Raw genomic sequence first — 115,343 nt, 5'->3', positions numbered from 1 at the left:
GTGACATAATTAAGACCGTTGGGTTTCCATGCGTACTGATTACAATCTTTCCTCTCCTATCTTTAAATGAAAAATATACTGTAATACTTTTGGGCCGATTACTCGCTTGCCTGTGTCTATAAAACCTCCTCTTTTATACACCTTTTGTGCACCTGTATTGCGCTTGTTTACTGCTAATACAATCTCGTTTTTCAATGGAAAGTGGCCTTGCACAAACAATGCTAGTTTTTTAATTGACTGCACAGCAAATCCTTTTCCTTGTTCAGGTAAATTAATAAGATAGGCGCGCAAGAGAACTGCCTGCTCATTATCACTATACACCTTAACTGCTTCTCCTATAGACATAACAAAAAATCCTACTGCATGCCCTAAATATGTCACAACAACAGGGAAACGGTCTTTATCTTCTAAACACTTCTTTAAAGACTCTCCAGGCAGTTCTGTAAACTCAAGCTGTTGCTCCGGCAAATAAAATGCTTCAAGTTCATTTCTGAATTTCCCCTCATACAAACATAGTGTTATCTCGTTTTCATTTAATAGATTCATATGAGTTCCTCCTTGTTTTTCAGCTCAAAAAAGCACATCCAGTGGGATGTGCTTTTTAAACTAACTATCAACCCGGCACCGATCTACGCTCGCAGGGGGAAGCCCCCAACTACTATCGACGCAAAAGAGCTTAACGACCGTGTTCGGCATGGGAACGGGTGTGACCTCTTTGCCATAAGCACCGGATAATGAGAGAACGATTCTCTCAAAACTAAATCATGGGACTCAAATGTAAGGATGAATATTAGGATAAGACCTCGACCGATTAGTATCTGTCCGCTCCATGTGTCGCCACACTTCCACTCCAGACCTATCAACCTCATCATCTCTAAGGGGTCTTACTGACTTGCGTCATGGGAAATCTCATCTTGAGGGGGGCTTCGTGCTTAGATGCTTTCAGCACTTATCCCGACCATACGTAGCTACCCAGCGATGCTCCTGGCGGAACAACTGGTACACCAGCGGTATGTCCATCCCGGTCCTCTCGTACTAAGGACAGCTCCTCTCAAATTTCCTACGCCCGCGACGGATAGGGACCGAACTGTCTCACGACGTTCTGAACCCAGCTCGCGTGCCGCTTTAATGGGCGAACAGCCCAACCCTTGGGACCTACTACAGCCCCAGGATGCGACGAGCCGACATCGAGGTGCCAAACCTCCCCGTCGATGTGGACTCTTGGGGGAGATTAGCCTGTTATCCCCAGGGTAGCTTTTATCCGTTGAGCGACGGCCCTTCCATACGGCACCGCCGGATCACTAAGCCCGACTTTCGTCCCTGCTCGACTTGTAGGTCTCGCAGTCAAGCTCCCTTATGCCTTTGCACTCTACGAATGATTTCCAACCATTCTGAGGGAACCTTTGGGCGCCTCCGTTACTGTTTAGGAGGCGACCGCCCCAGTCAAACTGCCCACCTGACAATGTCCCTGACCCGGATCACGGGTCGAGGTTAGAATGTCAGTACCGTCAGGGTAGTATCCCACCGATGCCTCCACCGAAGCTGGCGCTCCGGCTTCCTTGGCTCCTACCTATCCTGTACAAACGATACCAACACTCACTATCAAGCTACAGTAAAGCTCCATGGGGTCTTTCCGTCCTGTCGCGGGTAACCTGCATCTTCACAGGTACTATAATTTCACCGGGTCTCTCGTTGAGACAGTATCCAAGTCGTTACACCATTCGTGCGGGTCGGAACTTACCCGACAAGGAATTTCGCTACCTTAGGACCGTTATAGTTACGGCCGCCGTTTACTGGGGCTTCAATTCAGAGCTTCTCCCGTAAGGGATAACCCCTCCTCTTAACCTTCCAGCACCGGGCAGGTGTCAGCCCCTATACTTCGCCTTGCGGCTTCGCAGAGACCTGTGTTTTTGCTAAACAGTCGCTTGGATCTTTTCACTGCGGCTCTCTCGGGCTATTCACCCTATTAGAGCACCCCTTCTCCCGAAGTTACGGGGTCATTTTGCCGAGTTCCTTAACGAGAGTTATCCCGCGCGTCTTAGAATTCTCTTCTCGCCTACCTGTGTCGGTTTGCGGTACGGGCACCTGTCTTCTCACTAGAGGCTTTTCTTGGCAGCGGAGGATCAGGGATTTCGGACCCTAGGGTCCTTCACGGTCACAGCTCAGCCTTTATGAAACGCGGATTTGCCTACGTTTCAGCCTCACTGCTTCGACGCGCTCAGCCAGCGGCGCGCTCTCCCTACCTTTCTGCGTCCCCCCATCGTTCAAACGAATACGAGGTGGTACAGGAATTTCTACCTGTTGTCCATCGCCTACGCCTTTCGGCCTCGGCTTAGGTCCCGACTTACCCTGAGCGGACGAGCCTTCCTCAGGAAACCTTGGGCTTTCGACGGAGGGGATTCTCACCCCTCTTTTCGCTACTCATACCGGCATTCTCACTTCCAAGCACTCCAATAGTCCTCTCGGTCTACCTTCACTGTCCTTGGAACGCTCCCCTACCCAATCCCTTACGGGATTGCCATAGCTTCGGTGATACGTTTAGCCCCGGTACATTTTCGGCGCAGCGTCACTCGACCAGTGAGCTATTACGCACTCTTTCAATGATGGCTGCTTCTAAGCCAACATCCTGGTTGTCTAAGCAACGCCACATCCTTTTCCACTTAACGTATACTTTGGGACCTTAGCTGATGGTCTGGGCTGTTTCCCTCTTGACTACGGATCTTAGCACTCGCAGTCTGACTCCCGAGCATAAGTATTTGGCATTCGGAGTTTGACTGAATTCGGTAATCCTGTGGGGACCCCTCGTCCAATCAGTGCTCTACCTCCAATACTCTTCACTCGAGGCTAGCCCTAAAGCTATTTCGGGGAGAACCAGCTATTTCCGAGTTCGATTGGCATTTCACCCCTACCCACACCTCATCCCCGCAATTTTCAACTTGCGTGGGTTCGGGCCTCCAGTCGGTGTTACCCGACCTTCACCCTGGACATGGGTAGATCACACGGTTTCGGGTCTACGGCGGCGTACTATAGCGCCCTATTCAGACTCGCTTTCGCTGCGGCTCCGCTTTTTCATGCTTAACCTTGCACGACACCGTAACTCGCCGGTTCATTCTACAAAAGGCACGCCATCACCCATTAACGGGCTCTGACTAGTTGTAGGCACACGGTTTCAGGATCTCTTTCACTCCCCTTCCGGGGTGCTTTTCACCTTTCCCTCACGGTACTGGTTCACTATCGGTCACTAGGGAGTATTTAGCCTTGGGAGATGGTCCTCCCGGATTCCGACGGGGTTTCTCGTGTCCCGCCGTACTCAGGATCCACGCAGGAGGAAACGAAGTTTCAGCTACAGGGCTGTTACCTTGTACCGCGCATCTTTCCAGATGCTTCACTTACGCCGTTTCTTTGTAACTCCATGTTGCGTGTCCTACAACCCCAAGAGGCTAGCCTCTTGGTTTGGGCTCTTTCCGTTTCGCTCGCCGCTACTTAGGAAATCGATTTTTCTTTCTCTTCCTCTGGGTACTTAGATGTTTCAGTTCCCCAGGTCTGCCTCCTCACATCCTATGTGTTCAGATGTGGGTACCATCCCATTACGGATGGTGGGTTTCCCCATTCGGAGATCTCCGGATCATTGCTTACTTACAGCTCCCCGAAGCATTTCGCTGTTCGTCGCGTCCTTCTTCGGCTCCTAGTGCCTAGGCATTCACCGTGCGCCCTTTCTACCTTATCCTTTTTGTAAAAATAACCTTCGAATTTCTTCGTCCACTGCGCGTTTCTCAGTCAGTCACGTATTAAGATACGCTCCTTCCTTCGAACGCTTGTGTCCTCGAACTTCTCGGTTTTTTTCACAAAAACTATTCAAAGATCAACGGCGGATTTTCATCCACTGTCTACTTTGTCAGTCTTGCTAAAGCAAAAAGTTTGCTTTCTTTCATCCTAGACGTCATTTCTTCGTGCGAAGCACGTGTCCATGACTCATTTGAGTTGTTTCATGATTTAGTTTTCAAAGAACCATTTATTGAGTGATGTTGCTCACTCAAAACTAAACAATAGCGCAAGCGTTACGATGTCTTACGACAATCGTATCGACTAGAGTATGACTCCATAGAAAGGAGGTGATCCAGCCGCACCTTCCGATACGGCTACCTTGTTACGACTTCACCCCAATCATCTGTCCCACCTTAGGCGGCTGGGTCCAAAAGGTTCCCTCACCGACTTCGGGTGTTACAAACTCTCGTGGTGTGACGGGCGGTGTGTACAAGACCCGGGAACGTATTCACCGCGGCATGCTGATCCGCGATTACTAGCAATTCCGGCTTCATGTAGGCGAGTTGCAGCCTACAATCCGAACTGAGAATGGCTTTATGGGATTGGCTCCACCTCGCGGTTTCGCTTCCCTTTGTACCATCCATTGTAGCACGTGTGTAGCCCAGGTCATAAGGGGCATGATGATTTGACGTCGTCCCCACCTTCCTCCGGTTTGTCACCGGCAGTCACCTTAGAGTGCCCAACTGAATGCTGGCAACTAAGATCAAGGGTTGCGCTCGTTGCGGGACTTAACCCAACATCTCACGACACGAGCTGACGACAACCATGCACCACCTGTCACTTTGTCCCCGAAGGGAAAGCCCTATCTCTAGGGTGGTCAAAGGATGTCAAGACCTGGTAAGGTTCTTCGCGTTGCTTCGAATTAAACCACATGCTCCACTGCTTGTGCGGGTCCCCGTCAATTCCTTTGAGTTTCAACCTTGCGGTCGTACTCCCCAGGCGGAGTGCTTAATGTGTTTACTTCGGCACTAAGGGCATCGAAACCCCTAACACCTAGCACTCATCGTTTACGGCGTGGACTACCAGGGTATCTAATCCTGTTTGCTCCCCACGCTTTCGCGCCTCAGCGTCAGTTACAGACCAGAGAGTCGCCTTCGCCACTGGTGTTCCTCCACATATCTACGCATTTCACCGCTACACGTGGAATTCCACTCTCCTCTTCTGTACTCAAGCTTCCCAGTTTCCAATGGCCGCTTGCGGTTGAGCCGCAAGATTTCACATCAGACTTAAGAAGCCGCCTGCGCGCGCTTTACGCCCAATAATTCCGGACAACGCTTGCCACCTACGTATTACCGCGGCTGCTGGCACGTAGTTAGCCGTGGCTTTCTGGTGAGGTACCGTCACGGTACCGCCTTATTCAAACGGTACTTGTTCTTCCCTCACAACAGAGCTTTACGACCCGAAGGCCTTCCTCACTCACGCGGCGTTGCTCCGTCAGACTTTCGTCCATTGCGGAAGATTCCCTACTGCTGCCTCCCGTAGGAGTCTGGGCCGTGTCTCAGTCCCAGTGTGGCCGATCACCCTCTCAGGTCGGCTACGCATCGTCGCCTTGGTGAGCTGTTACCTCACCAACTAGCTAATGCGCCGCGGGCCCATCCCTTAGTGATAGCAGAAGCCATCTTTTAATATCGACCTAGGTAGGTCAAAATGTTATCCGGTATTAGCTTCGGTTTCCCGAAGTTATCCCAGGCTAGGGGGCAGGTTGCCCACGTGTTACTCACCCGTCCGCCGCTCACTTCCGGGAGCAAGCTCCCTTCTGTGCGCTCGACTTGCATGTATTAGGCACGCCGCCAGCGTTCGTCCTGAGCCAGGATCAAACTCTCCATTAAAGTGTTTGATTTGCTCATTCACAAATTTCTTTGTGGTTCTTACATGTGTTGAGATCTATTGATCTCTCTTTACGCTTGGCTATTGTTTAGTTTTCAATGAGCTTGTGTCGCTGTTTGTTGGCGACTTAATTAATATACCATTTCCCTGTAGTACCGTCAAGTGTTTTTTAAGAAAAAATTTATCTTCTCAGTCCTACCTTTGGCAGAAGCCAATGAAATACTCCTTAAAAACGTTACTCTGTATGTAACTACGGAAGAATGAACTGCTGCACTGCCACCAACAACAATAAACCTGGTAATCCTAAGAAAGCAACCGTCAAACTTGTCATGATATTAATTGGTAAGAAAAAGCCTGTTAGTCCTGTAAGTGAATTCACAAGAAATAAGCATAGCATTGCAACAATGACACGAATCAACACACGTCCGATGAAACGCATTGGCTGCATTGGGGCACCAACGAGTAGAAAAAGTACAATCACGCAACCCATTATAAGAACAATCATCCATGACTCCATATGTCATCCTCCATACAGCCTGTCTTACTCCTACTGTATGCAAGCTCACTTTCTTTAGAACATCTACGGCCCCATTTAATATAGAAGGAAGCCCTTATTTGCTATCATCAACAATCAGGGCTTCCTTCTACACGTTGGTGTCTCGTACGCGCTTCCCGCAATAACATCGAGTAAAGTGCCTCGTCACGCTTCTTCTGCATACAAACCTCTTCTGGTATCACAACGCTATGCGCAAGGATGCCTCTTTTATAATCTAAAATTTGTTTTAACATATCCATATGCTCAAGAAGACGTTCATCCTCCTCCTTACGTAAACGTCCTCTTTTTTTGAACTGTAGCATTATATTTCGCGCCTTCCTTCAATCGCTTTTGATAATGTCATTTCGTCTGCATACTCTAAGTCACCCCCGACAGGCAACCCGTGTGCCAAACGAGTCACTTTGATTCCGGTTGGCTTGAGGAGTCGCGATATATACATCGCTGTTGCTTCCCCTTCAATGGTCGGATTCGTCGCAATAATGACCTCTTGTTTATTGTCATCTTCTTGGAGTCTCTTAATCAACTCAACTACTTTAATATCTTCTGGACCAATACCATCCATCGGTGATATCGCCCCGTGCAATACATGATATAACCCTGTGTATTCACGCATTTTTTCCATGGCAATCAAATCGCGCACTTCCTGCACGACACAAATCGTCGTTTGGTCACGCTTCATATCCTCACATACATAACATGGATCTGTGTCTGTAATATGGTGGCAACGTGTGCAATATGTTAAGTCTCTTTTTGCATGCACAAGTGCTTTCGCAAATGACAGCACGTCATCTTCTTTCATGTCTAATATATGAAAAGCTAAACGAGTTGCTGTCTTTGGACCTATCCCGGGTAAATACGTAAATCCCTCAATCAATTTTGCGATCGGTTGTGGATACTGCACACCGCATCCCCCCTAAAACATGCCTGGTAAATTTAATCCCTTCGTAAACTTACCCATGTCACGTTCGATAAGTTCATCCACTTGTTTTAACGCTTCATTCGTTGCAGCAACAATTAAATCTTGTAGCATATCTACATCATCGGGATCAACAACATCCTCAGCAATTTTTACATCAACAATCCGTTTGTCACCTGCAGCAGTAACCGTCACCATACCACCACCCGCTGTTGCTTCAACTGTCTTACTTTTGAGCTCCTCTTGCGCTTCCATCATTTGTTTTTGCATTTTTTGCATTTGCTTCATCATGCCACCCATATTTTTCATGTCAATGCACCCCTTCTTTTTATGAATCGATTATTTCTATCAGATCTTCTCCGACAAGTTTGACAGCCTCATCAACCAAGGCACCTTCGCTCTTCGGTTGCTCATTCCGTTTCTCGCGTACATAATCACGTTTGATAAGCAACCATTGTTGGTTCAATAGTGTCACGAAGTCTCCTTGGTGAGCGAACACTCCCTGCATTACTTGCTTTAGCTCGCCACGAAACTTTGTATCCATCATATCACGATGCATCTCATTTTGGAATGCTAAAAGCACCTTCGTTTTTGATGCCGCAACTGGTTTCGCATCACTGAGCCATGCATGTGCAGGAACGCTAAGAGACTTCAACTGTTCCATCAACGCCCCCCAATGGCTTGTCACTTCCTGCAAGAACCCTTTTTCCGCTTGCGTTAACAATTCGCGCGCAACGGGTGGGACATGAGATGATGACCCTATTGTCTTTTGTGCAGGCGAAGCTATGCGAGCATGTGTTGTGGCAACCTTTTCTGGCCTTGTCACTTCTCTATCGTGCTGCATATTTGACTGCAACATTTTTAAGTCAGCCTCTAATTTCTCGATCTTTTGCATCAATGTATCAATCACAGTAGGGTCCGTCGCCTTTTCCACATTGGGTGCAGACTGCAGCACCTTTAGCATCGACATCTCTAGTACGGTACGTGGGTGCACTGACCATTTCATTTCTTGCTGCCCCTCATGTAATGATTGCAACATGTGATGAACTTGGGGTGCCTTAAACAACGACGCGACCTCATTAAATGACCCATCTAAACTTGCTCGTTCAAACAAATGCGTAGCCTCTGGAGCTGCGCTATACAACAACATATCACGTAAATAGAAGATCATATCTTCTAATAAACGCCTCGGATCTTTTCCTTTTTTTAACTCTTCATCAATTGTATTTAACGCAAGCACTGCATCTTCTTTAGCAACTGCATGCATCAATGTGTTAAGTGCCTGCCGCGATACCGCTCCCGTCATCGTCAGGACATCAGATGCGTGCACCTTTTCATCCGAAAAAGCTAGCGCCTGATCAAGCAGACTAAGCGCATCACGCATGCCTCCATCTGCCGCTCTCGCAATTAATTGCAACGCTTCTAGCTCGTACTCATAATTGTCAGCCTGTAAAATCTGTTCCATTTGTTGCACAAGCACCTGCATCGAAATGGGTTTGAAGTCAAAACGTTGGCAACGGGACAAAATCGTTAAAGGGATTTTATGCGGTTCTGTCGTGGCCAAGATGAAAATCACATGAGCCGGTGGTTCTTCCAACGTTTTCAATAACGCGTTGAAAGCTCCCGTAGAAAGCATATGTACCTCATCAATAATGTACACTTTGTAAGGAACTGCAGTCGGTGAGAACTTCACCTTATCACGAATATCCCGTATCTCATCTACACCGTTATTGGAGGCTGCATCAATTTCAATGACATCTACAACAGACATCTCTGTAATCCCCACACATGCGGCACATACATTACACGGTTCTGTCACAGGCGCACGCTCACAATTGATTGCTTTTGCAATAATTTTTGCTGCACTCGTCTTTCCCGTCCCCCTCGGACCAGAAAATAAATACGCATGCGCAATTTTTTGTTGCATAAGCGCATTTTGCAACGTTTTTGTAATATGTGTTTGTCCGACTACATCTGCTAGTTGTTGCGGACGCCACACACGATATAACGCCTGATAACTCATAGAAACGCCTCCTCCCCTTCAGCTTCACCTCTTTCATATTATAACGTTTTCTCCGCACGCTGAAAACAAAAAAACAACCACTTCTCGTAGTTGCCCTTGTTTACATATTTGCGACGTCATACATATGACTTCCATCTCGTCTCATATATTATAAATGCCGTGCACCTTCCTTTGATTAAAGAACCACAAGTGCTACCTAAGCAGTTTGCTCAATCCAGGCACCTCTGCGGCACACGAAAGGATCCACTTACTGCTGCTTCCTTCCGGACCTGACAGGGTTCATGGGTTTCCGTTGCGCAGAACCCAAATGTCATCACCACTTACTTAGGGCAAACCTTGCAGTACTGAAACCTCAAGAAGGGATTCAGCCTCGCTATAGCGGATTGCGAGTTACAGGACACCGCTACCTTCCCACCTAGCACGACAAAGTGTATAACCACTTTTATATGCACCTCACTAGTGCATTTTCTAGTATACGCCACACAAAGAAAAAGCGCAAGAAAAAATCTGTATTTCCCTGCAAGTCATGTGCAAATTAACGCTTTTTCAATCGCAACGCTTTAAAAAAATTTGTGAGTCGTGCACGACATAATTCCTCTAACACACCGGATATGACTGTACTCCGATGATTAAAACGGGGTTCGTCCAATAAGTTTATGATGGTGCCTGCACAACCAGCCTTTGGATCACTGGCGCCATATACAACGGTTGGTATCCGTGCTTGCACAATCGCTCCCGCGCACATTGGGCATGGTTCGAGTGTCACATAAAGCGTACATTGCTCTAAACGCCAAGAATTCAATGTCTGGCAAGCGCGATCAATTGCGATCACTTCAGCATGTGCCAACGCAGCTTGTGCTGTTTCTCGCAAGTTATGCCCCGCAGCAATCATTTTTCCGTCTTTCACAATGACTGCGCCAATTGGCACCTCCCCTAGATGCTCCGCATATGTCGCCTGTTTAAGCGCGAGCTCCATCCAATGTTCATGATTGGTCTCCATCTATCTCGCTCCCTCTCCCCAAGCACTCAAATACGAAAGAAGCTCTATGTGAGTGACACAGAGCTTTATCGTAAGTTACAAGAAAGGAAAAATTACGGTTCAATTTTCAGCCACCGACAACGTTTCCCTCCTTAGAAATATCTATTGTTCCATTTGACGCGCTAAAAAGCTCGCTGCCGTTTCAGCCATCTTTTGCTCTAGTTGTCCATTTAAAGGCTTATCTTGAGTAAAGATGACAACAGTACCAATCGGATCCCCACCGGCAATAATTGGTGCAACAACAAAACCTCTATAGTCACCTTGATACTCTCCAACAATATTGTGTTCGCCCGCCTCCGATTCCAAGTGGACTTTTCGACTCGTCATCGCCTTCTCAACAATATCACCAATTGCTTTACCTGCATATTCTTTTTTGGAAGCACCCGATACAGCAATATATGTATCGCGGTCGGAGATCAAGATATTTTGATTCAAACTGTCATACAACGCTTCTGCATATTCCTTCGCAAAATCGCTCAACTCAGAGATGGGAGAGTACTTTTTCAAGATCACTTCCCCATCTCGATCCACAAAAATTTCCAGCGGGTCTCCCTCTCTTATACGTAATGTGCGACGGATCTCTTTAGGAATTACAACACGACCGAGATCATCAATACGTCGTACAATGCCTGTTGCTTTCAATATCGCGCGCCTCACTTTCTTGAAATGGATTTTCAGAAAATCATGTCCCCTGTAGTATTCTTCCTTTTCTTTGAACTATTCACCAGAACACGAATTTCATTCTTTCCAATACAAGATTGTAGTGCTACGCGCAAATGATCTCAATACCCTTTACGTAGATGTAGGAGACGGTGCTTTTTCCTTACGTGCTGTTGGCAATGATTGCAACAGCTGCAATAAATATTGTAGCAACTGTTCGTCTGATAATGTTTTTATTTTAATCACAAATTTCACTTGCGCGCCCGTTGTGCCGATTGTCACTTCGCGCCCAATATGACGTGCGGCTTCAAAAAGTTTTGCCCCGTCCATGTTGTTTGTCGCGCCTTCTGACAGCAGCACAGTCACGACTTCACTCGTAGCAGTAATTTTTTCTACCCCTTCAACGTCAGCCAACAGCTTTATTTTCGTCATTGACAGCAAGTAATCCACTTGCTTTGGATATTCCCCAAAACGATCTAACATTTCGTCACGTAAATCGTCTAGTTCCTCAATCGTTTCTGCACCTTTAAAACGTTTATACATCTCAATTTTCTGCTTTGCATCAGGAATATACTGTTCAGGAATATACGCATCGATGCTAAGAACAATCTCTGTTTGTGCAGGTGGTACTTTCGGTTTCTCTCCCTTTCGATCTTCAATGGCCTCTTTTAACATTTGTGAATACAAATCAAAGCCTACAGAATGAATAAAACCGTGTTGCTGTGCACCAAGTAAATTGCCTGCTCCACGAATTGTTAAATCACGCATCGCAATTTTAAATCCAGACCCAAGCTCTGTAAACTCTTTAATCGCTTGCAAACGCTTCTCAGCCACCTCAGACAATACTTTATTCGCCTCATACGTAAAATAAGAATACGCTACCCGATTGGAGCGCCCCACACGCCCACGAATTTGATACAATTGCGACAAACCCATTCGGTCAGCATGACAAACAATCAGTGTGTTAACGTTAGGGATGTCGACACCCGTTTCAATGATCGTTGTCGTAACGAGCACATCCCCTTCGCCTTCAATAAAATTCAAAATAATTGATTCTAACTCACGTTCATTCATTTGTCCATGCGCATAAGAGACACGAGCATCTGGCACAAGCGTTGCAATTTTTTCCGTCATCCGTTCGATATCTTCCACACGGTTATAAAGCACATATACTTGACCACCACGTGTTAACTCCCGCTCAATCGCTTCACGCACAAGCGCAGGGTTAAACTCAACGACATACGTTTGGACTGGAAAACGATTTTCCGGTGCGGTTTCAATGACCGATAAGTCACGTACTCCAAGCATAGACATATGCAATGTTCGCGGAATAGGCGTTGCTGTCAATGTAAGCACATCAATCCCGACACGTAATTGTTTAATCTTTTCTTTATGCGTTACCCCGAAGCGTTGCTCTTCATCTACAATAAGCAACCCTAAGTCGTGAAACAACACATCTTTTGACAATAAACGGTGTGTGCCAATGACAATATCAACAGAGCCCGCTTTTAACCCCTTCAATGTGTGCGTCTGCTCTTTTTTTGAGCGAAAACGGCTTAACACACCGACTTGAATGGGATAATCAGAAAAACGCTCTGTGATGGTCTCGAAATGTTGCTGTGCCAAAATGGTTGTTGGAACGAGCAGCGCCACTTGTTTTCCGTCCATAATGGCCTTAAAAGCAGCACGAATTGCGACTTCTGTTTTCCCATAACCAACATCTCCACATAACAAGCGATCCATCGGTTGTGGCTTTTCCATATCACCTTTAATTTCGGTAATTGCACGTAGCTGGTCTTCCGTCTCTTGGTAGGCAAAAGATGCCTCAAATTCTCGTTGCTCTGGACCGTCTTCTGAGAATTTATATCCAACACTCACTTGTCGCTCGGCATATAACTTGATTAAATCGTCCGCAATGTCTTCAACAGATGCTTTAACTTTCCTTTTTACTTTTTTCCAATCACTCCCACCAAGTGCATGCATCTTCGGATCTTTGTCTTCCGAGCCAACGAACTTCTGTACTTGATCAATTTGTTCAACTGGTACGTATAACTTATCATTACCAGCATAACGCAAATGTAAATAGTCTTTATGAACACCGTTAATCTCGAGCGTCTCGACACCTAAGTACTTCCCCACCCCGTGATTCACATGGACAACCAAGTCACCCACGGCCAACTCAGAATAACTTTTAATTCTCTCCGCATTAGACAGTTTTTGTCGACGCTTCGGCTGTCTCGCTTGCTTAGCAAAAACCTCTTCCTCTGTCACAACAACGAGACGTTGATCCGTTAACTCAAAACCAGCATTTAAATGACCCACATAAATTTGCGCTGAGCCAGGTGAGAGCGGGGTTTTTGATTCAACAACATGGGCCGTGATCTGTTCGTCAGCTAATTGCAATGACAATCTTTTCGCTCGCTCAACTGTACCAGCCACAAAGACAACCGTGTATTGATGACTTAACCATCGCTTTACTTCGGACACAAGCAAATCCATTTGCCCATGGAAATTTTGCATCGTTTTACACGAGACATTTGTTACTTTATCTAAGTGGCTCGATGAATGATGCTTCTGAAATAATGATAAATAAATCATCGGACCGTGCCACGCTTGCAATTTTGCTAAGGCGTCAAGCGACATCTGAGCATCATGCACAATATCACCTTGTGCAAGCATTGCCATATGCCATTCAAGCTCTTCTTTTTGCAATTGATCTGCCATTTCCTTTACACGGCTTGGCTCATTTAACCACACAACAGTCCGTTCAGGTATGTACGATAACAACGATTGTGGCTGTTCGTAATAAAATGACATGTATTTATACATACCTTCAAAAGTTGTTCGTTGTTTTAATTGACTAATCTCAAACGGAATCCGCTCCTGTAAATTTTTGCGCGTTTGCTCGTTCGCTATCTTCTTTAATGTAAAAGCAAGTTGCTCATCCAATTTATTTGCCGCATAGCTGTAATGCTGATCTGTCAACAACACCTCTTCAGATGGTCCGATCGTAATCTCTTGAATCATCTCTTCAGAGCGTTGTGTTTCTAAAGAAAAATAACGTAATGAGTCAATTTCTGTATCAAATAATTCAATCCGAATCGGGTACTCTTCCGTAAGCGGATACACATCTAAAATGCCGCCCCTTACACTCATGTCACCCGGAGCTGAAATCATGTCCACACGGCGATAGCCAAGTGTCACCAGACGACCAATAAACGCTTCCCACTCGCCAATATCATCACCCACTTTTAATTGCAATTGACTTTGTTGCCAAAGTGATTTTGGTGGTAATAATCGACGAATACCTGCTAGAGGCACAACAATGACACCCGAGAATTGTTGCCCGAGTGCGTTCATTAACTCAATCCGCTGCGCCTTCATTTCTGGACTCGCTACCGCAATCTCCATTGAAATGAGTTCATTTACTGGATAGAGGTAAACACGGGACTCTCCAAGTAAAGCGGCTAAGTCATTGTACAGTTTCTGTGCATGATATAAATTATGTGTGACCACCAGCTGACTTTTTTTCGTTTCTCGATATGCCGTTGCAATTGCGATCGTACGTGCTGAGCCACTCAATCCCGATAGTAAGTGGTCATTCAGATCACGTTCAATGCCGTCCGTAACCGCTTTTAGCGCAGGCGTCATCCCCACATATTGTTGCAATCCTAACATCGTTCTTTTCCCCCTGATTCCTTCTCATCTAGTGGAGCCCTTTATCCTCACTCCATCTAAAACCCTGTCTTTTTATTGCTACTCAATATCTAACCAGCATATGCCTACAAACGACAGACGCACTTCACTGAATAAAGTTGGGGAGCATATAAAGTTCAGGTTGTTGTTCAAGTGCTGCATGGCAATGTTCACATATCGTTTTTACTTGTATATCACCATTTTGTATGTACGTCAATAGTGCCTGTTGCTCGGCAATTGTTAAATTGCTAAACCCAAGCGCAGATAAGGACGTATCATTTGCCACACTTCCTAACAAGTGGTTACAGTGACGACAATGGTAGTGGATCATATCGCATGCCACCTTCTACGCGTTTTCTATCAGTATTGCCAGCAGCGATATCAATTATCCTAGTTAAACTTGTTCATCACATCTAAAAAAGGTTTCTCTAACCACATATTCACCGCAGCTACGGTTTTCTGCAAAACATCTGTCACTTGTGCCGTTTCGCCTTTCCGAAAACAGCTCAATACATAATTAGCTACCGACTCCCCTTGCTCAGGACGTCCTACACCTAATCTTATTCTTTTAAATTTCTCTGTCCCTAGATGGGCAATCAATGATTTGATGCCATTATGCCCACCGGCGCTGCCTTGCTGGCGTAAGCGCATTGTACCTACAGGTAAATCTAAATCATCATAAATAACTACGATATCTTCAAGCTGTATGTTATAAAAATCAAGGAAAGGGCGCACCGATTCACCTGAAAGATTCATATAAGTCAATGGTTTTAAGAAGTATATACGTTCTCCATTGAAACGGTACTCCCCATAAACACCTTGATGTTTACGCTGATCAATTGTCATTGAAAATTCTTTTGCACATGCATCAAGCGCCGCAAAACCAATATTATGCCGTGTCTGGTCATACTTTTTTCCGGGATTACCTAAACCTATAACAACTTTCATCTTAAATACTTCCTTTCTCAACATATAAGGAGCAGCCTCCTGCAAAAGCAGAAGGCTACGAACGAACACGCCAAGAGCGTAGATTGACCGTGTTTAACTCCTCATGACAGTTTTATGATGCGTCTGCACTTGTCTCCGCCTCTTGATCGCCTTCCTCTGTCTCTTTAGGCTCAGCTGTCTCAACCGCCGGAGGTTGCACTGCCACAACTGTATCTTCGTCTTCATTGATAATGTGAACAGCAACATTTGGGCGAACATGCGCAACATGCAGCACATCACCAATTTGCAACTGAGAGATATCAACCGTAATACTTGCTGGAATATCGGCCGGTAAACAGCGCACTGTCAGTTCATGTAACTGATGGTTAAGCAAACCTCCCTGTGACACACCAGGTGAGTCTCCTTCTATATGGACAGGAACTTGAGCTTGAATCTCATTTAACATGTCTACTTCAAAAAAATCAATGTGAAGATAGTCGTTTTTAAGTGGGTCTTTTTGCACAGCCTGAATCATCACTTGATAACTTTGATCATTTTCAACATCCAACTTCAACAATCCATTCTGCCCAATTTCACGCAATAACTTCTTCAAGTCGGTATGATCAACAGCGACATTCTGACTCTCGATTTTTTTTCCGTACACAACACCCGGAACAAGCCCCTCTTTCCGTACATGTTTTGCCTTTTGTCCACGCAAGTCTTGACGCATTCGAGCATGAAGTGTTGTCATCACTTTTCACCTTGCCTTTCTTAAATAAAGTTTAATACACATTGACACCATTTCCTGTCAAATAACGATTACTTGACGCCAACGCTATCTATGATGTACTTCTTTTCTCTTTGTAATAAGAGTTTTGGCTCGGCTCTTTCTTTGGCTATCCAAAGCTTGATGTGTCTCTTGACGTCAAACACCTTTGTCAGAACAAAATAAAGTCTATATAGAAGTCCTCTCTAAGGCTTATCTCCTCCTTTAATTAAATAACGTTGAAACTGAAGCGTCCTCATGCACACGAATGATCGCTTCCGCCATTAATGGTGCAACCGACAATTGAGTGATGTTTGCTCCTTGTTGCCCGTCTTTTAAGGCAATCGTATTCGTTACGACCAATTCCTTAATCTTCGAGTGACGGATGCGCTCAATTGCTGGTCCCGAAAGAACAGGATGTGTACAGCAAGCATAGACTTCTTTTGCACCTTGCTCTATTAATGCATTCGCCGCAAGTGTAATTGTTCCTGCCGTATCGATAATATCATCTATAATAATTGCCGTTTTCCCTTCAATGTGACCCACAATGTTCATCACTTCTGCAACATTTGGTTCTGGTCGTCGCTTGTCAATAATGGCAATAGGTGCTTTTAAGCGATCTGCCATCTTGCGCGCCCGCACGACCCCTCCGTGATCAGGCGAAACAACAACAATGTCCTCTAACCCTTTGCTTTCAAAGTACGTGGATAAAATTGGCACACCCATTAATTGATCTACTGGAATATCAAAAAAACCTTGGATTTGCGTCGCATGCAAGTCCAGTGTAAGCAAACGCGTCGCGCCCGCTTTCTCTAATAAATTCGCAACCAATTTCGCTGTGATCGGTTCCCGTGCCCGGGCTTTACGGTCTTGACGCGCATAACCATAATAAGGCATCACCACATTAATTGTCCGCGCCGATGCACGCTTTAATGCGTCAATCATAATAAGCAATTCCATCAAATGTTCGTTTGCTGGTGCAGATGTCGATTGAATTAAATATACATCACAGCCTCGAATACTCTCTTCAATATTAATCTGCACTTCTCCATCACTAAAACGCATCACTGAGTTTTTCCCAAGTGAGATACCGATATTTTGAGCAATTTCCGCTGCCAATGCTTTATTAGAATTAAGCGTAAATACCTTTAAGCTAGGATCGCTATAATTTGCCATTTGTTCAAAGAACCTCCAGTAAAATTATCTGTCTTTTTTCACATAATTTTCTTTGTTGACTTGTCGTGCTCGACCAATCGCAAGCGCATGATCGGGAACTGTTTCCGTAATGGTTGAACCAGCGGCAACAAATGCTTCTTTCCCTATTTCCACAGGTGCAATTAAATTTGTTCCTGAACCAACAAAAGCACCTGCGCGTATGATTGTTTCCCATTTATTCTCTCCGTCATAATTAACTGTCACAACGCCACAGCCAATATTCACATCTTCCCCCACATTCGCATCACCAATGTAACTTAAATGGGATACTTTACTACGTTCCGCAAGTGTCGTTTTTTTCAATTCAACAAAATTACCAACCTTTGCATCACAACCTATAACAGAACCTGGACGAATATGGGCAAATGGTCCAATCGTCACCCCTGATGCAATTTGACTTTTTGTAACCACTGATTGGCGAATACACACATTGTCTCCTACATGAGCCTCTTCTATCTCAGTCCCCGACTCGATCCGACAACCTTCTCCAATGACCGTTGTTCCTTTTATGACGCATCCTGGTGCAATGGTTGTGTCTCTTCCAATATTTGCATCAACAGAAATGTACGTTGTTGTTGGATCGATGAGTGTTACGCCTTCTCTCATCCACCGGGCGTTAATGCGTGCACGCATGAGCGCCTCAGCTTCTGATAACGCCACGCGGTCATTGACACCTAATGTATCCGCAAAGTGATCCGTGCGATAAGCAGCAATTTTTTCTCCTTGCTGCTGTAAAATTCCGATCACATCTGGTAAATAATACTCACCTTGTACATTTTCGTTTGTCACACGCGTTAACGCTTCAAAAAGCACTTCATTATCAAAACAATATGTGCCGGTATTAATTTCTTTTGTTGCCCGTTCGGATTCATTTGCATCTTTATGCTCAACAATTCGTTCCACATCACCCGCCGTTCCACGTATAATGCGTCCGTAACCTGTTGCATCATCAGCAATGGCTGTTAACACCGTCGCTTTTGCTTCACGCGCCTCATGTGTTTGGATGAGCTTGCGAATTGTATCCGCTTGTAATAAAGGCGTATCACCACACAATACAACCGTCGTTCCTTTACGCCCGACAAATAGTGACTCTGCACAACGAACAGCATGACCGGTACCGAGCTGTTCATTTTGCAAAACAAAATGAACATTTTGTGACAGCGTCTCTTTTACTTGTGCCGCACCATGTCCAACAATGACTGCAGTCTCATCAAAACCCACTTCTTGCACTTGGTCGACCACGTGAGACACCATAGGTTTGCCACAAACGTGGTGTAGCACCTTATATAGCTTTGATTTCATTCGTGTTCCTTGTCCTGCTGCCAAAATTATTGCAAATCTACCGCTCATTTTGTCCCTCCTGGCATTTCATTGTCATTCAAACTATACTCTAAAAAACGCGTGATTTCAAGGGATTGACAAGCAAGCAAAAAGAAATTCATTACTGGGCGTTTGCTGTGTCTCATAAAGAAAGTTCTTTTGTAGAAATGAATGCGCTATCAAAAAAAGCTAACCTCATTTTCAGGTTAGCTCTATACCTCTTAGCTCTCCATTTCTAAAATATTTGATTTTAACTTTGAGTTATGACGCACCCGCTTCTTCATAACTTTCAGCCCTCATGTATGCGCCTACACGGTCGTACTCATTCATAACGGCTACTTGAATCTTTTCACGCGTGTGAGAAGAAATAGGGTGCGCAATGTCTCTAAATTCCCCATCCGGGGTGCGTTTACTTGGCATCGCTACGAACAAGCCGTTGTTGCCATCAATGACACGGATGTCATGGACGACAAACTCATGATCAATTGTAATTGAGGCAATGGCCCGCATCCTACCTTCTGTTTGAACCCGACGCAACCTGACATCTGTAATTTCCATGTTGTTCACTCTCCTTATCGTCTTCCTGTATACTCAATTCGCGATAAACGAGGGATTCCCTCTGTGAAAATGCACATTACACAGAAAAATTTTTCCGGACTAAAAAACCTCCTATATACATAGAAGGTGGAAAAATTTACACTAGCGCCATCACTTCAATTTCAATTAAAACATCTTTTGGTAAACGTGCCACTTCCACACAAGAGCGCGCAGGTTGATGGTCCCTGAAATATTCTCCATACACCTCATTAATGCGTGGAAAATCATCCATATTTTTAATAAACACCGTTGCTTTGACGACGTTGTCAAAGGAAGAACCTGCCGCTTGCAAAACGGCCTGTAAATTTGCAAAAACTTGACGTGTTTGCTCTTCCACTGAACCAGCTACCAATGCTCCTGTCGCTGTCAAAGGGATTTGACCTGAGCTATAAAACATATTGCCAACTACAATTCCTTGCGAGTATGGTCCAATTGCTTGTGGTGCTTCATTTGTATGAATCTTTTTCATCTGTATGCTCCCTCATTTTCATTAAAATATTGCCGGTCTCCACTTGTATATGCCGGTCTTTCACATCAACTCGGGCCAATTTCGTTAATGACACGTAACCGTCAATTAATTTTTCCTTTACATCGGCTGTTTCGACGAGTACACCCGTTCCAATGACCTCGGCGTGGAATTCAGCAAGTAAGTCCATCATACCACGAATCGTGCCACCCGCTTTCATAAAATCATCCACAATAAACACTTTCGACCCTGGCGTCAAACTACGACGCGCTAGTGTCATTGTCTGCACACGATTGGAAGAACCAGAAGCATAGTTGACACTCACCGTCGCCCCTTCTGTCAATCGATGATCACGACGAACAATGCAGACAGGGGCATTTAATTGATGACCAAGTGCATAGGCAAGAGGAATCCCTTTTGTCGCTACCGTCATCACCGCGTCTACCTGCGTATGCGCAAGCAACGCAGCAAACAAACGTCCCACCTCATGCATAAGTCGCGGATGACCAAGTAAGTCCATCATATACAAATACCCGCCTGGTAAAATACGATCGGGATCATGTAATGTAGCAACAAGTTTGTCAATTAAAGTGTTGGCCTCGGAAATGCTCATCTTCGGTAAAAATTTTACCCCACCACTGGCACCTGCCATCGTTTGTAACGTCCCACGACCGTCAGCTTCTAGCATGTCTTTCATCATGACTAAGTCTTCACTAATTGATGACTTCGCTGCACCATAACGATTTGCAAATTGTGTCAGTGAGCGCACTTCATGTGGGTGCTGTAATAAGTCATACGTCATATGAACAAGACGCTCACTTCTTTTTAATTTCTTCATATATCCTCCGTCACTAAACACGAATATTTACGTACAATATATCATCTTTATACGGATTAAGGCAAGAAGCCATTTGAACGAATCCGTAAAAAATGCGTAAAAGAACAAAAAAATAAGTTGTATTTGAAGGATTAAAGGATGCCTAGCGGAAAGGGTGGTATGTTTGCCACACAAATGATAAAATAACGACAGCATATTATACAGAAGGTGACAACGTGAAATGTTCGATCAAAGCACCCGCAAAAATTAATTTATCGCTCGATGTCCTAAGAAAACGTACTGACGGCTATCATGAAGTCGAAATGGTCATGACAATGGTCGATTTAGCAGATCGGATTGATCTCACATTGCGGTCAGATGCGCGTATTTCTATCGAAGTATCTGGAGGCGCCGTTCCCACAGACAAGCGGAATCTCGTTTATCAAGCAGCGGCATTGTTAAAAAGACGTTATCGTATCTCAGCTGGGGTGCATATCCATATTACAAAGCAAATACCGATCTCAGCTGGGTTAGCTGGAGGCAGTAGCGATGCAGCAGCCACATTAAAAGGACTGAACCAGATCTGGGCGCTTGGTTTAACCATCGATGAGCTTGCTGTACTTGGTGCAGAAATTGGTTCTGATGTCCCCTTTTGTGTATACGGAGGAACCGCCCTTGCAACAGGGCGCGGTGAGCATATTGAACAATTGCCATCGCCCCCTCCCATGTGGGTCGTTTTAGCAAAACCGGCGCTTTCGGTTTCAACCGCCGAAGTGTACAATCGCCTAGATGTGTCCACACTACGTCACGCTCAGACAACGGCCATAATTGATGCGCTAAAACGGAAAGATCGTGTGACCATCTGTCAATTACTTCATAATACCCTGGAGGAAGTCACTTTAGAGCGCTATCCAGAGGTAGCACACATTAAAGAGCAAATACAAAAGTTTGGTGCAGATGGTGTGCTAATGAGTGGAAGTGGCCCTACTGTCTTTGCATTGGTACACAAAAAGTCACGTGCCAAGCGTCTCTACAATAGCTTGCGGGGATTTTGCAAAGATGTTTATGCAGTACGTTTAATCGGTGATCGTTGATCCTCAAAAGAAAACCCTGACGGCACGTACGAAACGGTCCATCAGGGTTTTCTTACTAACGGTGACCAGTCAGCTTGTTTTCTGCAATCTCTATCGCGCGCTTCACCATATTCCCAGCGTCACGCGCACGGATGCCACCCCAACCTTCTTTCTTCACCGTATCGTAAAAGCCAAGCTCTTTTGCAAGTTCTTCCTTAAAGCTTTCTGACATCATACCACGTCTTCTGCTCATCGTTCACCCGCTCCTTTCAATGTCGGTCTGCATGCCAATGCATATGATGACCGCATGTCGAATTTGGCTTTGCGCTGCATCACGCAGCATGTTTAGTTTATCTCCAGAAACAAAAAAAAGACTTTCTTTTTACTGGAAAGAAAGTCCAAACGTCATGCAAAAGCGATAAAAGACTTGTCTTATACATACACATGACAGACGTTAAATTAATGTCGCTTGTTTCCCATTCTCGCCAGTTAATAAAAGCTCCACCGTCTCTGTCAATACATCAGCATAGCTATAAGAAACCCGCCCAAAAGCGTTTTGTTCTTGGTCGAGTTTAATGACAAAAACCGACGGATGCGTTTCTTCAATCATTCCTGATCGTTCAGTTGTTCGTCGCCGTCCGCCATTTGCTTTCACAGTAATTTTCTTGCCCACATTTTCATCTAACGCTCGTTTAATATCAAGTAAAGTCTTTGCCATCCCTACAACCACCTCACTCCTTCTTCATATTATACAGCACTTACATAAAAAAGTAAAACGAAAGATTATAACAAGCATGCTGTAGCTTTGTCAACAACTGTTTTTTTATCACATTGTTGTATAGTGTAGACCATTTTCATCTTTTTATGTATTCATTATAAAAAACGCCTCTTACTTTCGAGACGTTTCCTCTTTAAGGGGGATACCCAATCGCATGGCACCCCGTGTTTCAATGCCACCTAAACCTTTTTGACCCGTAATGGTGTTACGAACAACCTCCCACAAATTCGTGACTTCTGTAAAAGACATGCGACTAAGACGAGAGACGATATACACTGGGTCTAACGCATGAATATTAACTCGGTCAGGAGAACTGGCAAAATTTGCTCCCGCTTTAATTAAAGCTTCAAAATGTGACTGGCATGCGCCAGCAAAAATCATCAAGTCATCATAACCCCTTGTCAAACCGCGCGCAATACGTACACATTCCACAAAATAGCGCGTATGCCGATACGCTTTTAAATCCTCCCGTGATCCTCGATTTTTTAAGTAAGCATCATGTCCGGTGACAACTAAAATATCGGGCTGAACCATCTCTAGGAGTGAGGCAATCTGTGTGGGCATTTTCTTTTCATCCAAATGTACGCCATATACCGGTACACCAAGCCTTTCATATAAAACAGTGCAGCGATCTAAATAATTGGCATCGCCATCAATATGCAATACACGTCCTCTCAATTCAAAAAAGTCAGGGTCATCTTCATAACCAGCAGTTGCCTGATATTCTTGCCACCGCTGCATTAATTTCGCGTCTTGTCTGAATAAACGATAGGAAGTATCCTCCATCTTTTTCGTACGTTGCTTTTCTATTTGGCGCTCTTGTGTTGACAGGACTTTCAAATCCGTCAGGGGCGCATCAGCAAGTAATCGTATATCTTCACCAGCTAACGTTGCTTCCTTATCGTTCATTGCGATGATGCGGAATAATATATCACACTGGTAAGAGAGACGTCCTACTACATCACCGACCTGAATTGTCATCATCCTTCCTCCTCTGCTCATAGCCTATGACTATATTAAGGATGATGTGTGTCTTTTTTCACGATTTGAAAACATTACATTCCCGTTTCGTTTAAACACGTACAGAGCGATTCACTAAGACAAGCAAATTCTTGTAAAGACAACGTCTCACCACGTCGCTTTGGGTCGATGTCAGCCATCTCTAAACCACGTAGCGCAACATCTTTTTGTCCTTTTGTTACAAGGTTTTGCGTCAAGTTATTCAAAATGGTCTTCCTCCTGTTGGCGAAGCATGCACGACATACACGAAAAAACCAGTTTTCATCTTCCACTGTGACTGCTGGCGTTTCCCTAATATCCAGTTTCAATACAGCTGAACCTACCCGTGGTTGGGGGATGAACACTGTCGGGGGCACTGTAAGTACGGTGCGTGCCTCTGCATAATACTGCGCGGCAATCGATAATGAACCGTACGCTTTTGTGCCAGGAACCGCCGCGATCCGATCTGCGACCTCTGCTTGAATCATGACTGTGATGCTCTTCAATGGCAATGTATCTTGTAACAATTTCATTAAAATTGCTGTCGTCACATAGTAAGGTAAATTCGCGACAACATGAATGTGCTGCACATCACCAAAATGCGTGGCAATCAGTGCCTCGATGTCTGCCTTCAGCACATCTTCATGAATCACATCGACGTTTTGATATGGCGCTAGCGTATCTGATAAAACAGGAATGAGGCGGTCATCGATTTCATAAGCAACCACTTTCTTTGCTTGTTTCGCAAGTTGTTCTGTTAGTGCACCAATACCTGGTCCAATTTCAATCACACCATCCTCAGGTGTACAACCACTTGCAGCTACAATCGCATGTAAAATATTTGGATCGATTAAAAAATTTTGTCCTAAACTTTTCTTAAAATGAAAACCATGTTTCCTCAAAACATCCTTCGTTCGCGTAGGCGTTGCAATCTCTTTATTCAACGTGTTTTTCCTCCTGTAACTGCACCGCTTGCACTGCATGCAAAAACTCTTTTCTTGAAATCCGAAACAGGTGCAGTCGTTTCAATAGTTGCTTCCCGTTCGCATAACCGATAGAAAGAAACTGACCAAGCTTTTCACGCCGCCATTTCGCTCGCTCACCTGACACAAGTCCAGCAGACACCAAATCGGCCAACGTCACCTCAGCTTCCACCTCTATCATTTGCTCTTCTTTTCGTACTTGGTTGAGAGCGGATCGAATGACTTCTGGAGAAGCGTACTCCACGCCAACGTTACGTCCAGGTTTGATTGCATCTTCTTTCGCAATAAAAGCGTGTTTACATCCAGGTACACGCTCGCTCACAATTCGCCGTATTTGTGTCCCAGGGTAATCCGGATCGGTTAAAATAATGACACCGCGCCGTTTATGTGCAAGCTCAATTTGTTTTAGCACCATTTCTCCGAGCCCCGTTCCACCTGTCTCAATTGTATCGGCTTGCACTGCTCGCTTTATTGCTACAGTATCTGATCTTCCTTCTACAACAATGACTTCTTTAATATGCATTTTTATAAACCCCTATTTACTCATCTTGCTTTATTGTAGCCTGTTTCAAGTAAAAAAAAAAGCAAGTACTTAAAAGTACTTACTTCAACACGTTAATCCAGTATTGTGACTTTCACTGTCTTTCGGCCAAAACGCCGTGCTTCTTCTTTTGTTGCTACGTGCACATCAATTTTATTTCCTTGAATGGAACCGCCTGTGTCACCAGCAATTGCTTCACCGTATCCTTCAACATGCACCCTTGTGCCTAAAGGAATGACGCTTGGATCAACTGCAATTACTTTCATTGAAGGATTATCTGCTAAGTTAATGCCTGTTGCTGTCACACCGTTACAGCCATTACATGATGCCGTATAAGCTGTTGCTTCCATCATAAACGTCTTGCCCCCAGATGAAGCTGACGTGGCAGTTGTCTTTACAGGTACAGGCGTCTCACTCTTCGCTGTTTGTGTATTTGACAATTCTTGCTTTGTGCCGACCGCAACAACGCGATCTTTGCTTTTTTGCAACGTTTTTGTTTCTTTCAGTTCGCGTTTAACCTCTTTGCCATCCTCAAGGGTCACTGTGTACGTCAGTTCCTCGCGCCCTTCCTTACCGTCCTCAATGACTTTCTCTTGCCCTTTTTCTAAACCGTTGTCTTCTTTTTCAACTGTTTCAAACGCAACTGACTCTTCGACAACGTCGGTGATTTTCTCCACACGGATAAGCTGGACTTTAAGTCCTTCCTCAACGTTTGCATCAAGACTTGGCTCAACTCGATCATCGTCACCAACTGCAACTTCCTCCGTTTCCTTTAGGAAATCTTCAACTGTTGCCGCTGCCGTAAAGCGTTCATGATCTTCCCCATCATAAGTTAGCGTCACAGCAACTGCGGGACGATAAGACACATTCATTCCTGCCTCTATCACTGTATCCGCCGCCGGTTCAATCACATCTTCAGCACGTGTCTCATAAGACTGCTCTTTTAATAAATCGCCGACTGTCGCTGCTGTTGTGTAAACTTCTTTTTCGTCATCATTGATTGTCAAGATGACTTTCTCTGCTTTCGCATACTGTACATCCATATTTGCAGCCAGCTTTGTATCAAGCGCTGGTGTCACTTCGTCGTGCGCACCGACATCAATATTGAGCGTTGCTAATAACTCCCCGACTGTCGCGGCATGTGTCCGCACTGTCACTTGTTCACCATTATTATCAATTGCCACTGCAACTTTTGTTAACTCATAATATCCAAGAAAAGACGCGATCAAAATAACAAATATACTGGAAATCAGCACACTCTTGCGTCCAATCAATCGTTGATGATCCATGTGACCTTCTTGCTTGTCCTGTTCACTCATACGGATCCCTCCCTACGCCCAGAATTATAGAGGTGCACCAAGCGAACTGTCAATACAAGTTACACAACCGTAATATAGAAGTAACCTTTGCAACGCTGATGTGATCAAAACGTGAGGAGTGAGGTAGGACTGCAATAGGAAAAGAATGGGTACAGTTCATTATTTTAACGAACGGTTTTTTCTTTTTTTCATGACAACGTCGCGTTTACCTTAAGAGCGCTCCCCACATTCATTTCAGGAACGATCTTTTCTCTTCTTCACGAAAGACAACCCAAATAACGTCATTGAAAGGATGATCAATAAGTAAAATAGATCCAGGGAAAAGCTGTAGATAGACTCACTCTCGCTTTCAAGTACACCGGTCTCTTCATTTTCACTTTGAAATACATGTGTATCTATATCGATGCTCGATCCTTGAAACGAGACAGGGTTTTCAGGCTCTGCATAAATATCAGGTAAGTACAACGGACTCCGCGTCAACTGAAAAATTAAATATACGATGCTTCCAAGCAAGATCACATGTGAAGCAATCACCATCGGTTTCTTCATTTTCACCTCTCCAAACCCTGAATTTTTCATACTTGCTACTGTTTCTTTTCACACCATTGTAAAACTCCCCACCAGTAAACAGGTCACCTGTCTATCTTGGAGGGGAGGTATGTGCATTTATTTTACAGAACGATCCTTTCTCCGTTTCACGAGAAACATGATAAAGAGAACCAATGAAATGAATATCATTAAGTAAAACGGAGAAAGCGGATCAGTGATCCCCTAAAAAGGAGATCACCCAATCCCAAACAAAGCCCGCGCATTCTCCCGCGTCGCCTCACACAGCGCCTCGTACGCCATCCCACGCAACGTCGCAATTTCTTCAGCAACCCGCTGCACATATGCCGGCTCATTGCGCTTACCGCGGTACGGATGTGGCGCCAAATAAGGACAATCCGTTTCAATGAGTAAGCGCTCAAGCGGGACTGCACACGCAACTTCTTTTGGCCGCTTTGCATTTTTAAACGTGACAGGCCCACCAAGTGAGATGTGAAAATTCATCTCGATACAGCGCTGCGCTGTCTCGACGCTGCCACCGAAGCAATGCATAATCCCACCAACCTCTGCCGCACCTTCTGCCGCCAAAATTTCTACGACATCTTGATCGGCATCACGGTTATGAATCACGATTGGTAGCTTCACTTCTTTTGCAAGCGCAATTTGTTTACGGAATACTTCTTTTTGCACCTCTTTTGGTGACTTGTCCCAATGGTAGTCAAGCCCCATTTCTCCGAGTGCAACGACTTTCGGGTGTTTTGATAGTTCTCGTAACCAATCTAAATGTTTCTCTGTCATATCAATCGCATCGACTGGATGCCAACCGACAGCAGCATACAAATCCTCATATTGTTCACATAACACAAGCGCCTTTGTAATCGTCTTTTCATCAAAACCAACAACGACCATCTCTTTTACACCCACATCCCGTGCCCGCATGATGGTCGCATCTATATCCTCTGCAAATTGATCAGCATTTAAATGCACATGTGTATCAAATAACATCCTCTTTCACCTCGTCTCTACTTGTTTGCATTTTAGGTGAAAAAAGATGGCAATGCAAGTAAAAAAGAAGCCGCCTCACGCACGAGTTGCATGAAACGACGTCCAAAAAGAACCGTGCTCATTGATCATCCCTGCAAGCTCACTAAACGGAATTTTAAATGTTGGAAAACCAGCAACATAAGGTGCAATCTCATATACATCAAAAACGATGTATAGTGCCTCATCGTCAACATAAAAGGATTGATCCGGTGCAATTGTTTGGAAAGCATCGGGGAATACATCGGCATGTGCAGGATCATGCGCAATTTGAGCGGCAATATGCTGATTCAAGATCGACACGTAATCAGTTCCTGGTTGAAATAAATCAGCAAGCTGATACACATGCCCATCACGTAAATCAATATTCACATACATTTTTGTTGGCATGCCGTGCGCTGCACCAAATGGATAATTGTAACCACTTAGTTCGAGTACAAGCAAATGCTTCTTAAAAAACTGCACTTCAAAGTCACCTGTATAAGCTGCTTCTTTTAATTGCTCTGCTGGTATGGTTTTCACCTGTGACCACGTTTTTAATTGTTCATTTAAACGGCGTTGTTGTGCAGCATCCGTCATCCCTTCAATTTCTGGATAATAAACAATATAATTTTGGTCAGGTCGGTACAACTGCTCTTTTACTTGATACAATTGCCTTAGTTGAATGGTCGTCTCTGGCTCCCAAACAAGTTGACCGCCTTCGTCATAATAGCGAATGCGATTATTTATAAACACTTGCCATAAGCCATTCACCTTTGTCATCACACCCGCGCCCTGAAAAGCGGGTGATGCCTTCTGACCGGACAAATCAATTAAAAATGTCTCGTCCGCTTGTACCACACTTGCCACACCATCATGAAAAGGTTCTATGTCTGTATAGACAAAGTCACTTAGCAACTCACCATCCTTCGTTGCTAGTGCATAATGAGTTCCTAGGAACGTTTGTGTCGGATCAATTGGTTCACCTAATCCGTAGCGCGCTTCTTTGAGGTCACGTACCTCGTTATAATGTGGGGCAATCAACACCTTTCCCTCACGATCAATTAAACCATAATGGGTATCGTAATCTTTTGTCAACCCTACAATGGCGCGGTCTTCTGAAAAAGGCAATGCGACATCATATGATGGTGCAATGACAATATCACCTTTTTCATTTAAATAACCAGCTTTTCCATCTGCTTCTTTTTGAAACGACATTAAACCCTCGCTCAAAACCCCTACGTACGGATGATGGTATGTTTGTAGTGCATAACCATGTGTATTGATTAACGCCCATGTTTGTTCATCTTTCTGTACTGTTGCACGATCATTTTCGAAATCATTTGCATTTATATAGAGCGGGGGCAATGCTTCTTTCCCTTCACGATCTAAGTAGCCATAATGGGCACCTTCCAGTGGTTGAAAGACAGCGCGCCCATCTTTAAAAGGACCAATATAATAATAAGGTGTTGTTGTCCGTACTTTTCCACTCTCGTCTATGACAACGTTCGTACCATCTTCTTGTTGCGCCACTGCGCGCCCTTGTGAAAAAGGATTGATCCATGTATACATTGGTTGCACAACGTACTGACCGAGATGATTAATCACACCTTGCTTTTCTCCAACTGTTACGACCGCAAGCCCATTCGTTTGAAACAAGTCTGCTTGATCATAAATTGGTGAAATCCGCACCCGACCACTTCCGTCAATGTAACCCCACTTATTACCGTGAACCGTCTTTACAGCAATCGGATATAAATGTTCACGCCATCTTCTCATTACACACCGCTCCCTACTATGACATCATCGACTATACACTCAGTATATGAGGACACACCAGAGACAAAGAACTTTAATTTTAGATGCTTTAAACGATCAATCCCTATGTTTGGAGTAAGTGGTAATATGACTTACTTGATCTTATCTCAAAGCTGATGATAAAATGAAACCGCATTCGAAGTTTGGGATAAGTCTATGCATCTCCATTTAAAGGAAGTGAACAATTCATTGCATCCATTTACATTATTTGAACCTGCTTACTTAGTTACAAATGTATATTTGCTCATCCTTTTAGTCACTACCTTATTATTACCTTATAGCAAAACACATGCTTGCCATATATTGCTCAGTTCAGCCTTTTGCTTTATGTTATTAGGCATTTTGGCTTTCGCCACAGGTTGGATTGTCGACGAAGTCAATTCAAGCCCTTCAAACGCAGCGATCATTTTACTCATGTCTGGAGTCATTCTATCCTGCCTTAATCCCATCATACTCCTCTTCAAAGGGCCAAAAGAGTAAACCTAATAAAAACTGCCTAAAAAGACCACATACAGGGTCTTTTTAGGCAGCACTTGTCTCTTACCTTATTTCACTTGCGCACCGTTTGGTAAATCACCATCAATCGTCGCAAGTTGTAATTTCTTTCCTTTTGACGCGGCTAAAATCATTCCTTGTGACAACTCACCACGCAGTTTCACTGGTTTTAAGTTTGTTACACAAATGACTTTCTTCCCAACTAGCGTATCAGGTGTGTAGTGCTTGGCAATTCCTGAAACGACTTGGCGCTTTTCACTTCCGAGATCAAGCTGAATTTTTAATAACCGGTCCGCGCCTTTCACAGGTTCAGCAGCAATTACTTCCGCAACCCGAAGCTCAACTTTCGTAAAATCTTCAATTGCAATCTCATTTTCATCTTCAACTTCCTCTGGATCGGCGTCCACTTTTCCACCCATTAACGTCACGATATAGGCGACTTCTTCAGCAATATCAAGGCGCGGAAAGATTGGTTCACCTTTTTGTACATGTGTACCCGCTGAGATCCGCCCAAACGATGTTAGTGTATCCCACGTTTGTGCTGCTGCATCTAGCCCGAGCTGCGTACAAATTTTCACTGGTGCGACCGTCATAAACGGTTTTAGCAATATTGCAGCGATCCGCAGCGACTCTGCCAAATGGTACATAACTGAGCCAAGCTCAGCGCGACGTGCCTCGTCCTTTGCTAAAGTCCACGGAGTCGTTTCATCAATATACTTATTTGTGCGGCTCACAAATTGGAAAATGGCCGAAAGTGCCACCGAAAACGCCATTTCTTCCATCGCGTCCTCTACTTTTTTCACCGTTTCCACCGCTTCTTTCCGTAATGAGGCATCGAATGCTGTTGCATCAGGCACATACGCAGGAATTTCTCCGTCAAAATATTTACCAATCATCGCTACTGTTCGGTTGAGCAAGTTTCCAAGATCGTTGGCGAGATCATAATTGACGCGCTCAATAAACGCTTCTGGTGTGAATACGCCGTCCGAACCAAACGGTACTTCGCGTAGCAAATAATAGCGCACTGCATCAAGACCGTAGCGATCAATGAGTGGCACCGGGTCAATGACATTCCCTTTTGACTTAGACATCTTCCCGTCTTTTGTAACAAACCAACCATGGCCAAACACTTTTTTTGGCAATGGCAAGTCAAGTGCCATTAACATGATCGGCCAATAAATCGTGTGGAAGCGGATAATATCCTTACCAGCGAGATGGACATCGGCTGGCCAGTATTGTTTAAATAGCGTCTCATCTTCTGAACCATAACCAAGTGCGGTAATATAGTTACTTAACGCATCAATCCATACATACACAACATGTTTTGGATCACTTGGTACTTGTACACCCCACGTGAAGGATGTTCGTGACACGGCTAAATCTTGTAAGCCTGGTTTAATAAAGTTATTAATCATTTCGTTTTTACGCGATACTGGTTGGATGAAATCAGGGTTGTCCTCATAAAACTTTAGTAACCGGTCGGCATACTTACTCATCCGGAAGAAATACGATTGCTCACGCACCTTTTCAACGGGATGACCAGAGTCTGGACTTTTCCCGCCAATGACATGACCATCTTTATCTTTTACTGGATCAACAAGTTCATGATCTCGATAAAACGTTTCATCAGAGACACAATACCAACCTTCATATTCACCTAAATAAATATCCCCTTGTGCAAGTAAACGTTCAAAAATCTTAGCGACAACTTTTTTATGCCGCGCTTCTGTTGTCCGAATAAAGTCATCATAAGACACATCTAGCTTTTTCCACAACTCCTTAATCTCAGCCACCATCTTATCCGTATAAGCGAGCGGAGTCACCCCTTGTTCTGCTGCTTTTTGCTCAATCTTTTGCCCGTGCTCATCTGTCCCTGTCAAATAATGGACGTTGTACCCACGCAATCGTTTATAACGCGCCATCGCATCTCCTGCAACCGTCGTGTACGTATGACCGATATGTAATTTGCCGCTCGGGTAATAAATCGGCGTTGTAATATAAAAATTTCCTTTCTCCATCTTATCAATCTCCTTCCTTCTAGCTACTCATATAAAAAACCCCTTCATCCGCAATCGGGACGAGAGGTTTGCTCACGTGGTACCACCCAACATTCCCTTGTTTTTATCTTATCATAAAACCAAGGCTTCCAGCCGATAACGTCGGCATACGCAACCCCCTAACTAAAAATCGCTCGAAGGTTGGATTCTCCCGGACCATATTCCAGAGCGTACCTGGCTGGTTTTCACCGATCCCAGCTCTCTAAGCAGATACTCTCTCTGTACTCATCCATTCAATGAATCAATCATTATTCACTAGCATTATGAGCAAAAATATACCAAATCATACGTTCTCTGTCAAGGACGATCATACAGTGTTGCAAATGGGGTCACTTCTTTTTTTAACTGTCCTTCCGTACAGAGACGATCCAGTTCCTTTTTCCACTCCGACACATCCCAAGACTTATTTGCTTGTTCATTTAACTGCCCAAGCTTTTGCATGACGTGCATATCTGCAAGAGGCAAAAAGTCTGCCAACGCACGCACAACGTCTTCATTGCCTTTCTCATGCATTTGTGCCAACTCGTCAAACGGATTTAGCGTATGCGGGCTTGTGGAATGAGCCATCCGTATTCGCGCAGCCACTGTCCGTCCGATAATAGCGGAAGAAACAAACACATCACCAGAGCGCAAATATGGCAGACGTTTGCCTTCTTCCGCGGTTAAATCTGTTTCTTCTTTAATTGTTTGAATATCTGTTCCACGCACGGTTCGAAAAATGAATTTTGAATTGAGCTGTGCTGTAATCGTCTCATCTAACAGTGTCGGGCGCTGCGTCGCAAAAATTAAAAACGTCCCGTATTTCCTTCCTTCTTGCGCGATTTCTTTTAACATCCCTTTTGCCGGAGCATCATACCCTTTTGGTGCAAAATTATGCGCCTCATCGGTCACAACGACAAACGGAGGAAAGAAAGTCGCTTGCTGTTGCTGGAGTTTCGCGTCTTTATATGCCCGCCGCTGTGTATAAAGGTTACCGATGACATAACTAGAAAACACTTGCAGTAGCCATACCGCGCCTTGAATGACAACCAATTTACCTGAATGAATCGCTTGTTCAATCGCACGAATATGATGTTGGAACAAACCAGCTTGATTGAGTCGATTCGCCCGCCAATAAATGCCTTTTACTGAAGACGGTGGCAAAGCCCCATACTGATCAAGCAATTTTTTGTATAGCTGGTACCGAGAAACCTCATCGCGACTCATACCCCCATCATGTAACAACGATTCCACTTTTTGCTTGCCCATATCTAATGCGTCCATTAAATGAGCAACGCGATCACTGAATGACTGATAACTGTCTTTCGGTTTATGAATGGTTTGAATAACGTTTACCATCGGTTCAGATAACTGCGCTGCAGCACCGAGTAAACGCTCGACATCACGAGTAGATAAAGATGAAAAGTCGACCCCAACATCACGACCGATTTGAACAACTTCATAACGCGACACATACGCGTTTCCTTTTGCCGCATCTGTTTCTTTAGAGAAATTCATTTCAAAATGTGGGTCAAACACAAGCGTAGGGATATGTAATTTCATTAACTCCTCTAACATGACCCGCAAACCAAACGATTTTCCCGAGCCTGATCCTCCGAACACACCAATATGCGGGTATTGTTGCATCGCCCGAATATCAAAAATGAACGGAATCCCATTTTGTGTGCGCAATTCTCCCTGTTCTTGTACCATAACGAGATCATTTAATGCTGAAGGAATTGATTTATATACGAAGTCCGTCGATTTCACTTCACCAAGCACCATCCCTTGTTCAGGTGTGGTCGTAATAAGTAAGTGCTTGACCTCTGAAAACTGTGGGTGACGCACCGTTGCGCCTGTTTGAATAGGCGTCCCGGCTTCTTCAAACAAACGTACTTTTGCTAAATGAATATCATCTTGTCCAATATCATAACCAATTTGTTCCATCGTTTGCAAAACATCACGATCGACAAATCCTTTATCAAACCCCATTGGAATGTAACGATTATAAGAAAATGTCTCAACGACTTCCCCTTTAGGTTCGGCAAGCACGTTATCTTCAATGACCAACATCTCATTCATGCGGAATTTATGCGTTTTTGAGGCGACATGTACTTCCTGTTGCGTTGTAATTCCCACTACTTGCATGAAGCTCTCTCCTCTCTAATACGGCCGATTTTGCCGCATAGCTGTAAACAATTTCTGCTTTACTGTGACGTCTATGTATTGTTCAATTAATCCCTCCATCAATTGATCAGTTACACGTACTTCACGATCAATATAATCCAACCACAACGGAATTCCACGCCCTTCTTTTGGCGTAAGTGTACATAAAATATCACCAACCACCTGTTGATCTTTTGCTTGCTCGGAAAGCATATCAAATCCCGTAATCGTCGGCGTTGATCCTAAACGCATCCAAGCTGACTGTAGTCCAGCTTTATGTTGAATATCCTTTATAAAAATCATCTCGTTTTGTTGTAAAACGCCAAATAACAAATCACGATCATATACATAAGCATCACTAGCAACGTCAGCAAAAGCAGGCAATCGAATTAAATTTTCGGTCGTGATCTCTTCGGAAACACCAACGAGCCATGTCCCTCGTGCCAGCGCAAGTGTCACCAGTTGTGCCCATTCCTCCGGCGCATCAATACGATAATGATACAATGCGCCGTCCATCAACAATAACCCAATTTCTTCTTGCTCGAGCAATGTATACGCCGCTTCAAGCTCAAGCTTAGACAAAAGATAGGAACGCCGTTTTTGCTGCAATTGCTCTCGTTCTTCCAACAATGGCACATAAACATCAGAACGCGTGCAAGCAACCCCCGTTGTTGTTTTTGCGAGCGCTTGAAACACATATAATACATGTGGTGCGACACCTTGTGTTTGATTGACAGAACCATCTACAGCTGCAACTTGACGCCCGCGTAATGCTTTCTTTAGTGCCACGTGTGAAAGCACTTGCATTTGATGCATATGTGTATCAGCAGCACGTAATTTTTGCCGTATCTCATGCTGCGTGCGTGCTGTATACTTATACTTTTCCACTAATTGGTCATTCATTTGCTGCAGTTTAGAAACAAGCATTTGATTGATTTGCATAACGACACATCTCCTTGCCAAACTATATGAAACCACTACGCAAATTCTTTTTGCAAAATAGGCGTTTTACACAAAAAATATTTGACTTGTTTTGGAAATATTGTTATTCTTATTTTAAATGAAAAGGGTGTCAATCTAATAGCCGCCCACATGTGCTACATTTACACCTAACACTATGAGGAGGAACAACAGCATGAAGTCAACCGGAATCGTACGTAAAGTCGATGATTTAGGGCGTGTAGTCATTCCAATTGAGCTTAGGAGAACGCTAGATATTGCTGAGAAAGATGCGTTAGAGATTTATGTTGAGGATGACCGCATTATCCTAAAGAAATACAAAGCAACAATGACGTGTCAAGTGACTGGTGAAGTATCTGATGATAACTTATCTTTAGCAAATGGTAAAATTGTACTTAGCCCTCAAGGGGCACAAACCGTTATGGAACAATTACAAACATATGTTGCCGCTGCACGCTAATGTAAGCGCTAGAAAAAATCATACACAGGAAATTGTGTATGGTTTTTATTTGTCATTATGGTAACGTTGGTATACCTCTCTCTTCGGCAAAGCCCGGTCTTTGGCTACTTGCTTTAAAGCGTCTTTTTGAGGTTTTCCAAGCATAATATAATGATCGACGTGCTGACGTTCTGTCAATGACTGCCACCAACTTTCATCCTCTTTCACTTCACCTGTATATCCCTCAACGACGATACAAAATTCTCCTTTGACCGTCCCAACGTCACACCAAGTGAGCGCTTCAGCTAGCGTACCACGTTGATACTCCTCAAATTTCTTTGTTAATTCGCGTGCAATAACAACACGTCTATCTCCGAAGACGTCATACATTGCACGCAGCGTTTCAGCTAACCGATGTGGTGCTTCATAAAATAATAGCGTTTGTTGTAAATGAGAGAGTGTCTCTAGCTGTTGTTGACGTATCTTTTTGTGCCGCTTTAAAAAACCGTAAAAATAAAATGTGTCACACGGCAATCCAGATGCCACAAGTGCTGTTAATGCGGCATTTGCACCGGGTAAAGAAATGACCTTTAAATCTTCTTCTAAACATAGCCGCACAAGATCCTCTCCTGGATCAGAGATGCCCGGCATTCCAGCATCACTCACGAGCGCTACTTGCAGCCCGTCATGCATCCGCTGCAAGAGCGCTGCACCTGCTTGTTGCTTATTATGTTCATGATAGCTTACAAGAGGTGTCGCGATTTCAAAGTGACTGCATAACTTTCGTGTCTGCCGTGTATCTTCTGCAGCAATGAAATCGACTTCCTGCAGCAGACGAACCGCGCGAAATGTCATATCTTCTAAATTGCCTAGTGGTGTTGGAACAAGATAAAGCGTTCCACCTATTTGTTGAAAGCTTTTTTGCTCCTTCATCACTTGTCCTTCCTCTCCTCGATATATCGTTCTTTTTGTTTACGTGTCAACTGCTTAAAGGCATATTCTGCTTGTAACGCGGCTGTCTTTGTCGCAAACACCTCATACCATACTAATGTAAATGGCCCTCGTCCACGTGTGTACTTCGCTGCTTTTCCTGCTTCGTGCAATGTCATGCGTTTTGTCAAATCAGTCGTATAACCTGCGTACCAACTTCCATCACAACACGCAAGGACATACATCACATGTCCAGATTGCATAAATACTCCTTTTGAAATGCCTTTGTGTATGTTCCGTTTTCTTCATATACAACAAGCGGTGGCATACATTGAAGACCAGCTTTGCCGCCTTTCACCGCCTCCACTAACACAATGTTCGCATCACGATTGGCATGAGGGTGACAAAAGCGGATCCGCTTTGGCTCTAACTCGTTATCCCGCATGAGCGACATCGCCTCAAACAATCTCTCTGGTCGATGTACAAGCGCTAGCTTCCCTCCATGTTTCAAGGCAAAACAACTCGCTTGAATCACATCTTGCAACGTACAAGCAAGCTCATGACGCGCCAACGCTTTGTGACGGTTGTCTTTTATATATTCACCTTGATGAACCGGAAAATAAGGTGGATTACATGTCACAACATCATAACCATTTTTCTTTACAAATGCAGACACACTTCTGACATCGCCACATCGTGCTGTCATACGTGATTGTAATTGATTTACTAATATATTCCGTTCAGCCATATGGTGCAAGCGCTCTTGTAATTCCAGTAACGTAATATGACCTTTTGTTCGTGTGGACAACACAAGTCCAACGACACCGTTGCCACTACACAAATCAAGCATTTGACCTAGCTCGGACGGTACACGGACAAACCTCCCTAATAATATTGCATCCATTGCATAGGAGAACACATCGGGACTCTGAATAATCGACATCGTTGTCCCAGCAATTTTATCACTGCGCTCTCCCTCATAAAGCTTTCCCATGTGAACTCCTTTTGATCTTATGCTTCTATTTTTGATGGAGGAAAGATAGACAAAACAAACAATCATCACCATCTGGTCGAATACTACCGTAATGCGTATTACAAATATGGAACCCTTCTTGATACAAACGAGCCAAATTTTCGTGTCCTTCTCCTACCAATTGCTCACTTGGTGCCTTCCGCATCGGAGGACGCTTTTGCTCTTCTGGTTCAAGGCGCTTACGTAAATGCTCATTCTCTACGTGCAAACCATGATTTTCTTCGATTAAATAGGCCAGTTGCTCTTTTAATTCCTTTAACTCATCATGTAGCTCACTAATTCGCTCCTCCATACTAGAGACTCGCGTGAATATGGCTTTCTTGTCCATGTTATTCACCTCATTATTCCGTTACTTTTGAAGTGATTTTCTCTATATTAATTAACTCATCAAAAGCATACTCCAGTGTATGTTGTTCTTCCGTCACTTGCACTTGTACCATACGATCCAGCAAATTTAAACCAACCACTTTTCCTTTTCCATCAGGTGTTTTAATCCATTGTCCAATATCGGGTAATTCTCTTTTAGCTTGTTCATAGGTGTCATTTTCATACTTTAAACAACACATCAATCGTCCACACAAACCAGAGATCTTGGCTGGATTTAAAGATAAATTTTGATCTTTCGCCATTTTGATTGACACTGGCTCAAAGTCCCCTAAAAATGTTGAACAACAAAGCATACGCCCACATGGACCAATGCCCCCCAACATTTTCGCCTCATCACGTACACCAATTTGACGTAATTCAATTCTCGTACGAAAAATACCTGCCAAGTCCTTTACTAAACCTCGAAAATCTATACGACCATCTGCAGTAAAATAAAACAAGACCTTATTGCGATCAAATGTATATTCAACTTCAACAAGACGCATTTCTAATTGATGTGATTTAATCTTCTTTTGACAAACAGTAAAAGCTTGTTCTGCTAAAACCTCGTTTTCAGCTGTCATTTGCTTGTCTTCTTCTGTTGCCACCCGCATAATTTCTTTCAATGGTAACACCACATCAGCATCATGAACCAACTTTGGTGGAACCACAACATGCCCATACTCAAGGCCACGTGACGTTTCAACAATAACAGCGTCATTTACAGCAACTTGAAAAGTGCCGGGAGAGAAATAATATATTCTGCCCGCCTTTTTAAAACGAACTCCTACAACCTCGTGCAACACTTAGCCCTCCTGTATCTTAAATAATAGCCTTTCCATCACGAGTTGAATTGGCACATTAGCGTTAAGATGCCTTTTTGCCTCCATGACATGTTCTACTCCTCGACTAATTTGTTGCGTTGATGTAGATCGTGCGATTTGTGCAAACACTTGCAGCTGATCCACATAAACAAGCCCTTTTTCTTTCCCTATTTTCATATATAAAAAGTCTTTTAACCATAAAAAGATCATCTCAAGCCCTAACTGTTGTTGAAATCGTTCTTTCAACAATGGTAACCACTTGTCTGACAGTGTCAAAAAAGCATGATCGCGCTTTAAATACACTTCTTTCATTAATTGTAACACTACACCCCTTGCTTGAAAAGACCAGTCTCCATCTGTCACCTCTTTTATAAGCGCCGTGTTACCAGTTAAAGCCGCCAGAAAATGGGCATGTCGTTCTTCTACACCTGCCTTCATCCATTGTGCCACCATATTTTCATGAGAAGGAGCCAAAAAGTTGATTTGCTGTGTCCTAGAAAGCAAGGTTGATAAAACTGCTTCCCGATTTTCAGTTAATAATATTGCCAGTGTCCCTTGCGTGGGCTCTTCTAGAAATTTAAGTAAGCTATTGATGGCGCTCGCTGTCATCTTATCTACATCATGAATGATATACACTTTTTTTTGAGATTCCATTCCCCTATAAGAGAATTCCTTTTGCAAAGCAGTTACTTGCTCTTTCTTAATCGTCTGTTTATCCACTGTCATTTTATGCAGGTCAGGGTGATTGCCATGATCAATGCGCATACAATCTTTACATACTTGACAAGGATCCACACCTGTTGCTTGCCTGCAAAGAAAACGCTTTGCCATGTATATCGCCATTGCACTTTTCCCACTACCGGCAGGTCCGTTGAATAAGTATGCATGTGATAAACGATCCTTTTTGAGACTAGCTATGAGAAATGGCACAACCCTCGGCTGCGCCATTTCTAAGTCCTGCCATGTTTGCTGCATATACGTCACCTGCTCTTAAAATTGTTCAAACTGTTCTACTGGTAAAACAAATACTGTCGCACCACCGACTTGTACTTCTACTGGATAAGGTACATATGAATCAGCATTGCCACCCATCGGTGAAATGGGGGCAACAATTTGTTCGCGGCTATGACAATTGTCCTTAATGATCGCCATTGCTTCATCAACAGCACCCTCATCAACGCCAATGAGAAAAGTTGTATTCCCAGACTTCAAAAATCCGCCTGTACTCGATAGTTTTGTCGCACGAAAGTTCGCTTTCATCAATGCATCTGATAATCGTGTACTATCTTTATCTTGAATGACTGCCATAATAAGTTTCATTTTTTTCCCTCCTTTTTAAATTTACATGATCCATTATAAAACACTATCGATATGAATCATCACATTCTTAATGACTTTCGGGAGAGGCTCACTTGCATCAATCATTTTAATACGATCACAATGTTTGTTAGCTAATGTGTCATAACCAGCTTTCACCTGTTCATGAAAATATAATTTTTCGTGGTCAAGACGGTTCCGTTCACGCCCTTGATCTTTTTCAATCCGCGTCAATCCAACAGACGGATCTAGAGAAAAATACAATGTTAGTTCGGGCATATACGACTCAACTGCAAACATATTGATTGCCCGGACCTCTTCTACGCCAATTTCTCTTGCATAACCTTGATAAGCAAGACTAGAGTCAATGAAACGATCACATAAAACAATCTGTCCACGTTGAAGCGCTGGTACAATTTTTTTCATTAAGTGTTCCCGTCTTGCCGCTGCATAGAGTAACGCCTCTGTGCGCTCATCCATGTCTATATCATGTGTATGCAAAAGAAGCGCTCTAATTCTTTCTGCTAATAAGACCCCGCCTGGTTCGCGTGTGCATACAACTTCGTAACCCCGTTCTTTCAACTGTTGTTCAACACTCATTAACACCGTTGTCTTCCCAGCACCTTCCCCACCTTCAACTGTAATGAACGTTCCTTTTTTCATTTCTCACTCTCCACTTCTCGCACCCACAAACCATCTTGTGGGTGATGACCTTGAAATCGGACACCAGCTTTCATGAGCTGTTTCAACTGTTTAATCATTGCTGCTGTCACGTATTCACCCGGATAAAGCAATGGTACACCTGGTGGATAAGGGGTCACTGGCTGTTCGATAATACGCCCTTGCGCATAGTCTAGTGATACTTTTACTGTGCATCCCACATACTTCTTCATATCTATTAATTCGGACACAGCGGAGACTGTTCCTGCTATAAATGGACGAAATGACTGATTATTTTTTCCGGTCCAAATCACTTGTTGTAACCTCTTTCCCAACAGCTCTTCGTCAATCTTTTGACCGAGACCAAACACGAGCAACACATGATCTTGATCTGCCATCTCACTCCAAATTCCAGCCTTTGCCAACTCCTGTGCTAACACTACACCAGATTGTGATATGTTTGTTTTTATTGTAACCTTTAATGGGTCATTTAGATAGCCTTGTTTCATACTTGTCACGACTTGACATCCATCATGGCATAAAAATTGTTGCTTCACTTTTTCAACTGTACAAACAGCCTCATAATAAGCACGTTTTCCATCTGACTCCAAAAATGCGCGTGCACCATCTAAAGAAGCAAGCAATAAATAAGAAGGACTACTTGATTGCAACATCGTTAGCGCTGCTTTCAACTTTGTTCGCTGTACCACCGAGACTGACTTCTGAACATGCATCCATGCCGCCATCGTTAAAGCAGGCAACATTTTATGTGCGGATTGCACCACAACGTCAGCCCCTAGTGCAAACGTAGATTCCGGACAGCGTTCATCGCCTACGACGAAATGTGGACCATGTGCCTCATCACAAAGCACTAGTAGTCCTTTTTCTTTTGCATAACGAATGACATTGGTTTGATCACAAGTTTGCCCCCAATAATTTGGATATGTAAGCAAAAGAACTTTCGCCTCTGGATACTGACTTATGGCTTTTTTTAGTACTGATGTAGATAGACCTACTGGATGAGAAGTCACTTGATCAAAGGCTGGTTGTAAAAACACTACCTTTGCTCGAGCAAGACGAAGCCCGTTTAATACAGATTGATGGCAATTACGTTGTACCAATACAACATCACCCGCGTTACACAGTCCATAAATCATCGCGAGATTGCCACTTGTTGACCCACCAACAAGGAAATGGGTCTCCTGTGCACCATATAATTGAGCACATAGTTGCTGTGATTCTGCAATTGGTCCAGACGGATCGTGTAAATCGTCTAGCCCTTCGAGTTCTGTCACATCGTAAGAAAGAATCTCTTTAAATTCATTTAAAAAGATTGGAGAAACGTCACCGTTTTTATGACCAGGCACATGAAAGGACAGTGGATGTTGCCGTTGATGCTTTTTCAATGCATCAATAATTGGTGTTCTTATAACTGTCATCTTCCTCATCTTCCCTCACATATACTCTGTTGACATTGGGTTTGCAGTCATCCCAAGCTCTTCTTAATGGTATCACATAGTTCATATACATTTGTTCTTCTGGCTCAACTTTAAACAAATATTGCTCACAAGTGACGCAAAGAAATACGAAGCCTACATAATATCCTTTTTCTATTTTCTTGCAAAAATCGCAGTAATTATTGTGTTTCCCCAAACATTGATTCACTTCATACCACCTCCACTTAGCAGTATGAGCAAAATTTTATGCACTTAGACAATGTTATAGTTTAAAAAGCACACCCAGTGGGATGTGCTTTTTAAACTAACTATCAACCCGGCACCGATCTACGCTCGCAGGGGGAAGCCCCCAACTACTATCGACGCAAAAGAGCTTAACGACCGTGTTCGGCATGGGAACGGGTGTGACCTCTTTGCCATAAGCACCGGATAATGAGAGAACGATTCTCTCAAAACTAAATCATGGGACTCAAATGTAAGGATGAATATTAGGATAAGACCTCGACCGATTAGTATCTGTCCGCTCCATGTGTCGCCACACTTCCACTCCAGACCTATCAACCTCATCATCTCTAAGGGGTCTTACTGACTTGCGTCATGGGAAATCTCATCTTGAGGGGGGCTTCGTGCTTAGATGCTTTCAGCACTTATCCCGACCATACGTAGCTACCCAGCGATGCTCCTGGCGGAACAACTGGTACACCAGCGGTATGTCCATCCCGGTCCTCTCGTACTAAGGACAGCTCCTCTCAAATTTCCTACGCCCGCGACGGATAGGGACCGAACTGTCTCACGACGTTCTGAACCCAGCTCGCGTGCCGCTTTAATGGGCGAACAGCCCAACCCTTGGGACCTACTACAGCCCCAGGATGCGACGAGCCGACATCGAGGTGCCAAACCTCCCCGTCGATGTGGACTCTTGGGGGAGATTAGCCTGTTATCCCCAGGGTAGCTTTTATCCGTTGAGCGACGGCCCTTCCATACGGCACCGCCGGATCACTAAGCCCGACTTTCGTCCCTGCTCGACTTGTAGGTCTCGCAGTCAAGCTCCCTTATGCCTTTGCACTCTACGAATGATTTCCAACCATTCTGAGGGAACCTTTGGGCGCCTCCGTTACTGTTTAGGAGGCGACCGCCCCAGTCAAACTGCCCACCTGACAATGTCCCTGACCCGGATCACGGGTCGAGGTTAGAATGTCAGTACCGTCAGGGTAGTATCCCACCGATGCCTCCACCGAAGCTGGCGCTCCGGCTTCCTTGGCTCCTACCTATCCTGTACAAACGATACCAACACTCACTATCAAGCTACAGTAAAGCTCCATGGGGTCTTTCCGTCCTGTCGCGGGTAACCTGCATCTTCACAGGTACTATAATTTCACCGGGTCTCTCGTTGAGACAGTATCCAAGTCGTTACACCATTCGTGCGGGTCGGAACTTACCCGACAAGGAATTTCGCTACCTTAGGACCGTTATAGTTACGGCCGCCGTTTACTGGGGCTTCAATTCAGAGCTTCTCCCGTAAGGGATAACCCCTCCTCTTAACCTTCCAGCACCGGGCAGGTGTCAGCCCCTATACTTCGCCTTGCGGCTTCGCAGAGACCTGTGTTTTTGCTAAACAGTCGCTTGGATCTTTTCACTGCGGCTCTCTCGGGCTATTCACCCTATTAGAGCACCCCTTCTCCCGAAGTTACGGGGTCATTTTGCCGAGTTCCTTAACGAGAGTTATCCCGCGCGTCTTAGAATTCTCTTCTCGCCTACCTGTGTCGGTTTGCGGTACGGGCACCTGTCTTCTCACTAGAGGCTTTTCTTGGCAGCGGAGGATCAGGGATTTCGGACCCTAGGGTCCTTCACGGTCACAGCTCAGCCTTTATGAAACGCGGATTTGCCTACGTTTCAGCCTCACTGCTTCGACGCGCTCAGCCAGCGGCGCGCTCTCCCTACCTTTCTGCGTCCCCCCATCGTTCAAACGAATACGAGGTGGTACAGGAATTTCTACCTGTTGTCCATCGCCTACGCCTTTCGGCCTCGGCTTAGGTCCCGACTTACCCTGAGCGGACGAGCCTTCCTCAGGAAACCTTGGGCTTTCGACGGAGGGGATTCTCACCCCTCTTTTCGCTACTCATACCGGCATTCTCACTTCCAAGCACTCCAATAGTCCTCTCGGTCTACCTTCACTGTCCTTGGAACGCTCCCCTACCCAATCCCTTACGGGATTGCCATAGCTTCGGTGATACGTTTAGCCCCGGTACATTTTCGGCGCAGCGTCACTCGACCAGTGAGCTATTACGCACTCTTTCAATGATGGCTGCTTCTAAGCCAACATCCTGGTTGTCTAAGCAACGCCACATCCTTTTCCACTTAACGTATACTTTGGGACCTTAGCTGATGGTCTGGGCTGTTTCCCTCTTGACTACGGATCTTAGCACTCGCAGTCTGACTCCCGAGCATAAGTATTTGGCATTCGGAGTTTGACTGAATTCGGTAATCCTGTGGGGACCCCTCGTCCAATCAGTGCTCTACCTCCAATACTCTTCACTCGAGGCTAGCCCTAAAGCTATTTCGGGGAGAACCAGCTATTTCCGAGTTCGATTGGCATTTCACCCCTACCCACACCTCATCCCCGCAATTTTCAACTTGCGTGGGTTCGGGCCTCCAGTCGGTGTTACCCGACCTTCACCCTGGACATGGGTAGATCACACGGTTTCGGGTCTACGGCGGCGTACTATAGCGCCCTATTCAGACTCGCTTTCGCTGCGGCTCCGCTTTTTCATGCTTAACCTTGCACGACACCGTAACTCGCCGGTTCATTCTACAAAAGGCACGCCATCACCCATTAACGGGCTCTGACTAGTTGTAGGCACACGGTTTCAGGATCTCTTTCACTCCCCTTCCGGGGTGCTTTTCACCTTTCCCTCACGGTACTGGTTCACTATCGGTCACTAGGGAGTATTTAGCCTTGGGAGATGGTCCTCCCGGATTCCGACGGGGTTTCTCGTGTCCCGCCGTACTCAGGATCCACGCAGGAGGAAACGAAGTTTCAGCTACAGGGCTGTTACCTTGTACCGCGCATCTTTCCAGATGCTTCACTTACGCCGTTTCTTTGTAACTCCATGTTGCGTGTCCTACAACCCCAAGAGGCTAGCCTCTTGGTTTGGGCTCTTTCCGTTTCGCTCGCCGCTACTTAGGAAATCGATTTTTCTTTCTCTTCCTCTGGGTACTTAGATGTTTCAGTTCCCCAGGTCTGCCTCCTCACATCCTATGTGTTCAGATGTGGGTACCATCCCATTACGGATGGTGGGTTTCCCCATTCGGAGATCTCCGGATCATTGCTTACTTACAGCTCCCCGAAGCATTTCGCTGTTCGTCGCGTCCTTCTTCGGCTCCTAGTGCCTAGGCATTCACCGTGCGCCCTTTCTACCTTATCCTTTTTGTAAAAATAACCTTCGAATTTCTTCGTCCACTGCGCGTTTCTCAGTCAGTCACGTATTAAGATACGCTCCTTCCTTCGAACGCTTGTGTCCTCGAACTTCTCGGTTTTTTTCACAAAAACTATTCAAAGATCAACGGCGGATTTTCATCCACTGTCTACTTTGTCAGTCTTGCTAAAGCAAAAAGTTTGCTTTCTTTCATCCTAGACGTCATTTCTTCGTGCGAAGCACGTGTCCATGACTCATTTGAGTTGTTTCATGATTTAGTTTTCAAAGAACCATTTATTGAGTGATGTTGCTCACTCAAAACTAAACAATAGCGCAAGCGTTACGATGTCTTACGACAATCGTATCGACTAGAGTATGACTCCATAGAAAGGAGGTGATCCAGCCGCACCTTCCGATACGGCTACCTTGTTACGACTTCACCCCAATCATCTGTCCCACCTTAGGCGGCTGGGTCCAAAAGGTTCCCTCACCGACTTCGGGTGTTACAAACTCTCGTGGTGTGACGGGCGGTGTGTACAAGACCCGGGAACGTATTCACCGCGGCATGCTGATCCGCGATTACTAGCAATTCCGGCTTCATGTAGGCGAGTTGCAGCCTACAATCCGAACTGAGAATGGCTTTATGGGATTGGCTCCACCTCGCGGTTTCGCTTCCCTTTGTACCATCCATTGTAGCACGTGTGTAGCCCAGGTCATAAGGGGCATGATGATTTGACGTCGTCCCCACCTTCCTCCGGTTTGTCACCGGCAGTCACCTTAGAGTGCCCAACTGAATGCTGGCAACTAAGATCAAGGGTTGCGCTCGTTGCGGGACTTAACCCAACATCTCACGACACGAGCTGACGACAACCATGCACCACCTGTCACTTTGTCCCCGAAGGGAAAGCCCTATCTCTAGGGTGGTCAAAGGATGTCAAGACCTGGTAAGGTTCTTCGCGTTGCTTCGAATTAAACCACATGCTCCACTGCTTGTGCGGGTCCCCGTCAATTCCTTTGAGTTTCAACCTTGCGGTCGTACTCCCCAGGCGGAGTGCTTAATGTGTTTACTTCGGCACTAAGGGCATCGAAACCCCTAACACCTAGCACTCATCGTTTACGGCGTGGACTACCAGGGTATCTAATCCTGTTTGCTCCCCACGCTTTCGCGCCTCAGCGTCAGTTACAGACCAGAGAGTCGCCTTCGCCACTGGTGTTCCTCCACATATCTACGCATTTCACCGCTACACGTGGAATTCCACTCTCCTCTTCTGTACTCAAGCTTCCCAGTTTCCAATGGCCGCTTGCGGTTGAGCCGCAAGATTTCACATCAGACTTAAGAAGCCGCCTGCGCGCGCTTTACGCCCAATAATTCCGGACAACGCTTGCCACCTACGTATTACCGCGGCTGCTGGCACGTAGTTAGCCGTGGCTTTCTGGTGAGGTACCGTCACGGTACCGCCTTATTCAAACGGTACTTGTTCTTCCCTCACAACAGAGCTTTACGACCCGAAGGCCTTCCTCACTCACGCGGCGTTGCTCCGTCAGACTTTCGTCCATTGCGGAAGATTCCCTACTGCTGCCTCCCGTAGGAGTCTGGGCCGTGTCTCAGTCCCAGTGTGGCCGATCACCCTCTCAGGTCGGCTACGCATCGTCGCCTTGGTGAGCTGTTACCTCACCAACTAGCTAATGCGCCGCGGGCCCATCCCTTAGTGATAGCAGAAGCCATCTTTTAATATCGACCTAGGTAGGTCAATATGTCATCCGGTATTAGCTTCGGTTTCCCGAAGTTATCCCAGGCTAGGGGGCAGGTTGCCCACGTGTTACTCACCCGTCCGCCGCTCACTTCCGGGAGCAAGCTCCCTTCTGTGCGCTCGACTTGCATGTATTAGGCACGCCGCCAGCGTTCGTCCTGAGCCAGGATCAAACTCTCCATTAAAATGTTTGATTTGCTCATTTTGCACAAATTTCTTTGTGGCTTACATGTTGAGATCTATTGATCTCTTTTTACGCTTGGCTATTGTTTAGTTTTCAATGAGCTTGTGTCGCTGTTTGTTGGCGACTTATTTAATATACCATTTCCCTGTAGTACCGTCAAGTGTTTTTTCGTTCTTTTTTGTACATCTTTATAGCGACAAAAATAAACTTATCATATATTCATTTTTTATATAACTATTTTCAAGGAACTAAAAAAGTTGCACCGGTTACCCAGTACAACTTCATGGATGATTACTCAACAATATTTTCCTCGTCTTCCTCATCAAGCTCATCATTAATGTTCACACGTGCAACTGTTGCAACACCTTCGCCTTCATCTACCCGGATTAGCTTAACGCCTTGCGTCGTTCTCCCAGTCGTTGAAATTCCATCGACATGCGTACGAATAATAATCCCATCCACTGTGACAATCATGATGTCATCTGTTGTCCCTACCATCGATAGCGATACGAGCGGACCATTACGTTGTGTAATGTGACATGTTTTAATCCCTTTACCACCACGACTTTGCACCCGATACTCATCAATTTTTGTGCGTTTGCCATAGCCATTCTCTGTAACAACCAATACTTCTTGGTCCGCGGAAATAACATCTACACCAACGACACCATCATTTTCGGAAAGACGAATCCCTCTAACACCACGTGCGGGCCGCCCCATGAGACGTACATCAGACTCACGAAAACGAATTGCCATCCCTTGCTTCGTTCCGATAATCATTTCTTGGTTTCCATCCGTTAATCGAACTGCATGGAGCGCATCACCCTCTTGAAGACGAATTGCAAACAAGCCACCTTTGTGTAGATGAACAAAAGCCGAAAGTGGCGTTCGTTTTGCAATACCCATTTCAGTTAAGAAAAATAAATACCTTTCCTCATCAAAAGTTTCGATTGGAATCACCGTACTAATCGATTCACCCGGATCAATTTGTAACAAATTAATCGCTGGAATGCCTTTAGCAGTTCTTCCTAATTCAGGAATTTCATACCCCTTTAAGCGATAAACTTTGCCTTTGTTTGTAAAGAACAAAATTGTGTGGTGCGTGTTTGTCGTAAACAAATGTTGGACAAAGTCATCTTCATTTGTTCCCATTCCTTGAATGCCTTTTCCACCGCGTCTTTGCGCACGGTATGTGGAAACAGGTAGCCTCTTAATATAGCCATTATGAGTAATCGTGACAACGATATTTTGCTGGGGAATTAAATCCTCATCTTCAAGCTGATCTTCACTTGTTGATAAAATTGTGCGCCGCTCATCATTGTACTTTTCTTTAATGACCAGTAGCTCTTCCCTGATGACAGCAAGGACTTTTTCGTCGTCAGCTAAAATTGCACGTAACTCCGCGATCCGTGCAACAAGTGTCGTGTATTCTTCTTCAATCTTTCCGCGCTCCAAACCTGTCAAACGTTGCAGGCGCATATCTAAAATGGCTTGCGCTTGTTCATAGCTCAATGAAAAACGTTCAATTAAACTAGCGCGCGCAGTATCGGTTGTTTGTGAACCACGAATCAACGCGATAATTTCATCAATATGGTCAAGTGCAATCCGCAATCCTTCTAAAATATGCGCACGCGCCTCGGCCTTATTTAAATCAAATTGCGTACGACGACGAATCACAGACACTTGATGCGTTAAATAATGCCTCAACGCTTCTTTTAAATTGAGCACTTCCGGTCTTCCATTCACAAGCGCTAACATATTAATACCAAAACTTGTTTGTAAGGCTGTTTGTTTGTACAAATTATTTAAAATGACATTTGGATTGGCGTCACGCCGTAATTCAATGACAATCTTCATACCATTACGGTCAGATGAGTCTCTTAATTCGGTAATACCGTCGATTTTCTTATCACGAACGAGTTCTGCAATTTTCTCGATCAGACGCGCTTTGTTCACTTGATAAGGCAATTCCGTAACATAAATTGTAGACTTACCGTTTGTTTCAACAATTTCTGTTTTTGCCCGTAAAATAATAGAACCGCGTCCTGTTAAATACGCTTTTCGAATACCTGAACGTCCTAAAATCTCCCCTCCAGTCGGAAAATCCGGACCTGGAATATAATTCATCAGCTCTTCGACTGTCATATCCTCATTTTTAGATAAAGCTAGTACACCATCAATGACTTCGCCAAGCTGATGTGGTGGAATGTTTGTTGCCATCCCAACAGCAATCCCTGATGTACCATTTACAAGCAAGTGAGGGAATCGCGCCGGTAAAACGACTGGCTCTTTCTCATTTCCATCATAGTTTTCTTGGAAATCAACTGTATTCTTATTTAAATCCCGGACGAGCTCCATAGAAATTTTCGACATTTTCGATTCAGTATAACGCATCGCCGCCGCTGAATCCCCATCAATCGAACCGAAATTACCGTGACCGTCCACAAGCATGTAGCGATAGCTAAAGTCTTGAGCCATACGAACCATTGTATCGTATACCGCTGCATCACTGTGAGGATGATATTTGCCTAGTACTTCACCGACAATCCGAGCCGATTTTTTATACTGTTTATCCGGGGTCATTCCCAGTTCAAACATGGCGTACAGGATCCGACGATGAACAGGTTTCATGCCATCGCGAACATCTGGCAACGCCCGACTCACAATGACACTCATCGCGTAATCCATAAATGAATTTTTCATTTCGTGATCAATCTGTATTTCCTTTAGCTTTGATACTTCTTCTGCCATTCATGTTCACCTCCAGGTAGGCGTATGCATTCAAATATCCAAATTTGTCACATATTGCGCGTTCTCTTGAATAAAGTCTCGTCGCGGTTCCACACGGTCGCCCATTAAAATCTCAAATATTTCATCTGCTTTCATTGCATCGGATAATGTCACTTGCAACATCGTTCTAACAGAAGGATCCATTGTTGTTTCCCAGAGCTGTGTCGCATTCATCTCACCGAGCCCTTTATACCGCTGTAACTCGACTTTTTGACGATCTGGTACTGTTTCCAAATACTTTTCGAGCTCTTTGTCAGAGTATACATATTGGAGATGTTGTTTTCCTTGATGAATCTTATACAAAGGAGGTTGCGCGATATACACATAGCCCTTCTCAATCAACTCTCGCATATAGCGATAAAAAAACGTTAAAATTAACGTCCGGATGTGCGCACCATCAACATCAGCATCCGTCATGATAATAATTTTATGATATCTCGCTTTCTCAATATCAAATTCATCACTAATTCCTGCACCAATAGCCGTGATCATCATACGAATCTCGTTATTTGCCAAAATCTTATCAAGACGGGCTTTTTCAACGTTTAAAATTTTGCCTCGCAATGGTAAAATCGCTTGGAATTGTGGATCTCGTCCCCCTTTAGCTGAGCCACCGGCAGAGTCTCCCTCGACAATAAACAATTCACTTTGCGATGCATCTTTTGATGAACAGTCTGTTAATTTACCAGGCAAGGAGCTTACTTCTAACGCTGATTTTCGCCGCGTCAATTCACGCGCTTTCTTCGCCGCTTCTCGTGCACGGGACGCCATTAATCCTTTATCAACGATTTTTCGGGCAATCGCTGGATTTTCTGCTAAAAAACGAGCAAAATGCTCTGAGAAAAGTGAATCTGTAATCGTTCGTGCTTCACTATTGCCGAGTTTCGTTTTTGTCTGTCCTTCAAATTGAGGATCAGGAATTTTCACAGAGATAATTGCTGTTAAACCTTCACGCACATCTTCTCCAGTTAAATTTGGATCACTCTCTTTGAAAAACTGATGGCGTCTTGCATAATCATTAATTACACGAGTCAAACCAGTTTTAAAACCAGCTTCATGTGTACCCCCCTCGTGTGTATGAATGTTATTAGCAAACGAGTAAATGTTGCTTGCATAACCGTTATTATGTTGTACTGAAATTTCAACAGCGACGCCTTCTTTTTCTCCTTCAATATAGATCGGAGAATCATACAACACTTCTTTTGTTCGATTCAAATGAGCAACAAAAGAGGCAATGCCACCTTCATAAAAGTAAGTCGCGCTTTTATTTTCATCCGTACGTAAATCTTGTATCTTAATCGTTAATCCTTTATTTAAAAAGGCAAGCTCGCGCAAACGACTTGTTAAAATGTCATACTCAAATTCAGTCGTTTCTTGAAAAATCTCAGGGTCCGGCTGAAATGTAATCGCTGTGCCCGTCTTCTCTGTTGTACCGACCACTATCAAATCGTTTTTTGGTACCCCTCGTTCGAATTGCTGCTGATGAATTTTGCCATCGAGATGAACATTAACGACTAGTAATGTTGATAATGCGTTCACAACAGATGCGCCCACACCATGCAAGCCACCAGACACTTTATAACCACCACCGCCAAACTTCCCACCAGCATGGAGCACTGTCATAATGACTTCTACTGCAGGGCGACCCATCTTCTCATGAATGCCAACAGGAATCCCGCGTCCATTATCTTGTACAGTAATTGCATTGCCTTCTTCAATTGTCACGATAATTTCATCACAAAATCCAGCCATCGCTTCATCAATACTATTATCAACGATTTCCCAAACTAAATGATGAAGACCACGGCTACTAGTAGACCCAATATACATTCCTGGACGTTTCCGGACTGCTTCAAGGCCTTCTAATACTTGAATTTGACTTTCATCATATGTTTGTTTTTGATCATTTTTCAATCGATTTCACCTTCCCCGTTACTATCTACATGCATTTAGTGACACGCTCATCTATACGAAAACTACATCTCTCTATCTTCCAACACATTTTCTAAACTTCCCACGTAAGATCTACGTGCAAGCGTTTGTGTTGAGATAGGAGAGTAATAAATACATGTATCTGTTACCACAACTGTTTTAATGGATTCATCTTCGGTATAAGCAGTATATTTCACAGGCACTGTCTGTTGTGGAAGAGGTGAATCTTCATATGGAAAAAAACCAATAATACTGTTTGTGTTGAGAATGACCTCTCCGCCAATATGAAGGTACATCGTTTATTCACCCCGTTACTTCAAGTGTTCCTTGATTTATATAAAATGTTTGCGCCTGCTCTAACACCGTTTGATGTAATTCATTTGTGGTCGTTGTCGTTACAAACGTTTGTACCCGATTGTCAATCGTCTCTAACAACTGCGATTGTCTATGGCGATCTAGTTCTGATAAAACATCGTCTAACAATAACACAGGAAATTCTCCTGTTTCAGCGTAAATTAAATCAATTTCAGCTAACTTAATAGATAGTGCCGCTGTTCGCTGCTGTCCTTGTGAACCATACGTATGCACATCCATTTCATTGACAGAAATAGCCATATCATCTCGATGTGGCCCAAAAAGTGTGATGCCACGCTTTACTTCTAACATTTTTTTTTGTTTGTATGCACTGTGAAGTTCTTCTTTTATTTTCGACAAGTTTTCTTTATCTGATACCTCCACCGAAGGGAGATAGCGTAACTTCAATATTTCTTGCTTACGGCTCATCTTTTCATGAATCACCTGCGCCCATTGCTGAAGTTGTTGTAAAAATTGGGCTCTCTTGTGCATAATGACCGCTGCTTCTATGATCAACTGCTCTGTCAATACGTCTAGCATCATCATAAGAGATGAACTTGTTGTTTGAACTTGTAACTTTTTTAATAGCACATTACGCTGTTTTAATACTTGGCTGTATTGAGTCAAATGTTGTAAATATATCGGGCTCATTTGACCGAGTTCCATATCAATAAAACGCCGCCTCACTTGTGGACTCCCCTTTACTAAAGCTAAATCTTCGGGGGCAAACATGACCACATTTAAATTCCCAACATACTCACTCAATCGTCTTTGCTGCAGCCCATTTATTTTCCCGTGTTTTCCTTTATGAGAAAGAATAAAATCAAGTTCAACATCCTGGGTTCGTTTTGAAACTTTGACATTGACACGGGCAAACGTTTTGTCTATTTGAATAAGTTGCTTATCCTTTACAACACGGTGTGACTTCGCTAATGCAGCAACAAAGATGGCTTCTAATATATTCGTTTTCCCTTGCGCGTTTTCCCCTTGTAAAATGTTTATTCCTGGATCAAAAGAAACAGAGAGCTGGGAATAGTTTCGATAAGACGCTAATGCAAGTGAACGAATGTACATTTTTATCCCCTTTGTACAACTTGAAATTGCTGACCGTCTTCAAGTGTGACGACATCAGCATTGCACAATTTCTTACCGCGCCGTGTCTCTTTTTCACCATTCACAAGCAATACATACTCCGCCAAATACCATTTCGCCATCCCACCGGTTTGTATAACACCTATTTCTTTTAATAATTGTCCTAGGGTGATCGTATCATCTTTGATCATTATTTGTTTCAACGTATACCCCACAATCAGCTATGAAGTAGCAAGACAGCACATCGATCACGATTGCTGCCTTACTTCTCTAGCTTATCTATTTTTTTACATAGATCGCTCATTTGTTCACTCTCTATTGTACTAAATGAAATGCATCTAGCCAAGCTTTTTTCAAGAGATTCAACAACTTTTAGTACGTTCGTACAGGGGAAAATAAGTGTATCGTATGATCACTCTCACTTGGACGAACAAGAAATGCATTCATTGTGCCTGTAAACATCATATAAATATTTTCACTATCAACAACACGTAACGCATCAATGACATTTTTGCCATTGAAAGAAATGTGCATGTGCTCTCCCTGAAGTTTTTCAACGTGCAATTGTTCTGTCACTTTCCCAATTTCTTGTGAAGTAGACGTCAGTTCAATTTGCGTTTGATCAATCACTTTTAGGTGAACAACATTGTTTTTTCCTTCACGTGATAACAGTAATGCACGCTCCAATGTTTGCAATAATGACTTTGTCTTTAATTCGAAAGTTGTTTTCGCTTGTGCTTTTGCGGGAATCATCTCTGTCGTGACAGGATATTTCCCTTCTAGTAGACGTGAAAAGAATAAAAGATTCCCTACCTTAAACAAAATTTGATTGTCTGTGACAACAATTTCTACATCATCAGACACATCTTCTAAAATTTTGTTTAGTTCTTGAAGACTTCTACCTGGTATAACGACATTGTTTACGTTCCCATCATTTTCATTCAGGTCGACTTCAACTGTTCGTAAAGCAAGTCGGTGACTATCCGTTGCAGTACATGTCAGTTTTTTTCCTACGATACATAGGTGCACACCTGTTAAAACAGGACGGGTTTCTTGTGTAGACACAGCAAAAGCCGTTTGGCGAATCACATTTTTAAATACTTGTTGCGGGAGTGAAAATTGTGCATCATTTTGTACAACAGGTAAGCGCGGGTACTCTTCTGGATCAAATCCATTTAAAGTAAAGATAGACGCGCCAGACTGAATTGTAACAGAAAATGGTTGTTGCACATGTATGTCCATTTCTTCTCCAGGTAACTTCTTGACAATTTCAGCTAAATATTTAGCGGGCAACACGATTGCACCTGTTTGATGAATGGTCACAATCTCTTGCTCGTTTTCAACTGTCGGGATAAACGATTCAATGGAAATATTTGCATCACTCCCAATTAATGTTAAACCTGCAGCAGAGACATCCAATTTAATTCCTGACAGGATGGGGATCGTCGTTCGTGAAGAAACAGCTTTGACAACGTGCTGAACTTCTTGAATCATTCGATGACTATTCACTAAAATATGCATGAATGCAAACTCCTTTTCATATGTATAGAAATAAGATATTTACACGTCTCATAAAGAGACTGAGGTATATATCTTAATCTTTTAAAACCGTAGTAATAGTAATAGGGGCTGTGTATTTGTGGATAACCGAGTACGCCCTTTATAAGTCGTAGCTATGCACATGTGGACAAGTTGTGCATAGCTACGACTTCTTTATACACATACACACTTGCTATTGTCGTAATTGTTCACTGATCAGTTGTATTTTTTGCTGTAGTTCAGGATCTGTCGAGAGCAATTTTGTGATTTTTTCATGTGCATGTATGACCGTTGTATGATCACGGCCCCCAAATTCACTCCCAATCTTCGGTAAAGAAGCATCGGTTAACTCTCGTGACAAGTACATCGCGATTTGTCTTGGGAATGCAACTGACTTTGTGCGTTTTTTTGCTTTAAAATCTTCTAATTTCACTTGATAGTGGTCACCAACAAGTTTTTGGATGTCAACGATTGAAAGTGTTTTTGGCAGTGCATTTGGAATAATGTCTTTTAGTGCTTCAGCGGCTAAATCAGCATTCATGTCTTGATTCACAAGCGATGAATATGCAACAACACGAATAAGTGCACCTTCTAGTTCACGAATGTTTGTATCAATTTGGTTGGCAATATAAAGCATTACTTCGTTTGGAATATCAAGCTTCTCTGCTTTTGCCTTTTTGCGTAAAATGGCAATCCTTGTTTCTAAATCAGGGGGTGTAATGTCAGTAATTAATCCCCATTCAAATCGAGAGCGAAGTCGATCTTCTAAAGTAGGAATTTCTTTGGGTGGTCGATCACTTGAAATGACAATTTGTTTGCATTCTTCATGTAATGCGTTAAAGGTATGAAAAAACTCTTCTTGTGTCTGGATTTTCCCAGCAATAAACTGGATATCGTCAATTAGTAACACATCAACATTGCGGTATTTGTTGCGAAAATGAACAGCTTTGTTATCACGAATGGCATTAATAAATTCATTCGTGAATTTTTCAGACGACAAATAAACGACTTTTGCTTGCGGGTTATGTTCCATGACGTAGTGACCAATGGCATGCATTAAATGTGTTTTGCCTAACCCAACCCCACCATATATAAATAAAGGGTTATATGCTTTAGCTGGCGCTTCAGCTACAGCTAAAGAGGCAGCGTGTGCAAAACGATTTCCTGAACCAATGACAAAAGTGTTGAACGTATATTTGTCATTCAACATGGTGTGTGAGCCTGTTGTTTCAACAGGGGAATCTTTTGGAGGAGCGGTTGGTGCAGCTTGTTCTGCAGCAGTTTCTGTCATGGTATTTTGTTCATGTTGCGGAATAACAAATTTCGGTATGAGTTTTGTCCCTGTAAGTTGTTCAACCATCGTAGAAGCGAGCACTGTATAATGTTTTTCCAGCCAATCACGTGCAAATGCGTTCGGAGCCACAACAATGATGGTATCTTCTTGAATTGATTGTGCAATGGTCGTTTTCAACCACGTTTCATAACTAGGTTTGCTTACTTTTTTTTTCATTTCATTTAACACTTGATCCCATAAATCATGGATGTTTTCCAAAAATGCTCCTCCTTTTTATATGTATTCGTTAAAAAATATTGCGTTGCTTGTCGTGGAATGTATGTCAAAGTTGCGCTGTCTTGGAATGAAAATTGTAAAAGGGATAATCACACAATTAATATGGTTGTGGATAGCGTTTTGAACATGCTTGGAAAAATGTCCACAGAATTACCCACAAGGTGTGAATAACTTTTTCAACGCTCATCGGTATCCTCAAGTGAAAACAATATAATCATAGCAAAAAATAGAAGAAACCGCAACGTTTGAAAAGATTTATCCACAAACTTCTGTATATAGTAGGATGAACATATACACGACACTAGATATGTGTATAACTTGTCGAAAGGACTGTCGATAAATGTTGTGGACAAGAAAAGATTATCCACAATAGGCGGAAGGGTTGACAAAATAGCAGTCTTTTTATATAATTTTTTGGAGTGTCTATTATGATACAATCCTCGAGGGAGGTGGCATACATTGGGTAAACCAACGTTCCAACCAAACAACCGAAAGCGGAAAAAGAATCATGGCTTCCGTGCACGTATGGCGACAAAAAATGGTCGTAAAGTCATTGCAAATCGTCGGAAAAAAGGAAGAAAAGTATTGACTGCGTAGACCACTGACACCAGTGGTCTTTTTACGCGTTAGGAGTGTCATCACTTCATTTGTTATTGCGGATAAAAAAGACACGACGATGTGAAAGGTTGTGTGATGGATGAAAAAAGAACAACGAATAAAGAAAAATAGTGAGTTTTCGGCTGTATTCACACATGGAAAGTCTTTTGCCAATCGTCAATTTGTTTTATATGTATTGCCGAAAGAAGGACAAACACAGTTTCGGGTCGGATTATCTGTCTCAAAGCGTGTTGGTCATGCAGTATGCAGAAATCGGATTAAACGTTTGATTCGCGCGGCTTTTCAGGAGTTAGGGTTACGATTACGATTCAATTATGACTATGTTGTGATTGCACGCAAGCCTTCAAGTAATTTAAATTTTTTAGAAACGAAATCAAGTTTATGTCACGTCATGAAGAAAGCCAATGTGATTCAGTAGTGACATAAAATGAGGATGAGAGAGGATGTACGTCATTGAAAAGGAAGACTGGCTGGCTCATCTTTGTCATGTCGATGTTGCTATTTTTATCAGGATGTTTCAGTATAAATGAGCCCATTACTGCTGAAAGTGAGGGGATTTGGAACAACTTTTTTGTTTATCCGCTTTCACAGCTAATGATATGGATCGCGAACTGGATAAAGAGTTATGGGTTTGCTATTATTATAGTAACAGTACTTTTTCGTATATTGTTGTTACCACTAACGATAAAGCAAACAAAAAGTATGCGGGCCATGCAGCAGTTGCAACCGAAAATGCAGGCATTAAAAGAGACATATAGTGCGAAAGACCGTAATACAACGATGAAATTGAATCAGGAAATGCAAGCTTTATTTTCGAAACATAAAGTGAATCCTTTTTCTGGTTGTTTACCTTTGTTAATTCAAATGCCGATTTTTTTGGCGATTTATCATGCAATTATGCGAACAGATCATTTTGAAGGCGAAACGTTTGCTTGGTTTGCATTAACGAATGCAGATCCTTATTTTATCTTACCTGTCTTAGCGTGCGTGCTGACATTTTTGCAACAAAAAATGATGATGGTGCAAAATAGCCCGCAGATGAAAATCTTGCTTTATGCGATGCCAATCATGATTCTTGTCATAGGGGTCGTGTTACCAGCAGCTGTCGTTTTATATTGGATCGCTGGAAATGTATTTATGATTTTGCAAACATACTTTATGAACCGATCAGCAAACGTAGCGATTTCTGGACAAATGATTGAACAACCGGTGAAACGTAGCAACCAGCAATCAAAATCCAAAAAGAAAAAGAAACGACCGAAAAAACGTAAATAATGAAAGGGGAAAGTGGCATGGTGAAGCATACGGTTACAGGTCGGACCATTGAAGAGGCTGTCTCCAAAGCATTAGAAGAACTGTCTGTCCCTAAGGAACAACTGATGTACAAGGTGATTTCACAACCGCAAAAAGGTTTGCTTCGTTTGTTTCGTTCAAAACAAGCGGTCATTGAGGTTGAAGTGAGACCGCAGTCAGCTGATGTTGCCCATTCTTTCCTAGTAAAAACGCTAAAACAGATGAATATTGAAGCAAAAATTAACGTAAATCAATCAGGACGCCGCTTACAGATGACATTGGATGCAAGCAATGAAGCAGATCAAGGTCGGCTCATTGGTAAAAAAGGTCAGACACTTGATGGATTGGAGTTGTTAACGAATTTGGCAACTGGGCACGCAGATGGTGTGAACCCAGTGCGTGTTCATTTAGATGCTGGAGAGTATCGCTCAAAGCGAGAAGAGGCATTAAAATATTTGGCTTTCCGTGTAAGTAAAAAAGTACAAACGGTTCAACAACCGGTTGTACTGGAGCCGATGCCAGCTCGTGAGAGAAAAGTAATTCATATGACTTTAGCGAATGAAGCGTATGTAAAAACCCGGTCTGAAGGAGAAGGTAGTCGGCGCCATGTCGTTGTGGAACCAAAGTAAAGGTTCTTTTTAAAGATCAGCATAGCTGGTCTTTTTTTTAATTGTCATCGAAAGCGATATAAACATGTGGATAAATAATTGGATTTTTCATTTCGCATGTGTTATTCTTAGATGTTGAGAATACCCTTGTGGATAATGTGAAGGTAGGGGGTGAACAAATGAAAACAGATACGATTGCGGCGATATCCACAGCACTAGGAGAAGGTGCGATTGGAATTGTCCGGCTGAGCGGAGATCAAGCGATTGCGATTGCGGATAAACTTTTTCGTGGACGTCAACCATTGGAAAGTGTTGCTAGCCATACAATTGTTTACGGACATTTAAGAGATGTTGATGAAGAGGAAATGATGGAAGAAGTCATGGTGACGGTGATGCGCGCACCACGCACATACACGCGCGAAGATGTCATTGAACTGAATTGTCACGGTGGGCTCGTGTCAGTGAACCGTGTATTACAGGCAGTGTTAAAGCAAGGCGCTCGATTGGCTGAGCCGGGAGAATTTACAAAGCGTGCTTTTTTGAATGGACGAATTGACTTGTCACAAGCAGAGGGTGTAATGGATTTAATTCGTTCCAAAACAGATCGAGCGATGCGTACTGCGCTCAGACAGGTCGAAGGACGACTATCAAAAAAGATTCAGCAGTTAAGACAAAAGGTATTAGAAACAGTTGCTGCTGTTGAAGTAAATATTGATTATCCTGAATACGATGCAGAAACAATCACGGCACAGGTCATTTATGAAAAAATGACGGTGGTACATTCAGAGATAGAGGGTTTACTACAAACAGCAAAGCAAGGAAAAGTGTTGCGAGAAGGTTTAGCTACGGCGATTATTGGTCGACCGAATGTGGGTAAATCATCGTTAATGAATAGCCTTGTGCAAGAGGCAAAAGCCATTGTCACGAATATTCCTGGGACAACAAGAGATGTGCTTGAAGAATATGTGAATGTGCGGGGTGTTCCATTACGGTTAATTGATACAGCCGGTATTCGTGAGACGGACGACCAAGTTGAGCGAATTGGAGTGGCACGATCGAGGCAAGTGTTGCAGGAAGCTGACCTTGTCTTACTTGTTTTAAACTATGCAGAGAAACTCACTGTTGAGGATGAAGCTTTATTTGAAGCAACACGTGATATGGACGTCATTGTCATTGTCAATAAAACGGATCAATATAGAGAAATTGACATGAACCGTGTACAACAATTGGCAAACGACCGCCCAATTGTGAGCATGTCTTTGTTACATGATGAAGGAACTACAGTACTGGAAGAAGCAATTCAGTCATTATTTTTTGCTGGAGGTATTGAAGGGGGCGACCTGACATATGTGTCGAATACTCGTCACATTGCGTTGCTTGAACAGGCGTATCACCATACAACCGAAGCAATTAATGCCAGTACGGAAGGTGTACCAGTAGATTTGATTCAAATTGATGTCACGCGAACGTGGGAACTACTTGGAGAAATTATTGGACAAGACGTACACGAACATTTGATTGATCAGTTATTTGCGCAATTTTGCTTAGGAAAATAACAACGCGAGGCTCGCGTGTGCGAAAGGAAGGGTGCACTGCTTGTGACGAGCAATGAACGCAAGTAGTCGAAGAACATGAGTTATGAAGGCGGTACATTTGATGTCATCGTCATTGGTGCCGGTCATGCAGGTGTAGAGGCAGGGTTAGCAGCAGCGCGTATGGGCGCAAAGACGTTGATCCTTACACTTAATTTAGATGCGGTAGCTTATATGCCTTGCAATCCCTCTGTTGGTGGACCGGCAAAAGGTATTGTTGTCCGTGAGATTGATGCGCTTGGTGGAGAAATGGGACGCAATATAGATAAGACATACATTCAAATGAGAATGTTGAATACAGGGAAAGGCCCAGCGGTGCGAGCGTTGCGGGCACAAGCAGATAAGTTTCGTTACCAACATGAGATGAAAAAGACGATTGAAATGCAGGAAAACTTGTTGCTTCGTCAAGGAATGGTTGACCGATTGATCATTGAAGACAATGAGTGTCGTGGTGTGATTACAAACACGGGCGCCCACTATCGTGCAAAGGCTGTTGTTGTGACGACCGGCACTTATTTACGAGGGAAAATTATTTTAGGTGAACTCGCATATGAGTCAGGGCCAAATAATATGCAACCGTCCATTAAATTGTCTGACCATCTAAAGGAACTAGGATTTGAGATGGTTCGTTTTAAAACGGGCACGCCACCCCGTGTAAATGGGGAAACAATTGATTATACAAAGACAGAAATCCAACCAGGCGACGATGTTCCGCGCGCATTTTCTTTTGAAACTGTCGCGCCGATGCTTAAACAGTTGCCTTGTTGGCTCACGTACACAGGAGCGAATACGCATAATATTATTTCAACAAATTTAAAACGTTCACCAATGTATTCTGGTATGATAGAAGGGACAGGTCCAAGATATTGTCCTTCGATTGAAGATAAAATTGTTCGTTTCCATGATAAACCCCGGCACCAAATTTTTCTCGAACCAGAAGGAAGAGATACGACAGAAGTGTATGTCCAAGGATTGTCAACAAGTTTACCAGAAGATGTGCAATTAGAGATGTTAAAAACAATCCCTGGTTTAGAACAAGTACGGATGATGCGTCCTGGTTATGCAATTGAATATGATGCGATTGTGCCGACGCAACTATGGCCAACACTAGAAACGAAAAAAATTAGTGGCCTGTTTACGGCAGGGCAAATTAACGGGACATCTGGTTATGAAGAAGCTGCTGGTCAAGGATTGATGGCAGGTATTAATGCCGCACAAAAAGTATTTGGAAAAGAAGGCCTTATTCTCGATCGGTCGGAGGCATACATCGGTGTGCTGATTGATGACCTCGTCACAAAAGGAACCAATGAACCTTATCGGCTTCTAACTTCGCGAGCGGAATTTCGTTTACTATTGCGTCATGATAATGCAGACTTACGTTTAACAGAAACAGGACATGAAATTGGTTTGATCTCTCAATCACGCTACGATCAGTTTATAGCTAAAAAGCACGCTATTGCTGAAGAAAAAGCGCGTCTTTCTCGGTTAGTGGTGAAACCAACTGCAGCTGGAAATGAACTATTACAAGCGCACGGTTCAAGTCCAATGACAGAAGCTGCCTTGGCAACGGCAGTGCTAAAACGGCCAGAAATGTCATATGCGTTGTTGTCACAAATGATTTCGCCACCACCAGTGCCGGTAAGTGAGGATGTATGTGAACAAGTTGAGATTCAAGTGAAGTACGAGGGCTATATTGACAAACAACAACAACAAGTGGAACGGTTGCAGAAGATGGAGCAAAAGTATATTCCGGAAGACCTTGATTACGAAGCAATCCAAGGATTAGCAACAGAAGCAAGGCAGAAGTTGCAACAAGTTCGACCACTTTCTGTTGGTCAAGCCTCACGTGTAGCAGGAGTAAACCCAGCTGATGTGTCGATTTTGCTTGTTTATTTGGAGCAAGGTAGACTTGCAAAAACATCAAGTGACGCGAATGAACCTTGTACGTAAGGGTTGTATCGTTTTAAGGAGTGGAAACGTTTGAGTAAAGTCGAGTTCCCTTCATGGTTAGAAAGCGCAGGGATGATGTTATCAGGAAAACAAGAGGCGCAGTTTGCCCGTTATTTTAAGCTACTCGTCTCTTGGAATGAAAAAATAAATCTCACCGCAATTACTGCGGAAGATGATGTCTATGTGAAGCACTTTTATGATTGTTTGACAGCGGGTTTTTATTATGATTTTTCAACGCAAAACATCGTTGATATAGGGGCTGGCGCGGGATTTCCAAGTATCCCACTCAAAATCATGTATCCGGACTTACAAGTAACAATCATTGACTCTCTTAACAAACGAATTAAATTTTTAACGGAGTTAGCAGAGGAATTACAATTAGTAGGGGTATCTTTTTGTCACGATCGCGCCGAAAATGCTGGTCAATCGGCGACTCATCGAGAGAAGTATGATGTCGTTATGGCGCGAGCAGTGGCACGCATGTCTGTATTGAGCGAGCTATGTTTGCCGTTTGTGCGTCAAGGTGGAAATTTTATTGCTTTAAAAGGAGCAGAGACAGTTTTAGAATTAAAAGAGGCAGAAAAAGCGATTGCGATGGTAGGTGGCAAGCTTGTACAGGATCACCAGTTACGATTACCTGTGGAGGGAAGTGAACGCCACATTGTTCAAATAAAAAAAGTCAAGTTGACACCGAAGAAATATCCAAGAAAAGCTGGGATCCCAAATAAACAACCAATCCAATAATAATGTTTCACGTGAAACATTGTGAAGAATGATCGACAAAAAGAGGATTTTTCTACGTTCATGTCGAAACAAACGAAAAGGTGGTGTTCGAAGCGATGAAGCAATCGTTTTCACGCCTATTTGGCTTCCAAGATAAGAACGATGATGCGCAGCTAACTGAAAACGAAGAGGTGCAACAACTTGCAGTAAAAGACTTGATTCCAAACCGCTTTCAACCACGGACAATGTTTGATCCAGATCGGATTGAGGAACTTGCGCAAACGATCCGAACGCACGGTGTTATTCAACCAATCGTTGTGCGAAAACACGAGGACAAATATGAAATTATTGCGGGAGAACGGCGTTGGCGAGCGGTCACTTCACTTGAATGGGAAACGATTCCAGCGATTGTAAAGACGTTTAATGACAGACAAACGGCCTCGATTGCTTTAATTGAGAACTTGCAGCGTGAAGGTTTGACAGCAATTGAGGAAGCGGTGGCGTATGCAAAGTTAATTAAAATGCATGATTTAACCCAAGAAAGCTTGGCACAACGACTTGGAAAGGCCCAATCAACGATTGCCAACAAATTGCGGTTGTTACAATTACCAGAAGAAGTACAAGAGGCGATTTTGAAGCGAGATATTTCGGAAAGGCATGCACGTGCATTATTGAGGTTAAAAGATCTATCTGCTCAGAAAGAACTTTTGAATAAAATTGTATCTGAACATTTAAATGTCAAAGAAACGGAAGCATGGATTCAAGATTCTTTTTTATTGAAAGAGGAAGAAGAAGCCCCAGTAAAGAAGAAAAAAGCGCTTCGTAAATCTTATCCAAAAGACATGAGAATTGCTATGAACACAATTCGACAATCAGTTGATATGGTGTTAAAAAGTGGTTTGAATGTGGACACAGATGAAGAAGATAACGAGGAGTTTTATCAATTTACGATTCGCATCCCGAAGAAATGATCTATCTCTTCAAAAGATAGGTCTTTTTATCGCCAAGTATATGAGTGATAGGTTGTGGTACGCGTGTCCCTTTGCTCAAAATATATACGACCAGTAATTGTAAGAAAGTAGGTGTCAATGTGTCGAAAATTATCGCTGTCGCAAATCAAAAGGGCGGCGTAGGAAAGACCACAACGTCTGTGAATTTAAGTGCATGTTTAGCTTTCTTAGGAAAAAGGGTTTTGCTCGTTGACATTGATCCCCAAGGAAATGCAACGAGTGGCGTTGGGGTTGAAAAAGGTGATGTGGATGAGTGTGTGTATGATTTGCTTGTAGATGATATGGATGTAAAAAAAGTGATTCGGACATCATCTGTTGAGAATCTAGATGTGATCCCAGCAACCATTCAACTATCAGGTGCTGAAATTGAGTTAGTCCCGACAATTTCAAGAGAGGTACGGTTGAAAAAAGCACTTACGCCTGTAAAAGACAAATATGACTATATTTTCATTGATTGCCCTCCGTCGCTTGGGCTGTTAACATTAAATGCGTTAACAGCAGCAGACTCTGTTGTTGTGCCTGTTCAATGTGAATATTATGCACTGGAAGGTTTGAGTCAATTATTGAATACAATTCGGCTTGTGCAAAAGCACTTGAATACGTCACTTGCAATTGAAGGTGTCTTATTAACGATGTTAGATGCGCGTACAAATTTGGGTATTCAAGTCATTGATGAAGTGAAAAAATATTTTCGTGATAAGGTGTTTGACACGATTATTCCACGAACAATTCGTCTGGGAGAGGCGCCAAGTCACGGGAAACCAATTATTGCCTATGATGCGAGGTCACGCGGTGCAGAAGTATATGTAGACTTAGCAAAGGAAGTGGTGGCAAATGGGTAAAGCATTAGGAAAAAAAGGTTTAGGGAAAGGGTTGGAAGCTTTTTTTCCTGAACAGGAAGAGGTAATATCTGAACAAGTAAAATATGTGCCAATTAATGAGCTGCGTCCTAACCCGTATCAGCCACGAAAGACATTTTCAGAAGCCGCTTTAGCAGAGCTGCGCGATTCCATTCGTGTGCATGGAATTTTACAACCTGTTACAGTAAGGGAAAGTATTAAAGGTTATGAAATTGTGATGGGAGAACGTCGTGTTCGGGCTGCAAAGCAAGCTGGACTCACCGAAGTACCAGTCATTATTCAAACGTTGGCAGAAACAGAAATGATGGAAATTGCACTGATTGAAAATTTGCAGCGTGAAGATTTAAACCCTATTGAAGAAGCGATTGCGTATGAAAAGCTGTTAGCGAATACTACAGTGACACAAGAACAGTTAGCGAAACGGCTAGGAAAAAGCAGACCCCATATTGCCAACCATTTGAGATTGTTACAATTGCCTCAGGTTGTACAGGAGTTTATTTCTGTAGGGAAACTTTCTATGGGACATGGTCGTGCTTTACTTGGTTTGTCTGATAAAGAAAAATTATCAATGGTGCTTGAACAAATTTTGCAGCAGTCACTAAGTGTACGTGAAGTAGAGCATTTGGTTCAGCGAGTAAATGAACATGTTTCACGTGAAACAAAAAAGGTAACTGTCAATCTATCGCTTGCAATTCAAGAACAACAAGCACAATTACGTGATGCGTTAGGTACAGCTGTCACAATTAAGCCAGGAAAGAAGAAAGGGAAAATCGAAATTGATTACTTTTCGGAGAGTGATTTGGAAAGGATTTTAACATTACTCGTGCAACCGAGTGACGTATAAATAGAAGGGGAGGATTATGTGTATTATTTTGATCAAGCTGCTTCCTCCTTTCCAAAACCTGCTGCTGTTGTCCGCGCTGTCGAACAATCATTGCGCCACTATGGCGCCAATCCAGGAAGAGGACAACATCAGCTAGCGCGGCAAGCGGCTCAAATTGTTAGTGATACTAGAAACGAGGTGGCAGCGTTGTTTCGGGCGCCATCTCCTTGTCACGTATGGTTTTATCCTAATGCAACTTACGCCCTCAATCAAGCGATTGGAGGGTTTCCATTTGTACCTGGCGATGAAGTGGTGACAATGTCATTTCAACATAATGCTGTGCGCCGTCCTTTGCAAATGCTCATTAAAAATAAAGGAATTAAGGTGCATATCGTGTCTACATTGAATGAAGGAAGCATTTGTCAAGAGACTGTGGTGAAAGCGATAAATGAAAAAACGAAAATGGTGATTGTCAGTCATGCTTCAAATGTAACAGGTGCACTTTTTCCATTACATGATGTGAGCCAGAAAGTAAAACAGGTTGGCGCTGTATTGCTTGTTGACGCTGCGCAAACAGCTGGTGTGATAGATATTAACATAGAGCAAGAAGAAATTGATCTGTTAGCTTGCCCAGGCCACAAGGGGTTATTAGGTCCACAAGGTGTCGGGATGCTCGTTTCCGGGCGTGATGTGGGATTGGAGCCGTTTGTTTATGGGGGGACAGGTCATGACTCAGAAGGGTTATACCAACCACTTGAATGGCCAGACAGATATGAAGCAGGGACATTAAATACACCAGGTATTGCTGGATTAGGTGCCGCATTAAAGGAAATAAAAAACATTGGCATCAAACATATTTTTACGCATGAAAGTGCGATGATGGAGCAGTTTCTTAATGGTCTCAAAGATATACCTAAAATCAAAGTTGTGGGACTGGCTCCGCGTGAGCAGCGGGTCGCAGTTGTGTCTTTTTTTATTGAAAATGTAATGAGTCAAGAAGTGGCGCTTATATTAGACCAACACTATCAAATTGCTGTGCGCGCAGGCTTACATTGTGCGCCTGAGTTGCACCAACGATTTGGTACAACTCAAACAGGGCTTGTAAGGGTTAGTTTTGGGCTTTATACGACTGAAAACGATGTGCTTGTTTTGTTAAATGCATTGCAAGAAATTTCAGCTGCTTTTTAAATGTGGGAAGGTGGCGGAGAAAAATTCGTTGCAAGATGAATGGAATTTTTCTCTCGTTTTTTTGAAAAATGATGTGTAAGTGTTGTGTCCACAGCATAAATAATGTCGCTTAATTTCGTTGCCATTGTCATGACTGTATGGAGCCTCGTGCTTTGAAGCATATAGAAATCCATGATGCCACCTACATTAACAATCCCTGTAAGACAGATGTCTCCAACATCAGGTAAATTTTTTCCCATTGCTGCGCCAGGCTTTAAAGGACCATGATGTAGCGTAAGGAAACCTATATTTTCTGTGTGACCAAGACAAGCATCAATGGCAATGACGTGGGCGTTTGGATGTGCTTCGTAAATGAGTTGCAATTTTTCCTCCATGTTTGTCGCATGAATTGGCTGAGCGAGTGTGCCATATAAGTGAAATGTTTGCAGTGTTTTTTGTTCTAGCATATTTCCAACGATTGGACCAAAAGCATCTCCTGTAGAACGGTCCGTACCAATACAAATAAGTACATGTTCTTTTGTTTTTTGCGTACTACAACAAGAGAATAGCGCTTCTGTAAATGTTGGTGTACCTGCGTGATCTTCTGAATGTAGACGGATTTTTCCATTTGTTCTTTTTCTAAAAGGCCATAGGTTTGGACTCATAAGCGCAGCTCCTTTGCCATAGTAGTATTAGTATAGTAGATTTTTCGTCGATCTATACATGTCAAAGCAAAGTTGAGGGTGGAGCGAAGTGTGGGGTCGTGGTTTAAAATGGATGTTTTTGATCGTTGGCACGATTATTGGTGCTGGATATGCATCAGGTCGAGAAATATGGGCTTTTTTTGGTGATCAAAGTGGTGTTGCGATCATTTTATTTGCAGTTTTGTTTATGGTTAGTAGCTATGTCATTTTGCACATCGCGAAAAAAGAAAAGACAAGCCATTATCTCCCAGTACTAAAAACCCTCCTTGGAAAGCGGCTTGCAACATTGTATGATTTTATGGTGATGTTATATTTATTTTCCGTGACAATCATTATGTTGGCAGGGAGTGGTGTGACACTAGAAGTGTATCACATCCCATATTGGTTGGGGATTGTGATGAATAGCGGGCTTGTTGTTGTTATGTTCTTAAGAGATACAAGTGGTATGGCGAAAATGAATGCCTATTTAATTCCGGTTTTAATTCTGTGTTTGATAGCCGTTTTATATGTATATCAAACGTCAATAGGATTTCCAATCACGTTCGATTGGTCTCGCCAACAAAATTGGTCGTCAGCGTTAACATTCACCTCGTTAAATATTTTGCCGATCATTGCTGTATTAGGGGCAATCGGTGGTCAAATTAAGCATAAAGGAGAAATACACATTGCGAGCATCGGGAGTGCGTTCATATTGGGCGTAATCTCATATTTATATAATGAGTCATTGTTGTCGATCGCACATGAAATTCGTTTTTATGAGATTCCTTTATTCGCTATATTACAAACTTTCCCTTCGTATATGGTTTTTGCAATTTCGTTATTACTGTGGTTAGCCATTTATACGACAGCAACAGCGGGTGTGTTTGGATTAATTACACGGTTACGTGCTTTTATAGATGGTCCTGGATGGCTTTTGGCACTTTTTTTGGTTGCATGTATGGCACCGCTTACGATGTTTGGTTTTTCAACGCTAATTTCGGTGTTGTATCCGCTATATGGTGTGCTCAATTTGTATGTTTTGGTCTCTTTAGTGCTGTATCCAATCTTAAAGCATCCAGCAACGAGGCAAAAGGAGTAAGCTCAGGCTTCAAACTACTGTGTAAATCGTGTATAATACAAGCAGTATAGTCGAGGAGGTCGACAAAAGTGGAGAAGACGTTTGCGTTAAATGATGTGGTAGAAATGAAAAAACCGCATCCATGTGGCGAAAACCGTTGGAAAATTATTCGCATGGGCATGGACGTGCGAATTAAGTGCCTAGGCTGTGATCATAGTGTCCTGCTCCCGCGTCGGCAATTTTCAAAGAAACTAAAAAAAATCATCGTTTCTAGTTAAGTATTAGTAAACGTCTATGATAAAGGAAGTGAGCGGTTTTGGCGTTAACGACAGGAATTGTTGGTTTGCCAAATGTTGGAAAATCAACATTGTTTAATGCAATTACGCAAGCCGGAGCGGAATCGGCAAATTATCCATTTTGTACAATCGATCCGAATGTCGGCGTTGTTGAAGTACCTGACGAACGTTTAGCGAATTTAACAGCGTTGGTCAAACCGAAAAAAACGGTGCCAACGACATTTGAATTTACAGACATTGCAGGTATTGTTGAAGGTGCAAGTAAAGGCGAAGGATTAGGAAACAAATTTCTATCACACATTCGCCAAGTGGATGCGATTGTGCATGTTGTTCGTTGTTTTGATGATGAAAATATTACTCATGTATCAGGTGGTGTTGCGCCGTTACGTGATATTGAAGTTATTAATTTGGAATTGATTTTGTCCGATTTAGACTCAGTGGAAAAACGTTTGACACGCGTCGCAAAACTGGCAAAAACGAAGGATAAAGAAGCGGTAGCCGAATTGGCTGTATTAAAACGTTTGCAAGCAGCATTTGAAGGAGAACATTCAGCCCGTAGTGTTGAGTTTACTGAAGAGGAACAAAAAATTGTCAAACAACTTCATTTGTTGACAAGTAAACCGGTTTTATACGTGGCGAATGTATCTGAAGAAGACTTGTTGAAAAAAGATGATAATCCATATGTTACACAAGTGCGTCAGTTTGCAAAGTCTGAACATAGCAATGTGGTTGTTATTTGTGCGAAAGTCGAGGCAGAAATTGCAGAACTTGAGGGAGAAGAAAAAGCGTTATTTTTAGATGAGTTAGGGATTGCTGAATCAGGGCTTGATCAATTAATACGTGCGGCATATACGCTTCTTGGTTTAGAAACGTATTTTACAGCCGGAGAACAAGAAGTGCGTGCGTGGACGTACCAATGTGGCACGAAAGCACCGCAAGCTGCCGGTATTATCCATACCGATTTCGAACGTGGCTTTATTCGCGCAGAAACAGTGTCATATGATCACTTGCTTGCTGCAGGTAGTATGACAATTGCCAAAGAGCGTGGACAAGTCCGGCTAGAAGGAAAAGAATATATCGTTCAAGATGGTGATGTGATTCATTTCCGTTTTAATGTGTAATAAAGTGAGGGATGTCATAGGAGTTGACATCCCTCACTTTCATTACTGTAGATAGGAGTGAGAGGGGGAGGAGTGGTTTATGAGACGTGTAGGCGGCGTGCTCTTACTGGTTTCTTTTATTATGTTGATGTCTGTTATGGTTCATTATCCATTTGCTGGTGGAGAAATGACAATGGTGTTGTTGCTTTTCCCAATGCTTATCGTCATCATATCAATTGTCGTGACGTTATTACTGAATTATTGGTACGTGATGCCTGTTGTCACATGCATGATGTTCACTTTCTATATGTTTACGGTGTTCAACACCACGTTTTTAATATGGGTTGTGAGCTATACATTGTTGTCTCTTGTTGCGAGTGTATTACCTTGGATGTTTGTGCGGGCGAGAAAGAGTAAGTAAGTTTCGGAAAAAATGATAAAAAAAGAAGGAGAGATGGCTGGTTGTGTCGTAATTTAGTAACATGCCCCGTTTCTCCCTCTCACAGAAAATCCCATTCATTCGTTTTAGTAAATGAAATATGGCGACAGAAAAGTAGGTGATAAAAATTACTTGAACGAACTTTCTAAGTCTGGTATACTAGTTAAATGTGAGTAAATTTATTTTTGCTCCTTGCTCCCTATTTGTGGAGCCGCTTAGACCAAGAGGAGGTGATTCGAATGCGTAAGTATGAAATCATGTACATTATCGCACCGAACCTAGAAGAATCAGCAACGAAAGAGATCATTGAGCGTTACAATAAAGTGCTCACTGATAATGGTGCTGAGATCTTACAGGCAAAAGAAGTCGGTAAAAAGCGTTTGGCATATGAGATCAATGATTTTAAAGATGGTTTCTATGTTCTTTTAAATGTACAAGCTGAGACAGCAGCGATTAATGAATTTAATCGTTTGATCAAAATTAATGAAAATGTGATGCGTGTACTTGTGGTCAAAGACGAACAGTAAACCATTTCCATAGTCTGGAGGGATCGTTTTGTTAAACCGTGTTGTTCTTGTTGGACGTTTGACGCGAGACCCTGAATTGAGATTTACACCGAGTGGCGTCGCTGTAGCAAACTTTACCCTTGCAGTGAATCGAACGTTTACGAATCAGCAAGGTGAGCGAGAGGCTGACTTTATTAATTGTATTGTTTGGCGTAAGCAGGCAGAAAACGTGGCGAATTACTTAAAAAAGGGTAGTTTAGCTGGCGTCGATGGTCGTGTGCAGACGCGTAGTTATGATAACAATGAAGGTAAGCGTGTGTTTGTTACAGAAATTGTTGCTGAAAATGTACAGTTTTTAGAACCGAAAAACAGTCAGAGAGTGAACCAAGGTGTAGGTGCGAGCAATGAAACTTATGGTGGAGCGCCTGCAGATGGATATGGTCATAGTAACCAAGGGGGCACGCCAAATGCAAATGGTACGCGCTCAGCTGGATATGCCAACGATCCATTCTCACAAGAAGGTTCCATCGATATTTCTGATGATGATCTACCGTTTTAAAGATAAACAGAAAGGAGTGCATGTGTAATGGCACGTCGAGGTCGTCCGAAGCGCAGAAAGGTTTGTTTCTTTACTGCCAATAAAATTAAACATATCGATTACAAAGATGTTGATTTACTAAAACGTTTCGTTTCAGAGCGTGGGAAAATCCTTCCACGCCGTGTGACGGGAACATCAGCAAAGTATCAGCGTCGATTGACAGTTGCGATTAAACGCGCACGTCAAGTTGCGTTACTACCTTATGTAAATGAACTTTCTTAATTGAAAGTTGAGAGAGGATGGCTACCCAAGCTTTAAATGAGTTTGTGGGAGGCGATCCTCTTTTATTTTGCTAGTTGCCTTCATGCGCTTTTCATTCAGATGTAATTGCGCTAAAATGTATAAATGAAGCAAATAAATGTGGGATGAGATGAATAAATGTTGGTGATGGGGCTTTAAAATGTGTAGATAACAATTGTTTGGCAAAAGAGGTGAAGGGTGTGTCAACGCAGAAACAATGGGTTGATGGGTTTTTGATTGTTCTTATTTACATTGCTTTGCTTTTCATGTTTTTAACTGGGTTACCGATCGTAGACATGTTGGCGATGTGTGTTTTACCATTACCATTTGTATATTATACGGCAAAATATGGACTAAGGAATGGCTTCCTATTCGTCATCATATGTGTAGCTATAGGGTTATTGCTCATATGGCACGTGTTCATTGCAACATTTTTTGTTGTTATTGGTTATGTACTTGGCGCACTTACATACAAACAAGTTTCGGGAACGGATCGTTTTGTTTATACAGGGATGACTGTGTTCTTCTTTCTTATGGGGGCATATTTGTTTTTGTTGGCAGCAACGGATTTTTCATTAGGAACGTTATTTCGTGAATCGTTCGATCAATCAGTACGTATGCTAGAGGCAGCTGGTGTAAATTCTTTTGACGAAAACATGATTGAAACGTATTTATCCACCTTAGAAGGATTGACGACATTTCTGTTACTGCTTTTTTCCTGTATTTATGCATGGATTGTGTATGTTTTTTCTGCAATGATGTTTAGATGGAAAGGCATATCCTACAAGCGTTTGCCTGCTTTCATTAATTGGACATTTCCTCGTTTGTTGTTAATTTATTATATGATATTGTTACTTATTGGGCTCTTTGAACCAGATTCTGGGACATTGCTGTTTATTGTTTATCATAGTGGTATAGCGATTGTAAGTGTTTTTCTAGCATTACAAGGGACATCCTTTTTAGTAAAATACGTGCAGTCCCGACGTTCATCACCGCAACGAAAAATCGTGTGCATTGTTGGTATTGTACTCGGTATATTATTGTTACCCATTGCATTTTACGTGCTAAAGATTATCGGTATGCTAGACATGATTTTCAAACTGCGCGAGCGTTTACAGTCGTAAGTATAGCGAAATAAGGGCAGGTGACGAGGCATGCGTGATGAAAAGAAGCGTGGACAAATGATTCATATGATCGGGCTGACAATCATGATGGTTGCTATTGTCACCATCTTTTCCCTTACTTATTGGGAACTCGGTGTATTAACCGCACTTATTTTTGTGATTTGGATCATTTCTTATAGACGGTCTTATAAACGTCAGGAAGCGCATACGCAGGCATATATTCAGACGTTGTCTTATCGCGTCCATCGAGCGGGGGAGTTAGCTTTAGCGAAGCTACCTATAGGGATGGTTTTGTATAATGAGCATGGCGACATTGAATGGGTCAATCCTTTCATTCATAAATATGTTGCGCCAGACCTTGTCGGTCAGCCTCTATCGGTGATTGAAGAAAAGATTCCTGAATGGTTACAAGATGGGATGAGCGAGGCGGTTGTGCAACTCGGTGCTGTTTATTATGAATTTGTGTTTGAACGTGATGCGCGTTTAATTTATATAAGAGATGTGACAGAAAAAGAAAAAACAGCCGCACGTTATTCAAATATGCGGCCGGTTGTTGCCCATATTTATTTAGATAACTATGATGAAGTCACACAAGCGATGGAAGACCAAATTCGAAGTCGATTGCTTGCCCAAGTAACAGAGGCGTTAAATCGGTGGGCGTGCGATTATGATCTATTTTTACGTCGAACGGCATCAGACCGTTTTTTAGCAATCATGAATCAAAAGACGTTACGTTTGTTAGAAGAAAACCGATTTGGATTGTTGGATGATATACGTGAGTTGACAGCAAAGGAAAAAGTGCCAATTACGTTAAGTATTGGCATTGGCTCAGAAGACGCGTCGTTGCGTGAATTAGGTGCGTTAGCGCAGTCGAGCCTTGATTTGGCACTTGGACGTGGTGGTGACCAAGTGGCGATAAAAAAGAAAAATGGTCGTGTCCGTTTTTATGGTGGGAAAACAAATGCGGTGGAAAAACGGACGCGTGTGCGTGCGCGTGTCATTTCTCATGCGCTGACTGACTTTGTAAAAGAAAGCAGGCGTGTCATCATTATGGGGCATAAGCGGCCCGATATGGACGCAGTTGGTGCAGCAATTGGTATGTTGAAAATGGCTGATTTAAATGATCGAGAAGGATGGATTGTGCTCGATCAGACAGACATTAATGTGGATGTCGGGCGTTTGCTAGAAGAAGTACATGAGCATCCTCAAATTGGTTCTCAACTCATTACGCCACAAGAAGCGGTGCAAATGGCTGACAAAGACACATTGCTTGTCATTGTTGATACACATAAACCGGCACTTGTCATTGAACCAAAATTACTGTCTATGATTGATCGGGTCGTTGTACTTGATCATCATCGTCGAAGTGAAGAGTTTGTGAAAGATCCGGTGCTTGTTTATGTAGAACCGTATGCGTCATCGACAGCGGAGCTTGTTACGGAGTTATTAGAATATCAACCATCACCTGTGAAGATGGATCGACTTGAAGCAACGGCATTGCTAGCGGGAATGATGGTAGACACCAATCGTTTTGCTGTAAGAACAGGCGCTAGAACATTTGCAGCTGCTTCGTTTTTGCGGGCAAATGGTGCGGACACTTCACTTGTACAACGATTATTAAAAGAAGACTTGGCGACATACACAAGACGTGCTAAGCTTGTAGAAAACGCCTATATTTTCCGGGCTGGTTATGCAGTTGCGGTTGCACCAAACGGAGATGCCTATGACCAACCAGTCATCGCGAAGGCTGCGGACACATTGCTATCGATTAGTGATGTACGTGCATCTTTCGTCATTTGCGGGCTTGCAGATGGTCAAGTAGGTATTAGTGCACGTTCGCTTGGCGATGTTAATGTGCAGACGGTAATGGAGCGGCTTGGTGGTGGTGGTCATTTGTCCAATGCAGCTACACAGTTACAGGGTGTGACATTGAATGAGGCACAAGCACAACTTGAAGAAGCGATTGATCATGAATATGGGGGAGGATCTTTGGGATGAAAGTGATTTTTACAGCCGATGTAAAAGGAAAAGGTAAAAAAGGAGAAGTGAAGGACGTATCGGAAGGGTATGCCCGTAATTATTTACTACCAAAAAAGTTAGCGATGGCAGCGACGGCAAGTAACCTAAAAGATTTGCAAGCGAAAGAGAAAAGTAAGCAAAAACAGGCAGATGCAGAGCTGGCTGAAGCAAAAGCATTGAAAGAGACACTTGAAGCAATGACACTGGAAATTCCAGCGAAAGCGGGCAATGGTGGTCGTTTATTTGGTGCAATCTCTACAAAACAAATTGCAGAGGAATTAGCAAAGCAAAACACAAAAATAGATAAACGTAAAATCCAACTATCAGAACCGATTCGTGTGCTCGGTGTGACAAAAGTACCGATCAAAATACATGCAAACGTGGTTGCGACGGTCAACGTACATGTGAAGGAAATGTAGCACACAAGCGGAAGCTGGTCTGATACAGATCAGCTTCCGGTTATTAATGGCAAAGGGGGTGTCTAGATGAGTGATTTGCTCTCGGATCGTATTCCGCCGCAAAATATTGAAGCAGAGCAAGCGGTGTTAGGTGCATGTTTTTTAGCTGGACAAGCAGTGACAACAGCAAGTGAACGACTGTTACCAGAAGATTTTTACCGGGTCAGTCATCAACGGATTTATGAGGTAATGCTTGATTTAGCGGAAAGAGGAGAACCGGTTGATCTTGTGACTGTTACATCGACGTTGCAAGATCGAGGGTGGTTAGATGAAATTGGTGGTGTCACGTATTTAACAGATCTCGCTAATGCGGTTCCGACAGCAGCAAATGTTGAGTACTATAGTAGAATTTTAGAAGAAAAGTCATTGCTACGTCGCCTCATTCGTGCAGCAACAAATATTGCGAAAAACGGTTACGCGAGTGAAGAAGAAGTTGATGCCATTTTAGACGAAGCTGAAAAAGCCATTTTAGATGTGTCTCATCGTAAAAATAGTGGTAGTTTTGTTTCGATCAAAGATGTACTTGTTGAGACGTATGATCGGATTGAAATGTTACAAAAAACGCGTGGCGACATTACTGGTTTAGCGACTGGGTTTTCCGAATTAGATACAATGACCGCCGGGTTCCAGCGGAGTGACTTGATTATTGTCGCTGCTCGTCCATCAGTCGGAAAAACGGCGTTTGCTTTAAACATCGCCCAAAATGTTGCGACAAAATCAGATGTAAATATTGCGATTTTTTCACTGGAGATGGGGGCAAGTCAACTCGTGACGCGGATGCTTTGTGCAGAAGGAAATATCGACGCACAACGGATGCGTACAGGCGCCCTCGAAGAAGAGGATTGGCAAAAGCTAACGATGGCGATGGGGTCGCTTTCGCGTGCAGGTATTTATATTGATGATTCTCCCGGTGTGAAAGTGAGTGACATTCGGGCAAAATGCCGGCGTTTGCAGCAAGAAAAAGGTTTAGGGCTCATTTTAATTGATTATTTACAGTTAATACAAGGGCACGGGCGAAGCGGTGAAAATCGCCAGCAAGAAGTCTCTGAGATTTCACGTACATTAAAAGCGATTGCCCGTGAATTAGACGTTCCGGTTATTGCGCTTTCTCAGCTTTCCCGTGGGGTAGAATCTCGCCAAGATAAGCGCCCAATGATGTCTGATATTCGTGAGTCGGGAAGTATTGAGCAAGATGCTGATATTGTTGCGTTCCTGTACCGTGATGATTATTATGATAAAGAGACTGAGAATCAAAACATCATTGAAATTATTATTGCTAAGCAGCGAAATGGTCCAGTTGGAACTGTAGAACTCGCTTTTATTAAGGAATATAACAAGTTTGTCAACTTGGAGCGACGGCATGAGGAGCAAGGCATGCCATCAGGTGCATAACGGTGACTATTTTGGTACAATGTGAAAAAGGATGAGGGGGCGTACGTAAATGTTAGACGTAAAGAAATTGCGCACGGAATTTGCGCAAGTAAAAGTAGCATTAGAAAAGCGCGGTGGAACGATTGAAGGATTGGATCGGTTCAGCTCCCTTGATGAAGAGCGGCGCGCGCTTATTCAAACAGTTGAGTCACTAAAACAAAAACGTAACGATGTTTCAGATCAAATTGCGGTGTTAAAAAAAGAAAAGCAAGATGCAACAGCGTTGATCCAAGAGATGAAACACGTATCAGAAGATATTAAAGCACATGATACACGCTTGCGTTCATTGGATGAAGCGTTACAATTGTTACTACTGTCGTTACCGAATATCCCTCAAGACACTGTGCCAGTTGGTGCCACTGAAGAAGAAAATCGAGAAGAGCGTAAGTGGGGTGAGGTGCCGACTTTTGACTTCACTCCAAAGCCGCACTGGGAAATTGGTACTGAACTTGGTATTTTAGATTTCGAACGGGCCGCAAAAATTACAGGTAGTCGCTTCATCGTTTATCGCGGGCTTGGCGCACGACTGGAGCGGGCATTAATCAATCTCATGATGGACATGCATGTAACAGAACATGGTTATGAAGAAGTACTTCCTCCTTATATGGTGAACCGTGCTAGTATGGTTGGCACTGGGCAATTACCAAAATTCGCCGAGGATTCTTTTATGATTCGTGAAGAGGATTATTTTTTAATCCCAACGGCGGAAGTACCGGTCACCAATTTTCATCGAGATGAAATTTTAACAGCAGCACAACTGCCAATTGCTTATAATGCATATAGCACAAATTTCCGTTCTGAAGCGGGTTCAGCTGGTCGGGACACGCGTGGGATCATTCGTCAACACCAATTCAATAAAGTTGAACTCGTGCGTTTTTCTTTACCCGAGGATTCAAACGAACAACTAGAATTGATGACCAGTCATGCCGAAAACGTGTTGAAACGGTTGGAACTGCCGTACCGCATTGTGACATTGTGTACCGGCGATTTAGGATTCGGCTCTACAAAAACGTATGACCTAGAAGTGTGGGTACCAAGTGCTGGGGAATATCGCGAAATTTCTTCTTGCTCGAACATGGGAGACTTCCAAGCTCGGCGTGCGAATATTAAATTTCGCCGGGAACAAGGTGGTAAACTAGAGTTTGCGCATACATTAAATGGCTCAGGTTTAGCGGTGGGACGAACGGTTGTGGCGATTCTGGAGAATTATCAGCAAGCCGATGGATCCGTTGTTATTCCGGAAGCATTGCGTCCTTATATGGGGAATGTAGATGTCATTCAAATGCAGGGCTAAAGTAAATATTTGCGTAAAAAAACCTGGAAAGCTGATGCTCTCCAGGTTTTTTTACGCTTCAGGCTCCTGATCCTAACCTAAGAAATCAATATGCAGGCTTTCGCTCACCAGAAGTAATTTCCTCCATGTAATGGCAAGCGCCTGTATGTCCGTCTTTCATGTTTTCTGTCGTGCGTAGCACAGGCGTATCAGTTTTACACTTTTCTCCGGCGAATGGACAACGTGTATGGAAGCGACAACCAGTCGGTGGATCGATTGGCGAAGGGACGTCGCCTTTTAAAATGATACGTCCGCGGTCACCGCCTGGTTCTGGCTTTGGAATGGCTGACAATAATGCTTTTGTATATGGGTGTTGTGGGTTGTCAAAGACAGACTTTTTGTCGCCCATTTCAACGATACGCCCAAGATACATGACTATGACGCGGTCAGAAATATGACGTACGACCCCTAAATCATGAGAAATAAACAAGTACGTTAATTTTAACTCGCGCTGGAGCTTTTTAAGCAAGTTAATGACTTGCGCTTGGATGGATACGTCTAGTGCTGACACCGCTTCATCACAAATGATGAGTTTCGGGTCTACAGCAAGGGCGCGGGCAATGCCGACCCGTTGTCTTTGTCCACCACTAAACTCATGTGGAAAGCGGTCAATTTGGTGTTCACCAAGCCCAACGGTTTTCATGAGTTCTCGAATGCGGCGGTCGTGCTCTTTTGATGGTGCAATATTTTGGATCGTCATCGCTTCAGACAAAACTTGTCGGACTGTTTGTCTTGGATTAATTGATGCATAAGGGTCTTGGAAAATGATTTGCAAATCTTTTCTTTTTGCCCGCATTTGCCTGCGGTTAAGAGAAAGCAAGTCTTCGCCTTGAAAGGTAATCTCTCCGCTAGTTGGTTCATCAAGACGCAAAATTGCGCGACCAGTTGTGGATTTCCCACAGCCAGATTCTCCGACAATAGAAACCGTTTCCCCTTCATCAATAGAGAAAGTAATATCGTCAACTGCTTTGACGTGATTGACAGTGCGTCCGAGAAAACCGCCTTTAATTGGGAAGTATTGTTTTAAATGTTTAACTTTGAGTAGCGTATTCGTCACGTACATTCACCTCCGGGCCGTCCCATTTATCTGTATAGATCCAACAACGGACTTGTCGGTGGTCGTCTTCTACTTCTAAATACGGAAGTTCCTTACAAACTTCGCGCGCAAATGGACAGCGTGGTGCAAAACGACAACCGTTTGGCATATCTGCTGGTGCAGGGACAGCGCCTTTAATAATGGCCAGATCGCCTTCAATGTCTGTATCATGTCGCGGAAGAGATTTCATCAGTCCTACTGTGTAAGGGTGTTTCGGTTTCGCAAATAAGTCTTCTACGGTTGCAAATTCAACGACTTGTCCACCGTACATGACAGCGACATGGTCACATGTTTCGGCGACAACACCGAGATCATGAGTAATCATAATGACTGACATGCCGAGTCGTGTTTGTAAGTCTTTAATAAGCTCTAAAATTTGTGCTTGAATGGTGACATCAAGTGCTGTCGTTGGTTCATCAGCAATGAGTAACTCAGGATTGCAGGCAAGTGCGATCGCAATCATGACACGTTGACGCATCCCCCCTGACAGCTCAAACGGATACTGATCAATACGCTTTTTTGGTGATGGGATGCCAACAAGTTCCAACATTTCAATCGCGCGTTGACGTGCTTCTTTTTTAGAAATGTTTTCATGGATGAGATATGACTCAATAATTTGTTGCCCGACAGTAAATGTAGGATTTAATGACGTCATCGGTTCTTGAAAAATCATGGAAATTTGGTTTCCACGTATACGGCGCATTTCAGCTGGTTTTTTGTTTGTTAAGTCTTCACCGTGAAAAAGAATTTCTCCACCGACAATTTTTCCTGGATGAGAGAGTAAATTTAAGATGGATAAAGAAGTAATGCTTTTTCCAGAGCCAGATTCACCAACGATACCAAGTGTTTTTCCTTTTGGTACATCAAATGTGACCCCATCTACTGCTTTTACTTCTAACTCTTTTGTGAAAAACGATGTTCGCAAATCCCGAACTTGTAAAATCGCATCGTTTGCCAATGGTTCCACACCTTTCTATTTGTGCTAAAGAGACGTATATTAATCTATGTCAACACGTTTATTGACAAATCGATAAGCAATATCAACAAGCAAATTGACAAGCACGAAGCAGAGGGCAGCAATTAAAATACCTGCTTGCATAACCGGGAAGTCACGCGTCGTAATTGCATCAAGGATGAGGCGCCCCATGCCATTAATCGCAAAGACACTTTCTGAAAGAACGGCGCCACCAAGTAATCCCCCAAAACTGATACCAACAACGGTAATGACAGGGATAAGGGCATTTTTTAGCGCGTGTCGATAGATGACATAACGTTCTTTTACGCCTTTGGCACGGGCGGTACGAATATAGTCTTGATGAATGACTTCTAGCATGCTGGATCGCGTCATTCGGGCGATAATGGCTGCACCTGAGACGCCAAGCATGACAACAGGTAAGACGAGTTGATCGATCGATCCCCAGCCGGACGGTTTGAACCATGTCGTATCAATAAAGGGAAGATCACCGATAATCGGGATATTTCCAAGTGCAAACCATTGAATGAGGATGAGTCCGAGCCAGAAATTTGGCATGGACATTCCAAACAGTGCTGCAACCATAATGGCTGAGTCTGTGAACGTCCCACGTTTTGTTGCTGAAATGACACCAGCAATCAAGCCGAGGAAGACACTGAGAATGGTACTATATAAGGCCAGTTCGAAGGTGATACCAAGCCTTGGAAAAATTAAATCTGAAACAGGTTGTCCGCTCCGAATCGACGTACCGAAGTCAAGTTGAATGAGGTTTGCCATATAACGAAAATATTGCACAGGGTAGGGCTGATCAAGACCAAGCCGCTTATTTAAAGCTTCAATTTGTTCAGGTGTTGCTGATTCTCCAGCCAGAACTTGTGCAGGATCACCAGGGATAAAATGCATCAGGGCAAATACGAGAATCGTAACACCAATAACAACAGGAATAAGCTGCAGTAAGCGGCGAACGAGAAATTTTAGCATAGGTACACCTCTTTTCTAGTTTTTCAATTTAGGATCTAACGCGTCACGTAAGCCGTCACCGAAAATATTAAAGGCGAGCACAAAAAGCGCAATCGCAATACCTGGTGCGTACGTTAAATGTGGGGCATCGTACATGTAAGAACGACCAGCATTTAACATCGCACCCCATTCAGGTGAAGGTGGTTGTGCGCCGAGTCCGAGAAAAGAGAGCCCCGCTGCGGCAAGTACGCCGGTAGCAATCGATAACGTTGTTTGTACAATAAGTGGTGATAAAACGTTTGGTAAAATGTGCTTAATAATAATGCGGGTATCACTTGCACCGAGTGCTTTTACGGCGTCAATGTATTCAAGTTTTTTCACTGCTAAAGTTGAGCCTCGGGCAATACGAGCAAAGACAGGGAAGGAGCCAATGGCAATCGCATAAATGACATTTTCTAGCCCTGGTCCAAGTGTTGCAACAATGGCAAGAGCCAAAATAATACCTGGAAAGGCAAGGAATACATCAACAATTCGCATGATAATCGTATCTGTTTTCCCACCATAATATCCGGAAATGATCCCAAATGTTGTGCCAACAATACCCGCCAGTGCAACAGAACCGAATCCGATGATGAAAGTAATACTCATCCCGTGTAAAATACGTGAGAGGACGTCTCGACCAAAAGCATCTGTGCCAAACCAAAACTCTGCTGAGGGACCTTGTAATTTCACGGCAAAATTTTGTTCGTTTAAACTTTGAGGCGCAATGTATGGTCCGATAATTGCTAAAATGCCCAGTAAAATAATGAGTGAGCCGCCAACAATCGCTGACTTATTTGTGATCAGTCGACCGAAAAATGCTTTCCAGCTTTTCACAAAGGGTCGTTCTGATGCCATCGGTGCTGGCTGAATTTCTGTTTGCCGAGCCATATTCAACTCCCTTTCTCAATGAATTCATGATTGTTTGCGCATCCATAACGGAGGCAAACAACAGTGATAAGGTATAGATTTGTACATAATTTTGTCTCATTATACACTACCTTGTCTGTGAAACATAGTCTTGTGAAGAAGTTTTCACACGAAATAGTGAGATTCATTGCAACCAACTGTCTATTCCTGTTTCTTGTTAGAGGCAATGTTGTGAATGCGTCTATTTATAACTAGTTTTGTCATATTAGAGAAATATCTGAAAAAGGTGTTGCGTACTTGTCCACGTCTGTGTTAAAGTTTGGTCACAAGAAATCATTTTGGACGGAGAAGGGAAGAGGCGCTATGAAACTAAAAAATGTTCGATTAATTCATTTAATGTGTGTCGCTTTGTTTTCATTCGTTTTCACTGCGTGTTCTAGTGAGCCAACAGACTCAGGCCAAGTCGGGCAGCCAGAGCAAGGAGAAAGCACGACCGAAAAAGAACTTCGTATTTCAATGCTATCAGAAATTGTTTCGCTGGACGTGCATGGTGCCAATGATACGTATTCTTCTAACATGACGTCGCAAATCTATGAAACGTTACTAAACCATGATGAAGATCTTGCGCTTACACCAGGACTTGCAAAGTCATACGAACAAATCGATGAAACAACGTGGGAATTTCAACTAGAGAAAGACGTTAAATTTCATGACGGCACCCCGTTTACTGCAGAGGCCGTAAAAGCAAACTTTGATCGTGTATTAGACCCTGCTGTCGCATCTCAACGTGCGTTTTTATTTACGATGATTGATGAAGTAGAGGTCATCGATGATCATACGGTGCGTTTCCACACAGAATACCCGTTTGCGCCACTCCCGTCCCATTTAGCGCACACAGGCGCAGCCATCATGAGTCCAAAAATGATTGCCGAAGATTATGAGGAGATGGCCAAAGGGAAAGACCCTGGGTTCGTTATTAATAAGCAAGCAATTGGAACCGGTATGTTCAAGTTTGATGAGTGGAAACGTGGTGAGTCGGTTCGCTTAGTAAAAAATAATGATTATTGGGGCGAGCCAGCAAAGGTTGACAGTGTGTTTGTTCGGGTTGTGTCTGAGGGTGGAACGAGGATGGCTGAGTTGCAGACGGGTGATGCACATATTATTGATCCACTTAGTCCAAATGAACTCGTCCAAATAGAAGCGACAGACGGCATTCATTCCGACTCACAGGAAAGCGTCATGATTATGTACGTTGGCTTCAACACACAACATGAGTATTTAAGCAACAAAAATGTGCGTAAAGCCATTTCACTTGCACTTGATCGAAATGAGGTGCTCAAAGGTATTTATGATGAGGTTGGAATTGAAGCGCGCAGTCCGCTAGCGCCAAAAGTGTTTGGTTATGATCCGTCTGTAGCATCAAATGAGCAAAATATTGAGGAAGCAAAGCAGTTACTTGCCCAAGAAGGATTAGCGGATGGTTTTGACATCGTCTTTCACACGAGCAATGAAAAAGAACGACAAGATATTGCAACGTATGTCCAAAGTGCGCTTGAACCGCTTAATATTAACGTTAAGATCGAAGTACAAGAATGGGCATCGTTTCTTGAATTTACTGCTGAAGGGGAGCAGGAAATGTTTGTATTGAGCTGGGCAACGGTGACAGGAGATGCAGACTATGGTCTGTATGCGTTGTTCCATTCAGATAACCACGGGACAACGGGCAATCGTACGTTTACGACGGACGAGCGGTTGGATGAAAAGCTTGATCAAGCACGTAAAAGCACGGATAGCGACGAGCGACTGGCGCTATATAAGGACATTCAAAACATCATTGCTGAAGAAGCATACATTCAACCGCTCGTGCATCAAAATTATTTAGTAGGCATTCGTGATGAGGTAGAAGGTTTTTGGCAACATCCTACGCGTCGTATGATGCTTGGTGATGTTGTGATTAATGAATAACCTTCGTACAAGTCGTGCATTCACGCGAGAATAACGCGTAAGGCGTGAATGTTCGAATAAAAGGCTTGTACTTGTATTTGAAATCGGCTATAGTGAAAGAGAATGGATGTGTATCGTTTGTATTGATTGTATAAGGGGCGTAGTTGCCCCTACTGCTTCAATCATCTCGCATCATTATCCATGATAGAAGGTAATCACAAGGGGGAGAAGAGAAATGAAACCTTTGAAGAAGTCGGTTTATGGTGTATGTGCACTGGCGCTTGCTGTTGGTTTAGCAGCTTGTAGTAGTGAACCTACTGATGATGGTAAGAAAAAAGAAGGAGAAGGCAACGGTGCTGCTGGCAGTGGTGAAGGCGGCGATCTTGTGATTGCGATGATGTCGGCTCCGGTAAATCTAGACCCACATGGTGTAGGGGATGTAGCGTCTTCACAAATACAGGACCTCATCTATGAGCGCTTGATCCAGTTTGATGAAAACCGGGAACTTGAACCAGTTCTTGCAAAAGATTGGAAAGAAGAAGGAAACAAATTGACATTTGAATTGCAAGAAGGAATCAAATTCCATGATGGTGAAGACTTCAATGCCGAAGTCGTGAAAAAGAATATTGAGCGGATTAAGGACGAAGATTTGGCTTCTCAGCGTGCGTTCTTATTCGAAAAAGTTTCAGAAATCAATGTGCTCGGTGACTATGAAATTGAATTCGTGACAGAAGAGCCGTTTGTGCCGTTAGTTTATAGTTTTGCGCATAGTGGTGGATCGATGATTAGTCCAGCTTCAATTGATGCGGACTATGAAGCAATCGAAGCTGGGGCAAAACCATATACAAAAGTGAGTGAAAAACCAGCGGGGACAGGTTACTTCAAGTATGATTCTGGAGTGGCAGGTTCCAGTGAGATTGTGTTAAAGAAAAATGAAGACTACCGTGATGGGCCACCGAAATTGGATTCAGTCACATTTAAACACGTGAAAGAAGCGAGTACACGACTTGCGGAAGTAGAGTCTGGTAATTCTCATATTGCTGATAGTGTCGAAGTATCTTTATTGAACCAGCTAGATAACATGCAAGGTGCACATTTGAGTGTGACGGATGGTATTGCTGGATCTTATTATGGTTTTAATGCGAAGAAAAAGCCTTTTGATAACCCGGATGTGCGACGTGCGATTGCAATGGCGATTGACAACAAAGTGATTGTCGATAACATTTGGAATGGCCAAGCGATATTACCGACTGGGCCAATTCCTCCAGGGGTATTTGGATATGACGAGAGTATCCAACCATTACCATATGACCCAGAAAAAGCAAAAGAGTTGTTAGATAAGGCGGGTGTTAAGGACTTATCGTTTTCTATCACAACAAATGACAATCCACAACGGAAAGCGACTGCAGAGTATATGCAAAGTGAGTTAGGCAAACTTGGTATCAATGTAGAAGTGAAGGAGCAAGAATGGGCAACCTTCCTTGAAGCAACTGCAAATGGTGAGCACGATATGTTCATTCTTGGATGGGGCGCTGCAACAGGCGATGGCGACTATGCGTTAGAACCGTTGTTCCACACCGATCGCCAAGGTGCACCAGGAAATCGCTCGTTCTACTCAAATACAGAACTTGATGAGATTCTAGATCAAGCAGCTCGTGAAGAAGACGAGAAGGTACGGTTAGACTTGTATAAGAAAGCGCAAGAAATCGTCATTGAAGACGCACCGGTTGTTTACACGAATTACACGAAGTACTTGAAAGGTATTCGTGATGAAGTGAAGAATGTACGCGTCGATGCTGATGATAAGTATAACTTGTACGAAACTTACATTGAGAAATAAGAAAGATAAAAACCGCTGAGAGGCGGTTTTTCTTTTGGACTTGATGTGGTTAGTGTACTATTTTATGGGGTTTTCATGTCATGTATTTCATATATGTCACATATAAATCAGGTAGTGCGCGTAACTGTTTGTACCACCGGAATTTATTTTTAAATATTGGAAATATTTTTGGGAGGAAAATACAAATGGGAACGAACAAAAAATGGTTGTATGCATTCTCGGCGCTTGTATTTGCGGTCGTTTTAGCATCTTGCAGCGGTAGTTCTACAGATAAAAACGCTAACAGTTCTGAGGGTGGTAGCCTCGTTATTGCGATGTCATCAGAAATCCCAGGGCTTGATCCGCATCAAATTAATGACATTCCATCAACGCAAGTACAAGACCAGATTTATGAAACACTTGTGACGCTTAACCGCGAGATGGAACTAGAGCCAGTGCTGGCAAAGTCATGGGAGGTCAATGAAAACAAACTAACGTTTCAATTGCGTGAAGGAGTAAAGTTTCACGACGGAGAACCATTTAATGCCGAAGCAGTGAAGAAAAATATTGAACGTATTATGGATGAGCAAATTTCATCCTTACGCGCTTTCTTGTTTGAAGAAATCAAAGAAATCAATGTTATTGATAATTATGAAATTGAATTTGTGACAGAAGAACCGTTTGCGCCACTCATTTATAGTTTTGCTCATAGTGGTGGTAGCATGATTAGTCCAGCGATGATTGATGCAGATTACGAAGCGATGAAAAATGGTGAGCAACCATTCGTGACTGTCAATAAAAATCCAGTAGGAACAGGCTATTTTAAATATGAGTCCGGTGTGCCTGGAACATCCGCAATTGTGTTGAAAAGGAATGAAGATTACTGGGGAGAAAAAGCTAAGCTTGATTCAGTCACATTTAAAACGGTTTCAGAAGGTGGCACCCGCATTGCTGAGGTTTTTACCGGTGATTCCCATGTAGCTGAACCAGTTGACATTTCAAATGTGTCACAGTTAGAAGCGAATAGTGATGCTGATTTACTTATCACAGATGGCATTTCGGCTTCAAACTACGGATTTCATGTGGAAAAAGAACCATTTGATAATCCTGATGTTCGGCGAGCGATTGCGATGGCGATTGACAATGAAGCAATTTTGGAAAACATTATGGATGGTTATGGGCAAATTGCAAGTGGACCGATTCCTCCAGGTGTCTTCGGTTATGATGAATCAATTGAACCAATTCCATACGATCCAGAAGCAGCTAAACAGTTATTGGCTGACGCTGGGGTTGAAAACTTATCGGTCAAGATCATGACAAATGATAACAATGAGACCCGACTGCAAATGGCGGAGTATATGCAAAGTGCCTTAGGAGAAATTGGTGTTGATGTTGAAGTCGTGTCGCAAGAGTGGGCGACTTATCTTGAAAGTACTGGTAATGGCGAGCATGAAATGTTTATCCTCGGTTGGACGTCACTCACTGGTGATGCTGATTATGCCATGGCTCCGCTTTACCATACAGATAAGGCTGGTGCACCAGGAAACCGATCGTTTTATTCAAACAAGGAGCTTGATCAAATTCTAGAGGAAGCAGCTCGTGAGTTAGATGAGAATAAGCGCTTGGCTCTCTATAAAAAGGCGCAGGAAATTGCCATCGAAGAATTGCCGCTTGTGTATACGACGTATTCCCAGTATTTGAATGCGGTTCGGAAGGAAGTAAAAGATTTTTATCGTTCTGCTGATGGGAAGATCCTTTTGCATGAGACGTATATTGAGGAGTAAGTAATGGAAAAAGGCCAATTAGGGATGAAAGATTTCACCCAAGAAGCATTGGCACGGGAAATTGGCGTAACGAGGCAAACGATTGGTTTAATTGAATCTGGAAAATATAATCCAAGTTTAGAGTTGTGTTTATCAATTTGTCATGTGCTTGATAAAACATTGGATCAATTGTTGTGGCGAGAGAAAGGCCATGAAACATAAAAAAGCGCCATTTGTTCTCTGCTTCGAGACAAATGGCACTTTTTTATGTTTGGACACGCGCTTGCAAGTCTTCCACAATCCGGCTGACAGCATGAGAAGCACTGCTTGCACTCATTGTTTCAATAAACAGTTGGCGGTTGTCGTATAATGAATGAATTTCTTTCATTAGTGAGTCCGTTGTTAAGTACTCTTCTTCAAGCATGGAAGCATAACCATTTTTTACAAATGATTGTGCGTTTAAAATTTGATCGCCACGACTTTGCGATCTAGGTAAGGGGATGATCAACATCGGGATGTGTAAAGCAAGAAATTCAAAGATGGCATTAGAGCCTCCGCGCGTGACGACAAGATCGGTCATTTGCAAAATGTGTGGTAAGTCTTCGTGTACATATTCGTATTGTTGATACCCACGCTTGCCTTTTAGTGTAGGATCGACGTTGCCTTTGCCGCAAATATGAATGACTTGATACGTCTGCGTGAGCGAGTCGAGCGCTTCGCGGATGACGTCATTAATTTTACCAGCGCCAAGGCTGCCACCCATGACAAGTAGCGTAGGACGTTCGCGACTAAAATGGGTCAAATGTAATCCTTGTTGACGAGTGCCAGTGAATAGGTCGGGGCGAATCGGCGAGCCGACGACGGTTGTTGAACTTTCAGGAAAATATGCGGCAGTCTCGGCAAATGATGTGTAAAACGTTTTGGCAAAATGTTTTGCGAGACGATTAGCTAGCCCTGGTGTAAAGTCACTCTCATGTAAGTGGACAGGAATGCCGAGCGAGGAGGCTGCGGCGACGACAGGGACAGTGACAAAGCCCCCTTTCGAAAAGACGACATGTGGTTTTTCGCGTTTTAAAATCTTTCGTGCTTGAAAAAAACCTTTTGCAACACGAAAAAGGTCAGTGAAGTTTTTTCTGTCCATGTAACGACGCAATTTACCGCTCGCAATTCCGTAGTAACGAACGGCGTTCTTTTCGATGAGTTCTTTTTCGATGCCTTCGTGTGAGCCGATGTAGGCGATGTCCCAAGACTCATCAAGTGCCTGCATAATGGCGAGATTCGGTGTGACATGCCCCGCAGAACCACCACCGGTAAAAATAACTTTTTTCATAGAGACCCTTTCCTTTTCAAAAAAGTAGTTGATTTAAACAAAGAGTTGTACGAGTAAATCTAATGCAATGACACAGATAAAACCTATGCCAATAAAAACGGTGAGCACTAAAAATGCGCGCCACAATTTGACTTGTTGTGCCTCTGCCAAAGCAATGAGGAAGACAACAATTATCCACACATTGGCAATGCCGATAAGGAACGAGTACGCTTGCAAGATTGGTGTCATTGTAGCCGATTTAAAAAAGTGGAGATTGAGTGCAATGATGGTAAAGTAACCGACTTTAAAAAAACCAAGTAGAATCCCCGGCATAAATAAAGCGAATAACAACGATTTCCGTGTGGCCGTCACATTACCGTTACCGCCATATAATGAACCGATGCGGCCAACAAGTGCACCTGCTCCATAATATAGAATAGGGCCAAAGAATGAACCTATGATACCGATAAGGAAAAGCTGGAACAACGAAATTTCTCCAAGGAGTGTAAACGTTTGAAGTCGTTGATAGGATAGCGTGGTTAAAAACCCAAATATCAATGATAAAATAACGACGGCTCTTTTATGTAAGTCGTGCGTAAGTGCATCACGAATGACCGCTCTGGGGCGTAGCCAAATGTATGTCCACGGGTTTGGTGTGTGCAATCGATCACCTTCTTTTCTTCCGCTATTTTGTTTATCATACCATGTTATACTAAAAGAGCTCAATGCCATCTTTATTTGGTTGCTGTCAGTGCTGGAAAAAATCGCTCATAATGCGTATGATAAGGATAGATGATTTTGAAATGGCTAGCAGGATGAAAAGGGGAGATCAAGTTGCCGACGTTATCCATTCTCGGTTTAGGCGCAGGAGAGTTATCACAATTACCGTTAGGGTTGTACCGGACACTCAAGCAGGCAGATATATTGTTTGTGCGTACAGCGGATCACCCAGTATTAATCGAACTTGCTGCAGAAGGGGTGCAGTATGTATCTTTTGACGAGATATATGAAAGGCATGAGCAATTTGAAGATGTGTATAAAGAGATTGCAAGTCAATTGTTACAAGAGGCGCAGCAACGCGATATTTTATACGCGGTACCAGGGCACCCGTTTGTCGCAGAACGAACGGTTCAGTTATTACATGAACAAGCGGCTCATGCACAAGTGACATTAAAGGTACTTGGTGGTGCCTCGTTTTTAGATGCAATGTACAGTGCCCTTGCAGTAGATCCCATTGACGGTTGTCAAATCGTTGATGGCACTGCATTAAAACAAGATGAGCTGCAACTGACGCAACATATCATCATTGTACAAGTGTATGATGCGTTGATTGCTTCTGATGTCAAGCTTACGTTAATGGCGCGCTTGCCCGACGATTATGAAGTGATCATTGCCACAGCAGTGGGTACCGCTAGTGAATCAATTACTCGTGTACCATTGTATGCGCTTGACCGTCACGCAACATTGAACAATTTAACCGCTGTGTATGTACCTCCGGTGAAAGAAGAGGTGCTTTTATATCAAGACTTTGCTTATCTCCGCCGAGTGATTGCCACGTTACGCGGTCCGAATGGTTGCCCTTGGGATCGAAAACAAACGCATATGTCGCTTAAAAAATATTTGTTAGAGGAAGCGTATGAGGTGTTTGCGGCGATTGACGAGGAGGACGATGAACACCTTGTTGAAGAATTAGGAGATGTATTACTTCAAGTGTTGCTCCATGCTCAAATTGGTGAGGACGAGGGTTATTTCTCTGTTGATGATGTAATTGGCACATTAACGGAAAAGATGATTCGCCGTCATCCGCATGTGTTTGCAGAAAATACGCTTGAGACAGCAGACGAGGTTGCTGCGCAGTGGGAAGAAATTAAGAAGACAGAACAAGGCACAAAAGCGGCGAAGACGGTGCCAAAAAGTTTGCCAGCGCTCATGCGTGCAGAGGAAATCGTCAAGCGCACCGCCGTGCAGACCGGTGTGTGGGCGCAGTTAACAGAGCAGCTTGCAGTACTGCACGATATAAAAGGTACGAGCGACAGTCGTATGTTAGAGAAATCTCTTGGAGAAATGTTCATTGCTGTAGTGCAAGTTGCCCGACATGAAAATATTTCCCCGGAAATGGCATTGCAAAACGCATTAGATGCATTAATAGATTGAAATAAGGGAGAGAACGTAAATGAGACTAGATAAATTTTTAAAAGTATCGCGGTTAATTAAACGTCGTACGTTAGCAAAAGAAGTGAGTGAACAAGGAAGAATTTCTGTAAATGGACAAGTTGCAAAAGCAAGTACGGTCATAAAGGCAGGGGATGAACTAGTCATTCGTTTTGGCCAAAAATTTGTGACCATGCGAATTGATGACGTCCGTGAACATACAAGAAAAGAGGAAGCGGGTGAAATGTATACAATTGTAAAAGAAGAAACAATCTCGTCCGAGTGAGGACGAGATTGGGATTTTCTTATGCTGTGCGAGTCTATCTTGATAACCCCATTTTGCTCTCTACCTTTTGGAGTGTTTGTTCTGCTAAAGCATGTGCTTTTTCCGCACCTTCATTTAAAACTGTATCGACAATAGGGTCATCCATTAATTTCTTATGTTCCTCTTGGAGGGGGGCAAGTGTTTCTGTGATGATTTCTGCCAAATCTTTTTTGAAGTCACCGTAGCCTTTACCATCATAAGCAGCGGTCATGGTATCCATTGTTTCGTTTGTTAGTGCTGCGCGCAACGTCATTAAGTTTGAAATCCCTGGCTTATTTTCTATATCGAAACGTACAATCCCATCCGAATCAGTTTGTGCGCGCATGATTTTTTTCTTTGTTTTTGCGAGGTCTTCAAGTAAAAAGATCGTGGCTGCATTGTTTGGATCCGACTTACTCATTTTTTTAGTTGGTGTTTGTAAAGACATAATTCGGGCGCCACTTTTTGCGATAAGTGGTTCAGGAATGGAAAAAGTTTCACCGTAGCGGGCGTTAAAGCGCGCAGCTAAGTCTCGTGTTAATTCGAGATGTTGCTTCTGGTCGTCACCAACAGGAACATGTGTCGTCTGGTAGAGCAAAATATCCGCTGCCATAAGCGGTGGATAGACAAACAGTCCGGCTGGAATCGTCTCATTTTTACCGTGTTGCTGTGATTTATCTTTATACTGGGTCATCCGCTCGAGCTCGCCCATTGAAGATAAACATGTCATAATCCAAGCAAGTGCAGCATGAGCTCGTACTTCCGATTGAATGAAAATCGTTGCTTTCTTTGGATCAATGCCAATTGCCATGTAGAGTGCAGCAAGTTTACGTGCACTTTGTTTTAGTTCATCTGGCTTTTGGGGGACAGTAATCGCGTGCTGATTCACAACGCAAAACAAGCAATTGTGTGTGTCTTGATAAGTAACAAAACGTCGCATGGCACCGATATAGTTGCCAATCGTCATTTCACCTGAAGGTTGTACACCTGAAAAAATTGTTGACATGGATAAATCCTCCTCTATCTGCATGTTGATCTTGGGGGCCGCGCCGTAAAACACAAAAAAAGCCCATTCGCCATAAGGGACGAATCGACCGTGGTGCCACCCTTGTTGCCTTTTACAAGGCCACTTTCTGTGACATATCGGGTCACATTGCCGTCAGCGTTAAGCCGAAGCGCTCAAAAGTCCATTCTGTTATCTGCCGCCACTTGTTTACACCACCCACAAGCTCTCTATGAGACGGAAAGATACATACTCTTCTTTTTTCATCGCGCACGCGTTTTTTAGTATTTTAGCATAAGATAAGAGCAGATGCAAGGAAATGCGTTTCTTCAGCATTAATTAATAGGATGTAGCAAGGTCGTTTACACGCATTGCTACATCCGAGTTTTAACAGTTTAGTTAAGTCTTTCAATATTCTTTTTAGCGATATCTACCATGTTTAGATCATAGATTTGTGCTAACCATTTTAAGGCGTACATGACACGGTTTGTATAAGTATCAGGAATTTGATTAGGATCATCGGAGCTATCGTTTTCTAATAAAATACTTACTTTCTCTGCATCTTCGTGAAACATGTAAGAGATTGGATCAAAGTTAGGTGGGTTACTATGCGCATCTGCGCCAAGCATGCGATATACGTGTGACAAATGCCATAAAACGTCTCCTAGTTTTTCTCCAAGTTCATCTAAATCGATATGTTGGTCGCCCCCTCTTTGAATGATTTCTTTTACTGCGCTAACTTCTTCTAACAGGTTGGTATGATGGTGGTTAACAGTATCTCTTTCTGGGTCTGCTGCATGAGACGTGAACGCTACGTACCTTTCAAATGTCAGCGGCTTTGCCTTTTCTGTACAACCCACAACAATATCAATTGTACGTTGAATGAACTCACCGTATTCATGCTCTATTGCAAGAATTGCTTTGTACATAGCGGGTTTATTTGTTTCAAATTCATCAATAAATACGTACATTTCATCAGTAATGTCATTGCCGTCTTTGTCGACTGCCGAGAAGTTATCTTCTAAGACTTGGATTGCATCGCCACCAATTGCTACACAGATAATGTCTGGTCCAGTGATAATCGGCAGTGTTTCTGTTGCATGATTTGCTGCTAAGGCAGTTCCTGACATAAAGATAGCGATGACGGCTAGTAACGAGACAAGCCCCTTTTTAAACATAAAAACATCTCCTTTAATGATTAGTTTTAAACACTTTACACACTAACACTTTGTTATTAAACTTGCAAACAGTTTAATGGGTGCGAGACCGCGGCAGAAGGTAGCATTAAACAAAGAAAGACCTGTATAATAGGTTGCAGAAGATGATTATAGATAGAGAGGGAGAGAAAAAATGTACACAGAAATAAAAGGTGTCAAAGTATGGGGCAGCCCCCTAGAGAGTGCGGTGGACCAAGCGGTCACATGTGCGAATCACGGTGATGTGGAGCAAGTATTGTTAATGGCAGACCACCATAAAGGATACAGTCAACCTGTCGGTGGTGTGGTTGTATATCGCAATCAAATCTCACCTTCAGGGGTTGGATATGATATTGCTTGTGGAAATAAGGCAGTGAAAACGAATGTAAAGTATACCGACATGAAGGCCCACCTGCCTAGGATCATGGATGACATTGCAAAAACGGTCTCTTTTGGGGTTGGGAGGAGCAACCAAGAAAAAGTTGATCACGAACTCTTTGATGATCCTGACTGGTCTGTATATAAAGAAATAGGTAAGCAGGAGCATGACAAATTAAAATCCTTAGCTAAAAAACAGTTAGGTACAGTTGGCAGTGGGAATCACTTTGTTGATATATTTGTTGAAGAGGAGACAGATGATGTTTGGGTAGCGAATCATTTTGGTAGCCGTGGTTTTGGTCATAAAACGGCAAGTGGTTTTCTAAATTTAGCAAAGGGGCAGAAATTCTCTGACAAGGTAAAGGGTGAGCGAATGGAGGACGCGCCAACATTGCTAGATTTAGACTCTGACATTGGTGATATGTACTACCGTGCAATGCAGTTAGCAGGGAAATACGCTTACGCTGGCCGAGATTATGTCATCGGAAAAGTGTTGCAAGTTTTGCAAGCTGACGCTGTTTTTTCGGTTCATAACCACCATAACTATGCGTGGAAAGAAACGCATGGAGATGAAGAATATGTGGTTGTAAGAAAAGGGGCAACGCCATCAGCGCCGGGCCAATGGGGATTCATCGGTGGTAGTATGGGTGATATTTCCGTGGTGGTACGTGGTGTTGAGAGCGAGGAAAACCGAGAGGCATTTTATAGTACGGTTCATGGTGCTGGCCGAATCATGAGTCGAACAGAAGCTGCGGGGAAAATGAACTGGAAAACGCGGACGAGAAGCGGTGGCAAAGTGACGGTGGATCAGATGCAACAGGCCATTGATTCATATGGGGTTGAATTACGTGGCGGCGGAACGGATGAAAGTCCTTTTGTTTATAAAAAGTTAGCAAATGTATTAGACGCGCATAAAAATACATTGAGCATCGAACACGTATTGCGCCCTGTCGGTGTATGTATGGCTGGAGCAGAAGAATTTGATCCATATAAAGATTAATTTGGACGAATTTATTAACATAAATAAATAAAAAAACAACAAAATAGTTCCTTTGTGTTTATTTTGGTGGTAATATAAACATGTATCATCAAAATTAACATAGAACGGAGCGATTGGAGCATGAAAACACTGAAAAAGGTTGTCGCAGTCATTTTTATTTCTTTCTTTGTATTATCTGCCTCAAATGATGTATACGGGTTTTCGGAGCTTAGTTTAACACCAACAGACCGGACAATTTTTTCTCAAGCCTATCATTTAGATCAATACTCTTATTTTGGTTGGGACGTTGAAACCCTCCAAAATAGCCGCTATCCGGTTTTTTATGAAATTGTTAAAGATGGTCGAGTAGTGAAGAGTGAAATGGTTGCAAAGGGTGCAAAGGCAAGCGGGTTAGAAACATGGGGACCTGGAGAATATTTGCTTGTGCTTAAATGTGACACAGGTTATCGCAATGGCTGTTCAGCAAAGGGTTCGATTGCCATTGCCATGCATTAAACGTAACACAAAAAATCGCCTTTTTAGTCAAGTGTTGTAATGCTTGGTTACATAATGGGGCGATTTTTGTTTTTATTAAAGGTTGTATTTCTGTTGTTTACGTAAGTTGCTATGTCTACTTTTTGGAGGTGGAAGTCTTGTCTAGCAAATACGTCATTATTATTTTGAGCGTGTTGCTCGTTATAGTCAGCGTTATCGCTATCATGCAGTATTATGAAAGTTACCGTGTAGGAGATGTCGAGACTAGAGAAGAGTTATTGACTGAAGCAATGTGGCAAATTAGTCACGATCCATCGCTAGATAAAGAGAAGATCGAGACAATCAAAGTGTTGAAGTCTTACGCGGGTGTTCCTCCATTTAACTATAGTGTGGCTGTAGATCTTAAAAACGGCGAACGAATTCGCTATTCGTGGGGGGATGTCCAAAAAAAACGTGTGGATAAAGAATAAATGTGTTGCGATTACGATTGAGACATAGCGTCTCTCTGCTTGACATAAACAAGTGGTTTCGTTACACTTGAAGTAATCAATAATAATTATAAATAAGTAATTATTATTGAGTGAAGGAGGGGCGGATGATGAAAAGATTAACTGACAATCAAGGACATCCAGTTTATGATAATCAAAACTCGCGAACTGCCGGGGCGGATGGACCAACGCTGCTTGACGATTACCATCTCATTGAAAAATTGGCTCATTTTGATCGGGAACGTATTCCAGAACGTGTCGTTCATGCACGAGGTGCAGGGGCACACGGTGTTTTTAAGGTAAAACATAATATGAAACAATATACAAGAGCGGCGTTTTTGGCCGAAGATGGCAAGGAAACACCTGTGTTTGTACGTTTTTCGACTGTGATTCATGGTGGTACCTCACCAGAGACACTACGCGACCCGCGTGGTTTTGCAGTGAAATTTTATACCGAAGAAGGAAACTATGATTTTGTTGGCAACAACCTTCCTGTTTTCTTTATTCGTGATGCCATTAAATTCCCCGATGTGGTTCATTCCTTGAAACCAGACCCGCGGACAAACATTCAACATCCTGATCGTTATTGGGATTTCATGTCGCTGTCTCCGGAAACAACGAATATGCTCATGCATTTGTTCACAGATGAAGGCATTCCTGGTTCTTATCGAGAAATGCGAGGATCGAGTGTACATGCCTTTAAGTGGATTAATGAAGAGAACGACATGGTTTATGTGAAATTACGCTGGGTACCTAAGCAAGGTATTCGAAATTTGTCCGCCAAAGAAGCTGCAAAGATACAAGGGCAAGACTTTAACCATGCGACGCGCGATCTGTACGAGGCGATTGAACGAGGAGATTTCCCAGAGTGGGATCTATATGTGCAAGTCCTCCATCCGAATGAGTTTGACCAATTTGATTTTCATCCTTTGGATGCAACAAAAGACTGGTTAGAAGAAGATGTCCCGTATCAATTGGTTGGAACGATGACATTAAATCGGAACCCTGAAAATGTTTTTGCTGAAACAGAACAAGCTAGTTTTAATCCTGGTAATCTCGTTCCTGGATTCGAGCTTTCAGAGGACAAATTGTTGCAAGGGCGAATTTTCTCTTATGCTGACACGCAGCGCTATCGTGTCGGTGCCAATTACTTAGACTTACCTGTCAACTGCCCCTTTGCAAAAAAAGCCAACAATCAGCGTGACGGTGCGATGCCTGTTGGACAGCAAACAAATCAAATAAACTATGAGCCGAACCGTTATCAACAAACGCCGAAGGAAGCGGAAGGATATACCGATTACCGTGCTCCACTAGCCGGTAAAACGGGTCGTCAAGTAATTGAGAAGACAAACCATTTTGGTCAGGCAGGAAAGATCTATCGTAGCTATGAGAAAGAAGTTCAGGATGCGCTTGTGAAAAACTTAGTTGCTGATTTAAAGCAAGTGGAAAAAGAAACGGTGCTCCGGGCAATATGTCACTTCTATCAGGCAGATCAATCTCTTGGACAACGGTTAGCAGAACAGTTGTCGATTGATCTTGCCGCCATTCACGAGTTACAAAAAGTTAGCAACTAGCGGTTTTTATGAAGAGAATAAATGAAGCGAGACGTCGCGGGTGTGCGGGCGTCTCGCTTCTTTAATTATTTATAGATCTTTACTCGTGTATCAAGTGGTTGAAACGTTTTTTCGTTTGGTTCGGCAAGAGGGTTGCCAAACGGCATTTGTGCACGAAGTTTCCATGTGTTCGGGATCGCCCATTTTTGTGCGACCGCCACGTCAATTAGGGGGTTGTAGTGTTGCAAGGATGCCCCGTAACCTTCCGCTTCTAACCCCGTCCAAATGGCGAATTGATGCATACCAGATGTTTGTTCAGACCAGAGTGGAAAGTTGTCGGCATAGAGTGGGAATCTTTCTTGCAATTGCTTGACAACTTCTTCGTCTTCAAAGAAAAGAATCGTACCATACGCTCCTTTAAATCCATCCATTCTTTGTTGTGTTGCTGTAAAGTCAGCATCAGGTCCAACGGTTTCTTTTAAAATGTTGGTTGTCATGTCCCACAGCGTGTCGTGTTGACTGCCGAGCAAGATGCATACGCGTGTAGACTGGGAATTAAAAGCCGAAGGGACGTGTTTAACCGCATGTTCTACCACTTCTTGAATGCGTGTGTCAGAAGTGACAGCCTCCTTGCCTAAAGCGTAATAAGAACGGCGTTTTTCGATTGCAGTGTAAAAATCGGTGCGCATGTATATCTCTCCTTTTTTCGTATGATTCATTGTTCTTTTTTAGTATAATCGGTAGAAAGCGTATTGGATAGTACGCACTTTTTCGTTTGTTAGTATCACGTTTGAAACTATAGGAGGCGAGAATGCCGTGAGCCATGATTGTCGTGTAGATACAGCACTTGAAATTCTTGTCGGGAAATGGAAGCATCATATTTTATTTCAACTGATGAAACATGACGTGATGCGCTTTAGTGAGCTAAAACGCGCGATTCCCGGGATCACCCAGAAAATGTTAACCTCACAGTTGCGAGAGTTAGAAGCAAACGGGATTGTTGATCGTAAAGTCTACGCACAAGTGCCGCCAAAGGTAGAATACATGATGACGGCATACGGTGAAAGTTTACAACCGGTGTTAGCTGCGATGCATGAATGGGGTGAGAAACATGTTCAGTACTTGCACAGTCGAGATACGAATAAGCAAGTGCAGCGGCCTCCTGAGAGCAATGACTGAATTTGATGTGATCATCCACGAGTCACCGTCATTCGTTTTCTACAATATCTTGCGGCTGTTGGCCGTTGAGACCAGCAACGAGGTTTTCCGCCGCGCGTTGTGCCATTGCCTCACGTGTCGCTGCCGTAGCAGAGCCAATATGGGGAGTCAATGTGACATTTTCTAGTGTGAGGAACGGATGCCCTGACGGCAGTGGCTCTTGCTCAAACACGTCGAGGGCTGCACCCCAAATTTGTTGTTGTTTGAGCGCCGCAATTAACGCATCCTCATCGATGACTGCACCGCGGGCGCCGTTAACAAGGACTGCCGTCGGTTTCATTTTTGCTAGCTCTTTTGCACCAATGAGGTGTGTCGTTTCTTTTGTAAGTGGAACCATGATGACGACAACATCAGCTGTTTCTAGCAATGTGGTTAAATCAACTTTTTTTGCATCGTATAATTTTTCTTCCTCAGGGCGTTGGGAGCGGTTGTGATAAAGAATCGACATGTTAAAACCGTGTTTGGCGCGGTGGGCAATTTTCTCACCGATGCGTCCCATTCCGATAATACCAAGCGTCTTGTTGTAAACGTCTTGCCCGTAAAGCTCAAGGGGCACCACTTGATTCCAGCCGCCGGCACGTACCCATGTATGTAGTTCGGCGATGCGGCGGCAGCCAGATAGGATGAGACCGAAAATGAGATCGGCGACAGTTTCATCAAGGACGTAAGGCGTGTTTGTCACTGTAATGCCGTGTGCTGCAAGCATAGCTACATCTAAATGATCGTAGCCAACCGTAGCGGTACTGATTACTTTTAAATGGGGTGCATGAGCAATGTCTGCGGCGCGTGGACGAGATTGGGTCAGCATGGCGCCAGCGGCTTTTTTCAGTTCGTTTTGCAGTGTATGTGTGGGAACGGGCTGCGATTTTGACCACATTGTGTACGTGCAGTATTTGGCAAGATATTTTTCCACTGACATCGGAAGTGCTTCATCAATAAAAACATACGGTTTTGACATCGGTAAGCCTCCTATAGATCAAGCATATGTATATGGTATCAAGGAAAGGAATGCTTGTCACGTTGTGAGGCGCGGCTTATTTAAAAAGTTAAATTTGGGGGAGAAAAATGAATATACGTGAGATAAAAGAGGTCGATGCAGCTGCTTTCTTAGTATTACAAAAGCAGATAGACAAAGAAACATCCTATATGTTGTACGAGCCAGGAGAACGAACAATGACTATAAGTGAGCAACAGAAGATGTTACAAACCATTCATAAAGCGTCGAACTCAGCGATGCTCGGTGCTGAAAGTATGAGAAAGCTCGTAGCGTATATCGGTGTGCTTGGTTCTCCTTTAAAACGTAAGCGTCATGTGGGTCAAATTGTAATCGGAGTAGTAGCCGCTTATCATGGACAAGGGATTGGCAGACGACTGTTACAGGAGGCTGAAATATTTGCAAAGCAAGCAGGGTTGCTACGTTTGGAATTAACCGTGATGAAGCATAACAAGCGCGCGCTCGCGTTGTATAAAAGTGTTGGGTATCAAATTGAAGGAGAAAAGACATGTTCTCTCCGCATTGACGGTAATTGTGTCGACGAATGGACAATGGCGAAAATACTATCATTCTGACCTCTGGTATTTGATTTCTTTACTCCGGAACGATGGCTTGTTCTACCTTTTGTCTGAAGGACATAAGATGGAATGAAGATGTGAGGAGGAGGGGTTGGATATGGACCAAACGCCGTATGAATTTGGCGCATCAATGGGACGAGATGACAAAGGTAAAGATCATAATATTACGTTACGTGGTCGTAAACAACTAGATATTACCGGTGTGAAACAAGTGGAGAGCTTTGACAATGAAGAGTTTCTACTGGAAACAGATATGGGCTTTTTAGCAGTACGTGGTCAAAATCTCCATATGAAAAATTTAGATGTCGAGCGGGGCGACGTATCAATTGAAGGGAAGATTTATGATCTTGTTTACGTCGATCAAAACCAAGCAGGCAAATCTAAAGGTTTTTTAGGGAAGTTATTTAAGTGACAGCGACGCTCCAATTTTATACGCTGACAGCAATGATAGGGATGGGGGTGTGGCTTGGTGCATCACTAGACACGTATGAGCGGTTTACTGTGAAACAGAATCGCTTCCGCTTGCTCATAGCTGTGCGTGACCTCTTTTTCTGGATTTTGCAGGCACTTATTGTTTTTTATGTATTGCTGAAATTGAATCATGGTGAAATAAGAATATATATTTTTCTTGCACTTCTTTGCGGTTATGCTGCTTATCAGGCGTTATTTAAACGGTTGTACCAAAATTTATTGGAATGGACCATCAAAGTGATGACTGCTTTGTATCGTTTCTGTACGTCTTTTATTAAGGTATTTCTTGGGACACCACTAAAATGGGTGTTGCACATTCTATACCGCTTGAGTATGATAGTGATAACGATCGTTCGCACAACACTCGTGTTTATTTTGCGGATCGCGGGCGCACCTTTTCTATGGCTTGCGAATCGGACGGGTTTAACAACCCAATTGCGAAAATTGTTGCCTTTTTACAATCTTATAAAGGACTTTTGCAGGCGACTGTTGAAAAAAGACAGAGAGGAGTGATGTCGGTGAGTAGAATGGTATCTAAATATCAAAATGTCACAAAACTAAATCCGAAGCGTATTGAGGAGCACACTGAGCAATTGATACAAAAACAACAGCATAAAAAAGGTTTATACCGGCGCCTCACGCTCTTGTCAGTGGTGTTTTTGTTGTTGGTATCCTCCGCGCTTATTACGCTATTTTCGCAACATACAAGCATGAGTGCGCGTGAAGATACGATACGTTTATTAGAAAAAGACAAGCGCGTCGTATTGGAGGAAGAAAAACATCTACTAAAAGAAATTGAAAATTATCAGGACGATGCGTTTATTGCAGAGATTGCTAGGCGTGACTACTTTTTAACTTTCCCAGGTGAAACGAGAATAAATGTCCCGAAAGAATCTGATGATTGACAGCGAAATTTCTCATCAGTTATAATGTATAGGAGTCTATACTTGTTTATACAAACTTAAGGAGGATGTACGTTTTCATGTCCATAGAAGCAGGCAGCAAGCTCCAAGGCAAGGTAACTGGTATTACGCATTTCGGAGCATTTGTAGAGCTCCCAGGCGGATCAACTGGTCTTGTCCATATTAGTGAGGTTGCCGATCATTATGTCAAAGATATTAACGAGCTACTAAAAGTTGGCGATGAAGTCACAGTAAAAGTTGTCAATGTAGAGAAAGATGGAAAAGTAGGCTTGTCTATCCGAAAGGCGGTTGACCGCCCTGAACGAGAAGAAACAGCGCGTCCACAGCGAGCACGTTCGTTTCAGCGCTCAGGAAACGGTAGCCATCGTGGTGGTAATAAACCTCGTGCAACCATCTCTTTTGAAGATAAAATGAATCGGTTTTTAAAAGATAGTGAAGAACGTTTGACGACGATTAAAAGACAAACAGAGTCCAAGCGAGGTGGTCGCGGCGCCAAGCGAGGTTAGCTTGTTGCTTGCTAAACGTATATTCTGTTCGTTTATCATGAAGGCAGGAGACAGTCTGCCTTCTTTCGCATTCTGTAGATTACAACTATAAAGTAGTCCGATAGAGTGGATTCGGCGTGTCGAGGAAAAATATGTTGACAGCTTGCCTGTTGCCGTTTATACTAGTGAAGGTCGTGTTAATAGGACATGGGGCGGTGTAGCTCAGCTGGCTAGAGCGTACGGTTCATACCCGTGAGGTCGGGGGTTCGATCCCCTCCGCCGCTATCATTCAAGCATTTTGTTCAATTTTTTTGAGCAGGGTGCTTTTTTATGTACAAAATCGTTAGCCAGTATTAGTCAATTGTAGAGAAAAGACTTGTGTATGTGCAGCCACAATGTGGAAATTCAACTCTCTTTGTAGGTGGTTTTTACTTTTTACAACGAACGTGGTCGAAATCTTTTTTTCTCCCTATGTGACATTATGACAAATTGCTAGATTGATCTATTGGTATAGTGGGGTCACGATACCAATAGGGTGGTGACGATGATGTTGAAGAAAATGGCGAAGACGGCAGATGGCACAGTAATTGGTTGGTTGCCACATCGGTTACGGCAGCAACTCGTTCATAGGACGTTTAAAGTTTCTAAAGGGATAAAAACCGTCGTGTATGATTGGGGAGTATTCATTGCTGTGATTGGTTTATTGCTTGGACGCGCAATGATTTTAGGAGAGTTAACCCCATTTATACTTCCTTTTTTAGCAGCGGTACTTGTTTTGCGTCATACACATGCAGTCATTGCGGCGTTGTCACTGTTGGGCGGAAGTTTATTTAGTTATCATGGGCAATGGATGTTTGCTGTAATTGGAATGGTTTGTTTTTTATTACTCTATAAAGTCGCCAAGCGGTTTTGGATGCAGTCGATGACAACCCTTCCTTATGTTGTGTTTGTCGCAACAATGTTGACGCGTTTAGGGATTGTTTTTGCAGTGGAAGGTGAGCTTGGACAGTATGCGTGGATGATGGCTACCGTCGAAGCGGGGCTAAGTTTCTTATTAACAATGATTTTTTTGCAAAGCATTCCGCTTGTGACTGGGAAGCGTAGTGGACAAGCATTAAAGAATGAAGAGATTATTTGCCTCATTATCTTGCTTGCGTCTGTCATGACTGGCACAGTCGGATGGGTCATGTACGATGTTGTCGCACAACATAGTGTTGCGCGGTATTTGGTACTGATCTTTGCTTTTGTTGGTGGAGCTACAATTGGCGCTACTGTTGGTGTTGTTACAGGACTGATCTTAAGTTTAGCGAGTGTGGCTAGTTTGTATCAAATGAGTTTATTAGCTTTTGCTGGTTTACTAGGCGGTTTAATGAAGGAAGGAAAGCGAATTGGTGTTGCAACAGGGTTGCTTGTAGGTACGTTGTTGATTGGAATGTATGCAGAGGGAGGAACGGGATTAGCAGGGACGGTAATCGAATCTGTGCTAGCCATTGGTATATTTTTGTTGACACCGAAATCTTGGCTCGTTCGTGTTGCTAGCTACATTCCTGGAACGACCCACCATGCCCAAGAGCAGCAACAATATTTGCGAAAAGTACGTGATGCCACGGCTGGGCGTGTAGAGCGCTTTTCTTCGTTATTTCAGACGCTTGCACATAGTTTTAAAGTAGAACAAGACGATGAGGAAGAGAAGAAGGTACGTGAAATAGATTTGATGTTAAGCCATGTAACTGAGAAAACGTGCCAGACGTGTCCGATGAAAGAAAAGTGTTGGGTAGCTCATGTAGAACGCACCTATGACATGATGCAAAAGATGGTTTGTGATATTGAGAGCAATGGCGCAGTTGTCGATATGCGTTTGAAGCGACAGTGGCGGAGCTATTGTCGGAAACCGGATCAAGTGATTACCGCAATGAATATAGAGGTAGGTCAGTACCAAGCAAATCAAACGTTAAAACGGCAAGTAATAGAAAGTAGACGGTTAGTGTCAGATCAGTTACTGGGTGTGGCAAAAGTCATGGGTAACTTTGCAAGCGAAATCCAGAAAGAACGAGAGCCACATGTGATAGAAGAAGAGTTTATGATTGATGCGCTTCGAGATGCTGGTTTAGAGGTCGGGCATATCGATGTTTGTAGTGTTGCAAGCGGGAGAATTGAGATTGAGATGAGCGTGTATTGTGAGCCTGGGGCAGGTCAAGCAGAAAAGATCATTGCGCCGATGTTATCAGACTTACTGAATGAAACGATTGTGTTGAAGAGAGAGGAACCGGGTTTTTATTCAAATGGCTACAGTCATATGTCGCTCGGATCGACCAATCCTTATGTTGCGCAAACAGGTGTGGCAAAAGTGGCGAAAGGTGGAGAATGGCTCTCTGGTGATAATTATGCGATGATTGAGTTGAATAGTGAAAAGTTTGCTGTCGCTATTAGCGATGGGATGGGCAATGGCGAAAAGGCGTATTTACAAAGCCGTGAGACACTTCAATTGTTACAAGAGGTGTTGCAGTCCGGCATAGAAGAGACCGTCGCTATACAATCGGTCAATTCGATCCTTGCGTTACGGAATACGGAAGATATGTTTGCTACGCTAGATTTGGCAATGATTGATTTACAAGATGCACAAGCGACATTTTTAAAAATTGCATCGACACCAAGCTTTATTAAACGGGGTTCACATGTATCCAAAGTGGAAGCAGGGAATTTACCGATCGGCATTATTCAAGAATTTGAGGTAGATGTCGTGCGGGAACAGTTAAAGCCGGGTGATTTGCTTATTATGGTCAGCGATGGCATTCTTGACGCAAAGCGACATATTGAGAATAAAGATGTGTGGTTACGTCGACTCATTGCTGATATTGAAACGGACGATCCTCAGGAAGTTGCTGATATCATATTAGAACAAGTGATTCGTTCAGAGCGTGGGTTAACCATTGAAGATGACATGACAGTCATTGTGACACAAGTACAGCGGCACACACCAAAGTGGTCGTCCATCCCGCTTCATGCGAAAGCGCGTCGTGATAAGCGGATCAATGTGCAAGTGAAACGAGCTGTTGGTACGTAACGATATGCGCGTATAAAATTGCCCCAGGTGGACGAAAATGGGAACACAACGAAAGTCTGGAGGTGACGTGTATGACGGCAGTTTTAAAGCAAATTTTGTTAATGACAGATGGTCACTCTAATGAAGGAGAAGACCCAGTGGCCATTGCGCGTCTTGCGCAAGAGCATGGGATTTGTATTAATGTAATTGGGATTACCGAAGAGGGGCCCGATCAATACAGAGGGTTAGAGGAAATTGAAGCCATTGCACTTGCCGGTGGCGGCGTAAGTGAAATTGTGACGAAAAAACAGCTTGTAAGGACAGTGCAGACGGTGACGCGCCGGGCAATGACGCAAACATTGCAACATGTTGTTCAGCAAGAACTAAAACATATTTTCCCAGAAAAAGAAGGATTACATGATGTTTCCCCGGATGATAGAGGACAAATTGTGGAAGTGACGGAACGTTTAGGAGAAGCGGTTTCTTTAGAAGTACTCGTTTTAATTGATACGAGCGCAAGTATGACAGACAAGCTACCGATGGTGCAAGAAGCGTTAATGGATCTGTCACTAAGTTTAAATGCCCGCCTGGGTGATAGTCTTTTTTGCTTATACTCATTTCCTGGGAAAAGTGATCCGATTGACCGACTTGTGGATTGGACACCGAGACTCACTTCTCTCACACAAGCATTTGCGCAATTAACACCGAAAGGATTGACGCCGACAGGACCAGCGTTGCAGGCCGGAATAGGTGTGTTTTCTTCACGGCGAGAAAAAAGGAGACGGTTGTATGGTGAACAACAGCGACGTGCACGCCGATTGGGCAACTGAATTTTATCCTGGGTTAGTTGTGCGCGGTAAATGGCATGGGCAATGTTATACACTTGTTCGGAAGCTTGGCGTTGGCGTGACGGGGCACGTGTATTTGGCGCAAGGACAAGACGGCTATGTCGCCTTGAAAATTGGTTTGGATGCGCGGGCGATTACAACCGAAGTAAATGTCTTAAAACAATTAAACAAGGTTCAAGAGATGCTTGGGCCTTGTCTATATGATGTCGATGATTATGTGTGTTTACGAGGTTCAGCTCCTTTTTATGCAATGGAGTATATACAAGGTGAGAATGTACTTGATTTCATGAAAGGTCGCAGTGGGGAGTGGGTAGAAGTATTGTTGTCGCAAATACTAACCAAGTTAGCACAATTACATAAACAAGGCTTGGTTTTTGGTGATTTGAAACCAGAGAATGTGCTTGTTACTGACAAGTCGTATCATATTCGGCTACTGGATGTCGGTGGTGTGACAGAGATGGGGCGAGCGGTGAAAGAGTATACGGAATACTATGATCGTGGTTATTGGGAGCTTGGCTCGCGCCGGGCGGATCCGCAATATGATTTATTCTCTGTGGCGATGATGATGATTGTCTGTGCATATCCCGCACGAGTAAATAAAGTGTCGGGTAAAACAGCAGCACAATTAAAAAAAATGGTACAGAAATCACCGTTGTTACAACCGTATCAACAAATGTTGTTGCGGGCGTTACACGGCAAGTATGTATGTGCTGATGATATGCGTAGCGCACTAGTAAAACGAAAAAAGGGCAAATTACCTACGAGAAAAGTTGTGAACAGAAAAAGGCAATTGACAGATCGTGTAGATCTTTTTTTAGTCGCCTCTTTTGTTATTCTACTATCTGTCCTATACTTGTTGGGAGAGATTTTTTAAGTGGGGATTTAGGAGCGAACAGTTTATGAGAGAACGTGTGCAGCAATACATGCAGCGCGAGGTTAATTTGAATACGATTCTTGTCGCGGTTTCTGGCGGTGCGGATTCAATGGCATTACTTCATATAATGTGTAACATAAACGCGCAAAAAAAGTTTACACTCGTCGCGCTGCACGCACATCATGGGCTCCGTGAAGAAGCGGATGCAGATGCCGCACTCGTCCGTACAGTTTGTGCCGACTGGGGGATACCGTATGTGCAAAAGCAGCTATCGGTAAGGGCATATTGTGAACAGCACCGTATCGGAGTGCAGCAAGGCGCACGTACGTTGCGGTACCAATTTTTTCAAGAAGCGATGATGCAGCTCGATGGTGATGTGTTAATGACAGCACACCATGGTGATGATGAGGTGGAAACGGTCCTGATGAAAATGGTGCGTGGCACAACGCCGCTGACCAATATAGGCATTGCACCTGATCAGCCATATGTAAATGGTCGCCTCATTCGACCGTTATTACAAGAAACAAAACAGCAAATTTTAGCATATTGCCATGCACATGAAGTGCCGTTTCATGAGGACGAAAGCAATGCTTCGGCTATGTACACTCGCAATCGATTTCGTGCGCAAATTGTGCCCGTGCTAAAAAAGGAAAACCCACATATTCATGTGCATACACACCGATTTTCACGTTGGCATGCGGACGATAATGACTATTTATTTGCTGAAGCGGAAAAAGTGTTAGTGCAGGTGACAAAAGTAAAAAAAAGTGGTTATGTGAAGATTTCAAAGCCATTGTTTAGAAGGATAGCTCCTGCTTTACAAAGGAGAATGATTCATCTAATATTAAGTTATCTATATAGTGGAGAAGCAGTTGTTTCTGCGCTACATATTGAACAAGTTCAATCTTTTTTAATGAGAAAATCTTCCTCAGAGAAACGCCTTCATTTAAGAGGGGGTCTACGCGTAATTTTGTCGTATGACACATGTACATTCACGTGTGAGCAGGATACGAATGGTGACTTGTACAAATATCCGTTATCTATTCCTGGTCAGTGCGAGACCCCGCTTGGTGTCATCCAGGCCTCTGTAGCAGGAGAAGTATTATTGACGTGTGAACAACCATATCGCGTGATGTTTCCAATGCGGGCGCTCAAAAAACCGCTCTATATTCGCAACCGTAAAGAGGGCGATGTATTTTCACCATTAGGCATGACAGGGACAAAAAAAATTAGTCGTTTGTTTATTGATTGTAAAATTGCGCCGTTGTTGCGTCAGAAGTGGCCATTGGTTGTAGATGCAGATGATGAAATTTTGTGGATTCCTGGGTTGCATCGTTCGTTGTCGGTAAAAAAGGATGAATCTACTGAACCAAACGTAATCCTTTCTTTTTATAAGTATGATCGCGATGATTAAGGTGTATGTCATTTGCGCTGAGCCTTGTGGGATGGGAATTTCAGGCACAATGAATGCCTAGTTTAGCGTGATGGGTTTGATTGACTAGAGGAGGAAAAAGGTATATGAAAAACGACATGAGAGAAATTTTAATTACAGAAGAAGAAATTCAAGAGAAGGTAAAGCTGCTCGGTCGTGAAATTTCAAATGAATATGATGGGAAGTTTCCGCTTTTCGTTGGTGTATTAAAAGGGGCGCTACCATTTATGGCCGATTTAATTAAACAAGTTGACATCCATGTAGAGATTGACTTTATGGATGTATCGAGCTACGGCAAAGGGACAGTCTCATCAGGAGAGGTTAAAATTGTCAAAGATTTGAATACGAAAGTAGAAGGACGAGATGTCGTCATCGTGGAAGATATTATTGATAGTGGATTGACACTTAGCTATTTAATCGAGCTATTTAAATATCGTAAAGCAAAGTCTGTAAAAGTGGTCACGTTGCTTGATAAACCAGAAGGAAGAAAAGTTGACCTTGTCCCAGATCGAGCCGGTTTCATTGTCCCAGATGAGTTTGTTGTCGGTTATGGACTTGATTTTGCGGAGCGTTATCGGAATTTACCATACGTTGGTGTGCTCAAACCGGAGATTTATGAAGGCGAATAGTTGGTACTTACGTCGCAGTTGTGGTAAGATAGGTGCAGTTTTGTTGGATGTGGGAGGAGGTCAAGGATGAATCGTACAGTACGTACTATTATTATTTTCACATTGCTGCTATTAATTGTCATGGCGGCTGTGCAAAGTTTATCAGGAGACCGCACGGAAACAAAAGAAGTGCGGACCGACGAGTTTTTACAACGCCTTGATAAAGGTGAAGTCAAAAGTGTTGAAGTGAAACCTGAGCGATCTGTGTTCATTGTGACCGGTCGTTTTACCGATAGCAAGAAAGATGAACGTTTTGAAACACATCTTCTTAATTCAGAAGTAACAAAGGATATGTTGCTGCAATTAGAAAATGTTGATCTTACTGTAAAACCGGAAGACCAACAAAGTAATTGGTTGTCAACAGTGCTTTGGTTTGCGCCATTATTGTTAGTCATTTTAATCATCTTCTTTTTAATGAGCTCTGCCCAAGGCGGCGGTGGCGGCGGTGGAAACCGCGTCATGAACTTTGGGAAAAGCAAGGCAAAAATGGTGAGTGATGATAAAAAGAAAGCGAAATTTAAAGATGTTGCTGGTGCGGATGAGGAGAAACAGGAGCTTGTCGAGGTTGTAGATTTCTTAAAGGACCCGCGCAAGTTTGTTGCGATTGGGGCGCGTATTCCAAAAGGGGTCTTGCTCGTTGGTCCTCCGGGAACAGGGAAAACCCTTCTCGCTCGTGCAGTTGCTGGTGAAGCAGGTGTGCCGTTCTTCTCGATTAGTGGTTCGGACTTTGTCGAAATGTTTGTTGGTGTCGGTGCGTCTCGTGTGCGTGATTTGTTTGAGAACGCGAAGAAAAACTCGCCATGTATCATTTTTATTGACGAAATTGATGCGGTTGGTCGCCAACGTGGTGCGGGTCTTGGCGGAGGTCATGACGAACGTGAACAGACCCTTAACCAGTTGCTTGTGGAGATGGACGGATTTAGTTCAAATGAAGGAATTATCATCATTGCGGCGACAAACCGAGCCGATATTTTAGATCCGGCCCTGTTGCGCCCAGGTCGTTTTGACCGACAAATTCAAGTGAATGCGCCTGATGTCAAAGGGCGTGAAGAAGTACTTCGTGTGCATGCACGTAATAAACCATTACGTGAAGACGTGAAATTAGATTTAATTGCTGCACGGACGCCAGGTTTTTCTGGTGCTGATCTGGAGAACTTATTGAATGAAGCAGCACTTGTCGCTGCACGTGGCAACAAAACAGAGGTTGGCATGGAGCATGTTGAAGAAGCAATTGACCGGGTCATTGCTGGACCGGCGAAGAAGAGCCGTGTCATTTCTCCAAAAGAGAAAAATATTGTTGCATGGCATGAAGCAGGTCATACAGTTGTTGGGGTGAAGCTTGAAAGTGCTGATATGGTGCATAAAGTGACGATCATCCCACGGGGAATGGCCGGTGGCTATGCGATGATGCTCCCGAAAGAAGATCGTTATTTCATGACAAAGCCAGAGTTGCTTGATAAAATTGTCGGCTTGCTCGGTGGGCGTGTCGCAGAAGAAATTCAATTTGGCGAAGTGTCGACGGGTGCGCACAATGACTTCCAACGAGCGACCGCTATTGCCCGGAAAATGGTCGCTGAGTATGGGATGAGTGACAAAATTGGTCCAGTGCAATTTGGTTCGAACGGCGGCGGGCAAGTCTTTTTAGGTCGTGACATCCAAAACGAGCAAAATTACAGTGATGCGATTGCCCATGACATTGACCTAGAGGTGCAGCGGATCTTGAAAGAAAGCTACACACGCTGTAAGGAGATTATTCTTGAGAACAAAGATAGTCTTGATTTGATTGCGCAGAAATTACTGGAGCTAGAAACGCTTGATGCCGAGCAAATCCAATCGTTAATTAACGAAGGAAAGTTGCCAGAAAACCATCACGCAACGAAGAAGTTGACAGATGTGAAGGTGAACATTCAATCGAAAGACGATGAGGCCACTGGTGAGCCGTATGAAGAAACAACGAACTTACCAGACGACCAGTCGGGTTCTGTTGATCATAACGGTGAGAACCGCTCGTAAATATGGGGAGGGTGCCTAACGCGGGCACCCTCTTTTTCTTAAGGAGGGCTATTTGTGCTACTTGTACTTGATGTTGGTAACTCATCTGTTACGGTTGGTTTGTATGAAACGGACACGTTCATTGCCACGTTTCGGATGGCGACCAAAGCGGAGAAAACGAGCGATGAATATGCGATGTTATTGCAGCGCTTTTTTCATTATAAGGAAAAAAGCTTTGCCGACGTCGATGCGGTGATGATGTCTTCGGTTGTGCCGACGATGACACATCGTCTTACGCAAATGTGTCAAGACTACATAGGCATAGGGCCACTTGTCATCGGTCCGGGTGTGAAAACAGGCTTAAATATTCAAACGGACAATCCTAAAGAAGTTGGCGCTGATCGGATCGCAAGTGCCGTGGCAGCGATTGCGCACTACGGCACCCCAGCGATTGTTGTGGATATTGGGACGGCAACCACCTTTACATATATCGACCAGGCGCGCTGTTACAAAGGTGGTGTCATTGCTCCAGGTGCAGCAATATGTGCCGAAGCATTATATACGCAAGCAGCAAAATTGCCAAAGCTCGAATTATCTCGTCCACTTTCAGTGATTGGTCATACAACGAGTGCATCAATGCAGAGTGGGATTTACATCGGCCATGTGGCGCTCATTGATGGGGTCTTGTCGCGAATGATTGATGAGGCGCGTTTAACTGATGTACATGTCATTGCTACGGGTGGCTTAGCACACTTATTTTATGAAGATGTGGCTCAGTTGACGTTTTTAGATGAGCATTTAGTATTAAAAGGATTGAAAGTCATTTATGAGAAAAATAAGGTAAAGTGAGGCGGAATGAATGAGTGATTACTTAGTGAAAGCGACAGCATTCAGAGGAGAAGTGCGTGCCCTTGCAGTTGTCGCAACAGAAATGGTTGCTGAAGCATGCAAACGCCAAGATACGTGGGCGACTGCTTCGGCTGCACTTGGGCGAGCGATGATGGGCGGAACACTAATGGCGGCGATGTTAAAAGGCGACGAAAAACTCACCGTGCGTGTTTGTGGTGACGGTCCGATTGGCCAAATCATTGTTGATAGTCATGCTGACGGTACGACGCGGGGCACGGTGACAAATCCACATGTTAGTCCGGAACTGAACAATGTAGGGAAGTTAGATGTTGCCCGTGTTGTCGGGAAGAACGGGATGATTCATATTGTGAAGGACTTAGGTATGAAAGAGCCCTTCATCGGTAGCGTGCCAATTGTCTCGGGAGAGCTCGGTGAAGACTTCACATATTACTTCGCTCACTCTGAACAGACCCCTTCTTCAGTCGGTGTTGGTGTGCTCGTAAACCCGGATGAAACGATTCTTGCTGCTGGCGGGTTTGTGATCCAGCTCATGCCGGGAGCAACAGAAGCGACAATTACTGAGATTGAACAACGGCTTGCGCGGACGATGCCTGTTTCTAAGATGGCGGCGGAGGGAATGTCACCCGAGGAGATGCTTCAGACATTGCTTGGTGCCGAGAATGTGAAGTTTTTAGAGACGAAGCCGGTGCGGTTTGCGTGTACATGTTCTTTTGAACGGATGAGTAGCGCGCTCGTTAGCCTTGGACGCGACGAATTAACAAGCATGATTGAAGAAGACGGCGGCGCGGAGACGACGTGCCATTTTTGCCAAGAAGTATATACTTTTTCGAAGGAGGAGCTGGAGGCGTTGCGGGAGCGGGGGGGACTTAAGTGAATATAGCTAGTAGGGAGGTGGAGGAGTTGTTAACAATTATTTGACAACTGTTAGGTTTTGCGGCGCTAGGATTTAGCATCTTTTTGCTGTATCTTTTAACAAAGTTCTTGATTCAAAATACACGTAAAGGTTCATGATCACGAGGAAAACAGTTATGTGACTCTGGATGGATGACTTTTACATAGACAATCTGTCATTTTGTCATTTCATCTTGTACCGTCCTCTGATAAGATACATGTACAGCGTAGAGGAGGCACATGACCATGGCACACCAAGATTTCACAACAAAAAAACAGTGGCATGCAGCGGTACAAATGATTATAACAATGATGATCTTTGGTTCAGTCGGCTATTTTGCGATTCAGACCAATTTGCCGTCATTCGAACTAGTCTTCATGCGTTGTCTGTTTGGGACAATCTTCTTAGTTGGTTGCTGGCTTGTGACAGGAGAGTATAAGCGAGAAACATGGACGAAAAAAGGGCTATTTTTAACGCTCATATGTGGTGTTTTTCTCGTGTTTAATTGGGTGTTCTTTTTCAAAGCACTGGAAGCAATGCCGATGACGATCACCGTCTCTGTGTATCACTTAGCGCCTGTCTTTGTGCTGCTTGCGGGGAGTACCATCTTTCGTGAACGGTTGACTGTACGTGCGATCATCGCAATTGTTGCTTGTTTTGTTGGAACGATGTTTGTGGCGGGGATGACGGCAGGATTTTCTGTTCAAGCACTTTTTTCGTCCGGGATGATTTGGGGGTTACTGGCAGCGACTTTTTATGCGGCAACGACATTGCTTGGAAAAGGCATGAAACAGATGAGTGCTTATGCAATGACATTTTTGCAAACGTTCCTCGGGTTATTTTTATTATTGCCCTTTGTGGACTTCGATGCTTTTCTAGGGTTAACCACTTACAATTGGCTTTATGTCATTGGGACAGGTGTCATTCATACTGGCATTGTGTACTATTTATTTTTCAATAGTTTGCGAAATTTGTCGTCTCGCGTGATCTCTATTCTTGTATTTCTAAACCCCGCGGTGGCGATGTTACTTGATGTTGCTTTGATCGGGTTTCGACCGACGATGATGCAGCTGATAGGTGTTGTACTAATCTTTTTTGGGATGGCGTTTGCAGTATGGCGGAAGTGAGGGAGTTTGCTCCTTTTTGTGGAAGCGTGTACAATTGGTTTGTGGTTTTAGTTTTGTTCAGGGATGGGAGCACTGTGCATGGAAACGAATAGACATCAAACACCTGTATGGAAAAATATTACATATATAGTGGTCGGTATCATGATTGGTTATTTAACGATGAAGTTTGTCCTGTAGTTATAGATAAAGTAGAGGGAGCGATTGAATGGATCACGGGCGGTTTTGGTTAGCGGAGCTTTTGGATGAATATGAGTTAGAAAGATTGACGGAAGAAACAATTGTGAATGCGGAAAAAGTTTTAGGGGTGAAACTGCCGGCTGATTATGTTTCTTTAATGCGGGAGCAAAATGGCGGTAGACTATATAGAAGCAGCTTGCCTCAACGTATTGGAGACTACGAGGATAACTGCTTCCCTGTTGAGCATATATTTGGCATCGGTAAAACAGAAGACCAAGGCATCCTTGCGACGCCGTACATGATTGAAGAGTGGGAGTTACCTAAAGACATTGTTTTAATTAATGGTGATGGTCATGATGGTTTGTGTTGGATTATCGAAAAAGTAAAACCGATCCAACTGTTGCTTACATTGATGTAGAAATGGAGACTGACCAACAAGTTGCC

The 115,343-nt window shown here is 43.4% G+C and carries 109 protein-coding genes, 1 tRNA gene, 6 rRNA genes, 1 other RNA gene and 2 other annotated features (1 of these 119 running past the window's edge); of the genes, 53 read left to right on the top strand and 64 right to left on the bottom strand.

The genetic code is table 11. From position 1 onward, the window contains the following. Positions 1–39 precede the first annotated feature (39 nt). From NSQ26_RS11285 to purR, 21 genes are all read right to left on the bottom strand, one after another. On the bottom strand, positions 40–546 hold the full coding sequence (locus NSQ26_RS11285; RefSeq protein WP_499718212.1) for a GNAT family N-acetyltransferase: 507 nt from the start codon (positions 544–546) through the stop codon (positions 40–42). Positions 547–616: 70 nt separating this feature from the next. Then, a 5S ribosomal RNA gene (gene rrf, locus NSQ26_RS11280) occupies positions 617–732 on the bottom strand. Positions 733–791: 59 nt separating this feature from the next. After that, positions 792–3,727 (bottom strand): 23S ribosomal RNA (locus NSQ26_RS11275). A gap of 378 nt (positions 3,728–4,105) precedes the next feature. Continuing rightward, positions 4,106–5,654 (bottom strand): 16S ribosomal RNA (locus NSQ26_RS11270). The 16S, 23S and 5S rRNA genes sit together here, the layout of an rRNA operon. Before the next feature lie 248 nt (positions 5,655–5,902). Next, positions 5,903–6,169, bottom strand: a complete 267-nt coding sequence (locus NSQ26_RS11265) for a pro-sigmaK processing inhibitor BofA family protein (RefSeq protein WP_499718211.1) — start codon at positions 6,167–6,169, stop codon at positions 5,903–5,905. A gap of 107 nt (positions 6,170–6,276) precedes the next feature. Beyond that, on the bottom strand, positions 6,277–6,510 hold the full coding sequence (locus tag NSQ26_RS11260) for a YaaL family protein (protein ID WP_499718210.1): 234 nt from the start codon (positions 6,508–6,510) through the stop codon (positions 6,277–6,279). Continuing rightward, positions 6,510–7,109, bottom strand: a complete 600-nt coding sequence (gene recR, locus NSQ26_RS11255; protein WP_090776639.1) for a recombination mediator RecR — start codon at positions 7,107–7,109, stop codon at positions 6,510–6,512. The genes NSQ26_RS11260 and recR overlap by 1 nt, the downstream gene beginning before the upstream one ends. 12 nt (positions 7,110–7,121) lie before the next feature. Continuing rightward, on the bottom strand, positions 7,122–7,433 hold the full coding sequence (locus NSQ26_RS11250; protein WP_090776640.1) for a YbaB/EbfC family nucleoid-associated protein: 312 nt from the start codon (positions 7,431–7,433) through the stop codon (positions 7,122–7,124). A gap of 19 nt (positions 7,434–7,452) precedes the next feature. Further along, positions 7,453–9,147 (bottom strand): DNA polymerase III subunit gamma/tau, encoded by a 1,695-nt coding sequence (dnaX, locus tag NSQ26_RS11245; protein ID WP_499718209.1) that lies wholly within the window; start codon positions 9,145–9,147, stop codon positions 7,453–7,455. A 157-nt stretch (positions 9,148–9,304) separates the two neighbouring features. Then, positions 9,305–9,571: signal recognition particle sRNA large type (gene ffs, locus NSQ26_RS11240), an RNA gene on the bottom strand. A gap of 111 nt (positions 9,572–9,682) precedes the next feature. Next, positions 9,683–10,147 carry a tRNA adenosine(34) deaminase TadA gene (tadA, locus tag NSQ26_RS11235; protein ID WP_090776642.1) on the bottom strand — a complete coding sequence of 155 codons (465 nt, stop codon included), beginning with the start codon at positions 10,145–10,147 and terminating at the stop codon, positions 9,683–9,685. A 141-nt stretch (positions 10,148–10,288) separates the two neighbouring features. Next, positions 10,289–10,828 (bottom strand): stage V sporulation protein T, encoded by a 540-nt coding sequence (gene spoVT / locus NSQ26_RS11230; protein ID WP_090776643.1) that lies wholly within the window; start codon positions 10,826–10,828, stop codon positions 10,289–10,291. 150 nt (positions 10,829–10,978) lie between these two features. Continuing rightward, positions 10,979–14,524, bottom strand: coding sequence for a transcription-repair coupling factor (gene mfd, locus NSQ26_RS11225; RefSeq protein ID WP_090776644.1), 3,546 nt, complete (start codon positions 14,522–14,524; stop codon positions 10,979–10,981). A 124-nt stretch (positions 14,525–14,648) separates the two neighbouring features. Continuing rightward, entirely contained in the window at positions 14,649–14,873 is a 225-nt protein-coding gene (locus NSQ26_RS11220; protein ID WP_090776645.1) for an anti-sigma-F factor Fin, read from the bottom strand. A gap of 59 nt (positions 14,874–14,932) precedes the next feature. Continuing rightward, positions 14,933–15,490, bottom strand: a complete 558-nt coding sequence (gene pth / locus NSQ26_RS11215) for an aminoacyl-tRNA hydrolase (protein WP_499720047.1) — start codon at positions 15,488–15,490, stop codon at positions 14,933–14,935. 112 nt (positions 15,491–15,602) lie between these two features. Beyond that, entirely contained in the window at positions 15,603–16,220 is a 618-nt protein-coding gene (locus tag NSQ26_RS11210; protein WP_499718208.1) for a 50S ribosomal protein L25/general stress protein Ctc, read from the bottom strand. 240 nt (positions 16,221–16,460) lie between these two features. Further along, positions 16,461–17,411 carry a ribose-phosphate diphosphokinase gene (locus NSQ26_RS11205; protein ID WP_090776648.1) on the bottom strand — a complete coding sequence of 317 codons (951 nt, stop codon included), beginning with the start codon at positions 17,409–17,411 and terminating at the stop codon, positions 16,461–16,463. A 24-nt stretch (positions 17,412–17,435) separates the two neighbouring features. After that, positions 17,436–18,800, bottom strand: coding sequence for a bifunctional UDP-N-acetylglucosamine diphosphorylase/glucosamine-1-phosphate N-acetyltransferase GlmU (glmU, locus tag NSQ26_RS11200; RefSeq protein WP_090776649.1), 1,365 nt, complete (start codon positions 18,798–18,800; stop codon positions 17,436–17,438). Positions 18,801–19,031: 231 nt separating this feature from the next. Then, positions 19,032–19,328 carry a septation regulator SpoVG gene (gene spoVG, locus NSQ26_RS11195; protein WP_090776650.1) on the bottom strand — a complete coding sequence of 99 codons (297 nt, stop codon included), beginning with the start codon at positions 19,326–19,328 and terminating at the stop codon, positions 19,032–19,034. A gap of 136 nt (positions 19,329–19,464) precedes the next feature. Beyond that, the gene (locus NSQ26_RS11190; RefSeq protein ID WP_090776651.1) at positions 19,465–19,836 is read right to left on the bottom strand and encodes a RidA family protein; all 372 of its coding nucleotides are present in this window, start codon (positions 19,834–19,836) and stop codon (positions 19,465–19,467) included. After that, positions 19,814–20,671, bottom strand: a complete 858-nt coding sequence (purR, locus tag NSQ26_RS11185) for a pur operon repressor (protein ID WP_499718207.1) — start codon at positions 20,669–20,671, stop codon at positions 19,814–19,816. The genes NSQ26_RS11190 and purR overlap by 23 nt, the downstream gene beginning before the upstream one ends. 215 nt (positions 20,672–20,886) lie before the next feature. Here purR and ispE point away from each other — a divergent pair, with 215 nt between their 5' ends. After that, positions 20,887–21,744 carry a 4-(cytidine 5'-diphospho)-2-C-methyl-D-erythritol kinase gene (ispE, locus tag NSQ26_RS11180; RefSeq protein ID WP_499718206.1) on the top strand — a complete coding sequence of 286 codons (858 nt, stop codon included), beginning with the start codon at positions 20,887–20,889 and terminating at the stop codon, positions 21,742–21,744. A 55-nt stretch (positions 21,745–21,799) separates the two neighbouring features. Here ispE and NSQ26_RS11175 read toward each other — a convergent pair whose 3' ends face one another. The 13 genes from NSQ26_RS11175 to NSQ26_RS11115 all read right to left on the bottom strand — a co-directional run bounded on the left by NSQ26_RS11175 (position 21,800) and on the right by NSQ26_RS11115 (position 35,366). Next, positions 21,800–21,976 (bottom strand): small, acid-soluble spore protein, alpha/beta type, encoded by a 177-nt coding sequence (locus NSQ26_RS11175; RefSeq protein ID WP_090776654.1) that lies wholly within the window; start codon positions 21,974–21,976, stop codon positions 21,800–21,802. A 201-nt stretch (positions 21,977–22,177) separates the two neighbouring features. Beyond that, positions 22,178–22,441: a biofilm formation stimulator Veg gene (gene veg, locus NSQ26_RS11170; protein WP_090776655.1), complete on the bottom strand. Its 264-nt coding sequence runs from the start codon at positions 22,439–22,441 to the stop codon at positions 22,178–22,180. 171 nt (positions 22,442–22,612) lie between these two features. After that, the gene (yabG, locus tag NSQ26_RS11165; RefSeq protein WP_499718205.1) at positions 22,613–23,482 is read right to left on the bottom strand and encodes a sporulation peptidase YabG; all 870 of its coding nucleotides are present in this window, start codon (positions 23,480–23,482) and stop codon (positions 22,613–22,615) included. A 74-nt stretch (positions 23,483–23,556) separates the two neighbouring features. Continuing rightward, positions 23,557–24,444: a 16S rRNA (adenine(1518)-N(6)/adenine(1519)-N(6))-dimethyltransferase RsmA gene (gene rsmA / locus NSQ26_RS11160; protein ID WP_499718204.1), complete on the bottom strand. Its 888-nt coding sequence runs from the start codon at positions 24,442–24,444 to the stop codon at positions 23,557–23,559. After that, positions 24,437–25,006: a ribonuclease M5 gene (rnmV, locus tag NSQ26_RS11155; RefSeq protein WP_499718203.1), complete on the bottom strand. Its 570-nt coding sequence runs from the start codon at positions 25,004–25,006 to the stop codon at positions 24,437–24,439. The genes rsmA and rnmV overlap by 8 nt, the downstream gene beginning before the upstream one ends. 92 nt (positions 25,007–25,098) lie before the next feature. After that, complete coding sequence (locus tag NSQ26_RS11150; protein WP_499718202.1) at positions 25,099–26,343, bottom strand: ubiquitin-like domain-containing protein; 1,245 nt, start codon at positions 26,341–26,343, stop codon at positions 25,099–25,101. Positions 26,344–26,577: 234 nt separating this feature from the next. Then, positions 26,578–26,892, bottom strand: a complete 315-nt coding sequence (locus tag NSQ26_RS11145) for a hypothetical protein (protein WP_499718201.1) — start codon at positions 26,890–26,892, stop codon at positions 26,578–26,580. Positions 26,893–27,126: 234 nt separating this feature from the next. Continuing rightward, positions 27,127–27,894, bottom strand: a complete 768-nt coding sequence (locus NSQ26_RS11140; protein ID WP_499718200.1) for a TatD family hydrolase — start codon at positions 27,892–27,894, stop codon at positions 27,127–27,129. Positions 27,895–27,969: 75 nt separating this feature from the next. Further along, positions 27,970–29,688, bottom strand: coding sequence for a WG repeat-containing protein (locus tag NSQ26_RS11135; protein WP_499718199.1), 1,719 nt, complete (start codon positions 29,686–29,688; stop codon positions 27,970–27,972). Positions 29,689–30,002: 314 nt separating this feature from the next. Beyond that, positions 30,003–30,176: a hypothetical protein gene (locus tag NSQ26_RS11130; RefSeq protein WP_499718198.1), complete on the bottom strand. Its 174-nt coding sequence runs from the start codon at positions 30,174–30,176 to the stop codon at positions 30,003–30,005. Between the two features lie 96 nt (positions 30,177–30,272). Further along, positions 30,273–32,240, bottom strand: a complete 1,968-nt coding sequence (metG, locus tag NSQ26_RS11125) for a methionine--tRNA ligase (RefSeq protein WP_499718196.1) — start codon at positions 32,238–32,240, stop codon at positions 30,273–30,275. A gap of 52 nt (positions 32,241–32,292) precedes the next feature. Then, positions 32,293–32,525 (bottom strand) — a binding site (T-box leader). 51 nt (positions 32,526–32,576) lie between these two features. Then, the gene (locus NSQ26_RS11120) at positions 32,577–34,406 is read right to left on the bottom strand and encodes an ATP-binding protein (RefSeq protein ID WP_499718195.1); all 1,830 of its coding nucleotides are present in this window, start codon (positions 34,404–34,406) and stop codon (positions 32,577–32,579) included. Positions 34,407–34,421: 15 nt separating this feature from the next. Next, positions 34,422–35,366: a DNA double-strand break repair nuclease NurA gene (locus NSQ26_RS11115; RefSeq protein ID WP_499718194.1), complete on the bottom strand. Its 945-nt coding sequence runs from the start codon at positions 35,364–35,366 to the stop codon at positions 34,422–34,424. A 193-nt stretch (positions 35,367–35,559) separates the two neighbouring features. Here NSQ26_RS11115 and abrB point away from each other — a divergent pair, with 193 nt between their 5' ends. Beyond that, positions 35,560–35,844, top strand: a complete 285-nt coding sequence (gene abrB, locus NSQ26_RS11110; protein WP_090776668.1) for a transition state genes transcriptional regulator AbrB — start codon at positions 35,560–35,562, stop codon at positions 35,842–35,844. Between the two features lie 45 nt (positions 35,845–35,889). Here the strand turns inward: abrB and rsmI are convergent, their stop codons facing one another. The 19 genes from rsmI to dnaA form a co-directional block, all read right to left on the bottom strand. Then, positions 35,890–36,756, bottom strand: coding sequence for a 16S rRNA (cytidine(1402)-2'-O)-methyltransferase (gene rsmI / locus NSQ26_RS11105; RefSeq protein WP_499718193.1), 867 nt, complete (start codon positions 36,754–36,756; stop codon positions 35,890–35,892). Beyond that, a complete protein-coding gene (locus NSQ26_RS11100) occupies positions 36,756–37,016 on the bottom strand; it encodes a GIY-YIG nuclease family protein (RefSeq protein ID WP_090776670.1) in 261 nt (86 codons plus the stop codon). The genes rsmI and NSQ26_RS11100 overlap by 1 nt, the downstream gene beginning before the upstream one ends. Then, positions 36,998–37,747, bottom strand: coding sequence for a tRNA1(Val) (adenine(37)-N6)-methyltransferase (locus tag NSQ26_RS11095; RefSeq protein ID WP_499718192.1), 750 nt, complete (start codon positions 37,745–37,747; stop codon positions 36,998–37,000). The genes NSQ26_RS11100 and NSQ26_RS11095 overlap by 19 nt, the downstream gene beginning before the upstream one ends. A 25-nt stretch (positions 37,748–37,772) precedes the next feature. Beyond that, a complete protein-coding gene (yabA, locus tag NSQ26_RS11090; protein ID WP_090776672.1) occupies positions 37,773–38,114 on the bottom strand; it encodes a DNA replication initiation control protein YabA in 342 nt (113 codons plus the stop codon). A 13-nt stretch (positions 38,115–38,127) separates the two neighbouring features. Beyond that, positions 38,128–38,955, bottom strand: coding sequence for a PSP1 domain-containing protein (locus NSQ26_RS11085; protein WP_499718191.1), 828 nt, complete (start codon positions 38,953–38,955; stop codon positions 38,128–38,130). Between the two features lie 3 nt (positions 38,956–38,958). Beyond that, the gene (gene holB / locus NSQ26_RS11080) at positions 38,959–39,951 is read right to left on the bottom strand and encodes a DNA polymerase III subunit delta' (protein ID WP_090776673.1); all 993 of its coding nucleotides are present in this window, start codon (positions 39,949–39,951) and stop codon (positions 38,959–38,961) included. A 15-nt stretch (positions 39,952–39,966) separates the two neighbouring features. Beyond that, a complete protein-coding gene (darA, locus tag NSQ26_RS11075; RefSeq protein ID WP_090776674.1) occupies positions 39,967–40,296 on the bottom strand; it encodes a cyclic di-AMP receptor DarA in 330 nt (109 codons plus the stop codon). Between the two features lie 33 nt (positions 40,297–40,329). Beyond that, positions 40,330–40,956: a dTMP kinase gene (gene tmk, locus NSQ26_RS11070; RefSeq protein WP_499718190.1), complete on the bottom strand. Its 627-nt coding sequence runs from the start codon at positions 40,954–40,956 to the stop codon at positions 40,330–40,332. Next, complete coding sequence (locus NSQ26_RS11065) at positions 40,953–42,392, bottom strand: aminotransferase class I/II-fold pyridoxal phosphate-dependent enzyme (protein WP_499718188.1); 1,440 nt, start codon at positions 42,390–42,392, stop codon at positions 40,953–40,955. The genes tmk and NSQ26_RS11065 overlap by 4 nt, the downstream gene beginning before the upstream one ends. 332 nt (positions 42,393–42,724) lie before the next feature. Then, a 5S ribosomal RNA gene (rrf, locus tag NSQ26_RS11060) occupies positions 42,725–42,840 on the bottom strand. A 59-nt stretch (positions 42,841–42,899) separates the two neighbouring features. Beyond that, positions 42,900–45,835 (bottom strand): 23S ribosomal RNA (locus NSQ26_RS11055). A 378-nt stretch (positions 45,836–46,213) separates the two neighbouring features. Beyond that, positions 46,214–47,762, bottom strand: a 16S ribosomal RNA gene (locus NSQ26_RS11050). Positions 47,763–48,052: 290 nt separating this feature from the next. Beyond that, the gene (gene gyrA, locus NSQ26_RS11045; protein ID WP_499718187.1) at positions 48,053–50,512 is read right to left on the bottom strand and encodes a DNA gyrase subunit A; all 2,460 of its coding nucleotides are present in this window, start codon (positions 50,510–50,512) and stop codon (positions 48,053–48,055) included. Positions 50,513–50,542: 30 nt separating this feature from the next. Further along, positions 50,543–52,465, bottom strand: coding sequence for a DNA topoisomerase (ATP-hydrolyzing) subunit B (gene gyrB, locus NSQ26_RS11040; RefSeq protein ID WP_090776564.1), 1,923 nt, complete (start codon positions 52,463–52,465; stop codon positions 50,543–50,545). Between the two features lie 62 nt (positions 52,466–52,527). Beyond that, a complete protein-coding gene (remB, locus tag NSQ26_RS11035; protein ID WP_090776565.1) occupies positions 52,528–52,779 on the bottom strand; it encodes an extracellular matrix regulator RemB in 252 nt (83 codons plus the stop codon). 7 nt (positions 52,780–52,786) lie between these two features. Beyond that, positions 52,787–53,911 carry a DNA replication/repair protein RecF gene (gene recF / locus NSQ26_RS11030; RefSeq protein ID WP_499718186.1) on the bottom strand — a complete coding sequence of 375 codons (1,125 nt, stop codon included), beginning with the start codon at positions 53,909–53,911 and terminating at the stop codon, positions 52,787–52,789. Positions 53,912–53,913: 2 nt separating this feature from the next. Continuing rightward, positions 53,914–54,132: a S4 domain-containing protein YaaA gene (gene yaaA, locus NSQ26_RS11025; RefSeq protein WP_437182649.1), complete on the bottom strand. Its 219-nt coding sequence runs from the start codon at positions 54,130–54,132 to the stop codon at positions 53,914–53,916. Between the two features lie 169 nt (positions 54,133–54,301). After that, positions 54,302–55,450: a DNA polymerase III subunit beta gene (gene dnaN / locus NSQ26_RS11020; protein ID WP_090776567.1), complete on the bottom strand. Its 1,149-nt coding sequence runs from the start codon at positions 55,448–55,450 to the stop codon at positions 54,302–54,304. A gap of 211 nt (positions 55,451–55,661) precedes the next feature. Next, entirely contained in the window at positions 55,662–57,020 is a 1,359-nt protein-coding gene (gene dnaA, locus NSQ26_RS11015; protein WP_090776568.1) for a chromosomal replication initiator protein DnaA, read from the bottom strand. Between the two features lie 477 nt (positions 57,021–57,497). Here dnaA and rpmH point away from each other — a divergent pair, with 477 nt between their 5' ends. The 11 genes from rpmH (at position 57,498) to NSQ26_RS10960 (ending at position 67,703) form a co-directional block, all read left to right on the top strand. Then, positions 57,498–57,635: a 50S ribosomal protein L34 gene (gene rpmH, locus NSQ26_RS11010; protein ID WP_090776569.1), complete on the top strand. Its 138-nt coding sequence runs from the start codon at positions 57,498–57,500 to the stop codon at positions 57,633–57,635. A 100-nt stretch (positions 57,636–57,735) separates the two neighbouring features. Further along, positions 57,736–58,074 (top strand): ribonuclease P protein component, encoded by a 339-nt coding sequence (gene rnpA, locus NSQ26_RS11005; protein WP_090776570.1) that lies wholly within the window; start codon positions 57,736–57,738, stop codon positions 58,072–58,074. A 35-nt stretch (positions 58,075–58,109) separates the two neighbouring features. Next, positions 58,110–58,931, top strand: a complete 822-nt coding sequence (gene yidC, locus NSQ26_RS11000) for a membrane protein insertase YidC (protein ID WP_499718184.1) — start codon at positions 58,110–58,112, stop codon at positions 58,929–58,931. 17 nt (positions 58,932–58,948) lie between these two features. Continuing rightward, entirely contained in the window at positions 58,949–59,578 is a 630-nt protein-coding gene (gene jag / locus NSQ26_RS10995; protein ID WP_499718183.1) for an RNA-binding cell elongation regulator Jag/EloR, read from the top strand. A gap of 158 nt (positions 59,579–59,736) precedes the next feature. Beyond that, entirely contained in the window at positions 59,737–61,113 is a 1,377-nt protein-coding gene (gene mnmE, locus NSQ26_RS10990) for a tRNA uridine-5-carboxymethylaminomethyl(34) synthesis GTPase MnmE (protein ID WP_499718182.1), read from the top strand. Positions 61,114–61,188: 75 nt separating this feature from the next. Further along, positions 61,189–63,099, top strand: a complete 1,911-nt coding sequence (gene mnmG / locus NSQ26_RS10985) for a tRNA uridine-5-carboxymethylaminomethyl(34) synthesis enzyme MnmG (protein WP_499718181.1) — start codon at positions 61,189–61,191, stop codon at positions 63,097–63,099. A 30-nt stretch (positions 63,100–63,129) separates the two neighbouring features. Next, complete coding sequence (gene rsmG / locus NSQ26_RS10980) at positions 63,130–63,843, top strand: 16S rRNA (guanine(527)-N(7))-methyltransferase RsmG (RefSeq protein ID WP_090776573.1); 714 nt, start codon at positions 63,130–63,132, stop codon at positions 63,841–63,843. 95 nt (positions 63,844–63,938) lie between these two features. Further along, positions 63,939–64,793 (top strand): nucleoid occlusion protein, encoded by an 855-nt coding sequence (gene noc / locus NSQ26_RS10975; protein ID WP_090776574.1) that lies wholly within the window; start codon positions 63,939–63,941, stop codon positions 64,791–64,793. Positions 64,794–64,912: 119 nt separating this feature from the next. Beyond that, positions 64,913–65,674 (top strand): ParA family protein, encoded by a 762-nt coding sequence (locus NSQ26_RS10970; protein WP_090776575.1) that lies wholly within the window; start codon positions 64,913–64,915, stop codon positions 65,672–65,674. Continuing rightward, a complete protein-coding gene (locus NSQ26_RS10965; RefSeq protein ID WP_499718180.1) occupies positions 65,667–66,536 on the top strand; it encodes a ParB/RepB/Spo0J family partition protein in 870 nt (289 codons plus the stop codon). Before NSQ26_RS10970 ends, NSQ26_RS10965 begins: the two co-directional genes overlap by 8 nt. 18 nt (positions 66,537–66,554) lie before the next feature. Beyond that, positions 66,555–67,703, top strand: coding sequence for an aminotransferase class V-fold PLP-dependent enzyme (locus NSQ26_RS10960; RefSeq protein WP_090776577.1), 1,149 nt, complete (start codon positions 66,555–66,557; stop codon positions 67,701–67,703). Here NSQ26_RS10960 and yyaC read toward each other — a convergent pair. After that, the gene (gene yyaC / locus NSQ26_RS10955; RefSeq protein ID WP_090776578.1) at positions 67,700–68,347 is read right to left on the bottom strand and encodes a spore protease YyaC; all 648 of its coding nucleotides are present in this window, start codon (positions 68,345–68,347) and stop codon (positions 67,700–67,702) included. The two genes, NSQ26_RS10960 and yyaC, sit on opposite strands and share 4 nt — an antisense overlap. 88 nt (positions 68,348–68,435) lie before the next feature. Between yyaC and NSQ26_RS10950 the strand changes: the two genes are divergently transcribed. The 12 genes from NSQ26_RS10950 (at position 68,436) to serS (ending at position 78,948) form a co-directional block, all read left to right on the top strand. Then, positions 68,436–69,464 (top strand): YkvI family membrane protein, encoded by a 1,029-nt coding sequence (locus tag NSQ26_RS10950; protein ID WP_499718179.1) that lies wholly within the window; start codon positions 68,436–68,438, stop codon positions 69,462–69,464. Between the two features lie 68 nt (positions 69,465–69,532). Continuing rightward, positions 69,533–69,721, top strand: a complete 189-nt coding sequence (locus NSQ26_RS10945) for a DUF951 domain-containing protein (protein WP_090776580.1) — start codon at positions 69,533–69,535, stop codon at positions 69,719–69,721. 38 nt (positions 69,722–69,759) lie between these two features. Then, positions 69,760–70,860 (top strand): redox-regulated ATPase YchF, encoded by a 1,101-nt coding sequence (ychF, locus tag NSQ26_RS10940; protein ID WP_499718178.1) that lies wholly within the window; start codon positions 69,760–69,762, stop codon positions 70,858–70,860. A 79-nt stretch (positions 70,861–70,939) separates the two neighbouring features. Beyond that, entirely contained in the window at positions 70,940–71,260 is a 321-nt protein-coding gene (locus NSQ26_RS10935; protein ID WP_499718177.1) for a DUF2651 family protein, read from the top strand. A gap of 257 nt (positions 71,261–71,517) precedes the next feature. After that, positions 71,518–71,805, top strand: coding sequence for a 30S ribosomal protein S6 (gene rpsF, locus NSQ26_RS10930; protein WP_499718176.1), 288 nt, complete (start codon positions 71,518–71,520; stop codon positions 71,803–71,805). 28 nt (positions 71,806–71,833) lie between these two features. Continuing rightward, entirely contained in the window at positions 71,834–72,343 is a 510-nt protein-coding gene (gene ssb, locus NSQ26_RS10925; protein ID WP_090776583.1) for a single-stranded DNA-binding protein, read from the top strand. A gap of 27 nt (positions 72,344–72,370) precedes the next feature. Next, positions 72,371–72,604 (top strand): 30S ribosomal protein S18, encoded by a 234-nt coding sequence (rpsR, locus tag NSQ26_RS10920; protein WP_090776584.1) that lies wholly within the window; start codon positions 72,371–72,373, stop codon positions 72,602–72,604. Between the two features lie 218 nt (positions 72,605–72,822). Beyond that, positions 72,823–73,746 (top strand): DUF2232 domain-containing protein, encoded by a 924-nt coding sequence (locus tag NSQ26_RS10915; RefSeq protein WP_499718175.1) that lies wholly within the window; start codon positions 72,823–72,825, stop codon positions 73,744–73,746. A gap of 30 nt (positions 73,747–73,776) precedes the next feature. Then, positions 73,777–75,744: a DHH family phosphoesterase gene (locus NSQ26_RS10910; protein ID WP_499718174.1), complete on the top strand. Its 1,968-nt coding sequence runs from the start codon at positions 73,777–73,779 to the stop codon at positions 75,742–75,744. Continuing rightward, positions 75,741–76,184 (top strand): 50S ribosomal protein L9, encoded by a 444-nt coding sequence (gene rplI / locus NSQ26_RS10905; protein WP_090776587.1) that lies wholly within the window; start codon positions 75,741–75,743, stop codon positions 76,182–76,184. The genes NSQ26_RS10910 and rplI overlap by 4 nt, the downstream gene beginning before the upstream one ends. 66 nt (positions 76,185–76,250) lie before the next feature. After that, complete coding sequence (gene dnaB, locus NSQ26_RS10900) at positions 76,251–77,615, top strand: replicative DNA helicase (RefSeq protein WP_499718173.1); 1,365 nt, start codon at positions 76,251–76,253, stop codon at positions 77,613–77,615. A 49-nt stretch (positions 77,616–77,664) separates the two neighbouring features. Beyond that, on the top strand, positions 77,665–78,948 hold the full coding sequence (gene serS, locus NSQ26_RS10895; protein WP_499718172.1) for a serine--tRNA ligase: 1,284 nt from the start codon (positions 77,665–77,667) through the stop codon (positions 78,946–78,948). Between the two features lie 85 nt (positions 78,949–79,033). Here serS and NSQ26_RS10890 read toward each other — a convergent pair whose 3' ends face one another. Genes NSQ26_RS10890 through NSQ26_RS10875 form a run of 4 tightly spaced genes read right to left on the bottom strand, consistent with a single transcriptional unit; the run spans position 79,034 to position 82,946 of the window. Further along, positions 79,034–80,050, bottom strand: a complete 1,017-nt coding sequence (locus NSQ26_RS10890) for an ABC transporter ATP-binding protein (RefSeq protein ID WP_499718171.1) — start codon at positions 80,048–80,050, stop codon at positions 79,034–79,036. After that, on the bottom strand, positions 80,019–81,050 hold the full coding sequence (locus NSQ26_RS10885; RefSeq protein ID WP_090776591.1) for an ABC transporter ATP-binding protein: 1,032 nt from the start codon (positions 81,048–81,050) through the stop codon (positions 80,019–80,021). The genes NSQ26_RS10890 and NSQ26_RS10885 overlap by 32 nt, the downstream gene beginning before the upstream one ends. A gap of 30 nt (positions 81,051–81,080) precedes the next feature. Continuing rightward, positions 81,081–82,037, bottom strand: coding sequence for an ABC transporter permease (locus NSQ26_RS10880; RefSeq protein WP_090776592.1), 957 nt, complete (start codon positions 82,035–82,037; stop codon positions 81,081–81,083). A 15-nt stretch (positions 82,038–82,052) separates the two neighbouring features. Beyond that, on the bottom strand, positions 82,053–82,946 hold the full coding sequence (locus NSQ26_RS10875) for an ABC transporter permease (RefSeq protein WP_090776593.1): 894 nt from the start codon (positions 82,944–82,946) through the stop codon (positions 82,053–82,055). Between the two features lie 342 nt (positions 82,947–83,288). On the opposite strand from NSQ26_RS10875, the gene NSQ26_RS10870 reads away from it, so the two are divergent. The 4 genes from NSQ26_RS10870 (at position 83,289) to NSQ26_RS10855 (ending at position 88,673) form a co-directional block, all read left to right on the top strand. Beyond that, positions 83,289–84,890 (top strand): glutathione ABC transporter substrate-binding protein, encoded by a 1,602-nt coding sequence (locus tag NSQ26_RS10870; protein WP_499718170.1) that lies wholly within the window; start codon positions 83,289–83,291, stop codon positions 84,888–84,890. 214 nt (positions 84,891–85,104) lie between these two features. Continuing rightward, positions 85,105–86,709, top strand: coding sequence for a glutathione ABC transporter substrate-binding protein (locus tag NSQ26_RS10865; RefSeq protein WP_090776594.1), 1,605 nt, complete (start codon positions 85,105–85,107; stop codon positions 86,707–86,709). Between the two features lie 185 nt (positions 86,710–86,894). Beyond that, positions 86,895–88,472, top strand: a complete 1,578-nt coding sequence (locus NSQ26_RS10860) for a glutathione ABC transporter substrate-binding protein (RefSeq protein WP_499718169.1) — start codon at positions 86,895–86,897, stop codon at positions 88,470–88,472. A gap of 3 nt (positions 88,473–88,475) precedes the next feature. Next, a complete protein-coding gene (locus tag NSQ26_RS10855; protein ID WP_499718168.1) occupies positions 88,476–88,673 on the top strand; it encodes a helix-turn-helix transcriptional regulator in 198 nt (65 codons plus the stop codon). Between the two features lie 43 nt (positions 88,674–88,716). Here NSQ26_RS10855 and murG read toward each other — a convergent pair whose 3' ends face one another. Both murG and NSQ26_RS10845 read right to left on the bottom strand, forming a co-directional pair. Then, complete coding sequence (gene murG, locus NSQ26_RS10850; protein ID WP_499718167.1) at positions 88,717–89,781, bottom strand: undecaprenyldiphospho-muramoylpentapeptide beta-N-acetylglucosaminyltransferase; 1,065 nt, start codon at positions 89,779–89,781, stop codon at positions 88,717–88,719. Between the two features lie 33 nt (positions 89,782–89,814). Further along, the gene (locus tag NSQ26_RS10845) at positions 89,815–90,423 is read right to left on the bottom strand and encodes a YIP1 family protein (protein WP_499718166.1); all 609 of its coding nucleotides are present in this window, start codon (positions 90,421–90,423) and stop codon (positions 89,815–89,817) included. A 171-nt stretch (positions 90,424–90,594) separates the two neighbouring features. Between NSQ26_RS10845 and yabN the strand changes: the two genes are divergently transcribed. Both yabN and NSQ26_RS10835 read left to right on the top strand, forming a co-directional pair. Beyond that, positions 90,595–91,914 carry a bifunctional methyltransferase/pyrophosphohydrolase YabN gene (gene yabN, locus NSQ26_RS10840; protein WP_499718165.1) on the top strand — a complete coding sequence of 440 codons (1,320 nt, stop codon included), beginning with the start codon at positions 90,595–90,597 and terminating at the stop codon, positions 91,912–91,914. 19 nt (positions 91,915–91,933) lie between these two features. Beyond that, entirely contained in the window at positions 91,934–92,197 is a 264-nt protein-coding gene (locus NSQ26_RS10835; protein WP_499718164.1) for an RNA-binding S4 domain-containing protein, read from the top strand. A 34-nt stretch (positions 92,198–92,231) separates the two neighbouring features. On the opposite strand, the gene trpS is transcribed toward NSQ26_RS10835, so the two are convergent. Together trpS and NSQ26_RS10825 are read right to left on the bottom strand one after the other, a co-directional pair. Then, entirely contained in the window at positions 92,232–93,221 is a 990-nt protein-coding gene (gene trpS, locus NSQ26_RS10830) for a tryptophan--tRNA ligase (RefSeq protein WP_499718163.1), read from the bottom strand. A 72-nt stretch (positions 93,222–93,293) separates the two neighbouring features. Further along, positions 93,294–93,494, bottom strand: a binding site (T-box leader). A 119-nt stretch (positions 93,495–93,613) separates the two neighbouring features. Next, positions 93,614–94,396: a hypothetical protein gene (locus tag NSQ26_RS10825; protein ID WP_499718161.1), complete on the bottom strand. Its 783-nt coding sequence runs from the start codon at positions 94,394–94,396 to the stop codon at positions 93,614–93,616. Positions 94,397–94,568: 172 nt separating this feature from the next. Here NSQ26_RS10825 and NSQ26_RS10820 point away from each other — a divergent pair, with 172 nt between their 5' ends. From NSQ26_RS10820 to NSQ26_RS10805, 4 genes are all read left to right on the top strand, one after another. Further along, the gene (locus NSQ26_RS10820; protein ID WP_499718160.1) at positions 94,569–95,792 is read left to right on the top strand and encodes an RtcB family protein; all 1,224 of its coding nucleotides are present in this window, start codon (positions 94,569–94,571) and stop codon (positions 95,790–95,792) included. A 120-nt stretch (positions 95,793–95,912) separates the two neighbouring features. After that, positions 95,913–96,287 carry a hypothetical protein gene (locus NSQ26_RS10815; RefSeq protein ID WP_499718159.1) on the top strand — a complete coding sequence of 125 codons (375 nt, stop codon included), beginning with the start codon at positions 95,913–95,915 and terminating at the stop codon, positions 96,285–96,287. 137 nt (positions 96,288–96,424) lie between these two features. Next, positions 96,425–96,736 carry a hypothetical protein gene (locus NSQ26_RS10810; RefSeq protein ID WP_090776604.1) on the top strand — a complete coding sequence of 104 codons (312 nt, stop codon included), beginning with the start codon at positions 96,425–96,427 and terminating at the stop codon, positions 96,734–96,736. 128 nt (positions 96,737–96,864) lie between these two features. Continuing rightward, positions 96,865–98,328 carry a catalase gene (locus NSQ26_RS10805; RefSeq protein WP_499718158.1) on the top strand — a complete coding sequence of 488 codons (1,464 nt, stop codon included), beginning with the start codon at positions 96,865–96,867 and terminating at the stop codon, positions 98,326–98,328. Between the two features lie 65 nt (positions 98,329–98,393). Here NSQ26_RS10805 and NSQ26_RS10800 read toward each other — a convergent pair whose 3' ends face one another. Next, the gene (locus NSQ26_RS10800; protein WP_499718157.1) at positions 98,394–98,996 is read right to left on the bottom strand and encodes a nitroreductase family protein; all 603 of its coding nucleotides are present in this window, start codon (positions 98,994–98,996) and stop codon (positions 98,394–98,396) included. Positions 98,997–99,123: 127 nt separating this feature from the next. On the opposite strand from NSQ26_RS10800, the gene NSQ26_RS10795 reads away from it, so the two are divergent. After that, complete coding sequence (locus NSQ26_RS10795) at positions 99,124–99,486, top strand: winged helix-turn-helix transcriptional regulator (protein ID WP_499718156.1); 363 nt, start codon at positions 99,124–99,126, stop codon at positions 99,484–99,486. Between the two features lie 28 nt (positions 99,487–99,514). Here NSQ26_RS10795 and NSQ26_RS10790 read toward each other — a convergent pair whose 3' ends face one another. Beyond that, positions 99,515–100,483 carry a 2-hydroxyacid dehydrogenase gene (locus NSQ26_RS10790; RefSeq protein WP_499718154.1) on the bottom strand — a complete coding sequence of 323 codons (969 nt, stop codon included), beginning with the start codon at positions 100,481–100,483 and terminating at the stop codon, positions 99,515–99,517. Positions 100,484–100,590: 107 nt separating this feature from the next. On the opposite strand from NSQ26_RS10790, the gene NSQ26_RS10785 reads away from it, so the two are divergent. The 17 genes from NSQ26_RS10785 to NSQ26_RS10705 form a co-directional block, all read left to right on the top strand. Beyond that, positions 100,591–101,094, top strand: coding sequence for a GNAT family N-acetyltransferase (locus tag NSQ26_RS10785; RefSeq protein WP_499718153.1), 504 nt, complete (start codon positions 100,591–100,593; stop codon positions 101,092–101,094). Between the two features lie 100 nt (positions 101,095–101,194). After that, the gene (gene yabP / locus NSQ26_RS10780) at positions 101,195–101,509 is read left to right on the top strand and encodes a sporulation protein YabP (protein ID WP_499718151.1); all 315 of its coding nucleotides are present in this window, start codon (positions 101,195–101,197) and stop codon (positions 101,507–101,509) included. After that, entirely contained in the window at positions 101,506–102,081 is a 576-nt protein-coding gene (gene yabQ, locus NSQ26_RS10775) for a spore cortex biosynthesis protein YabQ (protein ID WP_499718150.1), read from the top strand. Before yabP ends, yabQ begins: the two co-directional genes overlap by 4 nt. Positions 102,082–102,095: 14 nt before the next feature. Next, positions 102,096–102,473 carry a septum formation initiator family protein gene (locus NSQ26_RS10770; protein WP_245701282.1) on the top strand — a complete coding sequence of 126 codons (378 nt, stop codon included), beginning with the start codon at positions 102,096–102,098 and terminating at the stop codon, positions 102,471–102,473. Positions 102,474–102,550: 77 nt separating this feature from the next. Beyond that, a complete protein-coding gene (locus NSQ26_RS10765; protein WP_090776612.1) occupies positions 102,551–102,997 on the top strand; it encodes a S1 domain-containing RNA-binding protein in 447 nt (148 codons plus the stop codon). Positions 102,998–103,187: 190 nt separating this feature from the next. After that, positions 103,188–103,261 (top strand) — tRNA-Met (locus NSQ26_RS10760). A 262-nt stretch (positions 103,262–103,523) separates the two neighbouring features. Beyond that, positions 103,524–106,040 carry a stage II sporulation protein E gene (gene spoIIE / locus NSQ26_RS10755; protein WP_499720046.1) on the top strand — a complete coding sequence of 839 codons (2,517 nt, stop codon included), beginning with the start codon at positions 103,524–103,526 and terminating at the stop codon, positions 106,038–106,040. A 71-nt stretch (positions 106,041–106,111) separates the two neighbouring features. Next, positions 106,112–106,849 (top strand): vWA domain-containing protein, encoded by a 738-nt coding sequence (locus tag NSQ26_RS10750; RefSeq protein WP_499718149.1) that lies wholly within the window; start codon positions 106,112–106,114, stop codon positions 106,847–106,849. Next, positions 106,809–107,741 carry a serine/threonine protein kinase PrkT gene (prkT, locus tag NSQ26_RS10745; RefSeq protein WP_499718148.1) on the top strand — a complete coding sequence of 311 codons (933 nt, stop codon included), beginning with the start codon at positions 106,809–106,811 and terminating at the stop codon, positions 107,739–107,741. Before NSQ26_RS10750 ends, prkT begins: the two co-directional genes overlap by 41 nt. A gap of 25 nt (positions 107,742–107,766) precedes the next feature. Beyond that, positions 107,767–109,155 (top strand): tRNA lysidine(34) synthetase TilS, encoded by a 1,389-nt coding sequence (gene tilS / locus NSQ26_RS10740; RefSeq protein WP_499718147.1) that lies wholly within the window; start codon positions 107,767–107,769, stop codon positions 109,153–109,155. Between the two features lie 104 nt (positions 109,156–109,259). Further along, the gene (gene hpt / locus NSQ26_RS10735) at positions 109,260–109,802 is read left to right on the top strand and encodes a hypoxanthine phosphoribosyltransferase (RefSeq protein ID WP_090776615.1); all 543 of its coding nucleotides are present in this window, start codon (positions 109,260–109,262) and stop codon (positions 109,800–109,802) included. A 66-nt stretch (positions 109,803–109,868) separates the two neighbouring features. Further along, positions 109,869–111,854: an ATP-dependent zinc metalloprotease FtsH gene (gene ftsH, locus NSQ26_RS10730; RefSeq protein ID WP_090776616.1), complete on the top strand. Its 1,986-nt coding sequence runs from the start codon at positions 109,869–109,871 to the stop codon at positions 111,852–111,854. 54 nt (positions 111,855–111,908) lie between these two features. After that, entirely contained in the window at positions 111,909–112,682 is a 774-nt protein-coding gene (locus NSQ26_RS10725) for a type III pantothenate kinase (protein ID WP_090776617.1), read from the top strand. A 10-nt stretch (positions 112,683–112,692) separates the two neighbouring features. Next, positions 112,693–113,577 carry an Hsp33 family molecular chaperone HslO gene (hslO, locus tag NSQ26_RS10720; RefSeq protein ID WP_499718146.1) on the top strand — a complete coding sequence of 295 codons (885 nt, stop codon included), beginning with the start codon at positions 112,693–112,695 and terminating at the stop codon, positions 113,575–113,577. A 263-nt stretch (positions 113,578–113,840) separates the two neighbouring features. After that, positions 113,841–114,722 (top strand): DMT family transporter, encoded by an 882-nt coding sequence (locus tag NSQ26_RS10715; RefSeq protein ID WP_499718145.1) that lies wholly within the window; start codon positions 113,841–113,843, stop codon positions 114,720–114,722. A 205-nt stretch (positions 114,723–114,927) separates the two neighbouring features. Next, the gene (locus NSQ26_RS10710) at positions 114,928–115,317 is read left to right on the top strand and encodes an SMI1/KNR4 family protein (RefSeq protein ID WP_499718144.1); all 390 of its coding nucleotides are present in this window, start codon (positions 114,928–114,930) and stop codon (positions 115,315–115,317) included. Then, positions 115,266–115,343, top strand: partial view of a hypothetical protein gene (locus NSQ26_RS10705; protein WP_499718143.1) — the 5' portion only. It continues 420 nt past the right edge of the window; only the first 78 of its 498 coding nucleotides appear in the window; it begins with the start codon at positions 115,266–115,268; its stop codon lies off the right edge, out of view. Before NSQ26_RS10710 ends, NSQ26_RS10705 begins: the two co-directional genes overlap by 52 nt.

Source organism: Bacillus sp. FSL W7-1360, assembly GCF_038592975.1.
GTDB classification, from domain to species: Bacteria; Bacillota; Bacilli; order Bacillales; family Bacillaceae_D; genus Shouchella; species Shouchella lonarensis.
The sequence above is the reverse complement of the archived record's forward strand: the minus strand, read 5'-3'. Positions and strand labels throughout refer to the sequence as shown.

What these genes read in the sequence shown, in the direction of transcription:
- NSQ26_RS11285 (WP_499718212.1), bottom strand. Translation starts at nt 546, where the DNA reads ATGAATCTATTAAATGAAAACGAGATAACACTATGTTTGTATGAGGGG.
- NSQ26_RS11265 (WP_499718211.1), bottom strand. Translation starts at nt 6,169, where the DNA reads ATGGAGTCATGGATGATTGTTCTTATAATGGGTTGCGTGATTGTACTT.
- NSQ26_RS11260 (WP_499718210.1), bottom strand. Translation starts at nt 6,510, where the DNA reads ATGCTACAGTTCAAAAAAAGAGGACGTTTACGTAAGGAGGAGGATGAA.
- NSQ26_RS11250 (WP_090776640.1), bottom strand. Translation starts at nt 7,433, where the DNA reads ATGAAAAATATGGGTGGCATGATGAAGCAAATGCAAAAAATGCAAAAA.
- dnaX (WP_499718209.1), bottom strand. Translation starts at nt 9,147, where the DNA reads ATGAGTTATCAGGCGTTATATCGTGTGTGGCGTCCGCAACAACTAGCA.
- tadA (WP_090776642.1), bottom strand. Translation starts at nt 10,147, where the DNA reads ATGGAGACCAATCATGAACATTGGATGGAGCTCGCGCTTAAACAGGCG.
- mfd (WP_090776644.1), bottom strand. Translation starts at nt 14,524, where the DNA reads ATGTTAGGATTGCAACAATATGTGGGGATGACGCCTGCGCTAAAAGCG.
- NSQ26_RS11220 (WP_090776645.1), bottom strand. Translation starts at nt 14,873, where the DNA reads ATGATCCACTACCATTGTCGTCACTGTAACCACTTGTTAGGAAGTGTG.
- pth (WP_499720047.1), bottom strand. Translation starts at nt 15,490, where the DNA reads ATGAAAGTTGTTATAGGTTTAGGTAATCCCGGAAAAAAGTATGACCAG.
- NSQ26_RS11210 (WP_499718208.1), bottom strand. Translation starts at nt 16,220, where the DNA reads ATGACAACACTTCATGCTCGAATGCGTCAAGACTTGCGTGGACAAAAG.
- NSQ26_RS11205 (WP_090776648.1), bottom strand. Translation starts at nt 17,411, where the DNA reads ATGGCAAATTATAGCGATCCTAGCTTAAAGGTATTTACGCTTAATTCT.
- glmU (WP_090776649.1), bottom strand. Translation starts at nt 18,800, where the DNA reads ATGAGCGGTAGATTTGCAATAATTTTGGCAGCAGGACAAGGAACACGA.
- spoVG (WP_090776650.1), bottom strand. Translation starts at nt 19,328, where the DNA reads ATGGAAATTACAGATGTCAGGTTGCGTCGGGTTCAAACAGAAGGTAGG.
- NSQ26_RS11190 (WP_090776651.1), bottom strand. Translation starts at nt 19,836, where the DNA reads ATGAAAAAGATTCATACAAATGAAGCACCACAAGCAATTGGACCATAC.
- purR (WP_499718207.1), bottom strand. Translation starts at nt 20,671, where the DNA reads ATGAAGAAATTAAAAAGAAGTGAGCGTCTTGTTCATATGACGTATGAC.
- NSQ26_RS11175 (WP_090776654.1), bottom strand. Translation starts at nt 21,976, where the DNA reads ATGAGCAGAAGACGTGGTATGATGTCAGAAAGCTTTAAGGAAGAACTT.
- veg (WP_090776655.1), bottom strand. Translation starts at nt 22,441, where the DNA reads ATGGCAAAGACTTTACTTGATATTAAACGAGCGTTAGATGAAAATGTG.
- yabG (WP_499718205.1), bottom strand. Translation starts at nt 23,482, where the DNA reads ATGACAATTCAGGTCGGTGATGTAGTAGGACGTCTCTCTTACCAGTGT.
- rnmV (WP_499718203.1), bottom strand. Translation starts at nt 25,006, where the DNA reads ATGCATATTAAAGAAGTCATTGTTGTAGAAGGAAGATCAGATACTGTA.
- NSQ26_RS11150 (WP_499718202.1), bottom strand. Translation starts at nt 26,343, where the DNA reads ATGAGTGAACAGGACAAGCAAGAAGGTCACATGGATCATCAACGATTG.
- NSQ26_RS11145 (WP_499718201.1), bottom strand. Translation starts at nt 26,892, where the DNA reads ATGAAGAAACCGATGGTGATTGCTTCACATGTGATCTTGCTTGGAAGC.
- NSQ26_RS11140 (WP_499718200.1), bottom strand. Translation starts at nt 27,894, where the DNA reads ATGTTATTTGATACACATGTGCATTTAAATGCTGATCAATTTGCAGAG.
- NSQ26_RS11135 (WP_499718199.1), bottom strand. Translation starts at nt 29,688, where the DNA reads ATGAGAAGATGGCGTGAACATTTATATCCGATTGCTGTAAAGACGGTT.
- NSQ26_RS11130 (WP_499718198.1), bottom strand. Translation starts at nt 30,176, where the DNA reads ATGGGATTAAGGCAGGATAGAATGACTCCAGACATGAGTAAAATGATC.
- metG (WP_499718196.1), bottom strand. Translation starts at nt 32,240, where the DNA reads ATGGAGAAAGGAAATTTTTATATTACAACGCCGATTTATTACCCGAGC.
- NSQ26_RS11120 (WP_499718195.1), bottom strand. Translation starts at nt 34,406, where the DNA reads ATGCAAGTAGTGGGAATTACAACGCAACAGGAAGTACATGTCGCCTCA.
- NSQ26_RS11115 (WP_499718194.1), bottom strand. Translation starts at nt 35,366, where the DNA reads ATGCAAATCAATCAAATGCTTGTTTCTAAACTGCAGCAAATGAATGAC.
- abrB (WP_090776668.1), top strand. Translation starts at nt 35,560, where the DNA reads ATGAAGTCAACCGGAATCGTACGTAAAGTCGATGATTTAGGGCGTGTA.
- rsmI (WP_499718193.1), bottom strand. Translation starts at nt 36,756, where the DNA reads ATGAAGGAGCAAAAAAGCTTTCAACAAATAGGTGGAACGCTTTATCTT.
- NSQ26_RS11100 (WP_090776670.1), bottom strand. Translation starts at nt 37,016, where the DNA reads ATGCAATCTGGACATGTGATGTATGTCCTTGCGTGTTGTGATGGAAGT.
- NSQ26_RS11095 (WP_499718192.1), bottom strand. Translation starts at nt 37,747, where the DNA reads ATGGGAAAGCTTTATGAGGGAGAGCGCAGTGATAAAATTGCTGGGACA.
- yabA (WP_090776672.1), bottom strand. Translation starts at nt 38,114, where the DNA reads ATGGACAAGAAAGCCATATTCACGCGAGTCTCTAGTATGGAGGAGCGA.
- holB (WP_090776673.1), bottom strand. Translation starts at nt 39,951, where the DNA reads ATGCAGCAAACATGGCAGGACTTAGAAATGGCGCAGCCGAGGGTTGTG.
- darA (WP_090776674.1), bottom strand. Translation starts at nt 40,296, where the DNA reads ATGAAACTTATTATGGCAGTCATTCAAGATAAAGATAGTACACGATTA.
- tmk (WP_499718190.1), bottom strand. Translation starts at nt 40,956, where the DNA reads ATGAAAAAAGGAACGTTCATTACAGTTGAAGGTGGGGAAGGTGCTGGG.
- NSQ26_RS11065 (WP_499718188.1), bottom strand. Translation starts at nt 42,392, where the DNA reads ATGACAGTTATAAGAACACCAATTATTGATGCATTGAAAAAGCATCAA.
- gyrA (WP_499718187.1), bottom strand. Translation starts at nt 50,512, where the DNA reads ATGGCAGAAGAAGTATCAAAGCTAAAGGAAATACAGATTGATCACGAA.
- remB (WP_090776565.1), bottom strand. Translation starts at nt 52,779, where the DNA reads ATGTACCTTCATATTGGCGGAGAGGTCATTCTCAACACAAACAGTATT.
- recF (WP_499718186.1), bottom strand. Translation starts at nt 53,911, where the DNA reads ATGTACATTCGTTCACTTGCATTAGCGTCTTATCGAAACTATTCCCAG.
- dnaN (WP_090776567.1), bottom strand. Translation starts at nt 55,450, where the DNA reads ATGCATATTTTAGTGAATAGTCATCGAATGATTCAAGAAGTTCAGCAC.
- rnpA (WP_090776570.1), top strand. Translation starts at nt 57,736, where the DNA reads ATGAAAAAAGAACAACGAATAAAGAAAAATAGTGAGTTTTCGGCTGTA.
- jag (WP_499718183.1), top strand. Translation starts at nt 58,949, where the DNA reads ATGGTGAAGCATACGGTTACAGGTCGGACCATTGAAGAGGCTGTCTCC.
- mnmE (WP_499718182.1), top strand. Translation starts at nt 59,737, where the DNA reads ATGAAAACAGATACGATTGCGGCGATATCCACAGCACTAGGAGAAGGT.
- mnmG (WP_499718181.1), top strand. Translation starts at nt 61,189, where the DNA reads ATGAGTTATGAAGGCGGTACATTTGATGTCATCGTCATTGGTGCCGGT.
- noc (WP_090776574.1), top strand. Translation starts at nt 63,939, where the DNA reads ATGAAGCAATCGTTTTCACGCCTATTTGGCTTCCAAGATAAGAACGAT.
- NSQ26_RS10965 (WP_499718180.1), top strand. Translation starts at nt 65,667, where the DNA reads ATGGGTAAAGCATTAGGAAAAAAAGGTTTAGGGAAAGGGTTGGAAGCT.
- yyaC (WP_090776578.1), bottom strand. Translation starts at nt 68,347, where the DNA reads ATGAGTCCAAACCTATGGCCTTTTAGAAAAAGAACAAATGGAAAAATC.
- NSQ26_RS10935 (WP_499718177.1), top strand. Translation starts at nt 70,940, where the DNA reads ATGAGACGTGTAGGCGGCGTGCTCTTACTGGTTTCTTTTATTATGTTG.
- rpsF (WP_499718176.1), top strand. Translation starts at nt 71,518, where the DNA reads ATGCGTAAGTATGAAATCATGTACATTATCGCACCGAACCTAGAAGAA.
- rpsR (WP_090776584.1), top strand. Translation starts at nt 72,371, where the DNA reads ATGGCACGTCGAGGTCGTCCGAAGCGCAGAAAGGTTTGTTTCTTTACT.
- NSQ26_RS10910 (WP_499718174.1), top strand. Translation starts at nt 73,777, where the DNA reads ATGCGTGATGAAAAGAAGCGTGGACAAATGATTCATATGATCGGGCTG.
- rplI (WP_090776587.1), top strand. Translation starts at nt 75,741, where the DNA reads ATGAAAGTGATTTTTACAGCCGATGTAAAAGGAAAAGGTAAAAAAGGA.
- dnaB (WP_499718173.1), top strand. Translation starts at nt 76,251, where the DNA reads ATGAGTGATTTGCTCTCGGATCGTATTCCGCCGCAAAATATTGAAGCA.
- serS (WP_499718172.1), top strand. Translation starts at nt 77,665, where the DNA reads ATGTTAGACGTAAAGAAATTGCGCACGGAATTTGCGCAAGTAAAAGTA.
- NSQ26_RS10890 (WP_499718171.1), bottom strand. Translation starts at nt 80,050, where the DNA reads ATGTACGTGACGAATACGCTACTCAAAGTTAAACATTTAAAACAATAC.
- NSQ26_RS10880 (WP_090776592.1), bottom strand. Translation starts at nt 82,037, where the DNA reads ATGCTAAAATTTCTCGTTCGCCGCTTACTGCAGCTTATTCCTGTTGTT.
- NSQ26_RS10875 (WP_090776593.1), bottom strand. Translation starts at nt 82,946, where the DNA reads ATGGCTCGGCAAACAGAAATTCAGCCAGCACCGATGGCATCAGAACGA.
- NSQ26_RS10870 (WP_499718170.1), top strand. Translation starts at nt 83,289, where the DNA reads ATGAAACTAAAAAATGTTCGATTAATTCATTTAATGTGTGTCGCTTTG.
- NSQ26_RS10865 (WP_090776594.1), top strand. Translation starts at nt 85,105, where the DNA reads ATGAAACCTTTGAAGAAGTCGGTTTATGGTGTATGTGCACTGGCGCTT.
- NSQ26_RS10860 (WP_499718169.1), top strand. Translation starts at nt 86,895, where the DNA reads ATGGGAACGAACAAAAAATGGTTGTATGCATTCTCGGCGCTTGTATTT.
- NSQ26_RS10855 (WP_499718168.1), top strand. Translation starts at nt 88,476, where the DNA reads ATGGAAAAAGGCCAATTAGGGATGAAAGATTTCACCCAAGAAGCATTG.
- murG (WP_499718167.1), bottom strand. Translation starts at nt 89,781, where the DNA reads ATGAAAAAAGTTATTTTTACCGGTGGTGGTTCTGCGGGGCATGTCACA.
- NSQ26_RS10835 (WP_499718164.1), top strand. Translation starts at nt 91,934, where the DNA reads ATGAGACTAGATAAATTTTTAAAAGTATCGCGGTTAATTAAACGTCGT.
- trpS (WP_499718163.1), bottom strand. Translation starts at nt 93,221, where the DNA reads ATGTCAACAATTTTTTCAGGTGTACAACCTTCAGGTGAAATGACGATT.
- NSQ26_RS10825 (WP_499718161.1), bottom strand. Translation starts at nt 94,396, where the DNA reads ATGTTTAAAAAGGGGCTTGTCTCGTTACTAGCCGTCATCGCTATCTTT.
- NSQ26_RS10820 (WP_499718160.1), top strand. Translation starts at nt 94,569, where the DNA reads ATGTACACAGAAATAAAAGGTGTCAAAGTATGGGGCAGCCCCCTAGAG.
- NSQ26_RS10815 (WP_499718159.1), top strand. Translation starts at nt 95,913, where the DNA reads ATGAAAACACTGAAAAAGGTTGTCGCAGTCATTTTTATTTCTTTCTTT.
- NSQ26_RS10805 (WP_499718158.1), top strand. Translation starts at nt 96,865, where the DNA reads ATGAAAAGATTAACTGACAATCAAGGACATCCAGTTTATGATAATCAA.
- NSQ26_RS10800 (WP_499718157.1), bottom strand. Translation starts at nt 98,996, where the DNA reads ATGCGCACCGATTTTTACACTGCAATCGAAAAACGCCGTTCTTATTAC.
- NSQ26_RS10790 (WP_499718154.1), bottom strand. Translation starts at nt 100,483, where the DNA reads ATGTCAAAACCGTATGTTTTTATTGATGAAGCACTTCCGATGTCAGTG.
- NSQ26_RS10785 (WP_499718153.1), top strand. Translation starts at nt 100,591, where the DNA reads ATGAATATACGTGAGATAAAAGAGGTCGATGCAGCTGCTTTCTTAGTA.
- yabP (WP_499718151.1), top strand. Translation starts at nt 101,195, where the DNA reads ATGGACCAAACGCCGTATGAATTTGGCGCATCAATGGGACGAGATGAC.
- NSQ26_RS10770 (WP_245701282.1), top strand. Translation starts at nt 102,096, where the DNA reads ATGGTATCTAAATATCAAAATGTCACAAAACTAAATCCGAAGCGTATT.
- NSQ26_RS10765 (WP_090776612.1), top strand. Translation starts at nt 102,551, where the DNA reads ATGTCCATAGAAGCAGGCAGCAAGCTCCAAGGCAAGGTAACTGGTATT.
- spoIIE (WP_499720046.1), top strand. Translation starts at nt 103,524, where the DNA reads ATGTTGAAGAAAATGGCGAAGACGGCAGATGGCACAGTAATTGGTTGG.
- NSQ26_RS10750 (WP_499718149.1), top strand. Translation starts at nt 106,112, where the DNA reads ATGACGGCAGTTTTAAAGCAAATTTTGTTAATGACAGATGGTCACTCT.
- prkT (WP_499718148.1), top strand. Translation starts at nt 106,809, where the DNA reads ATGGTGAACAACAGCGACGTGCACGCCGATTGGGCAACTGAATTTTAT.
- tilS (WP_499718147.1), top strand. Translation starts at nt 107,767, where the DNA reads ATGAGAGAACGTGTGCAGCAATACATGCAGCGCGAGGTTAATTTGAAT.
- hpt (WP_090776615.1), top strand. Translation starts at nt 109,260, where the DNA reads ATGAAAAACGACATGAGAGAAATTTTAATTACAGAAGAAGAAATTCAA.
- ftsH (WP_090776616.1), top strand. Translation starts at nt 109,869, where the DNA reads ATGAATCGTACAGTACGTACTATTATTATTTTCACATTGCTGCTATTA.
- hslO (WP_499718146.1), top strand. Translation starts at nt 112,693, where the DNA reads ATGAGTGATTACTTAGTGAAAGCGACAGCATTCAGAGGAGAAGTGCGT.
- NSQ26_RS10715 (WP_499718145.1), top strand. Translation starts at nt 113,841, where the DNA reads ATGGCACACCAAGATTTCACAACAAAAAAACAGTGGCATGCAGCGGTA.
- NSQ26_RS10710 (WP_499718144.1), top strand. Translation starts at nt 114,928, where the DNA reads ATGGATCACGGGCGGTTTTGGTTAGCGGAGCTTTTGGATGAATATGAG.